At 71.2% G+C, this 110,140-nt stretch carries 105 protein-coding genes, 1 tRNA gene, 5 pseudogenes and 1 riboswitch (1 of these 112 cut by a window edge); of the genes and pseudogenes, 64 read left to right on the top strand and 47 right to left on the bottom strand.

The features are described from left to right. The first annotated feature begins 275 nt into the window (after positions 1-275). The 8 genes from PSEJ35_RS0109070 to PSEJ35_RS0109105 all read left to right on the top strand — a co-directional run bounded on the left by PSEJ35_RS0109070 (position 276) and on the right by PSEJ35_RS0109105 (position 6,184). Complete coding sequence (locus PSEJ35_RS0109070; protein WP_232207622.1) at positions 276-1,094, top strand: IS3 family transposase; 819 nt, start codon at positions 276-278, stop codon at positions 1,092-1,094. A gap of 29 nt (positions 1,095-1,123) precedes the next feature. Further along, positions 1,124-1,351, top strand: coding sequence for a hypothetical protein (locus tag PSEJ35_RS0109075; protein WP_028917502.1), 228 nt, complete (start codon positions 1,124-1,126; stop codon positions 1,349-1,351). Positions 1,352-1,585: 234 nt separating this feature from the next. Next, on the top strand, positions 1,586-2,734 hold the full coding sequence (locus tag PSEJ35_RS0109080) for an alpha/beta hydrolase (RefSeq protein WP_084635497.1): 1,149 nt from the start codon (positions 1,586-1,588) through the stop codon (positions 2,732-2,734). A gap of 42 nt (positions 2,735-2,776) precedes the next feature. Further along, entirely contained in the window at positions 2,777-3,226 is a 450-nt protein-coding gene (locus tag PSEJ35_RS0109085; RefSeq protein WP_051412621.1) for a nuclear transport factor 2 family protein, read from the top strand. 109 nt (positions 3,227-3,335) lie between these two features. After that, positions 3,336-4,046, top strand: coding sequence for a hypothetical protein (locus tag PSEJ35_RS0109090; RefSeq protein WP_028917505.1), 711 nt, complete (start codon positions 3,336-3,338; stop codon positions 4,044-4,046). 175 nt (positions 4,047-4,221) lie between these two features. Continuing rightward, on the top strand, positions 4,222-5,175 hold the full coding sequence (locus tag PSEJ35_RS0109095; RefSeq protein WP_037082928.1) for a DUF1684 domain-containing protein: 954 nt from the start codon (positions 4,222-4,224) through the stop codon (positions 5,173-5,175). A 63-nt stretch (positions 5,176-5,238) separates the two neighbouring features. Beyond that, positions 5,239-5,610, top strand: coding sequence for a polyhydroxyalkanoate granule-associated phasin (locus PSEJ35_RS0109100; protein ID WP_028917507.1), 372 nt, complete (start codon positions 5,239-5,241; stop codon positions 5,608-5,610). 112 nt (positions 5,611-5,722) lie between these two features. Further along, positions 5,723-6,184, top strand: coding sequence for a hypothetical protein (locus PSEJ35_RS0109105; protein WP_028917508.1), 462 nt, complete (start codon positions 5,723-5,725; stop codon positions 6,182-6,184). A gap of 6 nt (positions 6,185-6,190) precedes the next feature. Here PSEJ35_RS0109105 and PSEJ35_RS0109110 read toward each other — a convergent pair whose 3' ends face one another. The 5 genes from PSEJ35_RS0109110 to PSEJ35_RS0109130 form a co-directional block, all read right to left on the bottom strand. Further along, entirely contained in the window at positions 6,191-7,099 is a 909-nt protein-coding gene (locus PSEJ35_RS0109110) for a hypothetical protein (RefSeq protein ID WP_028917509.1), read from the bottom strand. 91 nt (positions 7,100-7,190) lie between these two features. After that, positions 7,191-7,766, bottom strand: a complete 576-nt coding sequence (locus PSEJ35_RS17230; protein WP_051412622.1) for a hypothetical protein — start codon at positions 7,764-7,766, stop codon at positions 7,191-7,193. A gap of 33 nt (positions 7,767-7,799) precedes the next feature. Next, a complete protein-coding gene (locus PSEJ35_RS0109120) occupies positions 7,800-8,234 on the bottom strand; it encodes a VOC family protein (RefSeq protein ID WP_028917510.1) in 435 nt (144 codons plus the stop codon). 286 nt (positions 8,235-8,520) lie between these two features. Next, entirely contained in the window at positions 8,521-8,859 is a 339-nt protein-coding gene (locus tag PSEJ35_RS15910) for a hypothetical protein (protein ID WP_051412623.1), read from the bottom strand. 118 nt (positions 8,860-8,977) lie between these two features. Next, entirely contained in the window at positions 8,978-9,832 is an 855-nt protein-coding gene (locus tag PSEJ35_RS0109130) for a transglutaminase family protein (RefSeq protein ID WP_028917511.1), read from the bottom strand. Positions 9,833-10,006: 174 nt separating this feature from the next. Here PSEJ35_RS0109130 and PSEJ35_RS0109135 point away from each other — a divergent pair, with 174 nt between their 5' ends. The 3 genes from PSEJ35_RS0109135 (at position 10,007) to gnd (ending at position 11,858) form a co-directional block, all read left to right on the top strand. Next, on the top strand, positions 10,007-10,354 hold the full coding sequence (locus PSEJ35_RS0109135) for a cupin domain-containing protein (protein WP_028917512.1): 348 nt from the start codon (positions 10,007-10,009) through the stop codon (positions 10,352-10,354). Positions 10,355-10,453: 99 nt separating this feature from the next. Continuing rightward, entirely contained in the window at positions 10,454-10,891 is a 438-nt protein-coding gene (locus PSEJ35_RS0109140) for a hypothetical protein (RefSeq protein WP_028917513.1), read from the top strand. Positions 10,892-10,949: 58 nt separating this feature from the next. Continuing rightward, positions 10,950-11,858: a phosphogluconate dehydrogenase (NAD(+)-dependent, decarboxylating) gene (gene gnd, locus PSEJ35_RS0109145; RefSeq protein ID WP_028917514.1), complete on the top strand. Its 909-nt coding sequence runs from the start codon at positions 10,950-10,952 to the stop codon at positions 11,856-11,858. Positions 11,859-12,283: 425 nt separating this feature from the next. On the opposite strand, the gene PSEJ35_RS0109150 is transcribed toward gnd, so the two are convergent. Continuing rightward, complete coding sequence (locus tag PSEJ35_RS0109150) at positions 12,284-13,324, bottom strand: oxidoreductase (protein WP_028917515.1); 1,041 nt, start codon at positions 13,322-13,324, stop codon at positions 12,284-12,286. A gap of 164 nt (positions 13,325-13,488) precedes the next feature. Here PSEJ35_RS0109150 and PSEJ35_RS0109155 point away from each other — a divergent pair, with 164 nt between their 5' ends. Further along, positions 13,489-13,833 (top strand): BON domain-containing protein, encoded by a 345-nt coding sequence (locus tag PSEJ35_RS0109155; RefSeq protein ID WP_028917516.1) that lies wholly within the window; start codon positions 13,489-13,491, stop codon positions 13,831-13,833. A 207-nt stretch (positions 13,834-14,040) separates the two neighbouring features. Further along, positions 14,041-16,245, top strand: coding sequence for a glycoside hydrolase family 3 N-terminal domain-containing protein (locus PSEJ35_RS0109160; RefSeq protein WP_028917517.1), 2,205 nt, complete (start codon positions 14,041-14,043; stop codon positions 16,243-16,245). A 41-nt stretch (positions 16,246-16,286) separates the two neighbouring features. Here the strand turns inward: PSEJ35_RS0109160 and PSEJ35_RS0109165 are convergent, their stop codons facing one another. The 7 genes from PSEJ35_RS0109165 to PSEJ35_RS15915 form a co-directional block, all read right to left on the bottom strand. Then, entirely contained in the window at positions 16,287-16,601 is a 315-nt protein-coding gene (locus PSEJ35_RS0109165) for a hypothetical protein (protein ID WP_037082930.1), read from the bottom strand. Positions 16,602-16,700: 99 nt separating this feature from the next. Beyond that, the gene (locus PSEJ35_RS0109170; RefSeq protein ID WP_028917519.1) at positions 16,701-17,198 is read right to left on the bottom strand and encodes a hypothetical protein; all 498 of its coding nucleotides are present in this window, start codon (positions 17,196-17,198) and stop codon (positions 16,701-16,703) included. A gap of 97 nt (positions 17,199-17,295) precedes the next feature. Beyond that, positions 17,296-18,555 (bottom strand): dicarboxylate/amino acid:cation symporter, encoded by a 1,260-nt coding sequence (locus tag PSEJ35_RS0109175; RefSeq protein WP_028917520.1) that lies wholly within the window; start codon positions 18,553-18,555, stop codon positions 17,296-17,298. Then, on the bottom strand, positions 18,552-19,361 hold the full coding sequence (locus PSEJ35_RS0109180) for a L,D-transpeptidase family protein (protein WP_051412625.1): 810 nt from the start codon (positions 19,359-19,361) through the stop codon (positions 18,552-18,554). The genes PSEJ35_RS0109175 and PSEJ35_RS0109180 overlap by 4 nt, the downstream gene beginning before the upstream one ends. A 13-nt stretch (positions 19,362-19,374) precedes the next feature. Next, a complete protein-coding gene (locus tag PSEJ35_RS0109185) occupies positions 19,375-20,226 on the bottom strand; it encodes a MurR/RpiR family transcriptional regulator (protein ID WP_028917522.1) in 852 nt (283 codons plus the stop codon). A 44-nt stretch (positions 20,227-20,270) separates the two neighbouring features. Beyond that, positions 20,271-21,368 carry a dipeptide epimerase gene (locus PSEJ35_RS0109190; RefSeq protein WP_028917523.1) on the bottom strand — a complete coding sequence of 366 codons (1,098 nt, stop codon included), beginning with the start codon at positions 21,366-21,368 and terminating at the stop codon, positions 20,271-20,273. After that, positions 21,365-22,825, bottom strand: coding sequence for an SH3 domain-containing protein (locus tag PSEJ35_RS15915; protein WP_037082933.1), 1,461 nt, complete (start codon positions 22,823-22,825; stop codon positions 21,365-21,367). Before PSEJ35_RS15915 ends, PSEJ35_RS0109190 begins: the two co-directional genes overlap by 4 nt. A 178-nt stretch (positions 22,826-23,003) precedes the next feature. On the opposite strand from PSEJ35_RS15915, the gene PSEJ35_RS15920 reads away from it, so the two are divergent. The 13 genes from PSEJ35_RS15920 (at position 23,004) to PSEJ35_RS0109260 (ending at position 36,710) form a co-directional block, all read left to right on the top strand. Then, positions 23,004-24,530, top strand: a complete 1,527-nt coding sequence (locus PSEJ35_RS15920) for a transglutaminase-like domain-containing protein (RefSeq protein WP_198014173.1) — start codon at positions 23,004-23,006, stop codon at positions 24,528-24,530. Beyond that, on the top strand, positions 24,527-27,541 hold the full coding sequence (locus tag PSEJ35_RS0109205; protein ID WP_028917524.1) for a TonB-dependent receptor plug domain-containing protein: 3,015 nt from the start codon (positions 24,527-24,529) through the stop codon (positions 27,539-27,541). Before PSEJ35_RS15920 ends, PSEJ35_RS0109205 begins: the two co-directional genes overlap by 4 nt. 61 nt (positions 27,542-27,602) lie before the next feature. Then, the gene (locus PSEJ35_RS0109210) at positions 27,603-29,153 is read left to right on the top strand and encodes a serine hydrolase domain-containing protein (RefSeq protein ID WP_037082936.1); all 1,551 of its coding nucleotides are present in this window, start codon (positions 27,603-27,605) and stop codon (positions 29,151-29,153) included. A gap of 55 nt (positions 29,154-29,208) precedes the next feature. Next, positions 29,209-29,886: a M15 family metallopeptidase gene (locus PSEJ35_RS0109215; protein WP_232207623.1), complete on the top strand. Its 678-nt coding sequence runs from the start codon at positions 29,209-29,211 to the stop codon at positions 29,884-29,886. After that, positions 29,886-30,074: a CPXCG motif-containing cysteine-rich protein gene (locus PSEJ35_RS0109220; RefSeq protein ID WP_028917527.1), complete on the top strand. Its 189-nt coding sequence runs from the start codon at positions 29,886-29,888 to the stop codon at positions 30,072-30,074. Before PSEJ35_RS0109215 ends, PSEJ35_RS0109220 begins: the two co-directional genes overlap by 1 nt. A gap of 67 nt (positions 30,075-30,141) precedes the next feature. Then, on the top strand, positions 30,142-30,525 hold the full coding sequence (locus PSEJ35_RS0109225; protein WP_028917528.1) for a hypothetical protein: 384 nt from the start codon (positions 30,142-30,144) through the stop codon (positions 30,523-30,525). Between the two features lie 228 nt (positions 30,526-30,753). Next, on the top strand, positions 30,754-31,107 hold the full coding sequence (locus PSEJ35_RS0109230) for a hypothetical protein (RefSeq protein ID WP_051412626.1): 354 nt from the start codon (positions 30,754-30,756) through the stop codon (positions 31,105-31,107). A 173-nt stretch (positions 31,108-31,280) separates the two neighbouring features. Beyond that, entirely contained in the window at positions 31,281-32,006 is a 726-nt protein-coding gene (locus tag PSEJ35_RS0109235) for an HAD family hydrolase (RefSeq protein WP_028917530.1), read from the top strand. A 98-nt stretch (positions 32,007-32,104) separates the two neighbouring features. Next, positions 32,105-32,659, top strand: coding sequence for a hypothetical protein (locus tag PSEJ35_RS15925; protein WP_232207624.1), 555 nt, complete (start codon positions 32,105-32,107; stop codon positions 32,657-32,659). Positions 32,660-32,779: 120 nt separating this feature from the next. Beyond that, positions 32,780-33,811, top strand: a complete 1,032-nt coding sequence (gene dusA, locus PSEJ35_RS0109245; RefSeq protein ID WP_051412627.1) for a tRNA dihydrouridine(20/20a) synthase DusA — start codon at positions 32,780-32,782, stop codon at positions 33,809-33,811. Between the two features lie 496 nt (positions 33,812-34,307). Continuing rightward, on the top strand, positions 34,308-34,496 hold the full coding sequence (locus PSEJ35_RS15930; RefSeq protein WP_051414516.1) for a hypothetical protein: 189 nt from the start codon (positions 34,308-34,310) through the stop codon (positions 34,494-34,496). Positions 34,497-34,577: 81 nt separating this feature from the next. Next, on the top strand, positions 34,578-35,261 hold the full coding sequence (locus PSEJ35_RS0109255; protein ID WP_024868732.1) for a response regulator transcription factor: 684 nt from the start codon (positions 34,578-34,580) through the stop codon (positions 35,259-35,261). 30 nt (positions 35,262-35,291) lie between these two features. Further along, positions 35,292-36,710 (top strand): ATP-binding protein, encoded by a 1,419-nt coding sequence (locus PSEJ35_RS0109260; protein ID WP_028917532.1) that lies wholly within the window; start codon positions 35,292-35,294, stop codon positions 36,708-36,710. A gap of 508 nt (positions 36,711-37,218) precedes the next feature. Here the strand turns inward: PSEJ35_RS0109260 and PSEJ35_RS0109265 are convergent. Further along, positions 37,219-38,007: a M90 family metallopeptidase gene (locus PSEJ35_RS0109265; RefSeq protein ID WP_028917533.1), complete on the bottom strand. Its 789-nt coding sequence runs from the start codon at positions 38,005-38,007 to the stop codon at positions 37,219-37,221. A 386-nt stretch (positions 38,008-38,393) separates the two neighbouring features. Between PSEJ35_RS0109265 and birA the strand changes: the two genes are divergently transcribed. The 10 genes from birA to PSEJ35_RS0109320 all read left to right on the top strand — a co-directional run bounded on the left by birA (position 38,394) and on the right by PSEJ35_RS0109320 (position 46,038). Then, positions 38,394-39,365 carry a bifunctional biotin--[acetyl-CoA-carboxylase] ligase/biotin operon repressor BirA gene (gene birA, locus PSEJ35_RS0109275; protein WP_028917535.1) on the top strand — a complete coding sequence of 324 codons (972 nt, stop codon included), beginning with the start codon at positions 38,394-38,396 and terminating at the stop codon, positions 39,363-39,365. After that, entirely contained in the window at positions 39,362-40,114 is a 753-nt protein-coding gene (locus tag PSEJ35_RS0109280) for a type III pantothenate kinase (protein WP_028917536.1), read from the top strand. Before birA ends, PSEJ35_RS0109280 begins: the two co-directional genes overlap by 4 nt. A gap of 32 nt (positions 40,115-40,146) precedes the next feature. Beyond that, positions 40,147-40,845, top strand: a complete 699-nt coding sequence (locus PSEJ35_RS0109285; protein ID WP_028917537.1) for an SPOR domain-containing protein — start codon at positions 40,147-40,149, stop codon at positions 40,843-40,845. Between the two features lie 71 nt (positions 40,846-40,916). Further along, positions 40,917-40,992: transfer RNA gene (locus tag PSEJ35_RS0109290), tRNA-Thr, on the top strand. Between the two features lie 374 nt (positions 40,993-41,366). After that, positions 41,367-42,290: an arginase gene (rocF, locus tag PSEJ35_RS0109295; RefSeq protein WP_028917538.1), complete on the top strand. Its 924-nt coding sequence runs from the start codon at positions 41,367-41,369 to the stop codon at positions 42,288-42,290. 103 nt (positions 42,291-42,393) lie between these two features. Further along, positions 42,394-42,546: an entericidin A/B family lipoprotein gene (locus PSEJ35_RS0109300; RefSeq protein ID WP_024868724.1), complete on the top strand. Its 153-nt coding sequence runs from the start codon at positions 42,394-42,396 to the stop codon at positions 42,544-42,546. Between the two features lie 216 nt (positions 42,547-42,762). Continuing rightward, positions 42,763-42,978 (top strand): CsbD family protein, encoded by a 216-nt coding sequence (locus PSEJ35_RS0109305; RefSeq protein ID WP_028917539.1) that lies wholly within the window; start codon positions 42,763-42,765, stop codon positions 42,976-42,978. Positions 42,979-43,291: 313 nt separating this feature from the next. After that, complete coding sequence (locus tag PSEJ35_RS0109310) at positions 43,292-44,656, top strand: tryptophan--tRNA ligase (RefSeq protein WP_028917540.1); 1,365 nt, start codon at positions 43,292-43,294, stop codon at positions 44,654-44,656. After that, entirely contained in the window at positions 44,656-44,967 is a 312-nt protein-coding gene (locus tag PSEJ35_RS0109315; RefSeq protein ID WP_028917541.1) for a hypothetical protein, read from the top strand. Before PSEJ35_RS0109310 ends, PSEJ35_RS0109315 begins: the two co-directional genes overlap by 1 nt. Positions 44,968-45,108: 141 nt before the next feature. Then, a complete protein-coding gene (locus PSEJ35_RS0109320) occupies positions 45,109-46,038 on the top strand; it encodes an MBL fold metallo-hydrolase (protein ID WP_028917542.1) in 930 nt (309 codons plus the stop codon). A gap of 21 nt (positions 46,039-46,059) precedes the next feature. Here the strand turns inward: PSEJ35_RS0109320 and PSEJ35_RS0109325 are convergent, their stop codons facing one another. The 4 genes from PSEJ35_RS0109325 to pdhA form a co-directional block, all read right to left on the bottom strand. After that, complete coding sequence (locus tag PSEJ35_RS0109325; RefSeq protein ID WP_028917543.1) at positions 46,060-46,443, bottom strand: VOC family protein; 384 nt, start codon at positions 46,441-46,443, stop codon at positions 46,060-46,062. Positions 46,444-46,480: 37 nt separating this feature from the next. Beyond that, on the bottom strand, positions 46,481-47,869 hold the full coding sequence (locus PSEJ35_RS0109330; RefSeq protein ID WP_028917544.1) for a dihydrolipoamide acetyltransferase family protein: 1,389 nt from the start codon (positions 47,867-47,869) through the stop codon (positions 46,481-46,483). A gap of 99 nt (positions 47,870-47,968) precedes the next feature. Continuing rightward, positions 47,969-48,967, bottom strand: a complete 999-nt coding sequence (locus PSEJ35_RS0109335) for an alpha-ketoacid dehydrogenase subunit beta (protein ID WP_156924787.1) — start codon at positions 48,965-48,967, stop codon at positions 47,969-47,971. A gap of 94 nt (positions 48,968-49,061) precedes the next feature. Next, entirely contained in the window at positions 49,062-50,159 is a 1,098-nt protein-coding gene (gene pdhA / locus PSEJ35_RS0109340; protein WP_028917546.1) for a pyruvate dehydrogenase (acetyl-transferring) E1 component subunit alpha, read from the bottom strand. A 212-nt stretch (positions 50,160-50,371) separates the two neighbouring features. Between pdhA and PSEJ35_RS0109345 the strand changes: the two genes are divergently transcribed. From PSEJ35_RS0109345 to PSEJ35_RS15935, 4 genes and pseudogenes are all read left to right on the top strand, one after another. Beyond that, positions 50,372-51,235 (top strand): tryptophan 2,3-dioxygenase family protein, encoded by an 864-nt coding sequence (locus PSEJ35_RS0109345; protein ID WP_028917547.1) that lies wholly within the window; start codon positions 50,372-50,374, stop codon positions 51,233-51,235. A 169-nt stretch (positions 51,236-51,404) separates the two neighbouring features. Beyond that, a pseudogene (locus PSEJ35_RS0109350) lies at positions 51,405-52,685 on the top strand (oligopeptide:H+ symporter); the annotation flags it as partial. Continuing rightward, a pseudogene (locus tag PSEJ35_RS17845) lies at positions 52,671-53,144 on the top strand (MFS transporter); the annotation flags it as partial. The pseudogenes PSEJ35_RS0109350 and PSEJ35_RS17845, both read left to right, overlap by 15 nt. A gap of 2 nt (positions 53,145-53,146) precedes the next feature. Then, positions 53,147-53,788 (top strand): thioredoxin family protein, encoded by a 642-nt coding sequence (locus tag PSEJ35_RS15935; protein ID WP_037082940.1) that lies wholly within the window; start codon positions 53,147-53,149, stop codon positions 53,786-53,788. 61 nt (positions 53,789-53,849) lie between these two features. Here PSEJ35_RS15935 and PSEJ35_RS0109360 read toward each other — a convergent pair whose 3' ends face one another. Continuing rightward, entirely contained in the window at positions 53,850-54,350 is a 501-nt protein-coding gene (locus PSEJ35_RS0109360; protein ID WP_024868712.1) for a MarR family winged helix-turn-helix transcriptional regulator, read from the bottom strand. A gap of 94 nt (positions 54,351-54,444) precedes the next feature. Between PSEJ35_RS0109360 and hppD the strand changes: the two genes are divergently transcribed. From hppD to PSEJ35_RS0109380, 4 genes are all read left to right on the top strand, one after another. Next, positions 54,445-55,572, top strand: a complete 1,128-nt coding sequence (gene hppD, locus PSEJ35_RS0109365; protein WP_028917549.1) for a 4-hydroxyphenylpyruvate dioxygenase — start codon at positions 54,445-54,447, stop codon at positions 55,570-55,572. 254 nt (positions 55,573-55,826) lie between these two features. After that, on the top strand, positions 55,827-57,128 hold the full coding sequence (gene hmgA, locus PSEJ35_RS0109370) for a homogentisate 1,2-dioxygenase (protein ID WP_037082942.1): 1,302 nt from the start codon (positions 55,827-55,829) through the stop codon (positions 57,126-57,128). A 122-nt stretch (positions 57,129-57,250) separates the two neighbouring features. Then, complete coding sequence (locus PSEJ35_RS0109375; RefSeq protein ID WP_028917551.1) at positions 57,251-57,868, top strand: hypothetical protein; 618 nt, start codon at positions 57,251-57,253, stop codon at positions 57,866-57,868. Positions 57,869-57,947: 79 nt separating this feature from the next. After that, positions 57,948-58,898: a sodium:calcium antiporter gene (locus tag PSEJ35_RS0109380; protein ID WP_028917552.1), complete on the top strand. Its 951-nt coding sequence runs from the start codon at positions 57,948-57,950 to the stop codon at positions 58,896-58,898. 17 nt (positions 58,899-58,915) lie between these two features. Here the strand turns inward: PSEJ35_RS0109380 and PSEJ35_RS0109385 are convergent, their stop codons facing one another. From PSEJ35_RS0109385 to PSEJ35_RS0109410, 6 genes and pseudogenes are all read right to left on the bottom strand, one after another. After that, positions 58,916-59,269: a Na+/H+ antiporter subunit G gene (locus tag PSEJ35_RS0109385; protein ID WP_028917553.1), complete on the bottom strand. Its 354-nt coding sequence runs from the start codon at positions 59,267-59,269 to the stop codon at positions 58,916-58,918. Next, positions 59,266-59,508, bottom strand: a complete 243-nt coding sequence (locus tag PSEJ35_RS0109390) for a K+/H+ antiporter subunit F (protein WP_232207628.1) — start codon at positions 59,506-59,508, stop codon at positions 59,266-59,268. Before PSEJ35_RS0109390 ends, PSEJ35_RS0109385 begins: the two co-directional genes overlap by 4 nt. Before the next feature lie 38 nt (positions 59,509-59,546). Continuing rightward, positions 59,547-60,047 carry a Na+/H+ antiporter subunit E gene (locus tag PSEJ35_RS0109395; protein WP_037082948.1) on the bottom strand — a complete coding sequence of 167 codons (501 nt, stop codon included), beginning with the start codon at positions 60,045-60,047 and terminating at the stop codon, positions 59,547-59,549. Further along, entirely contained in the window at positions 60,047-61,603 is a 1,557-nt protein-coding gene (locus PSEJ35_RS0109400) for a monovalent cation/H+ antiporter subunit D (protein ID WP_028917556.1), read from the bottom strand. The genes PSEJ35_RS0109395 and PSEJ35_RS0109400 overlap by 1 nt, the downstream gene beginning before the upstream one ends. A gap of 140 nt (positions 61,604-61,743) precedes the next feature. Beyond that, positions 61,744-62,067: pseudogene (locus PSEJ35_RS0109405) on the bottom strand (Na+/H+ antiporter subunit C); the annotation flags it as partial. Positions 62,068-62,089: 22 nt separating this feature from the next. Then, complete coding sequence (locus PSEJ35_RS0109410; protein WP_028917558.1) at positions 62,090-64,924, bottom strand: monovalent cation/H+ antiporter subunit A; 2,835 nt, start codon at positions 64,922-64,924, stop codon at positions 62,090-62,092. Between the two features lie 133 nt (positions 64,925-65,057). Between PSEJ35_RS0109410 and PSEJ35_RS0109415 the strand changes: the two genes are divergently transcribed. Continuing rightward, positions 65,058-65,936 (top strand): NAD-dependent epimerase/dehydratase family protein, encoded by an 879-nt coding sequence (locus PSEJ35_RS0109415; RefSeq protein WP_028917559.1) that lies wholly within the window; start codon positions 65,058-65,060, stop codon positions 65,934-65,936. Between the two features lie 141 nt (positions 65,937-66,077). Here PSEJ35_RS0109415 and PSEJ35_RS0109420 read toward each other — a convergent pair whose 3' ends face one another. Both PSEJ35_RS0109420 and PSEJ35_RS0109430 read right to left on the bottom strand, forming a co-directional pair. After that, positions 66,078-66,557, bottom strand: a complete 480-nt coding sequence (locus PSEJ35_RS0109420; RefSeq protein WP_028917560.1) for an Mpo1-like protein — start codon at positions 66,555-66,557, stop codon at positions 66,078-66,080. A gap of 668 nt (positions 66,558-67,225) precedes the next feature. Beyond that, the gene (locus PSEJ35_RS0109430; RefSeq protein ID WP_028917561.1) at positions 67,226-68,179 is read right to left on the bottom strand and encodes a phosphoribosylaminoimidazolesuccinocarboxamide synthase; all 954 of its coding nucleotides are present in this window, start codon (positions 68,177-68,179) and stop codon (positions 67,226-67,228) included. A gap of 183 nt (positions 68,180-68,362) precedes the next feature. Here PSEJ35_RS0109430 and PSEJ35_RS0109435 point away from each other — a divergent pair, with 183 nt between their 5' ends. The 5 genes from PSEJ35_RS0109435 (at position 68,363) to PSEJ35_RS0109455 (ending at position 72,814) form a co-directional block, all read left to right on the top strand. After that, the gene (locus PSEJ35_RS0109435; RefSeq protein WP_028917562.1) at positions 68,363-68,698 is read left to right on the top strand and encodes a DnaJ domain-containing protein; all 336 of its coding nucleotides are present in this window, start codon (positions 68,363-68,365) and stop codon (positions 68,696-68,698) included. Between the two features lie 43 nt (positions 68,699-68,741). Then, positions 68,742-69,428 carry a ribulose-phosphate 3-epimerase gene (gene rpe, locus PSEJ35_RS0109440; RefSeq protein ID WP_024868696.1) on the top strand — a complete coding sequence of 229 codons (687 nt, stop codon included), beginning with the start codon at positions 68,742-68,744 and terminating at the stop codon, positions 69,426-69,428. A 170-nt stretch (positions 69,429-69,598) separates the two neighbouring features. Continuing rightward, entirely contained in the window at positions 69,599-70,570 is a 972-nt protein-coding gene (gene yegS / locus PSEJ35_RS0109445; RefSeq protein ID WP_028917563.1) for a lipid kinase YegS, read from the top strand. Positions 70,571-70,749: 179 nt separating this feature from the next. Then, positions 70,750-72,225, top strand: coding sequence for an anthranilate synthase component I (gene trpE / locus PSEJ35_RS0109450; RefSeq protein ID WP_028917564.1), 1,476 nt, complete (start codon positions 70,750-70,752; stop codon positions 72,223-72,225). A 10-nt stretch (positions 72,226-72,235) separates the two neighbouring features. After that, entirely contained in the window at positions 72,236-72,814 is a 579-nt protein-coding gene (locus tag PSEJ35_RS0109455; RefSeq protein WP_028917565.1) for an aminodeoxychorismate/anthranilate synthase component II, read from the top strand. A gap of 75 nt (positions 72,815-72,889) precedes the next feature. Here the strand turns inward: PSEJ35_RS0109455 and PSEJ35_RS0109460 are convergent, their stop codons facing one another. Next, positions 72,890-73,273 carry a GtrA family protein gene (locus tag PSEJ35_RS0109460; RefSeq protein WP_028917566.1) on the bottom strand — a complete coding sequence of 128 codons (384 nt, stop codon included), beginning with the start codon at positions 73,271-73,273 and terminating at the stop codon, positions 72,890-72,892. A gap of 183 nt (positions 73,274-73,456) precedes the next feature. Between PSEJ35_RS0109460 and glmU the strand changes: the two genes are divergently transcribed. After that, the gene (gene glmU / locus PSEJ35_RS0109465) at positions 73,457-74,830 is read left to right on the top strand and encodes a bifunctional UDP-N-acetylglucosamine diphosphorylase/glucosamine-1-phosphate N-acetyltransferase GlmU (RefSeq protein ID WP_028917567.1); all 1,374 of its coding nucleotides are present in this window, start codon (positions 73,457-73,459) and stop codon (positions 74,828-74,830) included. A 43-nt stretch (positions 74,831-74,873) separates the two neighbouring features. On the opposite strand, the gene PSEJ35_RS0109470 is transcribed toward glmU, so the two are convergent. The 7 genes from PSEJ35_RS0109470 to PSEJ35_RS0109500 all read right to left on the bottom strand — a co-directional run bounded on the left by PSEJ35_RS0109470 (position 74,874) and on the right by PSEJ35_RS0109500 (position 82,711). After that, positions 74,874-76,214 (bottom strand): ATP-binding protein, encoded by a 1,341-nt coding sequence (locus PSEJ35_RS0109470; protein WP_028917568.1) that lies wholly within the window; start codon positions 76,212-76,214, stop codon positions 74,874-74,876. A gap of 10 nt (positions 76,215-76,224) precedes the next feature. Next, entirely contained in the window at positions 76,225-77,559 is a 1,335-nt protein-coding gene (locus PSEJ35_RS0109475; protein WP_028917569.1) for a sigma-54 dependent transcriptional regulator, read from the bottom strand. 60 nt (positions 77,560-77,619) lie between these two features. Next, the gene (locus tag PSEJ35_RS0109480) at positions 77,620-77,940 is read right to left on the bottom strand and encodes a hypothetical protein (RefSeq protein ID WP_028917570.1); all 321 of its coding nucleotides are present in this window, start codon (positions 77,938-77,940) and stop codon (positions 77,620-77,622) included. Next, positions 77,937-79,172 (bottom strand): FtsX-like permease family protein, encoded by a 1,236-nt coding sequence (locus PSEJ35_RS0109485; RefSeq protein WP_028917571.1) that lies wholly within the window; start codon positions 79,170-79,172, stop codon positions 77,937-77,939. Before PSEJ35_RS0109485 ends, PSEJ35_RS0109480 begins: the two co-directional genes overlap by 4 nt. A gap of 75 nt (positions 79,173-79,247) precedes the next feature. Continuing rightward, positions 79,248-80,549: an ABC transporter permease gene (locus PSEJ35_RS0109490; protein ID WP_028917572.1), complete on the bottom strand. Its 1,302-nt coding sequence runs from the start codon at positions 80,547-80,549 to the stop codon at positions 79,248-79,250. Positions 80,550-80,559: 10 nt separating this feature from the next. Continuing rightward, positions 80,560-81,276, bottom strand: coding sequence for an ABC transporter ATP-binding protein (locus tag PSEJ35_RS0109495; protein ID WP_028917573.1), 717 nt, complete (start codon positions 81,274-81,276; stop codon positions 80,560-80,562). Positions 81,277-81,436: 160 nt separating this feature from the next. After that, positions 81,437-82,711: an efflux RND transporter periplasmic adaptor subunit gene (locus PSEJ35_RS0109500; protein ID WP_028917574.1), complete on the bottom strand. Its 1,275-nt coding sequence runs from the start codon at positions 82,709-82,711 to the stop codon at positions 81,437-81,439. 368 nt (positions 82,712-83,079) lie between these two features. Here PSEJ35_RS0109500 and glmS point away from each other — a divergent pair, with 368 nt between their 5' ends. Beyond that, complete coding sequence (glmS, locus tag PSEJ35_RS0109505) at positions 83,080-84,912, top strand: glutamine--fructose-6-phosphate transaminase (isomerizing) (RefSeq protein WP_028917575.1); 1,833 nt, start codon at positions 83,080-83,082, stop codon at positions 84,910-84,912. Here the strand turns inward: glmS and PSEJ35_RS15940 are convergent. Further along, positions 84,797-86,833, bottom strand: a complete 2,037-nt coding sequence (locus PSEJ35_RS15940) for a pyridoxal-dependent decarboxylase (RefSeq protein WP_232207625.1) — start codon at positions 86,831-86,833, stop codon at positions 84,797-84,799. The two genes, glmS and PSEJ35_RS15940, sit on opposite strands and share 116 nt — an antisense overlap. A gap of 165 nt (positions 86,834-86,998) precedes the next feature. Continuing rightward, positions 86,999-88,732: pseudogene (locus PSEJ35_RS15945) on the bottom strand (alpha/beta-hydrolase family protein). A gap of 104 nt (positions 88,733-88,836) precedes the next feature. Here PSEJ35_RS15945 and PSEJ35_RS0109520 point away from each other — a divergent pair. After that, complete coding sequence (locus PSEJ35_RS0109520) at positions 88,837-89,940, top strand: PLP-dependent cysteine synthase family protein (RefSeq protein WP_028917576.1); 1,104 nt, start codon at positions 88,837-88,839, stop codon at positions 89,938-89,940. A gap of 217 nt (positions 89,941-90,157) precedes the next feature. Then, positions 90,158-92,185: a M3 family metallopeptidase gene (locus PSEJ35_RS0109525; protein ID WP_037082954.1), complete on the top strand. Its 2,028-nt coding sequence runs from the start codon at positions 90,158-90,160 to the stop codon at positions 92,183-92,185. Between the two features lie 208 nt (positions 92,186-92,393). Here the strand turns inward: PSEJ35_RS0109525 and fabB are convergent, their stop codons facing one another. Together fabB and fabA are read right to left on the bottom strand one after the other, a co-directional pair. Further along, complete coding sequence (gene fabB / locus PSEJ35_RS0109530; RefSeq protein WP_037082956.1) at positions 92,394-93,608, bottom strand: beta-ketoacyl-ACP synthase I; 1,215 nt, start codon at positions 93,606-93,608, stop codon at positions 92,394-92,396. 1 nt (position 93,609) lies between these two features. Further along, positions 93,610-94,125, bottom strand: a complete 516-nt coding sequence (gene fabA, locus PSEJ35_RS0109535; RefSeq protein ID WP_028917579.1) for a 3-hydroxyacyl-[acyl-carrier-protein] dehydratase FabA — start codon at positions 94,123-94,125, stop codon at positions 93,610-93,612. Between the two features lie 145 nt (positions 94,126-94,270). Between fabA and dinB the strand changes: the two genes are divergently transcribed. The 3 genes from dinB to gph all read left to right on the top strand — a co-directional run bounded on the left by dinB (position 94,271) and on the right by gph (position 96,662). Further along, positions 94,271-95,356, top strand: coding sequence for a DNA polymerase IV (gene dinB, locus PSEJ35_RS0109540; protein ID WP_028917580.1), 1,086 nt, complete (start codon positions 94,271-94,273; stop codon positions 95,354-95,356). Between the two features lie 100 nt (positions 95,357-95,456). Then, complete coding sequence (locus PSEJ35_RS0109545; protein ID WP_028917581.1) at positions 95,457-95,954, top strand: hypothetical protein; 498 nt, start codon at positions 95,457-95,459, stop codon at positions 95,952-95,954. Between the two features lie 60 nt (positions 95,955-96,014). Beyond that, complete coding sequence (gene gph / locus PSEJ35_RS0109550) at positions 96,015-96,662, top strand: phosphoglycolate phosphatase (protein WP_232207626.1); 648 nt, start codon at positions 96,015-96,017, stop codon at positions 96,660-96,662. Between the two features lie 254 nt (positions 96,663-96,916). On the opposite strand, the gene btuB is transcribed toward gph, so the two are convergent. The 3 genes from btuB to PSEJ35_RS0109565 all read right to left on the bottom strand — a co-directional run bounded on the left by btuB (position 96,917) and on the right by PSEJ35_RS0109565 (position 100,035). Beyond that, a complete protein-coding gene (gene btuB, locus PSEJ35_RS0109555; protein WP_028917583.1) occupies positions 96,917-98,764 on the bottom strand; it encodes a TonB-dependent vitamin B12 receptor in 1,848 nt (615 codons plus the stop codon). Between the two features lie 119 nt (positions 98,765-98,883). Then, positions 98,884-99,115: riboswitch (cobalamin riboswitch) on the bottom strand. 45 nt (positions 99,116-99,160) lie between these two features. After that, positions 99,161-99,553: a TfoX/Sxy family protein gene (locus PSEJ35_RS0109560; protein WP_028917584.1), complete on the bottom strand. Its 393-nt coding sequence runs from the start codon at positions 99,551-99,553 to the stop codon at positions 99,161-99,163. Further along, entirely contained in the window at positions 99,550-100,035 is a 486-nt protein-coding gene (locus PSEJ35_RS0109565; RefSeq protein WP_028917585.1) for a GAF domain-containing protein, read from the bottom strand. Before PSEJ35_RS0109565 ends, PSEJ35_RS0109560 begins: the two co-directional genes overlap by 4 nt. Positions 100,036-100,123: 88 nt before the next feature. Here PSEJ35_RS0109565 and bioD point away from each other — a divergent pair, with 88 nt between their 5' ends. After that, entirely contained in the window at positions 100,124-100,807 is a 684-nt protein-coding gene (bioD, locus tag PSEJ35_RS0109570; protein ID WP_028917586.1) for a dethiobiotin synthase, read from the top strand. Positions 100,808-100,836: 29 nt separating this feature from the next. Here the strand turns inward: bioD and PSEJ35_RS0109575 are convergent, their stop codons facing one another. The 4 genes and pseudogenes from PSEJ35_RS0109575 to PSEJ35_RS0109590 all read right to left on the bottom strand — a co-directional run. Continuing rightward, positions 100,837-101,856 carry a zinc-binding alcohol dehydrogenase family protein gene (locus tag PSEJ35_RS0109575; RefSeq protein WP_028917587.1) on the bottom strand — a complete coding sequence of 340 codons (1,020 nt, stop codon included), beginning with the start codon at positions 101,854-101,856 and terminating at the stop codon, positions 100,837-100,839. 257 nt (positions 101,857-102,113) lie between these two features. After that, positions 102,114-102,503, bottom strand: coding sequence for a phasin family protein (locus PSEJ35_RS0109580; protein WP_028917588.1), 390 nt, complete (start codon positions 102,501-102,503; stop codon positions 102,114-102,116). 205 nt (positions 102,504-102,708) lie between these two features. Next, positions 102,709-103,062 (bottom strand): 6-carboxytetrahydropterin synthase QueD, encoded by a 354-nt coding sequence (gene queD / locus PSEJ35_RS0109585; protein WP_028917589.1) that lies wholly within the window; start codon positions 103,060-103,062, stop codon positions 102,709-102,711. Between the two features lie 122 nt (positions 103,063-103,184). After that, a pseudogene (locus PSEJ35_RS0109590) lies at positions 103,185-104,486 on the bottom strand (DEAD/DEAH box helicase); the annotation flags it as partial. A 410-nt stretch (positions 104,487-104,896) separates the two neighbouring features. On the opposite strand from PSEJ35_RS0109590, the gene PSEJ35_RS0109595 reads away from it, so the two are divergent. Together PSEJ35_RS0109595 and maiA are read left to right on the top strand one after the other, a co-directional pair. Then, a complete protein-coding gene (locus tag PSEJ35_RS0109595) occupies positions 104,897-105,895 on the top strand; it encodes a fumarylacetoacetate hydrolase family protein (RefSeq protein ID WP_028917591.1) in 999 nt (332 codons plus the stop codon). A 97-nt stretch (positions 105,896-105,992) separates the two neighbouring features. Beyond that, entirely contained in the window at positions 105,993-106,667 is a 675-nt protein-coding gene (gene maiA / locus PSEJ35_RS0109600; RefSeq protein WP_028917592.1) for a maleylacetoacetate isomerase, read from the top strand. A gap of 37 nt (positions 106,668-106,704) precedes the next feature. Here the strand turns inward: maiA and PSEJ35_RS0109605 are convergent, their stop codons facing one another. Beyond that, positions 106,705-107,838: a PilT/PilU family type 4a pilus ATPase gene (locus PSEJ35_RS0109605; protein WP_028917593.1), complete on the bottom strand. Its 1,134-nt coding sequence runs from the start codon at positions 107,836-107,838 to the stop codon at positions 106,705-106,707. A gap of 108 nt (positions 107,839-107,946) precedes the next feature. On the opposite strand from PSEJ35_RS0109605, the gene PSEJ35_RS0109610 reads away from it, so the two are divergent. From PSEJ35_RS0109610 to PSEJ35_RS0109625, 4 genes are all read left to right on the top strand, one after another. Then, the gene (locus PSEJ35_RS0109610; RefSeq protein ID WP_028917594.1) at positions 107,947-108,345 is read left to right on the top strand and encodes a DUF4398 domain-containing protein; all 399 of its coding nucleotides are present in this window, start codon (positions 107,947-107,949) and stop codon (positions 108,343-108,345) included. Then, positions 108,342-109,235 (top strand): OmpA family protein, encoded by an 894-nt coding sequence (locus PSEJ35_RS0109615; protein WP_028917595.1) that lies wholly within the window; start codon positions 108,342-108,344, stop codon positions 109,233-109,235. Before PSEJ35_RS0109610 ends, PSEJ35_RS0109615 begins: the two co-directional genes overlap by 4 nt. Before the next feature lie 402 nt (positions 109,236-109,637). After that, entirely contained in the window at positions 109,638-109,853 is a 216-nt protein-coding gene (locus PSEJ35_RS0109620; protein WP_028917596.1) for a YdcH family protein, read from the top strand. A 175-nt stretch (positions 109,854-110,028) separates the two neighbouring features. Continuing rightward, a protein-coding gene (locus tag PSEJ35_RS0109625) for a pyridoxal-phosphate dependent enzyme (protein WP_028917597.1) crosses the window boundary here: on the top strand, positions 110,029-110,140 show its 5' portion. 1,265 nt of this gene lie beyond the right edge of the window; 112 of the gene's 1,377 nt are visible here — the first part of the coding sequence; its start codon is at positions 110,029-110,031; its stop codon lies beyond the right edge, outside the window.

Consider the following 110,140-nt stretch of genomic DNA (forward strand, 5'->3'; position numbering starts at 1 on the left):
GCTGGCCGCAGCCGCTGCAGCAACGCCGCACGCCCTCCTGCGGATCAAGCTCGATCACCAGCCAGCGTTGGCCGCCGCGCGGCTCGCGATGCCAGCGGCTCACGCCATATCCCGCCCAGCCTCCCAGCGGGAACATACAATCCAACTCGGCCACGGCCGGCCCCAGTTTGTTGTCTAGACACCAGCAAGTCTGCCGGGTCGGCCGTGTGCCTCTCTCCCTCACTTGGGAGAAGAACCAAAAAATTGGCGTCCCTGCTGGGCAAGGACGAGACCTGATGGTCACGATCCAGCAGGGACTGCGGGCGGACGGGTTCGAGGTGTCGATGGTGCAGCTGTGTCGCTGGTTCGGGGTGGCACGGCGCAGCGTGTACTACCGGCCAACCAAGGCGCCGCCGTCGGTGAAGCCGGAGCTGGCCGAGCCGATCAAAGCGTTGATCGAGGAAGAGCCTTCGTTCGGTTACCGCACGGTGGCCGGGCTGTTGGGCATGAACAAGAACACCGTGCAGCGGGTGTTCCAGCTGATGGGCTGGCAGGTCCGCAAGCGGGCCGTGGGCATGCGGCCGCGGATCCAGGCCCTGCCTTCGGTGGCGCAGGCGCCTGACGAACGTTGGGCGACCGACCTGTGCCGGATCTGGGGCGGCCGTGATGGATGGCTGACCCTGGCGCTGGTGATCGACTGCTACACCCGGCAGTTGCTGGGCTGGCAGCTGTCGCGCAGCGGCAAGGCGACGACGGCAGCCGCAGCATTGGAGCAGGCGTTGATCACCCGCTTCGGCGTGCTGGGTCGCGTGCCGACGCCCTTCCTGCTGCGCTCGGACAATGGCCTGGTCTTCACCAGTCGTGACTACACCCGGCTGGTCCGCAGCTACGGCCTGCGCCAGGAGTTCATCACCCCCCACTGCCCGCAGCAGAACGGCATGGTCGAGCGGGTTATCCGCACCTTGAAGGAACAGTGCGCCCATCGTCACCGCTTCGAGAGCCAGCAGCACGCCACCCGCGTGGTCGGCGACTGGATCCAGTTCTACAACCACCGGCGCCCGCACCAGGCGCTGGGCATGAAGACACCCGCTGAGGCATATGCGTTAGCGGCCTGACCTGTGCAGAAACCGCTGGGTCATTACAGGTGCGCCCGTACCTGGGCGCGGCGCTGCTGGATGCCGGCGACGCGAAAGGCGCGGCCGAGGTGTTCGCGCAGGACCTGCGCAACTATCCGGAGAATGGCTGGTCGCTGTTCTGCCTCGCCCAGGCGCAGCGCGCGCTGGGCAGGACCGCGGAGGCGGGGGCCACCGCCGGCCGCCAGGCCGCGGCCTGGCAGTGGGCCGACGCGCCGCTGGCGGCGGCGCGCTACTGAGGATTCGTGCGGCGTTCCATCGCGCGCGATGCGATGCACGTGCGCAGTTCGCCGGAGTCGCCGCGGCTCCGGCGTCGCCGCGGGCGTGTCCGCGGACGTCCGCGATGTCCGCAGTGTCCGCGCCCTGCCGCGCGTGGGGATGACCAACGGCCCGCGACGTTCCTGCGACTGCTGTCGCAGCATCGTCCCGGCGGTGCGACTAGCATCCGCCGCTTCCCTGGTTACGGAGGTCGCATGCCCATCCTGTCCCGTGTACGCCGTCCCTCGCGCATGCTGCTGGCGCTGGCATCGTTGCTGCTGCCCGTGCTGTCGCTGCCCGCGCTGGCCGAGGATTGCCCCGATCGCTCCAGCTACGCGCCGGCGCGCGAGATCATCGCCGACCTCGGCCGCATCACCGCGCCGACCGGCGTGCAGGAGGATTACGCGGTCGAGATCGGCGGCCTGAAGCAGTGGGTCAACGTGCGTGGCCAGGACCGCGACAATCCGCTGCTGCTGCTGGTGCACGGCGGCCCGGCCTCGCCGGTGACCCCGACGCTGTGGCAGTTCCAGCGTCCGCTGGAGGAATACTTCACCGTCGCCAACTACGACCAGCGCGGCGCCGGCAAGACCTTCCTGCTCAATCCGCAGGAGGCCGTCGCCGACACGATCAGGATCCAGCGCTACGTCGACGACGCCATCGAACTGGCCGAGTACCTGCGCAAGCGCTACCACAAGCGCAAGCTGGTCCTGGCCGGGCACAGCTGGGGCACGGTGGTGGCCATGCACGCGGCGTTGCAGCGGCCGGACCTGTTCCACGCCTACGTCGGCATGGGCCAGGTGATCAACGTGCGCACCAACGAACGGGTCAGCTTCGAGTATGGCCTGCGCACCGCGCGCGAGCGCGGCAACCTGGCGGCGGTGCGCGAGATGGAATCGATCGCGCCGTATCCGGGCGACCAGCCGATCACCCGCGACCGCATCGTCATCGCCCGCAAGTGGCCGCAGTACTACGGCGGGATGAGCGCGTTCCGCGACGAGTCGAAGTACTTCTTCCAGGGGCCGCGGCTGTCGCCGGACTACGACGACGCGGCGCGCTGCGCGATCAACGCCGGCAACGTGTTCACCCTGGGCCGGCTGCTGGACGAGTTCCTGCAGGTGGATTTCACCGGGGTGAAGCGCTTCCCCATCCCGGTGGTGATGTTCATGGGCCGCCACGACTACACCACGCCGTCCGAACCCAATGCCGCCTGGCTGGCCCAGGTGCAGGCGCCGTACAAGGCCGGCGTGTGGTTCGAGCGCTCGGCACACATGATCCCGTGGGAGGAGCCGGGCAAGACCCTGGTCAGCCTGCTGGAGCATGTGCGCCCGCTGGCGGAGCAGGGCGAGACCGAGGCGCCGCGCTGAGCCGCATCCATTCCATTGCATCCATTCCGATCCGGAGGTCACGTGTCACTCGCCACCCTCGTTCTCGCCGCGGCCGCGGCCGCGGCGTCCGCCGCACCCGCCATCGAGCCCGCCACCCGCGCGGCGATCGAGGCCACCTGCTTCGACTACGTCGACGGCCAGCTCGAGGGCGACCCGGCGCGGGTGGCGCGCGCGCTGCATCCGGACCTGGCCAAGCGTGCGGTGCTGGGCGACACGCCGGACGAGCGCCTGGGCCTGCGCCGGATGGGCAAGGAGGAGCTGGTCGCACTGACCCGGCAGGGCGTGCTGAAGACGCCGAAGGCGCAGTGGGACCGCAGCTGCACGGTGCTGGACGTGGCCGGCAATGCCGCGGTGGTGCGTGCCGAGACACCGTGGTTCGTCGACTTCTTCCACATCGGCCGTTTCGGCGAACGCTGGATCATCGTCAACGCGCTGTGGTACCCGAAGCCGAAGCCCGAACAGGCGCCGTGAACGGGGCCGGCAACCGCGGCTGAATGATCGCCGCGGGCACCAACCAATGGCAGGGCGGCCCCCGCCCCGGCCCGGCTTAGGCTTGGCAGCGAACCCAAGGGGATCCTCCATGCGCACGCCCATCGCTGCCCTGCCCGCTATCGCCCTCGTCCTGCTCCTGTCGGCCTGCACCACCGCGCAGGTCCGGTTGCCGGCGGGTTTTGCGGAGCAGGCCGAGGCCTACGACGTCAGCGGCCATTCGCCGCGCCGCTTCGGCGAGCCGGTGCGCTTCGGTCCCTACAGCGCGCTGGAAATGCGCGAGGGCTCGACGTTCTCCTGGACGGTGCCGGCGCTGGTCGCCGACCTGACCCGCACCTCCAGACCATATGCGTACACCCTGGTGGCGCGCGACCTGCCGCCGGTGCAGGTCCAGTGCCATGCGCGTGCGTGGACGGCCGGCACCGGCAGCGAATCGCGCCGCCTGGAAGTGGACCTCACCGCGATGGCCGGCCCGCTGCTGGCCTGCGGCCTGAGCCTGGACGGGCAGGAGGCGCAGCCGCTGCAGATCGTGCGCGAGGCCGGCCGTTACGACGGTCGCCTGGCCGCGCCGTGGGGCGGCGAATACGCGGTGCGCGCGATCCATGCCTACGACAGCACGCCGGTCGCCTCCGGCATTCCCACCGGCTACGCCATCGTCGATGGCGACGTGACGCTGGCCGTGGTCGACGTGGTGAACCATGGACGCGTGCACCTGGTCCGCGGCCTGGACGAGGAGCGGCGCGTGTACTTCGCTGCGACTGCCGCGGCGCTGCTGCTGCTCGATCCGGAGCTGGGCGGCTGACGGACGCTTGCATCGGATCGCAGTGACGCATGCTTGATACGCACGCATGGCGCCACGCATCCGTGGCGCCACTCCGCTGATGCCATCGAAGCATGTGATCGGCGAACGCGGCGATTGGGCGCGCCCCGGCCGACGGCGTATCGTGGGCAGGGTTTCCCCACGACCCTACGCCACCATGAAGCATGCCCGCCTGATCGCCGTTTCCGTGTCCGCCGTGCTCGCCCTGGCCGGCTGCAAGCCCGCGCAGGAAAGCACCACGTCCAGCGCCGATGCGGTCGCAGCTGCCGACGCCGCCAGCAAGGACCAGGCCTATCTCGATTCGGTCGAGCAGTGGCGCCAGGAGCGCGAGGCCAGGCTGCGCGATCCGGACGGCTGGCTCAGCTTCACCGGTTCGGGCCAGGTCGCCGTCGGCACGCACCGCGTCGGCAGCGCCAATGACAACGACATCGTCGTGCCCGGCGGTCCGGCGCACTGGGGCGTGCTGACCGTGCCCGCCGATGGCGCGCCGGTGTTCCAGCCGGCCGCCGGTGCCGGCCTGCAGGTGGACGGCAAGCCGTTCGCCGGCGGTCCGCTGCTGACCCAGCTCGACGAGGGCGGCCCGACCGGTATCCATTCCGGCGCGCAGCGCTTCTACCTGGTACGCACCGGCGAGGTGTACGGCTGGCGGTACCGCGATCCGGAATCGCCGGCGCTGAAGGCGTTCGCCGGCGTGCCGCATTTCCCGGTGGATCCGGCCTGGCGCATCGAGGCGAAGTGGACCGCGTTCGAGCCGGCGCGCACGCTGGACCTGGTCACCACCAACGGCACGATCGAACCGGCGCGCGTGCCGGGGCAGGCCGAGTTCGAGCTCGAAGGCCAGCGCCACGTGCTGCTGCCGGTGCAGGAGAAGGAGGGCGACGAGCTGTTCTTCATCATCGCCGACCGCACCAGCGGCCGCGAAACCTACGGTGGCGCGCGCTTCCTGTACGTGCCGGCGCCGCAAGGCGACAGCGTGGTGCTCGACTTCAACCGTGCGCAGAACCCGCCGTGCGCGCTCAACGGCCACGTGGTCTGCCCGACCGCGCCGCCGGAGAACCGCCTGCCGCTGCGCATCACCGCCGGCGAGAAGACCTACCCGCTGGCGCATTGAGGCTTTCACCGGCGCTTCCATCGCCTCTGGCAGGCTGGTGCCTGTCCCCGCGAGGAACCGCCGATGCCACGTTGCACGCGCAACCCGGCCACCGCCGCTACCCAGTTGCTGGAGCTGGGCGTGTCGGTGCCACAGGTGATGGCCGCGCGGCTGCAGCGCATGGCGCAGGCTGGCGCCCTGCCCTCGGCCCGCGACCGCCGCGAGTTCGCCGGCATGGTCATGGAGAAGCCCTTCGCCTTCGCCCAGGCCTGGATGGCGATGTGGACCGAGACCACCCTCGCCCAGCAGCAGCTGGCGCTGTCGCTGCTGTCCGGCGCGGGACCGGCCGCGCAGTTCGCGCAGGGCGCGGCGGCGCTGGAGCGCATCGCCGGGCGTGGCCTGGCGCCGGTGCGGCGCAAGGCCGGCGCCAATGCGCGGCGCCTGGGCAAGCGCTGATCGCTGCGAAGGTTCCCTTTGCGGATGCCAGCGGCCAGCCGCCGTTCAACCCGCGGGTGCCAGCATGGCTCCGATGCCGTCCCTTGCGGGGACGCGAGGAACCTGGAACACGATGCGCCCGACTATCGCCTGTGCCCTGATCCTGTCGCTGGCCGCCATGCCGGCCTTCGCCGGCGAAGCCATGCAGCCGGGCGAGCTCGACACGCTGGACCTGTCGCTGCCCGACCAGGCCTACCGTAACGATCCGCCGGGGACCTGGTACGGCGACACCTCCGGCGTGCCGGCCAGCGAAGGCACGGCCGTGGCGCGTCGCAGCGCCTGCCCGACCGCGCCGGATGGCAGCGAGCGCGACGTCACCGGCAGCGTCAGCGCCGGCATCGGCCATTCCTCGCGGTTCGGCAACAGCAACTGGCAGGCCGCGTCGTTGAACTACTGCAAGGAATCGGCGGACGACGACGGCAACCCGCGCAGCTTCAACCTGCGCCTGGACGTCGGCACCTTCGATGGCCTGCCGCCTGGTGCGTGGATGGGGCCGCCGCCCGGCCCGCATCCGTGGGGACGCGGGCCGCGCTGAAGCCGCCTACTCGGCCGGCGCCGGCGCCCAGCGGTAGGCGCGCACCTGGTCGTCCAGCAGCAGCGGGATCACCAGCAGCTGGCGGTCGGCCAGGTAGAGGTGGTCGGCCGAACCCTTCGCCAGCTGCAGCAGCGGCGTGGCATTGCCGTCGCCGTCCACGTGCAGCAGCTGGCCCCGGGTCCAGTCGGTGATCGTCCAGCCGCCCCGGCCGTCCGGCTCGATGCCGTCGATATGGCCGATCGGCGCGCTGCCGATGCGGCCCAGGGTGCGGTCGGCCAGCGCCACTGTCGACAGGTGGCCGAGCTGCTGGCCATCCGGCGGCACCTGCCAGCTGCCCATCAGCAGGCGTTCGCCGTCCACGCGCAGGCCGTTGGGCCGGCCGGTCACCGCCGGATCCAGTTCCAGCCACGGCTCGAAGCGCCCCCCGGCGAGGCGGAACACGGTGTCCAGGTGCCGGCTGAAGACATAGACGTTGCCGTCGGCATCGGCGGTGGCGTCGTTGAACTGTCCCGGGCCGCCATCGGCTGGCGCATGGCGGGCGAGGATCGTCCCGGCCTCGATGTCGATCTCCACCAGCGCATCGTCGTCGCCGGCGTAGAGGCGGCCGTTGGCCAGCGCCAGTCCCTTGGGGTTCTCCAGGCCGGTCACCCATTGCAGGTCGAGCACGCGACCGTCGCTATCGAGGCGGCTGATGAAACCGTCGCCCGGCACCGCGCCTTCGCCACGCGTGGCCATGTTGGATACGTAGAACACGCTGCGCTGCGGGTCGAACACCACCGACTCGGGCGTGCTGAAGCCCTCGGCCACCCACAGCGGCTCGGGCGCCGGATGGGAGGTGGCGGCCAGCGCGCCGGTGCAGGCCAGGGCCAGCAGCGCGGCCAGCGCCACGCGGGAAGCATCGGGGTTGCGGCGCATGGGACCTCCTTGCCTGTGACCGCGCGCAGTATCGCCCGTGCAACCGCTCGCGTGGCCGCGCGCGATCATCCGCTACCCCGGCGCAGCGACGTCAGTGGCGCGCGGGTTTGCCGGTACTGCTGGAGCGCGAAGCCGCCTTCTTCGCAGGCACCTGCTTCTTCGTCGCCTTGGTCCGAGTGGTGGCCGGGCGCCTGGCCGCGCCTTCGCTCGCGCCGGCGGCGGCAACGCCGGGCGGGTGCAGCCAGGCGTCCCAGCCCTCGAACACATTGGCCCAGGCCGGATCGAACGCCGGCGCCGCCGAGGCCAGGCCGGCCTCGTCCAGCGCGGCGACGGTGTCGCGCTGCCAGGCCTGCAAGGCTTCCTGCACGCCCTGGGCGAACCCGGCCTGCGCGGCGACGGCGATCTCCGCGGCCGCCTGGTGGTCGCCGAAGCGCTGCTGCAGCTGGCGCCAGAACGCGTCGGCCGGCAGCGACAGCAGCTTCTGCCAGTCCTGCGTGCGCAGCATCTCCTGCACGTCGCTGCTGTCGTCGACCATCCCCTCGTTGATCATGCGCTGGCCGAACTCCAGCCACATCAGGGCACTGTCCTGGACCAGTTCGGCCAGGCGCGACTGCAGCTCGCTGTTGGCCCGGTACAGGGCCAGGGGTAATGCGGTGGGATCTTTCATGCGGGCGTCCTCCGGCGAGGGTGGGGATAGCGGCTATCCCTCGAAGCGGATGCGGACCGAGTCGGCGCTGCGCTCGGCCGGGCCGTGGTGCACGGCCTCGATGTTGTTGCCGTCCGGGTCCAGCACGAACGCGGCGTAGTAGCCGGGATGGTAGCCGCGCAGGCCCGGCGCGCCGTTGTCGCGGCCACCATTGGCCAGCGCCGCGGCGTGGAAGGCGTCGACCATGGCGCGGTCGCGCGCCTGGAAGGCGAGGTGGTGGCGGCCGGTCAGCTGGCCGGTGGCTGCCTCGCTGCCGGCGGTGGACACAAACAGTTCGTCGGCCCAGAACCAGTCCTCGCCCTCGCCGCCGATCGGGATGCCGAGCGCCTGCAGCACCGCGCCGTAGAAGGCGCGGCTGGCGTCGAGGTCGCGCACCACCAGTTGCAGGTGGTCGATCAGGCGGCCGCGGTGCAATTCGCTGGTTTCCATCCGGAGGGGGCCTTGAAGAAGGGCGGCCCCAGTCTGCGCAGGCCGGGTTCAGCGGGCGTGAGCATGCGCCCGGAGCCCCTCCCTTCGGGGGAGCGCACCGGTAGAGTCGGGCTTGCCCGACTCTACCGGTGCGTTTCCCGCTTGGGCGGAGAGGGAGCCGTAGAGGCGGGGCTTGCCCCGCTGCTTCTTCACGCGAGCGGGGGTACCCATCGGGCAGTCGGGCAAGCCCGACTCTACGTCCGCTACCCCTCTCCCGGGGGAGAGGGGGCTGTATCCGGCGGCTGGTTTACGGCATCGGTGCGGGCGACTTCGGATTGGTGCTGGGCACCGGATGCGCCTTGGCGCGCGCGTCCTTCTTCTCGCCCGGGGTCATGCCCCGTTCCTTGCCGGCATCGATTTCCTCGTCGGTGACGTAGCCGTCACCGTTGACGTCGTACTTGGCGAAATCGTCCGCGGTCTTGCGGCCGCCGGCGGTGAACTCGGCCAGGCTCAGGCGGTTGTCGCCATCGGTGTCCATCTTCTTCACCTTGTCGGTGCTGGACATGTTGCCGTCGCCGGCGAAGGCTGCGCCGGCGGTGAACGCGCCGGTCAGGGCGGCAAGGGCAAGCAGCTGGATCTTTTTCATCGGTTCCTCCCGGAGGACTGCGGTGGTGCGGGGACAGGCGCGAATGCACCGTGCCGCCCATCTTCCGTGGCGCGACGTTGCCTGCGCGGCAACGCGGCGATGACACGGAGTGAAAGGTTCAGCCTGCCAGCGCCAGCCCGGCGGCTCCCGGAGAAGCGAGCAGGGGCTGGCGGGTCTCGTCGGTCCACACCTGGAAGCGCTCCAGGGTGTTGGGGCCGAAAGTGCTGCTGATCGCCACGTCCGCCGCGTCGCGGCCGCGCGCGATCAGCACGCGGCCGATGCGCGGGGTGTTGTGGCGCGCGTCGAAGGTGTACCAGTCGCCGTCCAGCCAGGCCTCGAACCAGGCCGAGAAATCCATCGGCGCGTCCACCGGCGGGATGCCGATGTCGCCGAGGTAGCCGGTGCAGTAGCGCGCCGGGATGTTCATGCAGCGGCACAGGGCGATGGCGGCATGGGCGAAGTCGCGGCACACGCCGCGGCCTTCCTCGAGCGCGCGCAGTGCGCCGCGGGTCGGGTCGGCGTGGTGGTAGCCGAACTCGATCGCCTCGTGCACGTGGTCGCAGATGGCCTGCACCCGCGCCCAGCCCGGCGGTATGTGGCCGAACCGGTCCCAGGCGTACTGCATCAGCACGTCGGTCTCGCAGTAGCGGCTGGCGCGCAGGAACACCAGGGCCTCGTCCGGCAGCGCCTCCACCGGCATCTGCATCGCGTCGGGCGCCTGCCGGTCGGGCAGGCCGCTGTCGCGGACCACCGCGTCGGCGGTGAGCAGCAGCAGTCCGGCCGGCGCCAACAGGCGCGTGCAGGTGTTGCCGAAGGCGTCGCGGAACTGCCGCGTCGGCAGCAGCGGCCAGGTCGACAGCGGCTGCGCGTCGACGATGTCGTGGCTGCGCGAGCCATGGATGTCGAGCATCACCACCATCGGCGTGGGCTGCAGGAAGCGGTAGGAGATCTCGAACCCGAGGCGGATCAGCATCGGCGTGGCCCGTGGGGGATGGGGGAAGCCGATTGCACCGGGCGCGCGCGCAAGGCAGCGTGAAACAACCCGCCTTCGCGTGCATGGAAACTGTCGCGTTCAGCCGCCGCCGACGCATCGTTGACGCCGCGCTGCGCGACGATCCGCTGGTCCCGGTCGCGAGGAACATCCACGATGCAGCACCGCAGACTGCGTTTCGGCCGCGGCTTCCGTCTCGTCGCCGAATGCCGCGGCGTGCAGGCCGCGCAGATGGTGATCGCCCCCGGCGACAGCGAGGGTGGGCCCGACAACCGCCACCGCGCCGTCGAGCAGTGGCTGTTCGTGGTCTCCGGCAGCGGCGTGGCCATCGTCGACGGCGTGCGCCGGCGGCTGGGCGAGGGCAGCCTGCTGCTGGTCGAACGCGGCGAGGCGCACGAGATCCGCAACACCGGGCGGACGCCGCTGCGCACGCTCAACTTCTACTCACCTCCCGCGTACACGGAAGCGGGCAATCCGCGTCCGCCGGCGCGGCGCCCCCGATGACGGGCACGGCCGGGCGCTGCCCGGGGGGCACTGCCGCCGGCGCCGGCAAGGGCGTAGGCTCGGCCCGGCGGCACTGGCGCCGCGGAAGGGGAGGCAGACATGCAGACGCAAACGGTAGCCTCGAGGCCCACGGCCTACCGGCTTCTCGCGATCCTGACGCTGGTCTGGAACCTGATCGGCGTGGCGATGTTCTACGTGCAGGTGACGATGGACGACACCCGCCTGGCGACCCTGACCGAGCTGCAGCGGCAGGTGTACCAGGCCACGCCGGCATGGGTGGACGTGGCCTTCGCCTTTGCCGTGTTTGGTGGGCTGCTCGGCGCGATCGGATTGCTGGTACGGCGGCGCTGGGCAGTGACGATGTTCGGCATCTCGCTGCTGGCGCTGCTGGTGCAGTTCCTTGGCGCCTACCTGGTGACGCCGGCATGGGCGGCCTACGGCGCGGCGGGGCTGGCGATGCCGCTGCTGCTGGTGGTCGTTGCCGCGTTCCTGTGGAGCTATGCGCGGCGGGCGCTGGCCCGCGGCTGGCTGCGTTGAGATCCCGGGCCGGCGCGCCGCACCTGCGCGGCCGCCGGTCGACGCGAACGGAGGTGGCATGGATATCGGCATGATCGGGTTGGGCCGGATGGGGGCGAACATGGCCGCGCGGCTCAAGCGTGGCGGGCATCGGGTGGTCGGCTTCGACCCTGGCGCCGGCGCCCGCGAACGCGCCGCCAGCGCACACGGGCTGGAGACGGTGGAATCGCTGCAGGCGCTGGTGGCCGCGCTGCCGGCGCCACGCGCGTTGTGGCTGATGGTGCCGGCCGGCGAACCGGTCGACGCCACCCTGGCCGCGCTGTTGCCGCTGCTGCATGGCGGCGACGTGGTGGTCGACGGCGGCAACTCCAACTACCGCGACAGCCAGCGCCGCGCCGCGCAATGCCGCGCGCAGGGCGTCGACTTCCTCGATTGCGGCACCAGCGGCGGCGTGTGGGGCCTGCAGGAGGGCTACAGCCTGATGGTCGGCGGCGACGCGGCGGCCTGCGAGCGGCTGCGACCGCTGTTCGAGACGCTGGCGCCGGCGCCGGACCGCGGCTGGGGCCGGGTCGGCCCGGAAGGCGCGGGCCACTTCGCCAAGATGGTGCACAACGGCATCGAGTACGGAATGATGCAGGCCTATGCCGAGGGCTTCGCGATCATGCAGCGCAAGGAGGAACTGGCGCTGGACCTGCCGCAGGTGGCCGGGATCTGGCGCCATGGCAGCGTGGTCCGTTCCTGGCTGCTGGACCTGGCCGCCGACGCGCTGCGCGACAATCCCTCGCTGGAAGGGATCGCGGCGTGGGTGCCGGATTCAGGCGAGGGCCGCTGGACCGTGGCCGAGGCGGTGGAGCTGGACGTGCCGGCGCCGGTAATCACGCTGTCGCTGCTGGAGCGGCTGCGCTCGCGCGACCGCGAGTCCTTCAGCGACCGTCTGCTGGCGGCGCTGCGCGACCGATTCGGCGGGCATGGGGTGAAGCGCGAGTAGTGCCGGCGGGTGGGCGCAACGTCGGGCACAGCAAGGCAACAGCAAGGCAACAGCAAGGCAACAGCAAGGCAACAGCAAGGCAACAGCAAGGCAACAGCAAGGCAACAGCAACAGCAAGGCAACAGCAACAGCAAGGCAACAGCAACAGCAAGGCAACAGCAACAGCAAGAGCAACGGCAACGGCGTTGAGGTGGCAGGCTTCGGACGGAGCCGCGGCAGCACGGGGTATGCCGCATCGCGCGGTTCCGCGTCCTGCTCCAACGCGCGAACGCGGCACATCCATGTGCCGCTTGCGGCATACCCCCGCGCCACCGCGTCTTTCGGCCCGCCTGGATCGTGGCTTCGTTCTTTTCTCTCCCCCGGCGAGCGGGCCTGGGACGCGGCGCTCCTGTAGAGCGGGGCTTGCCCCGCTGCGCCCGCGTCCGTCAGGCAGGCGCGATCTCCCGCCGTTCGTCATTGCTGCGCAGGCCGGCCTCGATCACCCGGATCGTGGCCAGCGCATCCTCCACGGACACAGGCAGCGGGGCTCCGTCGGCGATCGCGTCGCGCAGCTGCGCGTAGTAGGCGAGGTAGTCACCCGGCGGTGTCGGCGAGGCTTCCTCGCGCACGCTGCCGTCCGGCTGCACACGCAGCAGCGTGCCGGGGCGCGGATCGCGGCCCCAGTCCGGTCCTCCAGGGATGTGGCCGGCGCGCAGCGCGTCCTCCTGGGGATCCAGGCCGTGCTTGATCCAGCTGCCGCCGCTGCCGTGCACGGCGAAGCGCAGGCCGTGGCCGGGGACCAGGGAGCCGGCGTGCAGTACCGCGCGCAGGCGTGGATAGCGCAGCTGCACGTGGAAGTAGTCGACCGCGTTGGCGCCGTCGCGCTGCATGCCCAGGTCGGCGTGGACGGCAAGCGGCGTGCCGAACAGCTGCAGGGCCTGGTCGACCAGGTGCGGGCCAAGGTCGTACCACAGTCCGCTGCCGGGGCCGGCGCGGTCGCGCCAGCGGTCCGGCACCTGCGGGCGGAAGCGGTCGAAGTGCGAGTGGAACTCGGCCACTTCGCCCAGCGCGCCGGCCTGGAGCAGTCCGCGCAGGGCAAGGAAGTCCGCGTCCCAGCGCCGGTTGTGGAACACGGCCAGCACCCGCCCGTGCCTGCGCGCGGCCTCGGCCATCGCCTGCGCCTGGGCCGTGTCCAGGGCGAAGGGCTTGTCGACGACGACGTGCTTGCCGGCGGCCAGCGCCTGCAGCGCCAGCGGCGCATGGGTGTCGTTGGGCGTGGCGAGCACGACCAGCTGGATCGCCGGTTCGGCAAAGGCCGCGACCGGCTCCGGGAGCACGTGCACCTGCGGAAGCCTGTCGTGCACCTTGGCCGGTTCGCTGGAGACCACGGTGTGCAGATGCAGCCCAGGCGTGGCCTCGATCAGCGGGGCGTGGAACACGCGACCGGCCAGGCCGTAACCGACCAGCGCGACCTCGATGCCTGCCATGCGCGTGTCCTTGCGGGAATCCAGCACGGATTACACGCGTGCAGGCGTGGTCCGGGCAAGCGGGGGACGCCTGAATCCTGCACAACCTTCACGCCAGGATTCACCGATGCTAGACGCACGGACCGCGAGACTCGCCCCACATCCACAGGAAAGGAGTTTCGCCAATGCGCAGGAATGCATCGATTCTCGCGGTTGCCCTGGTCGCCGCGCTGGGCGCCAACATGGCGCTGGCCAATGACGAGAAGCCGCAGAAGAAGCCGGCCGCCGACGCTGATTCGTCGCAGCCGGTCAACGACACCTGGATCACCACCAAGGTGAAGTCGAGCCTGCTGGCCGACAGCGATGTGTCCGGCACGAAGATCGAGGTGGACACGGTCAATGGCGTGGTCTACCTGACCGGTACCGCCGAGACCCAGGCGCAGGCCGACAAGGCCAAGGAGATCGCCAAGGGCATCGAGGGCGTGTCCAAGGTCGACGCCACCAAGGTGAAGGTCACCGGTTCGCGCTGACCGGCGCGAAGGTTCTGGCGCACCGGGGTGACGACGGCGCGCCAAGCGGCGCGGGGCCCTTCCGGGGCTCCGCGCCGCTTTCTTTCTGCCTGGGCCTCGCCCGCACGCGCCCGTTACAGCCCGTTACATGATCCCCTCCGGGGCTTCGCTGGCCGTTGGGGACGCCTCGGCTAGAATCGGCCCCTTCCCCACGCCGCACCCCGCCGCATGCCGATTGAAGCGAAGCCCACCGACGCGAGGGTCGAAGCCCTGCTGGCGCGCATGACCCTCGAAGAGAAGGTCGGCCAGCTGGGCATCTTCGCCGACATGGTCCGCCCCTTCGCCCCGGACGTGAATCCGGAGGCCAACGTCCGCAACGCCGCCGAAGTGCTCGAGCAGGTGCGCGCCGGCCGCGTGGGCGCGCTGTTCAATGGCGTTGGTGCGGAACAGGGTCGCGAGATCCAGCGCGTGGCGGTGGAGGAGAGCCGGCTCGGCATCCCGGTGCTGCTGGCCGCCGACGTGATCCACGGCATGCGCACCGTGTTCCCGATCCCGCTGGGCGAGGCGGCCAGCTTCGAGCCGGAGCTGGCCGAGCGCACCGCGCGCGCCACCGCGATCGAGGCCACCGCCGCCGGCCTGCACTGGACTTTCGCCCCGGCCGTGGACATTGCCCGCGACCAGCGCTGGGGCCGCGTCGCCGAAGGCGCCGGCGAGGACGTGCACCTGGGCTGCGCGTTCGCCGCCGCGCGCGTGCGCGGCTTCCAGGGCCCGGACCTGCGCGCGCACGATTCGCTGCTGGCCACGCCCAAGCACTTCGCCGCCTACGGCGCGGTGGCCGCGGGCATGGAATACAACTACGTGGAGATCTCGCGCGGCACGCTGCGCGACGTGCACCTGCCGCCATTCAAGGCCGCCTTCGACGCCGGCGCGCTGACGGTAATGACCGCGTTCAACGACATCAACGGTATCCCGGCCAGCGCCAACCACGCGCTGCTGACCACGCTGCTGCGCGGCGAATGGCAGTTCCCCGGCCTGGTGGTGTCCGACTACACCGCGGACATGGAGCTGGTCGCGCACGGCTACGCCGCCGACGAGCGCGACGCCACCCGCCTGGCGTTCACCGCCGGCATGGACATGAGCATGCAGAGCGGCCACTACGCCGCACACCTGCCGGCGCTGGTCGAGTCCGGCGTGGTGCCGGTCGAGGCGGTGGACGAGGCGGTGCGGCGGGTGCTGTCGGTGAAGGCGGCGATCGGCCTGTTCGACGATCCGTACCGCTCGCTGGACCCGGCGCGCGAAGCCGACACTTCGCACCGCGAGGCGCACGAGGCGCTGGCCCGCGACGCGGCGCGGCGCTCGATCGTCATGCTGAAGAACGAAGGCGGCGTGCTGCCGCTGCGTCGCGATGCGCGGGTCGCGCTCATCGGCCCGTTCGCGCGCGACCGCGACAACATCGAAGGCTGCTGGACCCTGTTCGGCGACCGCTCGCGCTACGTCACCCTGGAGGCCGGCATCGCCGCTGCGCTCGACGGGTCATCCGGCACGCTGGAAGTGGTCGACGGCTGCGGCCTCGAAACGCCTGTCGAAGGCGGCATCGAAGCGGCGGTGGCCGCGGCACGCCGCGCCGACGTGGTCCTGCTGGCGGTCGGCGAGCCACAGCGTTACAGCGGCGAGGCGCAGTCGCGTACCCGCATCGTCATCCCGCCGGCGCAGCAGGCGCTGGCCGAGGCGGTGGCCGCGACCGGCACGCCGGTGGTGGTGCTGCTGCGCAACGGCCGCGCGCTGGCGCTGGAAGGCGCGGTGCGCGACGCGCAGGCGATCCTGGTGACCTGGTTCCTCGGCAGCCAGACCGGCCACGCGGTGGCCGACGTGCTGTTCGGCGAATATAGCCCGTCGGGCCGGCTGCCGGTGAGCTTCCCGCACGATTCCGGCCAGCAGCCGTACTTCTACAGCCATCCGCGCACCGGCCGCCCGGAGACGCCGGAGATGTCCGAGTTCAAGGCGCGCTGGCGCGAGTACCCGAACACCGCGCTGTATCCGTTCGGGCACGGCCTGGGCTACGGCAGGATCGAGTACGGCCAAACCCGCGTCGATACCGCGACCCTGGTATGGGATGGCACCCTGACCGTGCGCTGCATGGTGCGCAACGGCGGCGAGCGCGCGGCGGAGGAAGTGGTGCAGCTGTACGTGCACGACCGCGTCGGCAGCCGGGTGCGCCCGGTGCGCGAGTTGAAGGGCTTCCGCAAGATCCTGCTGCAGCCGGGCGAAACCCGGGACGTGGAGTTCACCCTGTCGCGCAGCGAACTCGCATTTACCCGGGCGGACGGCACGCATGGCGCCGAACCCGGATCGTTTGATGTGTGGATCGCGCCGTCTTCAGTCGCCGGAACCCCCGCACGCTTCGAACTGCTCGCGCCGGCGGACGGACGCTGACGCGCGGGGCGCATCCGCGTCCGTCCGCCATCCAATACGGATCAGATGCCGTGGGGTTCGCCGCGTTCCCAGGCGCGCAGCACGGCGTGGCGGGCGCGGTTCCAGTCCAGGCGCGACGGCCCCTTGCTGGCTTCCCATTCCTGCTGCAGCTGGGCCTCGAGGCTGCCGAAGTCGTGCTGCGGGTGGCGCCGGCGCGCGCCGTAGCCGAGGCGGTAGGCCGGATCGAAGTCCTCGTAGCTGTCGCCCTCGAGGTAGTAGGGCTCGCGGTTGTACTGCTGCTGCCAGTAGCTCGAATCGGTGAACGAATCGACCGGTTCGCGGCCGGGGATCTGGTAGCTGGGTTGCTGCGGGGCCATGGCGTCTCTCACGCTGGTCAGGTGAGCCTGCAACGTAGCGGCGCGGCGGTTAACGCCGGTGTCCGCCGGCGTGATCGCGAGGTTATGCGCAGGCGCGGTTCAGCTGACCGCGCTGGGTGCGTCGTACGGCATGGGGGCCGCGCCGGCGCGCAGCACGGCCGCTTCGGCACGCGGAAGCGCCTCGTCCTCGGCGTCGATCACCAGCAGGATGCGGCCGGCCTCGATCTCTTCCTCGAAGCGGCGGCGCACCGGATCCGGCACGGTGGCGCCCATCAGGGCCGAAGACCAGCTGCCGACCAGCGCGCCCACCGCGGCCATGATGCCGGCACCGGCCAGGGTGATGCCCAGCGGCGGGATCGCGACCGCGGCCAGGCCGGCGAGCAGGCCCGCCGCGCCGCCGCCGGCGGCCCCGCGCAGTGCCGCAGGAATGGTATCGGTGTGCGCCTCGCGCAGGTCGTCGGGGACCGCTTCCATCTCGATGTCCGAGCGCGCGATCAGCGACAGCGAGTCGCGGTCGATGCCGGCTTCGTGGGCGGCGGCCAGCGCCGCCTGCGCCGCGGCCAGGTTCGGGGTCGAGTAGATGCGTCGGGTCTTCATCGCGCGCTCCGGCATTGGCAAGGGCGCCAATGTCGGGCCGCGGCGGTGATCCACGCGTGAGCGCGTGGAGGCGCGATTCAGCCCCGCCGGGGAAACGTCACGAAGCCGGTGGCGTGTCGGCGACGTCACCGCTCTGGCGCGCGACGATCGCGGTGGCGGTGAGGTCGCCGGTGACATTGCCGGTGGTGGCGAACACGTCGGGGATGGTGTCCACCGCCAGCAGCAGGCCCAGCGGTTCCACCGGCAGGCCCATCGACTGGGTCACCGGCATCACCGTGGCCATGAAGCTCACCTGCCCGGGCAGGCCCACCGAACCGAGGCTGATCACCACCGCCAGCGCCGAGCCGGCGGCCAGCTGCAGCGCGCCAAGCTCGATGCCGTAGGCCCAGGCCACGAACGCGGCGGCGACGATGTACTGGATCGGCGAGGTGATCCGGAACAGGGTCACCGCCATCGGCAGTACCAGCGCCGCCACCGAGGGCGACAGCCCCAGGCGCTCGCGCGCGCTCTCCAGCATCGCCGGCAGCGAGGCCAGCGAGGACTGGGTGCTGGCGGCCACCACCTGCGCCGGCAGGATCGCGCTGGCGAAGGCCGCCGGCGAGCGCCGCGCGAACGCCGCGACCAGGCCGTAGCAGATCACGATCGCGCCGATGTACATCGCGCACTGCAGGACGATGTAGCCGGCCAGCGCGCCGACCACGCCCAAGCCGGCCTGCGCGCACACCGCCAGCATCAGCGAGAACACGCCCAGCGGCGCGGCCAGCAGCACCCAGTGCACGATCACGATCATGGTGTCGGCGATGCCATGGCACAGGCCGACCACCTGCACGCGCCGGTCCACCGGCACGCGGGTGAGGGCGAAGCCGAAGAACAGGGCGAACACCACCAGCGGCAGCATCGCGCCCTGCGCGGCGGCCATGATCGCGTTGGAGGGGATGATGTTGCCGATCCACTGCGCCAGCGACGGCGCCTCGCCGGCCGCCATCGCCGCCGGCGAGGCCTGCAGGGTCGCCGCCAGCTGCGGGCTGCGCGGCACCAGCGACAGCAGCGCCGGCGCCACCAGCGCCGCGTAGGCGGCGAACAGCGACAGCAGCACCACGAAGGTGATGAGCGCGCGCCGGGCCACGCGCCCGGAGGCGGCGGCGTCGGCGGCGGTGGCCACGCCCAGGATCACCAGCGCCAGCACCAGCGGCACCACGGTCATCTGCAGCGCGCTCAGCCACAGCTTGCCGACCGGCTGGGCGATGCTGGCGGCGGTCGCCGCCGCGCCGGGATGCCAGTGGGCCAGGGCCAAGCCGACCACGGCGCCGGCCAGCAGGGCGATCAGGACCCGCGCGGTCGCGCCCGGCCACCTCATCGGACGGCCTCCTGCGCGGCCGGCAGCTGCCAGTCCGCCGCCAGGCGCGCGTGCTCGGCCGCCGGCAGCAGCACGAAGCGCGGCTGCGCGGCCGGATCCAGCCAGGCCAGCAACGCCTCCATGTCCGCGTCGGCCATTGCGGTGCAGCCGGCGGTGGCTTCGCCGGGCTTGCGCCACAGGTGGGCGAAGATGCAGCTGCCGCCCTGCGGCACGTTGCCGGGGTTGTGGCCGATCACCAGGCCCAGGCGGTAACGCGGGTCGCCCTTGCCGTGCAGGTCCAGGCGCATCGGTTCGCTGGAACCGGCCACGGCGGCCTCGCCGACCTCGCGCGCGTCGACGATGAGGTTGTAGTGCGGCGAGTCTGGCACGTCCATGCACCAGTGGCTGGCCTGCATCGGCAGGTAAGGCACGGCGGTGCCGGCCTGGGCGGCGTAACCGAAGGCCGGGCCGATCGCGAACGCCCCGGCCGGGCTGCGCCCGTCGCCCTCGCGCTTGCGCGGGCCTGCGCCCAGGTCGGCGTCGGCGTGCAGGCCGGTGCCCCAGGCGCTGCCGTTGCGGCCGATCGCCACGGCGAAACCGCCGGCCTCGCGCCAGCCATCGGCGTCGCCTTCGCGCTGGTAGTAGCGCAGCGTGCCCTGGCTGGCGTCCCAGCCGGCGGTGGTCACCAGCACCAGCTGGCGCGCGCCCTGCAGCGGACTGCCGGCCAGCGCCGCCGCGCTCGCGCACAGGGCCAGCAGCAGGGTGCAGAGGCGGGCGCCGAACCGGCCGGCGCAGGTGGAACGGGAGCGGTCGGCAGAGTAGGCCATGCGGTCGGGTCCGTCAGGTATCCAGCAGGTGCCGGATGCGTTCGAGGTTGGTGCCGAGCTGGCGGTGCCGCTCCGGGTTGGCGTGGCACAGCAGCACGAACAGGAAGTCGAGCAGGTACTGCAGCGAGGAACGGTACAGCAGCGCCTCCACGTGCGGCAGCGGGTCGTGCGCGGACACCACCAGCGAGGCGTCGGCGTGGGCGCGCAGCGGGTTGGCGGTGTGGCGGGTGATCGAGACCACCTTGCCTTCGCAGGCCTGGAACTGGCGGCTGATCTGCGACAGCTGCGGCAGCTGGCCGAACTCGGAGAACAGCAGCATCACGTCGCCGGGCCGCGCCGCCGACAGGTTGGCCATCATCAGGATCGGGTCGGCGTGGTGCACGGTCAGCACGCCCAGCAGCGACAGGCGCATGGAGAACTCGCGGGCGAACAGGCCGTCGTCGCCGAGGCCGAACACGAAGACCTTGTCGGCGCCGTCGAGCAGGCCGACGATCTCCTCGATCCGCGAGCGCGGGTTGAGCAGCCGCGTCTCCTCCTCGGCGGCGACCTTGCTGCGGCGCAGGCCTTCCTCGATGCGGGCGAAGTCGTCGCGCTCGCCGGCGACCGGGGCGGCCTGGGCCGGCGCGTCGGCGCCGTTGCGCGCCACCGCCTGGCCGATGCTGTACTTCAGGTCGGGGTAGCCGCGGAAGCCGAACTTCTGGCTGAACTTGACCACCGACGACTGGCTCACCCCCAGCGCGCTGGCCAGTTGCTGCGAGGAGTAGTCGCGCAGCAGGTGGGCGTTGTCGAGGATGAAGTCGGCGATGCGGCGTTCGATCGCCGACATGTGGTCGCGTTCGGAGCGGATCTTCACCAGTGGCGGCATGGGCGCGATCTTGGTCCGGGGGACGGCGGCCATGCAACCGGCGCTCAGCGCGCCAGCAGCTCCAGCCCGCGGATCTCGCTGATCCCCAGGCCGGGCGCGTCGGTGATGCTGATCTCCGACTCGTTGAAGATCACCCCGCCCTCGACCGGGTTGAACTGGCCCAGCGACGGACCGTCCAGGTCGACCTTGCTGATCGCGTCGGCCTTGGCCACGGCCACGTGCACGGCCGCGGCGACCGAGACCGCCGATTCGATCATGCAGCCGATCATGCACTGCACCCCGTAGATCGAGGCGATGTCGGCGATGCGGATGGCGTTGGAGATGCCGCCGGTCTTCATCAGCTTGATGTTGATGATGTCCGCGGCGCGGCGCTGGATCAGGTCGAACACCTGGCTCGGCCCGAACACGCTCTCGTCGGCCATCACCGGGGTGTGGACCCGGTCGGTGACGTACTTCAGGCCTTCGATGTCGGCGGCCTTGACCGGCTGCTCCAGCAGTTCCAGCAGCACGCCGGCGTTCTCCAGCGTGTGCATGGCGTAGACCGCCTGCTTGGCGGTCCAGCCCTGGTTGGCGTCCAGGCGCAGCAGGGCGCGGCCCTCGACCGCGGCGTGGATCGCCTTGACCCGCTCGATGTCCAGGCCGATGTCCTTGCCGACCTTGATCTTCAGCGAATCGAAGCCGCGCTCCACCGCGGCGATCGAGTCGGCCACCATCTTGTCGATGTGGTCCACCGAGATGGTGATGTCGGTGGTGATCACCGGGTCGCCGCCGCCGAGCATCTTGTACAGCGGCGCGTCGTACAGCTGGCCCCACAGGTCGTAGATGGCGATCTCCACCGCCGCCTTGGCACTGGTGTTGCGCTCCAGCGAACCCTGGATCAGGGCGCAGATGCGGTTGAGGTTGGCGATCTCCTGGCCGATCAGGCGCGGCTTGATGAAGCGGTCGATCGCCTCGATGATCGAACCGTGGGTATCGCCGGTGATCACCGCGGTGGCCGGCGCCTCGCCGTAGCCGGTGTGGCCGGTGTCGGTGCGGACCAGGACGACGATGTCCTCGACCGTGTCGACGGTGCGCAGCGCGGTCTTGAACGGCGTCTTCAAGGGCACGCGCAGCATGCCCAGTTCGATGTCGGTGATCTTCATTGGGAGGCTTGGGTTTCCGGATTCACGGGCCGCATCCGCTGGATGCTGGTCATGCGGTCCACGTAGGTTTCTTCGTCGCCGAACAGCATCGGCTCCAGCGGGGTCACCGACACGCCGTTGAGGCCAGCGCGCACGCGCTGGCCGCCGGCGCCGAGCCAGCTGCCGCCGTTGGTGTCGTGGATCATGTAGGCGGTGCCGTCCTGGTGGCCGATGGCCACCATCACGTGGCCGGGGATGTAGACCAGGTCGCCGGCCTGCAGGCCGCGCACGGCTTCCATGCGCTTGTCGCGGCTGTCGCCGCGGTCGAAGCCGATGCGGTCCAGCGCCGGGCTCACCGCCTGGTCGCGGGTGTTGCGCGGGACCAGCACGCCGAAGCTGCGGTAGATCTCCGAGACGAAGCCGCTGCAGTCGCGGGCATCGTAGGAATGGCCCCAGCCATAGCGCTCGCCGAGGAACTTGAAGGCCTGGCGAATGAGGTTGGCGCGGGTCAGCGGCAGATAGTCGTCCGCGACATCGGCCGAACGCGGCACCAGCGCCGGCACGAACTCCAGCCGGCCGTTGGCATCCCGCACCGGCAGGTCGACCACGTGCGAGGCGTAGGGGTGCTGGCCGTTGACGCGCTGGTCGGCGGGCCAGTCGCTGCGCAGCGGCAGGCGCAGACCCATGTCCAGCTGCAGCGCCGAGACGCGCGGCTCCTCCGGGGTAAAGGTGGTGCGCACGGTGGCGCCGGTCACCACGATGTACGGGGCGCGTTGCGCGTAGCCCAGCACCGCGTCGCGCTCGCCGATGGCCACGTGGCGGGCCTCGATCCACGCGCTGTAGCGCTCGCTGGCCACGAACAGCCAATGCCCGTCGCGGCTGCGGTGCAGCACGGCCACCGCGTCGCCGGGGAACAGCGCCGATTCCTGGAAGCGGTCGATGTCGGTGTCGCCGGGCGAACTGAACACCCGCAGCGAGGTCGGGAACGCGCGCAGGGCGGCGCGGTGCACGACCAGGCCGAAGCGCAGCGGCTGGCTGGCCGGGATCGCGTCCAGCGCGACCGCGCGCTGCAGCGCGTCGAGTTCGCGCTTCGGCACGGCCTTGCCGTGCACGTCGTACAAGGTGCGGGTCGGGGACGCCGACAGCGCCTCGACCCGCTCGCGCACCAGTTCCCGCGGCAACGGGTCTGGCAGAGCGGCGATATCGTGGATCGAAGGATCCATGGCGCGCATGCGCGCGTTCTGCGCCTCGATCTGGGCACGGTCCAGGACCAGGGCATCCGGATCGGGCAGCTGCGCGATCCAGTGCTCCGGCGTCAGCTCGGCCAAGGTCACGCCGATGACGGCGGTGGGCGTGGCCGGCGCGGGCGCCGGTTCGCGGGCGGCCAGGGTGGCCGGCAGCAGCGCCGCCAGCAGCAGCCAGGCGCGCGGACGGTGCGCACGGCGACGGGCCGCGGGCGCGTGACTCAGGGCGTTCATGTCGCCGGATCCTCCCCTTGAGGCGGGTTGCGGAAGAATAGTTATTCCGAATATCGGCGCCGTCAAGAATAAATTATTGACCCGCTACCGGGGTCGTGTTACATCACGCCCTGCCACCGCACAAAGGGGAAGTGTCGCCGTGGAACACCGCCGCCGCCAGCGCCTTGCATCACTGGCCGTGCGCAGGTCCCGCCGGGGCCTGGCGCCGCTGGGTGCGGCCGCGTTGCTGCTGGCCATCACGGTGTCTTCCGCCGGCGCGCGCGTGCCGGCGCCCGCCCCGGCGGAGCTGGTCGCGACGGTGGACCGTGGCGACTTCCGCGGGGCCGAGGCGAGGATCGCCGCCGCGCTGGCCGATCCGGCGCTGCCGGTGACGCAGCGCGAGGCGCTGGAGTACCAGCGCGAACGCATGCGCCGCATCCGCCTGGACTTCAGCCTGGACCGAGCCGCGGCCATGGCGCAGCTGCGCAAGTCGATCCCGGACCTGCGCGAGGACGAGTTCGACGCCTGGGACCGCGCCGGCCTGATCGAGCGCATGGACATCGACGGGGAGCCGCGCTACTTCAAGCGCGCCATCTCCAACCTGTTCCGGCTCAGCCCGGAAGCGGCCGCGCGCCGCGCGCCGCCGGTGCGGCCTTTCAGCGAAGGTCCCTTCGAAACCCTTCATCCGCACCATGCCGAAGTGCTCGCCGCCGCCCGCGACGGCGGCGCCACCAGCGTGGCGCCGCGGCGCCTGCGGGTGACCCAGTCGCTGGTCGTGGACGCCGACGCGGTGCCGGCCGGCGAGGTGGTCAGCGCCTGGATCCCGTTCCCGCGCGCGATCCCCGGCCAGCAGGAGGGCATCCGCCTGCTCGGCACCGTGCCCGAGGGCGGGCAGCTGGCGCCCGAATCGGCGCTGCAGCGCACCGTGCATATGCAGCGCACCGCCCAGGCCGGCACCCCGGTCGAGTTCTCGGTGAGCTACGAGCTGACCGTGTTCGCCCGCCACTTCGACATCGACCCGGCGCGCGTGCAGCCGACGCCCGCCGACGCCGGGCTGGCGCCGTTCCTGGCCGAGGAAGCGCCGCACATCGTGTTCACCCCGCAGCTGCGCGAGTTCTCGCGCCAGGTGGTGGGTGGGGAGACCAATCCGTACCTGGTCGCGCGCAAGCTGTTCGAGGCCGTGGACCGGATCCCGTGGGCCGGGGCGCGCGAGTACTCGACGATCTCCAACATCAGCGACTACGCGCTGCACGCCGGCCACGCCGACTGCGGCCAGCAGACCCTGCTGCTGATCGCGCTGCTGCGGCTCAACGGCATCCCCGCGCGCTGGCAGTCCGGCTGGGTCTATTCCGACGACGATGTCGGCTACGACAACATGCACGACTGGGGCTGGCTGTACCTGGCCCCGTACGGCTGGGTCCCGATGGACGTGACCACCGGCCAGCTGGCCAGCGACGATCCGGCGCTGCGCTGGTTCTACCTCGGTGGGCTGGACGCGTACCGCATCGCGTTCAACGACGCCATTTCCCGGGATTTCGTTCCGGCCAAGCGCCACTTCCGCTCCGAGACCGTGGATTCACAACGCGGCGAGGCGGAATGGCGCGGTGGGAACCTCTATTTCGACCAATGGGACTACCGGTTCGAATGGCAGCTGCTGCCACTAGGCAATGACGCCACCAGCGCGGGCGACAACACCAACACCACTGTGGGAGAGACACGGGGATGAAGAGCAGGACTTTCAGGAAGGCGGCGCTCTATGTGGCGCTGGGGGCGTGCCTCGGCGCGATGACGCCGATGGTAGCGATGGCGCAGAGTGCCACCGGTGCGGTCGCCGGCCGCGCCACGGCGGGCGACCAGATCGTGGTCACCAACGTCGCGACGGGCGCCTCGCGCACCGTCACGGTCGGCAAGGACGGCGTCTACCGCCTGACCCAGCTGCCGGTCGGCGACTACAAGCTGCAGCTGATGCGTGACGGCCAGCCGGTCGGCGAGGGCGCCACGGTCAACGTCGGCCTGGGCGGCACCACCTCGGTGAACCTCGGTTCCGAGGGCAACCTGGTCAACCTCGACACCGTCGAGGTGGTCGGTTCGCGCGTGATCAACCGCGTCGACGTGTTCTCGACCGAGTCGGTCACCACGGTCAACCGCGAGGAACTGGCGCGGATGCCGGTCGACCAGACCTTCAGCTCGGTCGCGCTGCTGGCGCCGGGCGTGGTCGGCGGCAACTCCTCGCTCGGCGGCCTGTCCTTCGGCGGCTCGTCGATCGCCGAGAACTCGGTGTTCATCAACGGCCTCAACGTCACCGACTTCTACCGCCGGCAGAGCTTCTCCACCGCGCCGTTCGCGTTCTTCCAGGAGTTCCAGGTCAAGACCGGTGGCTACTCGGTCGAGTTCGGCCGCAGCACCGGCGGCGTGATCAACGCGGTGACCCGCCGTGGCACCAACGAGCTGCAGGGCGGCGTGGAGGTGACCTTCGAGCCGGCCGCGTGGCGTTCCCACACCGAGGACCGCTACTACGACGATGGCAGCATCAACGTGCTCGGCAGCCACGACCGCCAGAGCTGGATGAAGACCAACGTCTGGGCGTCCGGCCCGCTGGTCAAGGACAAGCTCTTCCTGTTCGCGATGTACGAGTATCGCGACAACGACTCGCGCGCCACCAACGCCCTCGGCACCCGCATGAGCTACGCCGACTCCGGCAACGGCTTCTGGGGCACCAAGCTCGACTGGCAGATCACCGACGACCACCTGCTGGAGCTGCTGGCCTTCTCCGACGAGGGCGAGAGCGTCACCGATACCTACGAGTACGACTTCGACAGCCGCACGCGCGGCGACTACGTCGGTTCGACCACCAGCGAGAGCGGCGGCAAGAACGGCTCGATCACCTACACCGGCCACTTCGGCGAGAACTTCACCGCCAAGGCCATGTACGGCGTGAACCGCAGCCAGGGCCTGTCCTACTCGCCGGCCGACCTGCTCTGCTCGCAGGTGATCATCAACACCACCTACAACGCGGTGTACACCGCGATGGGCCGTCCGCCGGTGTCCTGCCACCCGAGCACCTCCAGCTCGGTGGTCGACCACCACGACGAGCGCAAGGTCGGCCGCCTGGACTTCGAGTGGGCGCTGGGCGACCACCTGCTGCGCTTCGGCTTCGACCGCGAGGAGATGAACACCGAGCGCTTCACCAAGTACCCGGGCGACGGCTTCCGCTACACGGTGACCGCGCAGAACCCCGGCGACCTGCTGTCCAACGGCGGCGTCGTGCCGGCCGGCGTGAACGCGGTGATCACCGGCCGCCGGCGCTTCGACGGCGGCGAGTTCGACACCACCGCCAACGCGTTCTACATCGAGGACGTGTGGAGCATCACCCCGACCCTGCTGCTGAACCTCGGCATCCGCGTGGACACGTTCGAGAACATGGACGCCACCGGCAAGACCTTCATCAAGCAGGACAACCTGGTCGCGCCGCGCTTCGGCTTCTCCTGGGACATGAAGGGTGACGGCACCACCAAGCTGTACGGCAACGTCGGCCGCTACTACCTGCCGATCCCGAGCATCATCAACTACAACTTCGCCGGCGGCCTGACCGACGAGTACACCTACTGGGCGCTGGACGGCTGGAGCCCGGCCACCAACCCGGTCACCGGCGCCTCGTACATGGCCCCGGTGTTCGGCCAGCAGATCGGCCCGGTGGACACCTCGATGAACATCTCGGCGGCCGATACCCGCCAGAGCGTGGACCGCGACCTGGATGCGGTGTACCAGGACGAGGCGATCCTCGGCTTCCAGCAGATGATCAACCAGGCCTGGTCGTGGGGCGTCAACGCCACCTACCGCCGCATGACCAACGACATCGGCGACATCCGCATCAACGCGCTGTGCGGCGTGCGCCACGGCAACCTGTGGCCGATCGCCAATCCGGGCGACAAGCTGACCCTGTGGGGCACCAAGGCCCAGGGCTGCGCCGAGGACGGCTGGGTGACGATCGACACCTCGAAGGAGGGCTACATCACCTCAGGCAGCAACCGGATCATCGGCTACAAGGATCCGAAGCGCACCTACAAGGCGGTCGAGTTCCAGATCGACCGCGCCTGGGACGACAAGTGGACCTTCAACGCGTCCTACCTGTGGTCTAAGTCGGAGGGCAACTTCGAAGGCCCGGTCAACTCCGACACCAACTACGGCGACACCGGCATGACCCAGCACTGGGACCATCCGGCCAACAACGAGCGCTACGGCGTCCTGTTCAACGACCACGAGCACCAGATCAAGCTGCGCGGCAGCTACAAGCTGAACGACATGTGGACCTTCGGCAGCACGCTGACGGCGATGTCCGGCGGCCCGATCACCGCCTTCGGCGTGACCTGGCCGGACGAGAACCTGGCGGTCGCCAGCTACACCTCCACCGGCAGCGGCGGCGGTACCGGCTGGCTGTGCGTGCAGAACTGCTCGGGCTCGTACGACCAGCGCGTGTACGAGTGGTCGCCGCGCGGCGCGTTCGGCAACATGCCGTGGACCTACAACCTGGGCGCCAGCGTGACCTGGACCCTGCCGGTCCCGGGCATCGACCTGAAGGCGCGCCTGTCGGTCTACAACCTGCTCAACGAGCAGGAAGTGATCAACGTCAGCGCCCGCTACGAGGCGCAGCCGGGCCAGCGCCGCGATACCTTCGGCACCGGCACCCGCTGGCAGTCGCCGCGCTACACCCAGCTGGTCCTGACCTGGAACTTCTGATCGGCTGAGATGGGAGGCGCGTCCCCGGCGGGGGACGCGCCTCCGGATTCGGGGAAGAACAATGCGCAGGATCCTCCCGTTCGCGGCCGCACTGGCGGCCGCTTTTCTTTTCCAGCCGGCCCTGGCCGCGCAGGCCGGCGACGAGGCCGCGGCGATCGCGCGCGCGGTCGATGACGCGGTGGCCCGCTACCAGCTGCCCGGCATCGCCGTCGGCGTGATCCGCGATGGCCAGGTGGTGGCCGTGGAAACCCGCGGCGAGCTGGCCGCCGGTGGCGGCGAGCCGGTCACGCCGGACACGCTGTTCAAGATCGCCTCCAACACCAAGGCCATGACCGGCGCGGTGCTGGCACGCCTGGTCGACCAGGGCAAGCTGCGCTGGGACGACCCGGTGACGAAGCACCTGCCGCAGTTCCGCATGCACGACCCGTGGGTCACGGCGAACATGCAGGTCCGCGACCTGCTGGTCCACAACAGCGGCCTGGGCCTGGGTGCCGGCGACCTGATGCTGTGGCCGGAACCGAACGACTTCACCCGCGCCGACATCATCGCCGGCCTCGAGCACCTCAAGCCGGTGACCAGCTTCCGTTCCGGCTACGCCTACGACAACCTGCTGTACGTGGTCGCGGGCGAAGTCGCCGCCGCCGCCGGCGGTGCGCCCTACGAGGAACTGGTGCGTCGCGAGATCTTCGCGCCGCTGCGCATGGATGGCTGCCGCGTCGGCAGCTGGAAGCTCAGCGAGGCCGGGCCGGTCGCGCTGCCGCACCGCCGCGTCGATGGTCGCAACGTGGCCATCCACGAGGACGAAGAGCTGGTGCCGGACATCACCTCGATGGCCGCCGGCGGCATCCGCTGCGGCGTCGATGACATGCTCAAGTGGATGCAGGCCTGGCTGGATCCGGCCAACCCGTGGCTGTCGCCGGCGCAGCGCCGCGCGGTGTGGACCGGGCACATGCCGATGCCGGTCAGCGAGCGCATGCGTGCCTGGGACAACACGCACTTCTCCGCCTACGGCTTCGGCTGGCGCCTGTCCGACGTGAACGGCCACTGGAAGGTGGCGCACACCGGCACGCTGACCGGCATGTATTCCTCGCTGATCCTGCTGCCGGACCTGCGCGCGGGGGTCATCATCCTGATCAACGGGCCGGGCGAGCACGCCCGCACCGCGCTGGGGCAGGTGCTGATGGAGCGCTTCACCGCGCCGCAGGCCGGCCACGACCTGGCCCACTTCGCCGGCCTGCTGGAGCAGGAGCGCGCGCAGCGGAAGGCGGCCGAACCGCTGCCGGATACCTCATCGCGGCGCCCGGCCACCGTGGCCGAGGCCCGCGACCTGCTCGGCGTGTGGCGCGATCCGTGGTTCGGCGAAGTGGCGATCTGCCGGCGCGCCGACGGCATCGGCTTCGCCTCGGCGCGTTCGCCGGTGATGCGCGGACGGCTGATGCGCGTGGGCGAACGCTGGCTGGTGGAGTGGGACGACGTCGAGGTCGACGCCGAGGCCTGGCTGCATCCGCCCGCCACCGGCGCTACCCTCACCCTGTCCCACGTCGATCCCGAAGCGGACTTCAGCTACGACTATGCCGACCTCGCCTTCACCCGCCAGCGCGACTGTCCCTGAGCGCGGCCGCGCTTCCATCGCACCGCGCCGCCGACCCGCCCTGGCATGCGCCGGCGTGGCCCTGGCCGCCGGCGCGGCCTTCGCGGCCGACCCGCCGGCAGTGTCGCCGGCGGCCGATGCCGCCGCCGCCGGCATGGTCGACGTCGCCACGCTGGCGCCGGGCATCGCAGTGGAGATGCGCTACTTCGGCAGCAACAACTTCACCGGCGCGCCGGTGCCCGGTTACGAGGCCGACCGCTGCTACCTGCTGCGCCCGGCCGCCGAGGCATTGGCGCGGGTGCAGGCCGCGCTGGAGTCCGGGGGCCTGCGCCTGCGCGTGCACGACTGCTACCGGCCGGTCCGCTCGGTGAAGCACTTCATGCGCTGGGTCGCCGCGCCCGACGACCCGGCGCTGAAGGCACGCTGGTACCCGAACGTGGACAAGGCGGCGCTGACGTCCGGCTACATCGCCGAGACCTCCGGCCACAGCCGCGGCGCCACCGTCGACCTGACCATGGAGCGCTGCGACGCCGATGGCTGCACGCCGCTGGAGATGGGCACGCCGTACGACTTCTTCGATCCGTCCGCGCACACCGACGCCCCCGGCACCGCGCCGGAGGCGCGCGCCAACCGCGACCGCCTGCGCGCGGCGATGGAAGCCGAAGGCCTGGCCAACTATCCGGGCGAGTGGTGGCACTTCACCCTCAAGCCGGAGCCCGACCCGGGCACGGCCTACGACTTCCCGGTGCGCTGATGGCCGGCCGGGTGCAGCGGCAGTGTCCCTACTGCGGCGAGCCCATCGAGCTGGTCTTCGGGCCGGAGGACGGCGACCAGGACTACATCGAGGACTGCGCCGTGTGCTGCCGGCCGATCGCGGTGCGCCTGCGCGTGGACCATGACGGGGAAGCGCAGCTGGAACTGCGGCGCGACGACGAGGCCTGAGCAGGCGCAGGCGTACCCGCCGGCCCGCCTCGTTTAGACTTCCACGGCCTCCACACCCCCGATCACGATGAACCTGTCGCTGCATACCGGACTGCTCGGCGCCCTCGAAGCCGGCCTGATCGCCTTCTTCGTCGGCCTGGTCGTCTATGGCCTGTGGGCCTGGGTGTGCCGGCGCAGCGGCTGGGGCATCGGCTATGCGATCGGCTGGGGCGCGGCGATCGCGGTGGTGATCGCCGCGGGCATCGACAGCTGGAACCTGTTCTACCTGGGCGTGGCGCGGCTGGAATCGCCGCTGTACGCGCGGCTGGCGTTGCAGGGCATCCACGATGCCGATTCGCTGGGCACGCGCGTGGTGTTCGAAGTTGTCGGCGCGCTGACCGGCACGGTGGTCGGCTGGTGGCTGTTCAGCGGCCGACATGGCCACCACGACAGCGGCAATGCCGCGGAATAGGGCGGCAGAGAGCGCTCCGGCGCACGTTTGAACCGGCCGCTAACGCGGCGCCCACGCATCGCTAACCAGCGGCATAGACGCATCCGGAGCATGTGTGGTTAATGGCGCGTGCACGCGACGGTTGCGGCGCAAGCACCATTCATCGCCGCGCTGGCAGGGTGCGGTCCGTGGGTTGCAGCGCGGCTTCCGCGCGGTGCCCACGACTTCCACCCGAGTCAGGAGCAGCACATGCACAGCACCAGGCGCATCACTTCCGGTTTCCTCATCCTCGGCATGATGGCCGCCGCGCCACTGGCATTGGCCCAGCAGACCCCGCCGACGGGTGGCCAGCAGTCGCCTCCGGGCAGTACGGCGCAGGACCAGCCGGCGCAGTCGCAGTCCCAGGCCTCCGGTGGCCAGGGCCTGAGCTGGGCCGACCTCGATACCGACGGCAACGGCAACCTCAGCAAGACCGAGGCGCAGCGCCATGCCGGCCTGGCCGCGGTCTTCGCCGAAGCCGACACCAATGGCGACAACGAACTGACCGCCGACGAATACCGCGCCTTCGTCGAGAAGCAGCAGTCCAACGCGACCGGCCAGTAAGGAACGGGCGGGGCGTGGCCGCCGTGCCACGCCGCCGCAATGCTGCCGTGGAGCGGGTGGGTGGGATGCCCGCTCTCCCCTTGCCGGACACCCGCAGCCGCCACCGTGGGCCGACCACGGCTGGCAGTCGCCGCGCTGGTATCCTGCGCGTCCCCGCACGGCGCAGGACCTCCATGAACGACATCCGCCTGGTCGGCTTCGACGGCGACGATACCCTCTGGCGCAGCGAGGACTACTACCGCGCCGCCGAGAAGCAGTACGAGGAAATCATCGGCCGCTACATCGACCTGCACGACGCCGGCACCCTGCGCCACCTGCTGGAGGTCGAGCGCCGCAACCTGCAGGTGTTCGGCTATGGCGTGAAGGGCATGACCCTGTCGATGATCGAGGCGGCGATCGAACTCACCGATGGCCGCATCGCTGCGCGCGACCTGCAGCAGGTAGTCGAGATCGGCCGCGCCACCCTGCAGCATCCGGTCGAACTGATCGACGGCATCCGCGGCGCGGTCGAGCAGATCGCCGCCGAACTGCCGGTGGTGCTGATCACCAAGGGCGACCTGTTCCACCAGGAAGCCAAGATCGCCGCCTCCGGGCTGGCCGACCTGTTCCCGCGCATCGAGATCGTGTCGGAGAAGGATCCGGCGACCTATGCGCGCGTGCTGTCGGAGTTCGGCATCGACGCCTCGCAGTTCGTGATGGTCGGCAACTCGCTGCGCTCGGACATCGAGCCGGTGGTGCGGCTGGGCGGCTGGGGCGTGCACATCCCCTACGCGATCACCTGGGCGCACGAGGCCGAACACGGCCTGGCCGGAGCGCATCCGCGGGTGCAGTCGGTGGAGCACGCCGCGCAGCTGCCGCAGGCCATCGGCCGCATCGTGGCTGGCGAAGTCGCCGGCTGAGGCGCGGCACAATGGCCCCCATGCCCGGTTCCCGCGCCCAGTCCTTCCCGCGCCGTCGCCCTCGCTGCCTGCTGCCGATGTTTTGCCTGGCTGCCTGCGTGGCCCTGGCCCCGGCAGCATTCGCCCAGGAGGGTGTCCGCAGTGGCGCCGGGACTGCGGCGGCCGAAGCCGCGGCGCGGCCCGCGCGCAGCACCGGCGACGCCTGGCTTGACGGCCGCCTGGTCGACATCGACCGTTACGCCGCGCGCTACCCGGACGCCTTCGCCGACGAACTGGAGCGCTACGCCGGCGTGCCCCGCGCCTACGTCGCCGGCCTGCTCGCGCAGCCGCGCTGGTCCGGCGGCGATGCCTGGTTCGCCTGCTTCCTGGCCCGGGCGGTGCAGGCCACCTGCCGCAGCGTGGTGCGCACGCGCACCCGCCTCGGCCCGGAGGCCGACTGGGAGGCCGTGGCGGCGGAGTTCGATGCCGCCCCCGGCTCGGACGCCTACGCCAGCGTGCGCCTGGCCCTGGCCGACAGCTATCGGCGCTGGGACCGCCCGCTGCAGCCCGATGCCGCGCTCAGGCGCGCCCTGCGCGAGCGCGAGGCGGAGGTCGCCGCCGCCGCGAAAGCCGCCGCTGGTTCGAAGGGCACGGCGGGAGCCACGGCCCGCTGACCCGGCTGGTCTGCCGGCGGACAGGCGCGGGCGTGTAACCTAGCGCCCCTCCACGTGACCGCCGCGGCGCCCAGGCGCCCCGCCGTGCCGTGGCTCCCGTCCCGCCGCACATCACGCACCATGGTCGCCCACGTTCCCGATACCGCCACCCCTCCGGCCGCCGGCCCGCGCCACCTGGCGCAGGCGCGGCTGAGCGTGGCGCCGATGATGGACTGGACCGACCGCCACTGCCGGGTCTTCCACCGCCTGCTGGCGCCGAACGCCCGCCTGTACACCGAGATGGTCCACGCCAATGCGGTGGTCCTGGGCGACCGCGAGCGGCTGCTGGGCTTCGACCCGGTCGAGCACCCGGTGGCCCTGCAGCTGGGCGGCAGCGAGCCGGAAGCGCTGGCCCAGGCCGCGCGGATCGGCGCGGAGTGGGGTTACGACGAGGTCAACCTCAACTGCGGCTGCCCGTCCGACCGGGTCCAGGCCGGGCGATTCGGCGCCTGCCTGATGCGCGAGCCGTCGCTGGTGGCCGAGTGCGTGGCGGCGATGGCCGCCGCCAGCCCCGTGCCGGTGACGGTGAAGTGCCGGCTGGGCGTGGACGACGACCACGAGTACGAACGCTTCGAGGCGTTCGTCGATACCGTGGCCGCGGCCGGCTGCGCCACCTTCGTGGTGCATGCGCGCAATGCCTGGCTGCAGGGCCTGTCGCCGAAAGAGAACCGCGAGGTTCCGCCGCTGCGCTACGACTGGGCCTGGCGGCTCAAGGCCGGGCGGCCTGGCCTGCAGGTGCTGGTCAACGGCGGCATCGCCACGGTCGAGCAGGCGCAGGCCCAGCTGGCCCATGTCGACGGGGTGATGGTCGGCCGCGCCGCCTACCACGACCCCTACGTGCTGCACGCCATGGACGTGGCCCTGCATGGTGGCCAGCTGCGTCCCCGCGACGAACTGCTGCGCGCGCTGCGGCCCTACGTCGAGGCCCAGCTGGCCCGCGGGGTCGAGCTCAAGCACATCGTCCGCCACGTGCTGGGCCTGTTCCATGGCCAGCCGGGCGGGCGCGCGTTCCGCCAGGTGCTCAGCGAGGGAGCGCACCGCGAAGGCGCCGGCTGGGAGCTGGTCGAGCGCGCGCTGCAGGCCACCGCCAGCCCGCGGCGGGCCGCCGCGTGAGCCAGCGCCCCGGGTGTGGCCGGTATAGGCATCGGCGGGGCGGCACGCTACCGTATGGCGGTGTCCACTTGCCGCTCACCAGGCTGAACCGGGGCGTCCCGCCATGTGGATAAGTTCAGACCGGATTCACCGCTTTCTAACGACCATCTTCGCCCAGCCCATGCATTGGCCAGTCCGCCGTCCCACGGCGACATTTGCCATTGCCGCCAGAGTCCGTTAGGAAGTCGTGATGCCACGCCTGTTCCGCCTGATGATCGCCATGCTCCCGCTCGCGCTGGGCACGGCCACCGTGGGCGCGCAGGAGGCCCGTCCTGGCGGCCGGGGCGGCCCGCACATGGAGCGTCCGCAGGTCCAGCCGTCGAACCAGGGGCCGCGCGAGGTGCGTCCCCGCGAGTCGCTGATGCAGCAGCCGCCGCGCCGGCGCGACCCGGAGCCGTCCTTCGCCCCGCAACCACCGCCGCCGCAGTCGCAGCCCCAGGCGCAGGAGCGGCGTTCGATGTCCGACGCCATCCGCCACGTGCAGCGCGCCACCGGCGGCCAGATCCTCAGCGCCGAGCAGGTTCCGTTCGAGGGTCGTAACATCACCCGGGTGAAGTACATGGACGAGCGGGGCCGGGTCCGCTATATGGACGCTCCAGGGACGTCCGAGCGACGCCCGCGACGCGCCGATAACGACACCCCATAGAGACTGGCCGGTGCCGCCTGGGGCCGGCCCAGGGGAAGCCCTGGCAAGATCCCACACAGAAAACCGCAACAGGGAGAGTGCATGCGAATCCTTCTGGTCGAAGACGAAGCCCCGCTGCGCGAGACGCTCGCCGCGCGCCTGAAGCGCGAAGGCTTTGCGGTCGACGCCGCCCAGGACGGTGAGGAAGGCCTGTACATGGGCCGTGAGGTCCCGTTCGACGTGGCCATCATCGACCTGGGCCTGCCGAAGATGTCGGGCATGGAACTGGTGAAGGCGCTCCGCGACGAGGGCAAGAACTTCCCGGTGCTGATCCTGACTGCCCGTTCCAGCTGGCAGGACAAGGTCGAGGGCCTCAAGCAGGGCGCCGACGACTACCTGGTCAAGCCGTTCCACGTCGAGGAACTGCTGGCGCGCCTCAACGCGCTGGTGCGCCGCGCCGCCGGCTGGTCCAAGCCGGTGCTCGAATGCGGCCCGGTGGCGCTGGACCTGGCCGCGCAGACGGTGTCGGTCAACGGCAGCAACGTCGACCTGACCAGCTACGAGTACAAGGTCCTTGAGTACCTGATGATGCACGCCGGCGAACTGGTCTCGAAGGCCGACCTCACCGAGCACATCTACCAGCAGGACTTCGACCGTGACTCCAACGTGCTGGAGGTCTTCATCGGCCGCCTGCGCAAGAAGCTGGATCCGGATGGCGAGCTGAAGCCGATCGAGACCGTGCGCGGCCGCGGCTACCGGTTCGCGATCCCGCGTACCGACGGCTGATCCGCGACCGGCGGAGGCCCAGGGGAACCGGTGGAGCGCAGTCGATTCGGGTTCCGGCCATGGCGGCCGCGCTCGCTCAAGGCACGCCAGCTCACCGCGGCCAGCATCAGCCTGGTCGCGTTCCTCATGCTCGCCGGCTACGCGCTGGACCGGGCCTTCGCCGAGACGGCGGAGGCCAACCTGCGGCAGCGCCTGAAGAGCTACGCGATGGCCTATGTCGACAACATCGACTTCGGCCGCGACGGTTCGCTGTACACGCCTGACGTCGGCCCGGACCCGCGTTTCCACCGGCCTGGCAGCGGTCTCTACGCCGAGGTGCTGATGCCCAACGGGCACTGGGCCTCGCTGTCGGCCGACGGCCCGCTGTTGCCGGAAGTGCCCGGGCAGCTGGCGCCGCGCGAGGAACGCTTCGACGGCCCGCTGGCGATGACCCAGATCGACGGCAGCCCTGGCGAGGTCTACCGCTACGGCATCGGCCTGGTCTGGGCCGAGCGCGGTCCGGACAACGAGTTCCCGTACACCATCTTCGTGATGGAGGACGCGCAGATCCTGGCCGCCCAGGTACGCGTGTTCCGCGCCGCGCTGTGGGTGTATCTCGGCGGCGCGGGCCTGTTCCTGCTGCTGCTGCAGGTGGTGATCCTCAACTGGAGCCTGCGCCCGCTGCAGCGGGTGATCGCCGAGCTGACCAAGGTCCAGCGCGGCCAGCTGCAGCGCATGAGCGAGCGCCATCCGCGCGAACTGGAACCGCTGACCGAGAGCATCAACGCGCTGATCGATTCGGAGCGCGAGAACCTGGAGCGCCAGCGCAACACGCTGGCCGACCTGGCGCACAGCCTGAAGACGCCGCTGGCGGTGCTGCGCACGCAGCTGGACGCGGGTGCCGGCGAGGGGGCGCTGCGCCAGGAGCTGGACGCGCAGCTCAAGCGCATGAACGACCTGGTCTCGTACCAGCTGGCGCGTGCGGCGTCCGGCGGCCACAAGCTGTTCTCGGCGCCGGTGCCGATCGAGTCCACCGCCGAGGAGATCGTGCGCGGGCTGGAGAAGGTGTACGCGGGCAAGAACGTGCTGTGCGAGTTCGAGATCGCCCCCGGCGTGCAGTTCTACGGCGAGGCCGGCGACCTGCAGGAGCTGCTCGGCAACCTGCTGGAGAACGCCTTCAAGTGGGCGCGCCGCCGCGTCCTGCTGACCGCCCGTCCCGGCCCTGCCGCGCCCAACCGCCGCGCCGGCCTGATGCTGGCGGTGGAGGACGACGGCCCCGGCATCGCCCCCGAGGACGTGGCCAAGGTCCTGCAGCGCGGCGTCCGCGGCGACGAGCGCGTGCAGGGCCACGGCATCGGCCTGTCGATCGTGCAGGACCTGGTCCGCGACTACCGCGGCGAACTGCAGGTCGGCCGCTCCCAGGAACTGGGCGGCGCCAAGTTCGAAGTGACCCTCCCCCCGGGCCTCTGAGCCCGCAGCTGCGCAGCCCCCAACCCGGTGGGACGCCAACCGTAGAGTCGGGCTTGCCCGACTCCCACGCCGGATGTCGCAGCGCGCGCGAAAAGCAGCGCGGCAAGCCCCGCTCTACAGAAGGGCGCAGCACGCCAAAGCCCCCCTCCCGGAGGGAGAGGGGAAGAGAACGAAGCCACGACCGGAACGCCCCCGCGCTGCCGCGGCTCCGTCCGGGCCCGTCACCTTCCCCAGCGGATCGCAGTGACGCGTAAGGCAGCAGGCGCGTGGCGACGCGCCAGACGGCGCCAGCGCCCTGGTGCATTCCCGGCGCGGACGCGGAACCGCGCGATGCGCCATGCCACCGCGCTGCCGCGGCTCCGCCGAAGCCGACCACCCAGACGCCGTTGCTTCTGCCACGGCAGTTGCCGTTGCCTTGCAGGACGAACGGCAGGCACCTGGTCCGGCGACAGGCGAAGCGTCCCCGGATGCGGCCCCATCCGGGCGACGCGTACTGCGCTTGAGGCGGTCAGCCCGCCCGCATCGGGGAGGGGCCGTAGAACCGCGCCAGGTGCGCCGCCACTTCCGGCATCGCCTCCTCCAGCACCTCCGGCGCCGAGAAGTGGTACTCCGTGCACACCGCGAAGAACTCCTCCGGCGCCTCGGCCGCGTACGGATCGATCGCCATCTCCCGTCCCGCATCCACCTCGGCGCAGAACGCGTCGTACGCCCGCTGGAAATCCCGCGCCCATTGCCGGTACCAGCCCGAAGGCAGCGGCGGCGTCCCGTCCAGCTCGCCGTCCAGCACGTCGAGCTTGTGCGCCATCTCGTGCACGGCCACGCAGAAGCCGGCGTCCGGTTCCGCGAGGTCCGCGCACACGTCGGCCCATGACAGGATCAGCGGGCCGTGGTCCCAGGCTTCGCCGGCAAGTTCGTCGTCCCATTCGTGCAGCACGCCGGCCGCATCGACATGGCTGCGGCGCACGCGGAACGCATCCGGGTAGACCAGCAGCTGCGACCAGCCGCGCAGGCCGCCTTCGCCGAATTCCAGCAGGGGCAGACAGCACAGCGCGGCCAGCAGGATGCGCTCGTGGTCGCCCAGCTCCAGGTCGCCGAGCGGGGTGATGGTCTTCTCGTGGAGGAAGCGCGCGGCCAGGGTGCGCAGGCGTTCGCGGCGCTGCCGGTCGAGCGACGCCGCCCACGGCAGGGCTTCGCAGGCGGCCTGCCAGGGTTCGTCGGGAATCGTGGGAGCGCGCGGCCGCAGCCAGCGCGAAAGCCTCTTGATCAGCGGAACATGCCCGGCAGGAAACTGTGCCAGCGCGGGCTGCGGGTGCGCTGCATGACCGCGTCGCCCTCGTTGCCGCCACCACCGCTGCCGGTGGTGCGCGGCACGCTGCGCGCCGCCGGGGGTACCGGCGTCCGCGCCTGCGCCGAATCGGCTTCCGCTGCGCTGGCCGGCGCGGAGGCGCGCGCGTACACGCAGGCCCCGTTCTTCGGGGCCAGTTCGTCGTCGGAAGCCGCCGCCCAGCACAGCGCCGGGACGGCGAGCAGCAGAAGCGGTAGCAGGCGGCGCATCGGAGGATCCGTCGACCGGGGGCGGGATTGCCTGACTATACCGCGCCGGCGGCGTCCCGGCATGTGTCCGCGCCGGCCTCCCGGGCGATAATCGGCGGCCTTGGGCGGACCGGCCCGACGGGGGTGGACTTGGACGATCGCGAACTGCTGGTCCGGCTGGGCGCCGGCGGGGTCTCCGGCGACGCGCTGGCGCGCGAGGCCGGCATCACCCGTGCCGCCGTCTGGAAGCGGATCCAGGCCCTGCGCGCGGCCGGCGTGGAGGTGGAGGCGCGGCCCGGACAGGGCTACGCCCTGGTCCGCGCCCCGGACCTGCTCGATGCCGACGCCCTGCGCGCGGCCCTGCCGCCCTCCGTGGCGGCCGGCCTGGCCTCGCTGGAGGTGGCCTGGAGCGTCGGTTCGACCAATACAGAACTCCTGCATGGGCCGGCGCCGGCCGCCGGCGCACGAGTGCTGCTGGCCGAGCGCCAGACCGCCGGCCGCGGCCGCCTGGGCCGCGCCTGGACCTCGCCGCTGGGCGCCCAGGTGTGCCTGTCGGTGCGCCGCGGCTTCGAGGGCGGCCTGGCCCGGTTGGGTGGTCTGGGCCTGGTGGCCGGCGTGGCGGCGGTCGAGGCGCTGCACGACCTCGGCTTCGCCGCGGCCGGGCTGAAGTGGCCGAACGACGTGGTGGTCGCCGACCGCAAGCTGGCCGGCCTGCTGGTAGAAGGTGGCGGCGAGCATGGCGGGCCGGTCCACGCGGTGATCGGGCTGGGGCTCAACGTGCGCCTGCCGGCGTCGGCGGGCGCGGCCATCGACCAGCCGTGGACCGACCTGGCGCAGGTGGCCGGTGCGGGCAGCGTCCCCACCCGCAATGCGATTGCCGCCGCGGTGCTGGCCCGGCTGCTGCCGGCGCTGGACGAGTTCGACCGCGAAGGCCTGGCGCCGTTCCTGCGCCGCTATGCACCGCTGGACGCGCTGGCCGGGCGCCCCGTGCGGGTGCTGGGCGGACGCGAGACGATCGAGGGCGAAGCGCTGGGGCTGGCCGCCGACGGCGCCCTGCGCGTGCGGACCGATGCCGGCGAACGCCTGTTCCACGCGGGCGAAGTGAGCGTGAGGCCACGATGAGCGACTGGCTGTTCGACCTGGGCAATTCCCGCTTCAAGGCGGCGCCGTGGCGCGGAGGCGCGAACGTGGGCGAGGTCCTGGCCTGGCCGCATGGCGCCGACGCCCTGGCCGCCGGCGATACCAGCCATGGCGCGCTGCCGCAGGGGCGCCGCGCCTGGGTGGCCAGCGTCGCCGCGCCGGCGCTGACCACGCAGATGCTCGCGCTGCTGCGGCAGCGCTTCGAGCACGTACACGTCGCACGCACCAGCGCCGAATGCGCCGGTGTGCGCATCGCCTACGCCGAACCGGCGCGGATGGGCGTGGACCGCTTCCTCGCGCTGCTCGGCGCGCATCGCGGCGGCCAGGGCGGGGACGTGCTGGTCGTCGGCGTCGGCACCGCGCTGACCATTGACCTGCTTGACGCCCAAGGCCGCCACCATGGCGGCCGCATCGCCGCCTCGCCGACGCTGATGCGCCAGGCGTTGCACCAGCGCGCCGCGCAGCTGCCCGAAGCCGGTGGCCGCTACGTGGAATTCGCCGACGACACCTGGGACGCGCTCGCCTCCGGCTGCGATGGCGCCGCGATCGCGCTGGTGGAGCGCTCGCTGGCCCAGGCGGCGCAGCAACTCGGTCGCGCGCCGGCGCTGCTGCTGCATGGCGGCGGCGCGCCGACGCTGCTGCCGCTGCTGCCGCAGGCACGGCTGCGCGAGGCGCTGGTGCTGGAAGGCCTGGCGGTATGGGCGCGCACGGCCGGCAGCGGGCTGCCGTGAGCGCGGCCGCCCCTCGGCTAGAATCGCCGCCCATGTTCGTCCGTGCCCTGATCGTCGTGCTGGTCGCGCTCAACCTCGGCGTTGCGGCGTGGTGGCTTTCGCGTCCGGAAGCGGTGGAACCACCGCCGCCGGTGTCCACCCGCGGTGGCGTCGAACTGCAGCTGCTGCCGGCCCCTACGGAGCCACCGGGCGGCGCGCCTGCGCTGCCCGCGGCGAAGGCTGCGCCGGTGCCGGAACCGCCTGCGGCCCCGGCCGCTCCTGCCGCTGCGGCGCCGCTGGCCTGCCTGCGCCTGGGGCCGTTCCCCGATCGCGCCGCCGCCGACGTGGCGCGTGCCGGGCTCGGCGCGCTGCTGCGCGATCCGGTGCTGGACGAGGAGGCCGGGACGGCCACCGGCTACCGCGTGCTGCTGCCGCCGGCGCCGGACCGCGCACAGGCGCAGGCCACTGCGCGGCGCATCGCTGCGGCCGGCTTCGAGGATTTCATCGTGCTCACCAGGGGCGATGAGGCCAACGCCATCGCCCTCGGCGCCTACCGCAACCGCGATACCGCCGAGCGTCGCGTCGCCAGCCTGCGTGCGGCCGGCTTCCCCGCCGAGCTGCGCGCGCAGGGCGGCGGCGCTTCGCGCTGGTGGCTGCAAGGCGCGACCAGCGACCCGGCGCAGGTGCGCGCCACCTTCCCCGCGGCGCGCGACGTGGACTGTGCGGCCGTGCCGGGTGCCGGGCTACGCTAGAATCCGGTATCGGGCCCGACGGCGTAGACTGCTGGTGGCGTCGGGACCGGCTTCGGCAAGAACGCGACATTGCCGCTTTAGCTCAGCTGGTAGAGCACCTGATTTGTAATCAGTAGGTCGTCCGTTCGAATCGGACAAGCGGCACCACCTTCCTGCTGCGTGATGCACGGCCGCTACGGGCGCGGTCGCGCACTGCGGTCACGCGCATCTGGACGGGGAGATCGATCTCCCCTGGCGCCGTGCATCCTTCGCAGGGTCCCCCGGCCCGGCGCCCCGCCGGTGGCTTCGTCCCTGCCGGGCATATGTCCCTGGCCTGTGCATGCCCGCTGCCGGGGTAGCCGCAGCGTCGCGCGCGCGAAGCGGCCGGGACAATCAGCCGATGCCGCCGCGTTGCCCAGGAAAACTCCCATCGCGGCAGCGGGCAGGACGTCCGGCACGGCTTCCATGCGGCGCTGCGGCGGGTCCGCCGCGCGCCCGCTGGCTAGACTGGCCGGATCACAGGAATCATCGACGGAGCAAGCATGGCCCGAAGCTATCCACCGGTTTCCCTGATCGGCGTGCCGACCGACGTCGGCGCCGGCCACCGAGGCGCCTCGCTCGGTCCGGAAGCGCTGCGCATCGCCGGCCTGGGCGAGGCGCTGGCGGCGCGTGGCGTGGATGTGCGCGATTGCGGCAACCTGGCCGGTCCGGCCAACCCGTGGCAGCCGCCGGTCGACGGTTACCGCCACCTCGAGCAGGTGGTGGCGTGGAACGGCGCGCTGATGGAAGCGAGCCTGCGCGAGCTGCGTGCCGGGCGCATGCCGGTGATGCTGGGTGGCGACCACTGCCTGGCGATCGGCTCGATCACCGCGGTCGCGCGCCACTGCCGCGAGACCGGCCGCAAGCTGCGCGTGCTGTGGCTTGACGCGCACGCGGACTTCAACACCAGCGAGGTCACGCCCTCGGGCAACGTCCACGGCATGCCGGTGGCCTGCCTGTGCGGGCTGGGACCGGATGCGCTCACGCGCCTGGGCGGCGACGCGCCGGCGCTGCGGCCGGAGCAGGTGCGGCAGATCGGCATCCGTTCGGTGGATCCGGAGGAGAAACGCCTGGTCAAGCAGCACCGGCTGGACATCTACGACATGCGCTACATCGACGAGATCGGGATGAAGGCGGTGATGCAGCAGGCGCTGGAAGGCGTGGACGAGGACACGCACCTGCACGTGAGCTTCGACGTGGACTTCCTCGATCCCGGCATCGCCCCGGGCGTGGGCACCACGGTGCCAGGCGGGGTGAACTACCGCGAAGCGCAGCTGGTGATGGAGATGATCGCCGACACCGGGCGGATGGGCTCGCTGGATATCGTCGAGCTCAACCCGGTGCTGGACAACCACAACATGACCGCCGAACTGGCGGTGGACCTGGTGGAAAGCCTGTTCGGCAAGTCCACGCTGATGCGCGACTGAACGCCGCCGTCAGCGGGTTCACGCCGGTTCCACGGAGGGCAAGGGAGATTTGCGCCACACCGCATGCGTGCGGACGCAACGTCACCCCGAGGAGCCAAACATCATGAAGCGCATCATCGCTCTGGTCCTGATCAGCCTGTTCTCCACTTCCATGCTCACCGCCTGCAACACCATGGCCGGTGCCGGCCAGGACATCCAGAAGGCCGGCGAAAAGGTCGAGGACAAGGCGCAGGACTGCAAGGACGGCAAGTGCTGAGGCATGCCTGCCAATGCTTCCCCGGGGGCCGGTTCTACCGGCCCCTTTTTCTGGCCTCCGCGAAGGCGCGGGGCGCGTGCACGTGGCGTGAGGCGTTCAGCCGCCTAACCGCACGTTGACGCGCGTTGGACCCGTGGCCAACGCGGCGCCACGGAAGATGGTCCCACGCGGCCATCGGAGGTCGCCGTCACCTAGAACGAAGCAGAGGAGCAGCGCATGAATCGCGACATCATCGCCGGCAACTGGAAGCAGCTGAAGGGCCAGATCAAGGCCAAGTGGGGCGATCTCACCGATGACGACTTCGACGTCGTCGAAGGCAACACCCAGTACCTGGCGGGCAAGCTGCAGGAGCGCTACGGCTGGGAGAAGGATCGCGCCGAGCAGGAAATCCGCGACTTCGCGCGCACGCTGGACGACAGCTACCGGCACTGACCGGGCACGACCGGGGTCGACGGCGGCGCCGGTCGTACAGTCTGCCCCGCGCTGTAAGCAGGTGTTCCTCACGGCGGCAGGCGCGGGCGGGGCGGCGGACCCAGGTCCGCCGCTTTTATGTGCGACGTCCCAGTTGCCCCTCGGCAGATCCGGCGGCACGTCCTGGGCGTGGCGCCCGGCGGGAGTGCCGGCTGGCGGGACTGCAACCGGGGTGGCCGTCGCCCGAGGCCCCTCGATGTGCCCAAGCGAGGACCCCGCCTGTGCCCGCGTGCCGGCGCGCTAGAATTGGCAGGTCTTTCACGCCGTAGCTGCCATGACCGTCCGCGTCCTCACCGGCATCACCACCACCGGTACCCCGCACCTGGGCAATTACGCCGGCGCCATCCGCCCGGCCATTGCCGCCAGCCGCGCCGCCGGGGTGGAGAGCTTCTTCTTCCTCGCCGACTACCACGCCCTGATCAAGGCCGACGACCCGGCCCGCGTGGCCCGCTCGCGCCTGGAGATCGCGGCGACCTGGCTGGCCTGCGGTCTGGATCCGCAGAAGGTCACCTTCTACCGGCAGTCGGACATCCCGGAAATCCCGCAGCTGACCTGGCTGCTGACCTGCGTCACCGCCAAGGGCCTGCTCAACCGCGCCCACGCCTACAAGGCCGCGGTGGACAAGAACGCCGAGGCCGGCGAGGACCCGGATTTCGGCGTCACCGCCGGCCTGTACATGTACCCGGTGCTGATGGCCGCCGACATCCTCGCCTTCGGCGCGCACAAGGTGCCGGTGGGCCGCGACCAGATCCAGCACATCGAGATGGCGCGCGACATCGGCCAGCGCTTCAACCACATCTACGGCGAATCCTGGCGCGCGGCCACCGGCGCCAGCGGCGACCCGCTGGTGCTGCCGGAAGTGCAGATCGACGAGAACGTGGCGACGCTGCCGGGCCTGGACGGCCGCAAGATGTCCAAGAGCTACGACAACACCATACCGCTGTTCGCGCCGCCGGCGGAACTGAAGAAGCTGGTGATGTCGATCGTCACCGACTCGCGCGCGCCGGGCGAGCCGAAGGACACCGAGGGTTCTACCCTGTTCCAGCTGTACCAGGCCTTCGCCACGCCGGCGCAGACCGAGGAGATGCGCCACGCCTTCGCCGACGGCATCGGCTGGGGCGATGCCAAGCAGCGCCTGTTCAACCTGGTCGACGACACCGTCGCGCCGATGCGCGAGCAGTACGCGCAGCTGATGGCGCGCCCGGCGCAGCTCGAGGAGATCCTGCTGGAAGGCGCGCGCAAGGCCCGCGACATCACCGTGCCGCTGCTGGACGGCCTGCAGCGTGCGGTAGGCCTGGGCGCGTTCTCCGCGCCGGTGGTCGCCAAGGGCAAGGCCAGGGCTTCGGCCGGCGCGCGCCTGCCACAGATCAAGCAGTACCGCGAGGCCGACGGCCGCTTCCACTTCAAGCTGGTCGACGGCGAAGGCCGCCTGCTGCTGCAGGGCGACGGCTTCGAATCGCCGCGCGAGGCAGGACAGGTGATCGCGCGCCTGCGCCGCGAAGGCCTCGACGCGCTGCACGAGCTGGAACAGCGTGCGGTCGGCCTGCTCGGCGAGCGCATCGGCACGCTGGGCGAAGGCCTGGCCGGCGTCGACGAAGTGCGGGAAGCATTGCGCCAGCTGGTGGAGGCCGAAAGCTGATGGCCTGGTTGTCGCTGCTGCTGTTCCTGCCCTGGTTCGCGCTGCTGGGCGCGCTGTACTGGTTCTACCCGCGCACGCCGCGCCCGGCCGCGCGCCGCGCCTACGACGGCGTGGTGCTCGTGGTCGCGCTGCTGCTGAGCATCGCCGGCATGCACTGGGGCTACGACACCGGCGCGGCCGACGCGCGCAGCGGCCCGATCTGGCGCCAGGTGCTGGCCGTGCTCTACGCCTACGGCGCGTTCCTGGCCGTGCTGGCGCTGGCGATCCCGCTGCGCATGCGGTTGATGGCCGGCTGGCGCGCACGCGGCTGACCTGTTCCCCGCGTAGCCGTCGTGCCGTGTATCGACGGTGAACATCTGCGACATCCCGCCTACGACCAAAGCCGGGTCGCAGGCGCGCTGGGCCTTCCCTAGGATGGCTGCTGCAGGGGGAGGACAACACGGAAGCGGTCCATGCCAGAACACGGCATCTACACCATCGATACCGACTATGTCCGTCCCGGCTTCGACGCGGCGTACCTGGTCACCGAGAACGGCCGCGGCGCCTTCATCGACTGCGGCACCAACCACAGCGTCCCGCACCTGCTGCGCGCGCTCGACGCCGCGGGCCTGGCCCCGGCCGACGTCGACTGGCTGGTCCTGACCCACGCCCACCTCGACCACGCTGGCGGCGCCGGCCTGCTGATGCGGCAGCTGCCCAATGCGCGCCTGGTCGCGCATCCGCGCGCGGCCCCGCACATGATCGATCCGGCGAAGCTGGTCGCCGGCGCCACCGCGGTCTACGGAGAAGCGGCGTTCGCCCGCCATTACGGCGAACTGGTGCCGGTGCCGGCCGGGCGCGTGGTCATGGCCGACGATGGCCACGTCGTCGACCTGGCCGGCCGGCCGCTGCTGTGCATCGACACCCCCGGCCACGCCCGCCACCACCTGTGCGTGTGGGACGCGCGCAGCCGCAGCTGGTTCACCGGCGACACCTTCGGCCTGTCCTACCGCGAGCTGGACAGCGGGCGCGGCGCCTTCATCATCCCCACGTCCTCGCCGGTGCAGTTCGAACCGGAGGCGATGCAGGCCTCGATCAAGCGGATGATGGCGCGCGCGCCGCTGGCGATGTACCTGACCCATTACGGGCGGGTGGAGGACGTGGCGCGCCTGGCCGCGGAGATGCACGAGCAGGTCGATGCCATGGTCTCGCTGGCGCAGGCCTGCGACGGCGGCGCCGACCGCCACCGCGCGCTGGTCGCGGCGCTGTCGGAGTACTACCTCGAGCGCGCCCAGGCGCACGGCTGCGCGCTGGACGACACGGCGGTGCTGCGCGTGCTGGAAATGGACATCGAGCTCAACGCGCAGGGCCTGGAGATCTGGCTGGACCGCAGCCGCCGCTGAGCGGCTGCGATCCGGCGCCGGTCATTCCCAGCGGTTGAGGTGCGGGCCGAACGGCTTGCGCTGCTGGCGTACCACGCAGAAGCGGTGCCCGCTCGGCGCCTCCATCACCCACCAGCGCTTGACGAAGGCGACCTTGCGCGCGCCGAGCTTCTCCAGGCGATCGGCCTCGGCGTCGACGTCGTCGGCCTCGATGTCCAGGTGCACGCGCGACTCGTGGTCGACCTTCTGCAGCAGGATGACCGGTTCGTCGGCGTCGGTGCGCAGCTCGGCGTAGCGGCCATCGCCGTCCTGGTCGGCATCGGTGATGGGCTTGCCCAGCGCCGCACTCCAGAATTCCAGCGAGGCCTGCAGGTCGTCGACCTTGCAGTCCAGGACCAGGGTGCTGAGGCGGCTGTGGTGAGGCATCGTCGGGCTCCGCTGCTTCTCTTTCCGGCGGTGTCGCTCAGTTGGGGAGCGACATGTCGTCGAGGAGCGCCTTGAGGAAGCGGGCGGCTTCGCCGCCGGTGGCGGCGCGGTGGTCGAAGGTCAGCGAGATCGGCAGGCGGCGGTGCACCTCGATGCCGCCCATCACCGCGACCACGTCGTGGCTGAGCCTGCCGGCGCCGACGATGGCCACGCACGGCGGCACCACCACCGGGGTGGCGTAGCGGCCGGCGAACATGCCGAAGTTGGACAGCGAGATGGTGTAGCCGGACAGCTCGCTGGCGGCGATGCTGCGGTCCTCGACCTGGGCGCGCAGGCGGTTGATGCCTTCGCGGATGCCGCGCGCGTCGAGCATGTCGGCATTGCGCAGCGCCGGCACGAACAGGCCGTCGTCGGTGTCGACCGCGATACCCACGTCCACGTGCGGATGGCGGGTCACCGCCAGCGCCTCGCCGTCGAACCAGGCGTTGAGCGCCGGCACCGCCTTGCATGCGGCGACGATCGCGCGGACCAGGCGCGCGGTGATGTCCTGCTTGCCGATCCAGGCGTGCAGGTCGGCGTCGTCGACCAGGGTGGTCGGCACGACCTTGCTGTGCGAGTTGGCCATCACCCGCGCCATGTTGCGGCGCACGCCCTTGAGCTGTTCCGGCTGGCCGCTGGCCGGCGCGGCGGCGCTGCCCGGCGGGCGGGTGCGCATCGGGCGGCCCGAGGCGGAAACCGGGGTGCGCTGCTGGGGAGCAGACGCGGGGGCCGGCGCCGCGGCCTGCGCCACCCGGGCCTCGCCGCCGGCGCCGCTCCCGGTGGCAGAGGCGAGGAGGCGCGACGGATCGGCCGCGGCCTGCTTCACGTCGGCCAGGGTCACGGTGCCTTCGGCGCCGGTGGGCTGCACCCGCGCCAGGTCCACACCCAGCTTCTTCGCCAGCGCGCGCACGGCCGGCATCGCCTTCACGCCGCCGACCGCGACCGCCTGCTCGGCGTGCACCGCGTCGGAGGTCTGCATCGCGCCGACCACGGTGCCGGCGTCGCCGCCGCGCGCCTCGGACGGAGCGGGCGAGGTCCCCACCTCGCCGCCGTCATCGCTGGCGGTGGCCTTGGCCGGCGCGGCAGGCGCGCCGCCGTGGTGGTGGCCGGTGTCCTGGCCTTCGGCGCGCTGCGGCAGCGAGGGATCGGGTTCGAACACGGCCAGCATCGCGCCGGTGACGACCACGTCGCCCGGGCCGCCGGCCAGCTTCAGCACCTTGCCGGACACCGGCGAGGGCACCTCGACCACGGCCTTGGCGGTCTCCATCGAGACCAGCGGCTCGTCCAGGCGGATGGTGTCGCCTTCCTTGACGAACCACTCGACGATGGTGGCGTCCGGCAGGCCTTCGCCCAGGTCGGGCAGGTGGAAGGTCTTGGTCTGGCTCATGCGGAGTACTCTGGCAGGTCTGGGCGGGCGCGGCGAAGGCGCCGCGCCGGCAGGTCGGGTTCAAAGGTACCGCGGCCGGGGCCGCGGCACCGGGAGGGATCAGCCGTGCGCGACCGCGCGGCGCGCGGCGGCGACGATCCGGTCCACGCCCGGCAGGTACTTCATTTCCAGCCGGAACAGCGGGATGTGCGTGTCGTAGCCGGTGACGCGCTCGACCGGCGCGACCAGGTCGTACATCGACTGCTCGGCCAGGCGCGCGGCGATCTCGGCGCCGAAGCCGGCGGTGCGCGGGGCTTCCTGCACGATCACGCAGCGGCCGGTGCGCGAGACCGATTCGGCGATGGTGTCGAAGTCCAGCGGACGCAGCGTGGCCACGTCGATCACCTCGGCGCTGATGCCTTCCTTCGCCAGGGCGTCGGCGGCCTCCAGCGCTTCCTTCACCTGCGCGCCCCAGGCGACCAGGGTCACGTCGGTGCCGTCGCGCAGCACGAAGCACACGTCCAGCGGCAGCGCCTCGCCGTCGTTGGCGACCACTTCCTTGTACTGGCGGTAGATCCGCTTCGGCTCCATGTAGATGACCGGGTCCGGCTCGCGGATCGCGGCCAGCAGCAGGCCGTAGGCGCGCTGCGGCGAGGACGGCATGACCACGCGCAGGCCCGGGACGTTGGTGAAGATCGCCTCGTTGGCCTCGCTGTGGTGCTCCGGCGCGCGGATGCCGCCGCCCCACGGCACGCGCAGCACCATCGGGCAGTGCAGGCGGCCGCGGGTGCGGTTGCGCAGGCGCGCGGCGTGGCAGACCAGGTGATCGACCATCGGGTAGACGAAGCCGTCGAACTGGGCTTCGGCCACCGGCTTCATGCCCTGCGCGGCCAGGCCGACCGACAGGCCGGCGATGGTGGTCTCGTCCAGCGGCGTGTCGAGCACGCGCTGCGGGCCGAACTTCTGCTGCAGGCCGGCGGTGGCGCGGAACACGCCGCCGTTGACGCCCACGTCCTCGCCCAGCACCAGCACCGACGGGTCGTGTTCCAGTTCCCAGGCCAGCGCCTGGGTGATGGCCTCGATCAGGGTGATCGGCGCGGCGGTGGGCGTGGCGGTCATCGGCTGGGCTCCACGGTCGTGGGCGCGCGAGGCGTCGTGGCCGAGGCCATTGTCGACCGGCCCGGCCTGGGTGTCGCGGTGGTGGCTGCGGATGTCATCCATGGCGCTGCTCCAGGGCACGCTGTTCAAGGGCCATCGCGGCAGCCCGCTGGGCCAGCAGCTCCGGCGGCGGATCCGCGTACAGGTAATCGAACATGGCTTCCACCGGTTGCACCGGGGTGGCCAGGTAGGCGTCCACCTCGATGGCGATCAGGCGGTCGCATTCCTCCTTCCAGGCCGCTTCCTCGGCCTCGCTCCACGCGCCGTGCGCGGTGAGCCAGGTACGCAGGCGGGCGATCGGCTCCTCCTGCCAGGCGGCCTTGACCTCGGCGTCGTCGCGGTAGCGGCGCGCGTCGTCGGCGGTGGTGTGGTCGGACAGGCGGTAGGTCATGAACTCGATGACGGTGCCACCGCCGCCGTTGCGGGCGCGTTCGACGGCCTGGCGCATGCCTTCCAGCACCGCGACCAGGTCGTTGCCGTCCACCTGCAGGCAGTGCAGGCCGCCGGCGATGCCCTTCTGCGCCAGGGTCTGCGCGCCGGTCTGCGCCGAGCGCGGCACCGAGATGGCCCAGCCGTTGTTGACCACGCCCAGCACCAGCGGCAGCCGGTAGGCGCCGGCGGAGTTGAGCGCGGCGTAGAAGTCGGTCTTGGAGGTGCCGCCGTCGCCGCAGGTGGCCACGGCCACGTTGGGCTGGCCGCGCAGCTTGAACGACAGCGCCGCGCCGGCCGCGTGCAGGCATTGGGTGGAGATCGGCACGCAGAACGGGAAGTCGTGGCGCGCGCCGCCTTCCTGGAAGTCGTTGCCGCGCTCGTCGCCGCCCCAGTAGAGCAGGACCTCGCGCGGGCGCACGCCACGCATGAACAGGGTGCCGTATTCGCGGTAGCTGGGGGCGTAGACGTCGTCCTCGGCCATCGCGGCGCCGATGCCGACGTGGGTGGCCTCGTGGCCCAGGCAGGAGGCGTAGGTGCCGAGCTTGCCGGTGCGCTGAAGCGCCACGGCCTTGGTGTCGAAATGGCGCACGTACAGCATCTGCTTGAACAGCGGCAGCAGCACCGCCGGATCGCGCAGGGCAGGGGGGAATTCCCGGACCGGCGTGCCATCCGGTCCGAGGTAGCGGAGGTACTGGATTTCGAAACTTGCGGCGAGGGTCATCGCGTGCGTCACCGGGGGCGCGAACTGCATACGGGAAAGTTGCACATGGTACGGACTCGAGGCTGAAAACCCGCCCTGCGCTGCAACAACCCTTGTGTTCCGCGGACTTGCGCGGCGCCGCGACGCCGCCGTCCAGGCATGACAACGGTGGGCAGGCGGGCCGCGAGAGCGGCTGGGTTACCCTCTGCGGCCCCACTATGCGACTCCTGCCGATGAGCCTGGACAAGAACCAGCGTCCCCTCGAACCGGGCATCCACACCGACCTGGAAGGGCGGATGACCTACGCCGGCTACCTGCAGCTGGACCGCCTGCTGTCCGCACAGAAGCCGCTGTCGGACCCGCCGCACCACGACGAGATGCTGTTCATCATCCAGCACCAGGTCTCGGAGCTGTGGCTGAAGCTGCTGATGCACGAGCTGCAGGCCGCCAGGGTGTTCATGCGCGCCGACCAGGTCTGGCAGTGCCGCAAGGTCATGGCCCGCGGCAAGCAGGTGCTGCGCCAGCTGGTCGAGCAGTGGTCGGTGCTGGAGACGATGACGCCCTCCGAGTACATGGGCTTCCGCGACCTGCTGGGCCCGTCCTCGGGCTTCCAGTCGCTGCAGTACCGCGCCATCGAGTTCCTGCTGGGCAACAAGAACCCGGACATGGTCAAGGTGTTCGCCCACGACCCCGCCGGGCAGGCGGCGCTGCGCGCCGAGCTGGAGGCGCCGAGCCTGTACGAGGAGTTCCTGCGCTACCTGGCCCGCTTCGGCCACGCGATCCCGGCGCAGTACCTGGACCGGAGCCGGGACTGGACCGTGGCCCACGTCTCCGATCCGGCGCTGCTGCCGGTGTTCGAGCGGATCTACGAGGACACCGACCGCTACTGGCGCGAGTACTCGCTGTGCGAGGACCTGGTGGACCTGGAGACCCAGTTCCAGCTGTGGCGCTTCCGCCACATGCGCACGGTGATGCGGATCATCGGCTTCAAGCGCGGCACCGGCGGTTCCAGCGGCGTGGGGTTCCTGCGCGATGCGCTGGAACTGACGTTTTTCCCCGAGCTTTTCGCGGTGCGGACCAGCATCGGGCCGGGCTGAACGCGGCCTCCACGGCCGCGGGGCGCGGGCAAACGGCTGAAATGCAAGGGGAAGCCGCCTCGTCGCCGCGCCGCCGGCGGCGTTTCCGCATTGACGCACGGCGCCGCGTCGGGGATGCTCGCCCGACCCCGCGGGTCGCCCCGCCAGTATCGAAGCCACAAGGAATTCCATGAGCGCCGACGTCGTCGAGCCCAAGGTCGCGGCACCGCCGCGCAACCCGTCCATCCCCGAGTTCGCCCAGGTCATGGGCCATCCGCGCCCGCTGTGGATGCTGTTCATGACCGAGTTCTGGGAACGCTTCGCCTTCTACGGCATGCGCTGGGCGCTGGTGCTGTACATCGTCGCCCAGTTCTACAACGGCGACGCCAAGGGCGAGGCCCCGGCCAGCGAGCTGTACGGCGCCTACCTGGCGCTGGTGTACGCGGCGGCGATCTTCGGCGGCTACGTGGCCGACAAGCTGATCGGCTACCAGCGGTCGATCCTGGTCGGCGCCTCCTTCATGGCGGCCGGCCTGTTCATGATCATGGCCCCCAGCGAGACCATGCTGAAGCTGGGCCTGGCCACGATCATCGTCGGCAACGGCCTGTTCAAGCCGATCATCTCCACCATGGTCGGCAAGCTCTACGCCACCGAGGACCAGCGCCGCGACTCGGGCTTCACCATCTTCTACATGGGCATCAACCTCGGTGCCTTCATCGCCCCGATCCTGACCGGCTGGCTGGCCGAGCGCATGTTCGGCGGCACCCCGGAGCTGCCGGCCTACAAGGTGGTGTTCATCGCCTCGGGCATCGGCATGCTGTTCAGCCTGCTGTGGTTCTGGTTCGGCCGCAGCCAGCTCAAGGGCATCGGCGCGGCCCCGGCCGAGGCCACCGGCCTGGGCCGCGTGGCCATGGTCATCGTCGGCGCGCTGGTCGCCATCCCGGTGTACTACTGGCTGCTGACCATCGGCGCCGGCGTGCTCAACTGGATCCTGATCGCGCTGTTCGTCGCCCCGGCGATCATGCTGCTGGTCGAGGGCATCCGCGAGGGCAAGGTGCAGCGCGACATGGTGATCGCGATGCTGATCATCTTCGGCTTCAACGTGCTGTTCTGGATGTTCTTCGAGCAGGCCGGCAGCTCGTTCAACTTCCTCGCCCAGAACATCGTCAACCGCGACTTCGGCGGCTGGATCTTCCCGGTCGGCTGGTTCCAGTCGGTGAACTCGATCGCCATCATCACCCTGGCGCCGATCATCGCCTGGCTGTGGGTGAAGTTGGCTGGGATTTCGCTGGCCGAGCGCACCTCGCGGCTGCTCGCACTCGCCGCGGCGGTGGCCGGGTTCGTTATCCTGACCTTCGCCGGCCTGCGCGTGGCTGGGGCCATGGCCGCGTCTGGGGCTCCGCTCTGGATGTGGGCACTGGTTTCTGTAGTCGGGCTCGGCCTGCTTGCGCTTGTCGTCTACTCCGTAGTGCTTGATTTGCGTACAACAGGCAAGTCCGCCAACCCGTCGATCCCGCGCAAGTTCGGCCTGGGCCTGATCTTCAACGGCCTGGCCTTCCTGCTGCTGATGTTCGCCCTGTCCAGCCTGGTCGACCCGGCCACGCTGAAGATCCCGTTCTGGACCCTGTTCATGGTCTACGTCATCCAGTCGGTGGGCGAGCTGTGCCTGTCGCCGATCGGCCTGTCGATGACCACCAAGCTGGCCCCGGCCAAGCTGACCGGCCTGGCCATGGGCGGCTGGTTCCTGTCGATCGCCATCGGCAACAACCTGTCGGGCATCTTCGCCTCCAGCGTCAGCGGCGAGGGCGGCATGACCACCGAGTCGGCGCTGGCCGGCTACACCTTCGGCTTCTGGGCGCTGCTGGGCGCCGGCGTGCTGCTGTTCCTGATCGCGCCGCTGATCCAGAAGCTGATGCACGGGGTGAAGTGAGGATGGCGGCGGGCGTCCGCACGATGCTCCCGGCGGCCCTGGTCGTGGCCTTGCTGGCCGCCTGCAGCGGCCAAGAGCCGCCGCCGCCGTCGGGTCCGCCGCTGCCGGTGGACACCACGCCGCAGAAGCCGCCGGTGGCCGACACGAGCGAGCGGGTCGCCTCCGGCAACACGCGCGCGGCGGCCGACATCGCCGCCATCGCCGCGCTCGGCGCGGCCTTCGACCCGAACCGCAGCGCCGCCAACGACCTGGAGACCGCCAAGGTCGAGGCCAAGCGCGGCAACCGCCGCATCGTGCTGGAGCTGGGCGATGCCAGCTGCGGCGAATGCGCGGCGCTGGACGAGGCGATCGAGGGCGAGGCGCCGCTGCGCCACCTGCGCGATGCCGGCTTCATCTGGGTCAAGGTCGACCGCAGCGCGGCGGCAAACGCCGATTTCCTCGCCCGTTACCCGGGCAGCGCCGAAGCGCCGGCACCGCACCTGCTGGTGCTGGATGCCGACGCGCAGGTGCTGCACGAACAGTCCAGCGGCGAGGGCGAGCTGCTGCGCAAGGGCAAGCCGGACCGGCGCAGGATCCGCGCCTTCCTCGAGGAATGGACGCCACCGGAACAGCCCGCGACGCCGGAGCCCGCATCCGGTGGATGAAGGAACGGCGCCCTTGGGGGGCGCCGTTTCCTTTTGCGGTCCGCGTTTCCCGTGCGGCGGATCAGGTGCCGTCGCGCAGCGCCGCCAGGCCGGGGCCGGACAGCTTCTGCAGCAGGCGGTCGAGGGTGGCGCGTTCCTCGGCGTCGAGGGTGGCGATCAGCCGCTGCTCGCAGGCCAGCGCCAGCGGCGCGACCTCGTCGTAGACGGTGTAGCCCACGTCGGAAAGCGCGAGCACGGAGCGGCGGCGGTCGTCGCTGTGGATCTCGCGCTTGATCAGCCCGCGTTCGAGCAGGCGCGCGACCGCACGGCTGACCGCGACCTTGTCCATCGCGGTGCGCTCGGCGACCTCGTTGGCCGACAGGTCGGGGAAGCGGCCGAGCACGGCCATCACCCGCCATTCGGTGATCGCCAGGCCGAAACGCTTCTGGTAGAGGTCGGCGATGGTCTGGCTGACCCGGTTGGAGAGCACGCTCAACCGGTATGGCAGGAAGTTCTCCAGCGCCAGTTCCGCGTGGCCGGAGGCGCCCGCAGGCGCGGTGTCAGGAGCATTGGAAGCAGACATTGCGGCAGGGCACCTTGCTTATGGTTGCAGACGTAACTATAAAGAGCGTTTCGACAGAACCCCGCTTCCCCGGCGGGGTGTTCAGGAAGCCATCATGACCGCGCAATCGCAAGTCCTCCACACCTCCGCCGCCGGCCCGGGCGCGGATGCCCCCGCCGAGCTGTTCGAGAACCCGATGGGCATCGACGGCTTCGAGTTCGTCGAGTTCGCCGCGCCGCAGGGGCAGGGCCAGCTGCTGCACGACTACTTCCGCAAGCTGGGCTTCGTCCAGGTCGCGCGCCACAAGACCCGCCCGATCAGCACCTACCGCCAGGGCGACTGCACCTTCCTGGTCAACGAGGATCCGGATTCGTTCGCCGCGCGCTTCGCCGCCGAGCACGGCCCCAGCGCCTGCGGCTTCGCCATCCGGGTGAAGAAGCTGGCCGACTGGGTGCGCACCCAGACCTTGAAGAACGGCGCCGAGCCGTTCGCGCCGGAGGACGAGCTGACCAAGGCCGTCGCCGCGCCGGTGATCAAGGGCATCGGCGGCTGCATGCTGTACCTGGTCGACCGCTACGACGACAAGGGCACCATCCACGACCCGGACTACGAATACGTGCCCGGCGTGGAGCTGATGCCGAAGGGCTTCGGCCTGACCTTCATCGACCACCTGACCCACAACCTGTACCAGGGCAACATGGCCAAGTGGGCGGACTACTACGAGCGGCTGTTCAACTTCCGCGAGATCCGCTACTTCGATATCAAGGGCGCCAAGACCGGCCTGCTGTCCAAGGCGATGACCGCGCCGGACGGCATGGTGCGCATCCCGCTCAACGAGTCCTCCGACCCGAAGTCGCAGATCAACGAGTACCTGGACGCGTACCACGGCGAAGGCATCCAGCACGTGGCCTGCTTCACCGACGACATCTACGAGACGGTCGAGCAGATGCGCGAGGCCGGCGTCGAGTTCCTCGACACCCCGGACACCTACTTCGAGGTGATCGACCAGCGCATCCCCGAGCACGGCGAGGACCTGGAGCGCCTGCGCAGGAACCGCATCCTGATCGATGCCGACCCGGAGACGAAGAAGCGCAAGCTGCTGCAGATCTTCACCCAGAACGCGATCGGCCCGATCTTCTTCGAGATCATCCAGCGCAAGGGCAACCAGGGCTTTGGCGAAGGCAACTTCCAGGCGTTGTTCGAGAGCATCGAGCGCGACCAGATGCGCCGCGGGGTGCTCTGACAGAACGATGGGCAGATCCCCTCTCCCTCCGGGGGAGGGGTAAGGGAGAGGGGAGGGATCATGGCGACCTCCCCCCGCTCCCCACGATTCTCCTTCGGAACGCCCGCCAGCCGGAGCGGGCGGACGGAGGCCGGACGAAGGTTGTGGAGATATCTGCGCGGTTCCCGACGCGATCTGGAATGCAGTCGGGGACCCTGCCCTCCCCCCCGCCCCTCTCCCGGCGGGAGAGGGGAGACAGACAAAGGCGGACGACGATGAACGCTGTGAATGGACTGACCTACATGACCGGTTTCGGCAACGAGTTCGCCACCGAGGCGGTGGCGGGGACGCTGCCGGTCGGGCAGAACTCGCCGCAGCGGGTGGCGCACGGGCTGTATGCCGAGCAGCTGTCCGGCAGCGCGTTCACCGCGCCGCGCGGGCAGAACCGGCGCAGTTGGCTGTACCGGATCCGCCCGGCGGTGATGCACGGCCGCTTCTCGCCGTTCGCGCAGCCGGCCTTCCACAACGACTTCGGCCACGGCCCGGTGCCGCCGGACCAGCTGCGCTGGGATCCGCTGCCACTGCCGTCGAAGCCGGCCGACTTCGTCGAGGGCCTGTACACCATGGCCGGCAACGGTTCGCCGGCGGTGCAGGCCGGCGTGGGCATCCACCTGTACGCCGCCGACCGCGACATGGCGGGGCGCTATTTCTACGACGCCGACGGCGAGCTGATGCTGGTGCCGCAGCTGGGCCGGCTGCGCGTCGCCACCGAGATGGGCGTGCTGGAGATCGAGCCGCAGCAGATCGCGGTGGTGCCGCGCGGCGTGCGCTTCCGCGTGGAGCTGCCGGACGGCCCCTCGCGCGGTTACGTGCTGGAGAACTTCGGCGCGCCGCTGCGCCTGCCCGACCTGGGCCCGATCGGTGCCAACGGCCTGGCCAACCCGCGCGACTTCGAGACGCCGGTGGCCGCTTACGAGGACCTGGAAGGCGGGTTCGAACTGGTCGCCAAGTTCCAGGGCCACCTGTGGCGCGCCGACATCGGCCACAGCCCGCTGGACGTGGTCGGCTGGCACGGCAACTACGCGCCGTACCGCTACGACCTGCGCCGCTTCAACACCATCGGCTCGATCAGCTACGACCACCCGGATCCGTCGATCTTCACCGTGCTCACCGGTCCCAGCGACACCCCGGGCACGGCGAACGTGGACTTCGCGATCTTCCCGCCGCGCTGGCTGGTGGCGCAGCACACCTTCCGCCCGCCGTGGTTCCACCGCAACGTGGCCAGCGAGTTCATGGGTCTGGTGCACGGCGCCTACGACGCCAAGGCCGAGGGCTTCCTCCCCGGCGGCTGCTCCCTGCACAACTGCATGAGCGGGCATGGCCCGGATGCGGCGACCTTCGAGAAGGCGTCTGCGGCAGACCTGTCCAGGCCGGACGTGATCACCGACACCATGGCTTTCATGTTCGAGACCCGCGGCGTGATCCGGCCGGCCGCGCAGGCGCTCGAAGCCGGGCACCGCCAGCGCGACTACCAGGAATGCTGGCGCGGGCTGCAGAAGCACTTCCGCACGCCCTGAGCGCCCTGGCGCGGACGCGGGTGATTGCCCCGCCGCGGCCTTCGCCCGGCTTTGACGCGGTTTTCGTCAGCCTTTCACCTGACCAAACCGCGCCCGGGGAAACGATGGCCCTTTGGAAATCCTTGGCCGGCCTGCTCGCGCTGGTCCTGCTGCTCGGCGGGTGCTCGCGCCCCCCGACGGCTGGCGAGCCGGCGGCACCCGACCTGGCGGTCGATCCCGACGGCGGGGACGAGCCGGCCGAAGACGTTCCGCCGGCCACCGCGCCGCATGCCGCCGGCGCGCTGGCGGCGACCGCGTCCGACCTGGCCGCCGGCCTGCCGGCACCGCTGGGCGCCGACGCGCAGGCGCTCCGCGACGGCTGGGGCCGGCCGCTGGAAGGCGGTCCGGACGCCGCCGACGCGGCGGCCTGCCACTACCTGTTCACCGATCCGGGCCGCGCCGAAGGCTTCGGCCAGGCCTTCATGTTCGAGGGCGGGCGCTTCGTGCGCATGGACGTGGACGACGCCGCGCTGGCCGCGCCCGGCGGCGGTCGCGTCGGCATGGATGCGGCGGCGGTGGCCGCGCTGTATCCGGGCCGGGTCGAGGGACAGCCGCACAAGTACGTGGAAGGCGCGCGCATCCTGCGGGTGACCGGCGACGGCGAGGCGGTGCTGGTATTCGCCACCGACGCGGCGGGCGTGGTCCGCTCCTGGCGCATCGGCCTGCCGCCGCAGGTCGACTACGTGGAAGGCTGCGGCTGAAGGGCGCAGGATCGACCGTGCCCTGCGCCCCGGGCTAGGATCGCGGGGGACCCGGGAGCCGGTCCAGGGAGAAGCGGCAATGGCGGAAGCACTGGGACTGTTCGCGCTGGGCCTGCTCGGCCTGGCGCTGGGTGGCGATTCGGCGGTCAAGGGCCTGTCCGGGCTGGCCCAGCATTTCGGCGTGCGCGCGTTCGTCGCCGGCCTGTTGCTGGTGGCCTTCGGCACCTCGGTCCCGGAACTGGCGGTGAACCTGCGCGCGGTCCACGAGCAGCAGCCGCACCTGGCCCTGGGCAATGCCGTGGGCAGCAACATCGTCAACCTCGGCCTGACCCTGGGCCTGGCCGCACTGGCCGCGCCACTGCTGCTGCGCGCGCGGATGCTCGGGCCGCTGCTGTTGCTGCTGGCGGCCGCCTCGCTGGCGGTGATGCTGTTCGGCCTGGACGGCTACCTCGACCGCTGGGAAGGCACCGTGCTGCTGCTGGGCTTCCTCGCCAGCACCGGCTTCCTGCTGCGCAGCGGCCACCGCGAGCCGGAGCCGGTGCAGGCTGGGATCGCCGGACACGCCGCCACCCGCACTGGCCTGGGGCTGAACCTGCTGCGCCTGCTCATCGCCCTGGTGCTGCTGTACTTCGGCGCGCGCGCGGTGGTGTCCGGCGCCCTGCGCCTGGGCGAGGGCTGGGGCATGAGCCCGCTGATGGTCGGCCTGCTGCCGGTGGCGATCGGCACCGCGCTGCCGGAGGTCGCCGCGGCGGTGGCCGCGGCGCGGCGCGGTCACGGCGACATGGTCGCCGGCTTCGCGATCGGCTCCAGCCTGTTCAACACCCTGGCCATCGTCGGCGGCATGGCCGCCGTGCACCCGCTGGCGCTGCCGGCCTCGTTCGTGAAGTTCGAGCTGCCGGCGGTACTGGTGCTGGCCCTGCTGGTCTACCCGCTGCTGCGCGGCGACCACCGCATCAGCCGCCAGGAGGGCACGGTGCTGCTGCTGGTCTTCGCCGCCTGGATGGCGCTGGAGCTGCTGCTGTTCCTCTGAACCCGGGCGCAGCGCGCTCAGCTGGCCTCGCGGCTGGTGTCGTCGGCCGCGTCGGTACCCGGCTGCGGCGGGCGCTCGGCCATGTGCAGCGACAGCGCGGCCTTGGCCATCAGGTGCGCGCTGATCGGCGCGGTGATGAACAGGAACGCGGTGATCAGCAGCTCTCGAGGCTGCGGATCGGTGCCGGCCAGCGCGTGGTAGCCCAGCGAGGCCGCCAGCACGCAGCCCACGCCCAGGGTGCTGGCCTTGGTCGGCGCGTGCAGGCGCTTGAAGAATTCCGACAGCTTCACCAGGCCGAGCGAGCCGACCACGATGAAGAAGCAGCCGGCGGCCAGCAGCAGCACCAGGGCGATGGCGAACACCCAGCTCATTCGACGATGTCCCGGCGCAGCACGTACTTGCTCAGCACCACCGTGCCGACGAAGCCGAGCATGGCGATGACCAGCGCCGCCTCGAAGTACACCGGCGTGCCCAGCCACATGCCGAACAGCATCAGCTGGGCGATCGCGGCCACGAACAGGGTGTCCAGGGCGAGGATGCGGTCCGGCAGGGTCGGGCCGCGCAGCATCCGGTACAGCGCCATCAGCATGGACAGCCCGACCAGGTGCATCGAGACGACGATGGCGTAGCCGACCAGCGCCTGCGGGGTCACGGGAAGATCTCCATCAGCGGCTTCTCGTAGCGGGTCTTGATCTGGGCGACGACCTCGTCGGCGTCGGCCAGGTTGAGCACGTGCACCAGCAGGTAGCGGCGGTCGTCCGACAGCGCCGACGATACGGTGCCCGGGGTCAGGGTGATGATGCTGGTCAGCACGGCGATGCCGTGGATGTTGCGGATGTCCAGCGGCACCCAGATGAAGCCGGGGTGGATCTCGCGCTCCGGTCCGAGCACCTGCAGGGCCACGGTGATGTTGGAGCGGACGATGTCCAGCAGCAGGATACCGACCATCCGCGGCACCTGGCGCAGGCTGCCGATGCGGGCGAACTCGCGGTCCAGGCGCGCGGCGAACGGCGGGATCAGGATCGCCAGCACCAGGCCCATCACCGCGTCGCCGGCGCTGACTGCGTCGTTGAGCAGCAGCCAGAAGCAGAACACCAGCACGCTCAACGGCGGCGAGGGCAGCCAGCGCTTGCGCCAGGACCTGGCCATCAGTGCCCCCTCACCGGCAGGGCCGCGCGCACCTGCTGCACGTAGTCGCCGGGCGACTGCAGCTGCGCGGCGGTGGCGCGGGTGTACTCGAGCAGCGGCGCGGCGGCCAGCACCATGGCCACCCCATAGCCCAGCAGCAGCACGGTGGCGGCCGTCTCCAGCGGCCGGTTCGGCACCACCTTCATCTGCTCCAGCGGCGTGTACGCGGCCAGTTTCTCCGGCGAGGCGTCCGGCCATGGTTCCACCCGCCAGAACAGGCGGGTGCCGGCGCGAACCAGGCCGACCAGCATCATGAAGCTGCTACCCAGCACCAGCGCCCACACCCAGCCGGTGCTGGCGGCCGGCACCGCCTCCAGCAGCAGCAGCTTGCCGAGGAAGCCGGACAGCGGCGGCAGGCCGGCCAGCGACACGGCGGCGAGCAGGTACAGCACGCCCGGCACGGAGCGGTCCGGCAGCGCCGCCAACACGTCCTTGCGGTCGCCGGCGTGGCCGCGGCGGCGGCGGATCAGGTCGGCCAGCAGGAACAGCGCCGCGCCGGCGAAGGTGCTGTGCACCAGGTAGTACAGGCCGGCGGAGACGGTGCCGGCGCTGGCCAGGGCGAAGGCGAGGAACAGCGTCGCCGCCGAGCCCAGCACCAGGTAGGCGGTCATCGCCCGCAGCTTGCGCGAGGCCAGCACGCCCAGCGAGGACAGGACCAGGGTGGTGGCGCCCAGCGCCAGCAGCGCCGGCCAGGCGAAGCCTTCCACCGTGCCGGTGCCGAAGCTGAGCGTGCACACCCGCAGCACCGCGTACAGGCCGACCTTGGTCATGATCGCGAACAGCCCGGCCACCGCCGCCGGCGCGTGGGTATAGGTCTGCGGCAGCCAGAAGTACATCGGGAACAGCGCCGCCTTGGCGCAGAACACCACCACCAGCAGGCCCGCCGCCGCCTGCACCAGGGCGACGTCCTCCACGGGCAGCTCGGCCACGCGGGCCGCCAGTTCGGCCATGTTGAGCGTGCCCAGCAGGCCGTAGACCAGGCCCAGGCCGATCAGGAACAGCGCCGAGGCGGCGATGTTGAAGGCCACGTAGTGCAGGCCGGCGCGCAGGCGCTCGCCGCGGCCGCCGCTGAGCATCAGCCCGTACGAGGCGATCAGCAGCACCTCGAAGAACACGAACAGGTTGAAGATGTCGCCGGTCAGGAAGGCGCCGCTCAGGCCCATCATCTGGAACTGGAAGAAGGCGTGGAAATGCGGCGCGCGCCGGTCCCAGCCGGCGCAGGCGTGCAGCAGGCAGGCCACGCCCAGCAGCTGCGCGGCCAGCAGCATCAGCGCCGAGAGGCGGTCGACCATCAGCGCGATGCCCAGCCGGGCCGGCCAGTCGCCGACCAGGTACACCGCGATCTCGCCGGCGGCGGCGCGTTCGGCCAGCAGGATCGAGACCACCAGCATCGCCGCCATCGAGGTCCAGGCGACCACGCGCTGCGGCGCCATGCCGAAGCGGCGATGTTCGAAGAACAGCGCCAGCGCGGCGGCGACCAGCGGCACCAGGATCGGCAGCAACGGAAGGTGGCTCATCCGCGCGCCTCCGGCTCGCGCGCGGGCGCCGCTTCGCCGGCGGATGCCGCCCGGGCCGCGTCGGCCGCCAGCGTGGCCAGGCGCGCCTCCTCGTGGCGGCGCTGCTCGGCCAGCTGGAACTCGCGTTCGGCGATGCTGCCGTCGACGTGGTCGCTGTGGTTGTCGGCGCGGCTGCGGATGGCGATGACGATACTCACCGCGGTCATCGCGAAGGAGATCACGATCGCGGTCAGCACCAGCGCCTGCGGCAGCGGATCGGTGTAGTGGGCCAGGTCGGTGGCCACGCCGTCGCGCAGCACCGGCGGCTTGCCCACCACCAGGCGGCCGCTGGAGAAGATCAGCAGGTTGGTCGCGTACGAGAGCAGGGTCAGGCCCAGGATCAGGTCGAAGCTGCGCGCGCGCAGCAGCAGGTACACGCCCGCCGCGGTGAGCAGCCCGATCGCGCTCGCCATCGCCAGTTCCATCAGCGCTCCGTCTCCATGTGCATCACGGCCGCTCCCCCGTGAGGGTCGAGCGTTCGCCCGGTTCGATCACGCCCAGCCGCGCGACCCGGGTGCGCGAGGGCTTGATCGTGCCCAGCATCGACAGGATCAGCATCGCCCCGCCGAACACCACCAGGTACACGCCGGTGTCGAAGCCCATCGCGCTGGCCAGCTCCAGTTCGCCCAGCAGCGGCAGGTCCAGCTCGGCATGGCCGCTGGTCAGGAACTCCAGCCCGAACAGGAACGAGGCCGCGCCGCTGGCCGCCGCCACCACCAGGCCGACGGCGATGCACTTGATGTAGTCGAAGCCGAAGCGCGACTCGACCGAGGCCGCGCCCTGGATCACGTACTGGATCAGCAGCGGCACGGCCAGCACCAGGCCGGCGATGAAACCGCCACCCGGGGCGTTGTGTCCGCGCAGGAACAGGAACACCGACACGGTGAGGGTCAGCGGGAACATGATCTGGGCCAGGTCGGCCGGCACCGGCAGCTTCACCGGTGGCCCGGCCATCACCTTCTCCGGCGCCATCCGCGCGCGCCGCAGCAGCGCGTGCACGATCAGCGCGGCGACGCCGAACACGGTGATCTCTCCGAAGGTATCGAAGCCGCGGAAGTCGACCAGGATCACGTTGACCACGTTGCGGCCGTAGGCCTCCGGCAGCGAGCGCGCCAGCATCTCCAGGCTGGCCGGCTCGCCCGGCACGCGGGTCATCACCGCGTAGGAGAGCAGGCCCAGGCCGAGGCCGGCGGCCGCCGCCACGGCGATGTCGCGCAGGCGCCGGCGCGGCGTTCGCTCCGGCGGCGAACGCGGCGGCAGGTAGTGCAGGCCCAGCAGGAGCAGGGCCAGGCTGACCATTTCCACCAGCAGCTGGGTCAGGGCCAGGTCCGGTGCCGACAGGAACACGAAGGTCAGGCTCACCATCAGCCCGGCGCCGCCGAGCACGACCAGGGCCAGCAGGCGCTGGCGGTAGAACTTGATCGTCCACGCGGTGCAGGCCAGCAGCACCAGCCACAGCAGCCAGCCCAGCAGCGGCATCGGCTGCGGCGCGTGCCATTGCAGCGGCGGCGATACGCCGGACAGGAACGGCGCGGCGCCGGCGAACAGCGCCGCGGCGACCAGCCAGACCAGGCTGCGCTGCAGGCTGCCGTTGGCCAGCTGCGAAGTGAAGCGCCCGGCCACCGCGTACAGCGCTTCCATGTTCCAGCGGAACACCTGCCGGCCCAGCGAGCTGCGCATGATCGCGTGCAGGTCCAGCAGCCGGCGCAGGCCGAAGTACAGGGCCACGCCGCCGACGATGCCGGCCAGGCTCATCAGCAGCGGCCGGTTGAGGCCGTGCCAGACCGCCAGGCTGTAGTGCGGCATCGCTTCGCCGAGGATCGCGCCGGCGCCGGCCTGCAGCACCGGGGCGATGGTCCACGCCGGCGCCACGCCGACGGCCACGCACAGCAGCACCAGCACCTCGACCGGGATCTTCATCCAGCGCGGCGGCTCGTGCGGCATCCGGTCCAGCCCGCGCGGGCCATCGCCGAAGAAGGTCTCGAAGATGAAGCGCAGGCTGTAGGCCACGCCGAAGATGCCGTACAGCAGCGCCGCCACCGCCACCCAGTTGCCCATCGCCCGGTAGCGGTCCACGTCCAGCGCCTCGGCGAAGAACATCTCCTTGGACAGGAAGCCATTGAGCAGCGGGATGCCGGCCATCGACAGCGAGGCGATGATCGCCAGCGCGCTGGTCCAGGGCATGTACCTTCGCAGGTTGCCCAGCCGGCGCATGTCGCGGGTACCGGTCTCGTGGTCGATGATGCCGGCGGCCATGAACAGCGAGGCCTTGAAGGTGGCGTGGTTGAGGATGTGGAACACGCCGGCGACCACCGCCATCGGCGTGGACAGGCCGAACAGCACGGTGATCAGGCCCAGGTGCGAGATCGTCGAGTAGGCCAGCAGGCCCTTGAGATCGTGCTGGAAGATCGCGTACCAGGCGCCGGCCAGCAGGGTCACCGTGCCCACCCCGGTGACGACGTAGAAGAACAGGTCGGTCCCGGCCAGCGCCGGGTGCAGGCGGGCCAGCAGGAACACGCCGGCCTTCACCATCGTCGCCGAATGCAGGTAGGCCGACACCGGGGTCGGCGCGGCCATCGCGTGCGGCAGCCAGAAGTGCACCGGGAACTGCGCGCTCTTGGTGAAGACGCCGGCCAGCACCAGGCCCAGCGCCCACGGATAGAGCGTGCTTTCGCGGATCAGGTCGCCGGAGGCCAGCACCACGTCCAGGTCGTAGCTGCCGACGATGCGGCCGATCAGCAGCACGCCGCCAAGCAGGGCCAGGCCGCCGCCGCCGGTGATCGCCAGGGCCATGCGCGCGCCCTCGCGCGCATCCTGGCGCTTGTACCAGTAGCCGATCAGCAGGAACGAGCTGATGCTGGTCAGTTCCCAGAACACCAGCAGCAGGAGCAGGTTGCCGGCCAGGACCACGCCCAGCATCGAGCCCATGAAGAACAGCAGGCAGCCGAAGAAGCGCGGCGCGCTGTCCTCCTTCGACAGGTAGTAGTGGGCGTACATCACCACCAGCACGCCGATCGCCAGCACCAGGCCGGCGAACATCCAGGCCAGGCCGTCCAGGCGCAGGCTGAAGTCCAGGCCGATCTGCGGGATCCAGGCGTGTCCGGCGCGCGGGATCCAGCCCTGCAGCACCGCCGGGGTCAGCCAGGCCAGCACGAGCAGGCCCAGCACCGGTGCCGCCGCGGCTACCCATGCCACCTGCCCACGCGAGCGGCCGCGCAGGAACACCATCGACACGGCCGCGACGAACGGCAGGGCGAGCATGGTTTCCAGGAAGGGGATCATCCGGGGCTGGAAGCGTGGTCGAGCAGGCCCCCGAGTGTAACAGCGGTTGCAAGTACGCCGCGGCACGCGGCCACGGCCCGCGACGCGGCCGCTATGCTGTGCGCATGTCGAAGCACCTCCTTCCGCGCCGCCCGTGAGCGCGTCGCCGCCCCACGCGCTGCTGTTCGGCGCCACCGGCCCGATCGGGCGCCGCGTGCTCGACCGGCTGCTGGCGCGTGGCTGGCAGGTGACCGCATCGAGCCGCGGCGCGCCGCCGCCGCTTCCGGGCGTGGAGTGGCGCCAGGGCGCGCTGCCGGACACGGCGGGCGCGGGCACCGGTTTCGACGCCATCCTCAGCTGCGGGCCGCTGGACCTGTTCTCGCAGTGGTATGCGGCCACGCCCACCGGGGCGACGCCAGTGGTGGCCTTCGGTTCGACCAGCGTGCACGTCAAGGACCGCTCCCCGGACCCGGCCGAGCGCGCGCTGGCCGCGCGCCTGCGCGAAGCGGAGGAGCGGGTGGCGGCGACGGCCGCCGGCCGCGACGCCCCGGCCACCCTGCTGCGCCCGACCCTGGTCTACGGCGGGGGCGGCGACCGCAACCTCAGCCGGGTCGCGGCGCTGGCGCGACGCCACGGCCTGTTCGTGCTGCCGCACGACGCGCGCGGGCGGCGCCAGCCGGTCCACGTGGACGACCTGGCCGACGCGGCGCTGGCTGCGCTGGATCGTCCCGGGCATGGCCTGCGCGCCTTCGACCTGCCCGGCGGCGAGACCCTCGCGTACCGGGACATGGTGGCGCGGGTACTGGATTCACTGCAGCCGCCGGGGCGGCTGTGGCTGCTGCCGGGACCGCTCTTCTCGCTGGCGGCGCGGACCGCGCGCACGCTCGGGGTGCACGACGCAGGACCGGCCGTGCTGCAGCGGATGCGCGAGGACCTGGTGTTCGATGCGGAGCCGGCGCGCCGCGCACTGGCCTATGCGCCGCGCGGCTTCGTGCCGGAGGCGTGGATGTTCGAACAGGCAGGGGCCGCATAGCCGCGCACCAAGAGCGTCCGATTCCGCGCCATGCTTTAGTGTTGCGGGGCCGGTTCCAGCGGGCTGTAGCGCCCACCCACTGTAGAGCGGGGCTTGCCCCGCTCCCCCGCGTCCTGCCCCGCGCGTCACCTCTCCGCGACCTCAATACCGCCAGCCCATCTTCCGGTAGAACTTGGCCAGCACCCAGGCCGGGCCGATGAGCAGGTAGACCAGGTCGGTGAGGAAGCTGGGCTTGCGGCCCTCGAACTTGTGGCCGATGAACTGCGCGATCCAGGCGGCCACGAACACCGTGACCGCGCTCCACAGCAGGGCCTGCAGCCCGAAGCGCATCTCCACCAGCCGGCAGACGCAGCCGCACAGGAAGAACACCGCGAGCATGCCCAGTCCCAGCGGACGCGAGAGGCGGTAATAGAACATCCAGGCGAAGAACATCGCGAAGGCCGCCCACACCCCCGTCTTCATCCAGGTGCCGACGACCGGGATGCACCACACCAGCGCCACCACCGACCACAGGATGGCCGGCACGGCGACGACGTGGATGCGCTGGTTGAGGAGGTTGCGGTGGTCGCCGGAATAGCTGGCGAAATAGCGGTCGATCGGCCGCTGCAAGGTGGCGTCCATCTTGTCCCTCCCGGGATCCTGTACGCGTGTGCGTCGAGCATAATGCGGCGCAGTAGCCCGGATAAGGCCGAGGCTCTTCAAAACCCTATCCCGCTGGAGTGAGACGGCATGTTCGCGCGCCACTGGGGCGCAGCCGTCGAACGCCCGCGGCCATGGATGCGGGGCGGGCGCGTAGCTGGGTTGGAGAGAGGATAGGCATCCCGACACCGCAGGGCGCCCCGGTCCTCACCTGCCCCTGTCCGGCTGGAGAGAAGGAGACGAACGAAGCCACCGCCTCAAAGCGCCGAAAGACGCGGTCGCGCGGGGGGGTATGCAACAGCGTGTGGCTGGACAATGCGGTTAGAAGGCCGGCGCGTGGCGACGCGCCAGGCGCGGCCAGCGCGCGGGTTCATTCCCGGCGCGGCGCAAGCAGGCCATGGATGGCCTGCTTGCGCGCGTTGGAGCCATGGACGGCGGAACCGCGCGATGCGCCATACACCCGCGCTGCCGCGGCTCCGTCCGAAGCTGGCCACCGCATTCAACAGCAGAGCACACGGGATGCGGTGAGTCCGCAGACGCGTGGCGACGCGTCAAACGTTGCCAGCGCCCGTCCTCGTTCCCGGCGCACCCGGATGCGCTTCGCTTGTCCGGCTACTGATGCGGTGCGGGGCGTTGCGCCCCGCACCGCATCAGTCGATCGAGATCCCTGCCAGCTTCTGCAGCGCCTCGGCATAGCGGGCGCGGGTGCGCTCGATGACCTCGGCCGGCAGCTTCGGGCCCGGCGGCGTCTTGTCCCAGTCCAGCGTTTCCAGGTAGTCGCGCACGATCTGCTTGTCGTAGCTCGGCGGGCTGGTGCCGACCTCGTACTCGTCGGCCGGCCAGTAGCGCGACGAATCCGGCGTCAGCATCTCGTCCATGATGTACAGGCGGCCGTCGGCGTCGGTGCCGAACTCGAACTTGGTGTCCGCCAGCAGGATGCCGCGCTCGGCCGCGTAGGTCGCGGCGAAGCGGTACAGCCGCAGCGTCGCATCGCGCACCCGCTCGGCCAGCTCGCCGCCGACCTTGCGCACCATCGCGTCGAAATCGATGTTCTCGTCGTGGTCGCCGACGGCGGCCTTGGTCGACGGAGTGAAGATCGGCTCCGGCAGCTGCTCGGCCTGGCGCAGGCCCTCCGGCAGCGCGATGCCGCTGACCTTGCCGGTGCGCTGGTAATCCTTCCAGCCGCTGCCGATCAGGTAGCCGCGGGCGATCGCCTCCACCGGCACCGGCTTGAGCTTGCGCGTGACCACCGCCCGCTTCGCGTACAGCGCCCGGTCCACGCCCTCGGGCAGGACCGGAACCACATCGATCCCGGTGAGGTGGTTGGGCATCAGGTGCGCGGTCTTGCCGAACCAGAAGTTGGAGATCTGGCACAGCATCTCGCCCTTGCCCGGGATCGGGTCGGGCAGGACCACGTCGAAGGCCGAAAGGCGGTCGGTGGCGACCATCAGCAGGTAGCCGTCCGGCGAGGTGCCGGAATCGCCGGCCGCGGCCAGCGCCGCGTCGGGAATCCGTTCGCGGGGAAGGTCGAACACGTCGCGCACCTTGCCGCGATGGCGCAGCGGCAGGCCGGGGAGGTCGGACTGGAGCAGGGTCGTGGACAACGCAGTCTCCGGAAGCAGGCGGGACACAGGATCTGACGGCGGCCCGACCCACGCCTGGCGACGCCCGCGTGGCGGCCGGCCGCACAGTGTACGGCCAGTGGCGCCGCCTGTGCCGTAGAATCGGCATCCCGCACGCCAGGGCCCGCCCGGGGTGCTCCAGAGGCCCGGGGCGACGCCCGCCGAATGAACCGCTGGTACGGAAAACTGCTGGGAGCCATCGCCGGGGCGCTGCTGTTCCGGGCCAACCCCCTGTTCGGCGCCGTGGTCGGCCTGCTGCTGGGCCACGCCTTCGACGCCGACTGGTTCCGCCTGCGCGAGCGCGAGAACCCCTATGCCGAGCTGGGCCTGACCCGCGACGCCAGCGATGCCGAGATCGACCAGGCCTACCGCCGGCTGATGTCGCAGTACCACCCGGACAAGGTCGCCGGCGCCGCCCCCGAGCTGCGCGAGCAGGCCGAGAAGCGCGCCCGCGCCATCAACGCCGCCTACGACCGCATCCGCGCCCTGCGCCGCCGCTGACCCGGCGGCACGCCCCGTTCCCCGTCTTACACCGAGCCGAGCCATGCAGCCCACCGTCATCGCCCCGTCCATCCTCTCGGCCGACTTCGCCCGCCTGGGCGAGGAAGTGGACAACGTCCTGGCCGCCGGCGCCGACTGGGTCCACTTCGACGTGATGGACAACCATTACGTGCCCAACCTGACGATCGGCCCGATGGTCTGCCAGGCGCTGCGCAACCACGGCGTGCAGGCGTTCATCGACGTGCACCTGATGGTCGAGCCGGTCGACCGGATCGTCCCGGACTTCGCCGCCGCCGGCGCCAACCTGATCAGCTTCCACCCCGAAGCCAGCCGCCACGTCCACCGCACCATCCAACTGATCAGGTCGCACGGCTGCCAGGCCGGCCTGGTGCTCAACCCGGCCACCCCGGTCGAGGTGCTGGACTGGGTGCTGGAGGACCTGGACCTGGTGATGCTGATGTCGGTGAACCCCGGCTTCGGCGGCCAGTCCTTCATCCCGTCCAGCCTCGACAAGCTGCGCGCGGTGCGGGCGATGATCGACAAGACCGGCAAGCCGATCCGGCTGGAGATCGACGGCGGGGTCAAGGCCGACAACATCGGCCAGATCGCCGCCGCCGGCGCCGACACCTTCGTCGCCGGCTCGGCGATCTTCACCGCGCCACGTACCCGCGAGGCCTACGCGGACACCATCGCGAAGATGAAGGCGGCGGTGGACGCCGCACGCGGCTGATCCGCCCCGGCTGCACCCGTCCGGACGCCCCGGACCCGGACGCCTGGCTGGCGTCCCGGGCCCCCGCCGCCGTGGATCCTTCCGCCGCTGCGTGCCGACGATGCCGGTTCACGGGCCGGCGGCGTCGCCATTGCTAGCTTTGCCGGACCGTATCCCGCTGCAGGCTGCCCATGACCGAACCGCACGCGTCCGCCGCGACCTGGCTGCTGCTCAACGGCAAGTCCGCCGGCGACGACGCCTTGCGCGAGGCGGTCGCAGCGCTGCGCGAACGCGGCACGCCGGTGCAGGTACGGGTGCTGTGGGAGCCCGGCGACGCAGCCCGCTACTTGGATGAAGCCGTCGCCGCGGGCGCGGAGACGGTGGTGGCCGCCGGCGGCGACGGCACCCTGGGCGAGGTCGCCGCGGTGCTGGCGCGGCTGCAGCGGCCGGCGGCGGACACCCCGGCCCTGGGCCTGGTGCCGCTGGGCACCGCCAACGATTTCGCCACCGCCGCCGGGCTGCCGCAGGAGCCCGGCGAGGCCCTGGCCCTGGTGGCCTCCGTGTCGCCCCGACCGCTGGACCTGCTGCGGGTCAAGGCCGACGGCACCGGGCACTGGTGCGCCAACCTGGCCAGCGGTGGTTTCGGTACCGAGGTCACGGTGGAGACCGACGAGGGCCTGAAGAAGCTGCTCGGCGGCCTGGCCTACCTGGTCACCGGGATCGCCAGGCTTGGCCGGATCGAACCGCTGCCGGTGCGCCTGCGCGGGCCGGGCTTCGAATGGGAAGGCGGGATGATCGCGCTGGGCCTGGGCAACGGCCGCCAGGCCGGCGGCGGGCAGCCGCTGTGCCCGGAGGCGGTGGTCGATGATGGCCTGCTCGACCTCACCGTGATCCCGGAACTGTCCGGCGAACTGCTGGCCACCCTCGGGACCGTGGTCGCGCAGGGCCAGCACGCGGCGCTGGAGCGCAGCGCGGTGCGCACGCGCCTGCCGTGGGTCGAGGTGGAATCGCTGGACGGCGAGCTGACCCTCAACCTGGACGGCGAGCCGGTAGCCGCGCGCCGTTTCCGCATCGAATGCGTGCCGGGCCGCCTGCGCATGCACCTGCCGCCGGACTGCCCGCTGCTGTCGCCGCCAGCCCCCGGGACGGCGCGACCCTCCTGAGCCTGCGACCCCGCCGTTGCTGCTGCAACGGCTGCGCGTCCGCGCCGATGCGGGTAAAGTGGAGCGCATGTTCGGCCAGACGATCAGGCTCCAACCTTCCTCCGCGCGCCTGTGCTGGCGATGGCGGCCGCATGCCGTCGTCACCCGCCATGCCCCGATCCACCGGAAGGAAGCCTCCCTTGGTCACGCCCGAGCAGTTCCGGCAGCACGCCGCTGAATCCCGCTACAACCGCATCCCCGTCGTCCGCGAGGTGCTGTCCGACCTGGACACGCCGCTGTCGGTCTACCTGAAGCTGGCCGACGCGCCGCACACCTACCTGTTCGAATCGGTCGAGGGCGGCGAGCGCTTCGGCCGCTACTCGATCATCGGCCTGCCGGCGCGGCGCACCGTCGCCTTCCGCGGCCACACCATGGAAGTGCGCGAGCACGGCCAGGTGGTGGAGACGCGCGAGGTCGCCGATCCGTTCGCCGAGGTCGAGGCGCTGCGCGCCGGCTACCAGGTCCCGAAGCTGGAAGGCCTGCCGGGCTTCACCGGCGGCCTGGTCGGCTGGTTCGGCTTCGAGTGCATCGGCTACATCGAGCCGCGCCTGGCCGGCGGCGACAGGCGCGACGAGCTGGGCACGCCGGACATCCACCTGATGCTCTCCGAAGAGCTGGCGGTGTTCGACAACCTCAAGGACCGGCTGTACCTGGTCGTCCACGCCGATCCGCGCCAGCCCGGTTCCTGGGACGCGGCGCAGGCACGCCTGGACACCCTGGTCGACAAGCTGCGCCAGCCCGGCAGCTATCCGGTGCCGTTGAGCCGCGACGTGCTCGACGAGAGCCACTTCGTCTCCGGCTTCACCCGCGAAGGTTTCATCGAGGCGGTGGAGAAGTCGAAGGAATACATCCGCGCCGGCGACGTGTTCCAGGTGGTGCTGAGCCAGCGCCTGAGCGTGCCGTTCAACGCGCGCCCGGTCGACGTGTACCGCGCCTTGCGCGCGCTCAACCCGTCGCCGTACATGTACTTCCTCGACACCGGCGAGGTGCAGGTGGTCGGCTCCTCGCCGGAGATCCTGGTGCGCCTGCAGGGCGGCGAGGTCACCGTGCGCCCGATCGCCGGCACACGCCCGCGCGGCGCCACCCCGGCCGAGGACCTGGCGCTGGAGCAGGACCTGCTCGCCGATCCGAAGGAACTGGCCGAGCACGTGATGCTGATCGACCTCGGCCGGAACGACGTCGGCCGGGTCTCGCAGGCCGGCACGGTCGAGGTCGGCGAGCGCTTCGTGATCGAGCGCTACAGCCACGTCATGCATATCGTCAGCGAGGTCACCGGCCGGCTGCTGCCGGGCCTGAGCTACGCCGACGTGCTGCGCGCCACCTTCCCGGCCGGCACCGTCAGCGGCGCGCCGAAGATCCGCGCGCTGGAAGTGATCCGCGAACTCGAGCCGATCAAGCGCAATGTCTACGCCGGCAGCATCGGCTACATCGGCTGGCACGGCGATGCCGACACCGCCATCGCGATCCGCACCGCCGTGATCAAGGACGGCCGCCTGCACGTGCAGGCCGGCGCGGGCATCGTCTACGACTCCGATCCGCAGAAGGAGTGGGACGAGACCATGAACAAGGGCCGCGCGCTGTTCCGCGCGGTGGCCCAGGCCGCGCAGGGCCTGTGAGGGGAATGCCATGCTGCTGATGATCGACAACTACGACAGCTTCACCTTCAACCTCGTGCAGTACCTGCAGGCGCTGGGCGCCGAGGTGCAGGTGGTGCGCAACGACGCGCTGACGGTGGAGCAGATCGGAAAGCTGGCGCCGGAGCGGATCGTGATCTCGCCTGGCCCGTGCACGCCCAACGAGGCGGGCGTGTCGCTGGAGGTGATCGAGCGGCTGGGCGCGACCACGCCGATCCTCGGCGTGTGCCTGGGCCACCAGGGCATCGGCCAGGCCTACGGCGGCAAGGTCATCCGCGCCGGACGGATCATGCACGGCAAGACCTCGGCGATCCGCCACGAGGGCAAGGGCGTGTTCGCCGGCCTGCCGGACGGCTACGAGGCCACCCGTTACCACTCGCTGGTGGTGGAGAAGTCCTCGCTGCCGGAGTGCCTGGAGATCACCGCCTGGACCGAGAACGAGGACGGCTCGTTCGAGGAGATCATGGGCCTGCGCCACCGCGAGCATCCGGTGGAGGGCGTGCAGTTCCACCCCGAATCGATCCTCACCGAGCACGGCCACGCGCTGCTGCGGAATTTCCTCGAGCGGTGAGGGCGCGGGCGGCTTCAGGCCGATGCGTGGCCGGAGTGCGTCGCGCCGGCGCCCGACGGTCGGCTGGGGCTTACCCTAGCGGTAGACCAGGTGCCGCATCAGGAAGAAGTTGGCCATCGCCAGGCCGGCTTCGACCACGGGTTTGGCCAGCCAGGCCTGGTGCAGGCCCAGGTGCGACTCGACCGCGGCGACCAGCACGGTGCTGACCACGGTCATCACCAGCCACAGCGCCCAGAACCGGGCGAAGCGGCGCCAGCCGAGGCGGTGCCCGTCGCCGTCGGCGAAGGTGTAGCGGCCGTTGAGCCAGAAGCCGAGCAGGGCGCCGGTGGTGCGGCCGGCGAGGTTGGCCGGCGCCGGGGCGACGCCCAGCGCGGTGAGGACGACGAACACCGCCCAGTCCACCACCAGCTGCAGCACGCCGAAGACGAGGTAATGGCTGCCCTGGCGGAGGAGTCGCATCGATCGGTTCCGGTCGGCCGCTCGGCAGGCGGGGAGCGCCATTGTAGAAGCCGGCAGCGCGGCGCCGGAAGCTTGCCGGTCGGCTGCCGTTCACGGCCGTGAGGAGTGCGCGGACGGCCGCGCCGCGGACGCCGGCACCCGCCGCCGGCGTAGAATCGGCGCACCCATGAGAACGGACAGACCATGACCCAGGCGTTGCACGTGGTGATCCTCGCCGCCGGCGAGGGCAAGCGGATGAAGTCGTCGCTGCCCAAGGTGCTGCAGCCGGTCGGCGGGCGGCCGATGCTGGCGCACGTGATCGAGACAGCACGCGCGCTGCGGCCGGAGGCGATCCATGTGGTCTACGGCCATGGCGGCGAGGCGGTGCGCGCCGCGTTCGCCGGGCAGGACGACCTGCGCTGGTACGAGCAGGCGCAGCAGCTGGGTACCGGCCACGCGGTCCAGCAGGCGATGCCGGGCATCCCCGAGGCGTGCGACGTGCTGGTGCTGTACGGTGACGTGCCGCTGACCCGGGCGGAAACCCTGGCGCGGCTGCGCGACGCGCCGGGCCTGCTGCGCGTGCTGGTCGCCGACCTGGAGGACCCGACCGGCTACGGCCGCATCATCCGCGACCTGGAAGGCCGGGTCGCGGCCATCGTCGAACACCGCGACGCGGACGAGGAACAGCGCCGGATCCGCACCATCAACACCGGCATCATCGCCGCCGAGTCCGATCCGCTCAAGCGCTGGCTGTCGCGCCTTTCCAGCGACAACGCGCAGGGCGAGTACTACCTGACCGACATCTTCGCCATGGCCGCGGCCGAGTACAACGCGGCCGAGATGGTGCTGGTGGACGACCCGCTGGAAGCCGAGGGCGCCAACGACCCGTGGCAGCTGGCCCAGCTCGAGCGCGCCTTCCAGTTGCGCTGCGCGCGCGCGCTGTGCGCGCAGGGCGCGCGCCTGCTCGACCCGGCGCGCTTCGACCAGCGCGGCAGCGTGCGCGTGGGCCGCGACGTGGAGATCGATGCCAACGTGGTCCTCGAAGGCGACGTCGAACTGGGCGACGGCGTGCGCATCGGCCCGTTCGTGCGGCTCAAGGACGTGCGCCTGGGCCCGGGCACCGAGGTCCTCGCGCATTGCGACCTGGAAGGCGTGGTGACCGAGGGCGCGGCGCAGGTCGGCCCGTTCGCGCGGCTGCGCCCGGGCACGGTGCTGGCCGACGGCGTGCGCGTCGGCAACTTCGTCGAGACCAAGAAGGCGGTGCTGGGCGTGGGCAGCAAGGCCAACCACCTCACCTACCTGGGCGACGCCAGGATCGGTGCCGGGGTCAACATCGGCGCCGGCACCATCACCTGCAACTACGACGGCGTGAACAAGTCCGCGACGGTGATCGGCGATGGCGCCTTCATCGGCTCCAACTCCGCGCTGGTGGCGCCGGTGGAGATCGGTGCCGGGGCCACGATCGGCGCCGGCTCGGTGGTCACCCGCAACGCGCCCCCGGGGGCGCTGACGGTCGCGCGCGCGCGCCAGAACACCATCGAAGGCTGGAAGCGGCCGGAGAAGAAGCCCAAGGCGTAAGCCGGCCACCGCCGCGTGCCGCATCCGGGGCCGCGCCGGATGCTCAATACTCCGGCAGCATCACCGCCACGCACAGCCCGCCGTCGGTGCGGTTCTGCAGCGACAGGCGGCCGCCGTGGGCCTCGACGATTTCGCGGCACAGCGCCAGGCCCAGGCCGGTGCCATTGCGCTTGGTCGAATAGAACGGCAGCAGCGCGTTCTGCAGCACCGCCTCGTTCATGCCGGGACCGCGGTCGAGCACCTCCAGGCGGGTCCAGCCGGGGATGCGCAGCAGGCGCACGGTGACCTCGTCGCTGGGCGGACTGGCCTCGGCGCCGGCTTCGTGCGCGTTCTTGAGCAGGTTCAGCAGCGCCTGTTCCATCTGCGCCACGTCGACCTTGCCGGGCAGCTCCGGGGTGGAGGTTTCCAGGGTGAAGCCGATCTGCCGCTGCAGCCGGGCGAGGAACTCGCCCCACACCACCGGGTCCAGGCGGGGCTGCGGCAGCTTGGCGAAACGCGCGTAGCCGCGGATGAAGCCTTCGAGGTGGCGCGCGCGGTCCTCGATCGTGGCGAACACCTCGCCCAGCCGCTCGGTGCGGCCGCGCCGTACCAGCTCGGCGCCGGAATGGGCCAGCGAGGCGATCGGCGCCAGCGAGTTGTTGAGCTCGTGGCTGATCACCCGGATCACCTTCTTCCAGGTCTGCACTTCCTGGCGGCGCAGTTCCGGGGTGAGCAGGCGCACCAGCAGCAGCTCGTGCGGGCGGCCGTTGAGGGTGAAGGTGCGCCGCGACAGGTGGTAGACCTGCTCGTCCTCGCCATCCTCGTCGGCGATCGAGAACAGGCTGTCGTTGCCGCGCGCCACCGCCTCCTGCAGGCCGGCCGGCAGCGACGCCAGCAGCTCGTCGATGCGCTGGCCTTCCAGCGTGTGGCCGTCGTTGAGCAGCTTGCGCGCGGCGACGTTGGCGTAGACCACGCGACGGACCTGGTCGCCGCCGGCAGCCGACAGCAGCATCGCCACCGGCGTGTTCTGCACCATGGTGTCCAGCAGCAGCTCGCGCTGGATCAGGTCCTGGCGCTGCTGGCGCAGCACCTCGCCCAGCTCCGCATGCGACTGGACCAGCTCGCCGATCTCGTCGTTGCTGTGCCAGTTGATGCCGAAGTTGAACTCGCCGTCGCGGTAGGTGTTGACGCTGCCGGCCAGGGCGCGGAACAGCGAGTTCAGCGGCGCCAGCGCGCGGTGCAGGCTCCACCACGCCAGGCCCAGCAGGATCAGCGTGGAACTGACCGCCACCACCCAGCCGTGGTCGATCCAGTAGGCGAAGGTCCAGGGCAGCGCGGCGGCCAGCGCCAGCACCGGCAGCAGGCGCAGGAACAGACGCAGGAACAGGCTGCGGCGGAGCTTCATGCCGGCTGCCTCATGCAGGCTTCAACCCGTGCCGTTCCATGCGCCGGTACAGCGCCTGGCGGCTCATGCCCAGCTCGGCGGCGGCCTGGGCGATCACCCCGCCGGCGCGCTGCAGGGCGGCCTCGATCTGTTCGCGCTCCGGCTCGCGGGCCGGGCTGGTGCGCTGCGCAGGCGCGCGCGGCAGGCCCAGGTCCTCGGCCTCGATGCGCGGGCCGCTGGCCAGCAGCTGCGCGCGCTGGATCACGTTGCGCAGCTCGCGCACGTTGCCCGGCCAGGGATGGCGCTGCAGCGCGCCGATCGCGCCGGGCGACAGCGTCCTGTCGTCGAGGAAATGCTCGGCCAGCGGCACGATGTCGCCGGGACGCTCGGCCAGCGGCGGCATCGCCAGTTCGATGGTGTTGAGCCGGTAGTAGAGGTCCTCGCGGAAGGTGCCTTCGCGGATCATCGCCGGCAGGTCGGCGTTGGTCGCGCTGACCACGCGTACCTTGACCTGGCGCTCGCGGTTGGAGCCCAGCCGTGCGAAGCGGCCGGTTTCCAGCACGCGCAGCAGCTTCATCTGCCCGGCCGGCGGCAGGTTGCCGATCTCGTCCAGGAACAGGGTGCCGCCGTCGGCGGCCTCGAACTTGCCCTCGCGCGCCTTGTTGGCGCCGGTGTAGGCGCCGGCCTCGGCGCCGAACAGCTCGGCCTCGATCAGGTCCGCCGGCAGCGCGCCGCAGTTCACGGTCACGAACGGCCCGGCCTTGGCCGGCGAATTGGCCTGGATGATCTCGGCGATCTTCTCCTTGCCGGCGCCGTTGGGGCCGGTGATCAGCACCGGCAGCTCGGAACGGGCGACCTGGCAGGCCAGCGCGACCACGCGCTCGCTGGCCGGGTCGGCGAACACCGCGCCGCGCAGGTCGTAGCGGCGGGCCAGGTCGTCGCGGCGGCGGCGTTCGCAGTCGCGGCGCTGGTCCAGCTCGCGCCGCGCCTCGGCCAGTTCCAGCAGGTTGTTGACCGTGGCCAGCAGCTTGGCGTCCTGCCAGGGCTTGGCCACGTAGTCGGCGGCGCCGGCCTTGATCAGCTCCACCGCGCTTTCCAGGTGGGTCCAGGCGGTCAGCAGCACCACCGGCAGGTCAGGATGGCGTTCGCGGATCGCCGCGAACAGTGCCCGGCCTTCGTCGCCGGAAGTGGTATCCGCGGTGAAGTTCATGTCCTGGATGACCAGGTCCACCGGCTCGCTGTCCAGCAGGGCCAGGCCGGCTTCGGGCGAAGCCGCGTGCAGGGTGGACAGGTCGTGCAGCGAGAACAGCACTTCGAGGGCGGTGGCGACGGCAGGGTTGTCGTCGATGACCAGGATGGTGGACATGCAGCGCGGCAGTGGAGGGAAGAAGGGGGACAAGGCTACCTGTTCCCGGCCGGCCAGTGGCTAGCCGGGAACGCGGACGACCTGCCCGGCGGTGTCCCGCGCCGGGATGATCGCCGATGCGGTGGCCGCGCGGCAGTCGCCGGCGGCGGGGCCGCAGGCCTGCAGCCGGCCCTGCGCGAGCGCCCCGAGGCCGGCCATCGGGTGCACCAGCAGGCCGCCGGCCGGCGCGCGCGCCGGCCGGCTGGAGCCGCTGGTGGTCGCCAGCGGCAGGGCCCACGCCAGCCAGGCGGCGCCGGCCAGGACGGCCGCGGCGATCGCGTGCCCGACCAGGGCGCGGTCGACCGGCACGGCGCCGGAGCGGCTGGTGCGGCGGCGGCTCATACGCTGCGCGTCGCGGTGGCCGGCGGGATCGCGGCGGCGCGGCGGGCCGGGGCGAGCACGGCCAGCTGGCCCAGGCCCCACAGCAGCAGCGCCCCGAACGGCAGGTACAGCGCCGGCAGCCGCGCCATCTCGTACTTGCCCATCAGCGCCTGGTTGATGGCGAAGGCGAGCAGCATGCCGATGACGATGCCGATGGTGGCCAGCAGGAAGTTCTCGGTCTGGAAGTAGCGCAGGATCTGCCCGCGGGTGGCGCCCAGGGCGCGGCGCACGCCGATCTGCTTGGTCCGCTGCTGCACCCAGAAGCTGGCCAGGCCGATGATGCCCAGCGCGGTGATCAGCAGCAGCGCAATGCAGACGATGCCCAGCAGCCACGCCATCGCCCGCGGCGCCTGGTAGAACTCGCGGCGCAGCTCCTCGACGGTCTTGGTGTTGTCCTCCAGCAGGATGCGGTCGGCACCGTTGGCCAGCAGCGCCTTCTTGGCCGCCTCCAGCACTTCCTGGCGGCGCTCCGGATCGGTGCGGACCAGGTAGTTGCCGCCGAGGTTGTAGTGCGGGCGCAGCGGGAACACCATCGCGTACTCGCGCGCGGCCGGGCCGCCCATCTGGTTCGGGCGCACCAGGTGCTCGACCACGCCGACCACGCGGGTAGGGCTGTCGCTCCAGCTGTAGAAACCCTTGCCGATCGGGTCCTCGCCCGGGAACAGCTTGTCGGCCAGCTTGCGGGTGATGATCGCCGCGGGGATGGCGAAGTCGCCGCCCACCGCGTTCAGCACGTCGCCGGCGTCCAGGTACTCGTCCGGGTTGAAGTCGCGGCCGGCCACCAGCGTCAGGCCCAGGGTCTCGATGAACTGGTCCTCGGCCATGTAGGTGGTGGCGTTGACGGTCGACTGCTGCTGGTCCTGGCTCAGGCGCACGCCGCTGTTCCACGACGAGTTCACGAACGGCACCTGGTTGAGCACGGTCGCGTCCTTGACGCCCGGGATCGCGCGCAGCGCGGCCAGGTCGGAGCGGGTGCGCGCGGTCTCTTCCTTGTCGCTGCCGATGCTGGTGATCTGCAGGCGGACCAGCTCGTCCTCGGCCAGGCCGCTGACCTCGCGGATCTGGGTGAGGCGGTCGCTGATCATGAACAGCGCGTTGCAGATGATCGCGCAGGTCAGGGCGATCTCGATGACGATCAGGGACGCGGCGGTCTTGTGCCGCAGCAGGGTGGAGAGGATGGGGCGGATGTCCATGGAGCGTCTCCGGGAGAGCAGCGGGGCGAGCCCCGCTCTACGGGAATGCGGCGGGGCGAACCCCGCCCGGCAAGGTCATTGGCTCTTGAGCTGGATGGCGGGGGTGACCTGCATCGCGCGCCAGGCCGGCAGCAGGCCGGCGAGGACGCTGGCGACCACGGCCAGGACGAAGGTCAGCAGCAGCATGCCCAGGTCCAGGTGCGCCAGTTCGGCGTAGCTGGCCGGCTGCTGGCGCACGCCCCACAGGCCCAGCAGCGACAGCCCCAGGCCGAGGATGCCGCCGGCCAGGCCGACCGTGCCGGCTTCGACCAGGCACTGGGTGAAGATCGCCCCGCGCGAGGCGCCCAGCGCGCGGCGCACGCCGATCTCGCTGCCGCGGCGCAGGAACTTGGCCAGCAGCAGGCCGATCGTGTTGACCAGGCACACCAGCAGGAAGCCGAAGCCCAGCCACAGCTGCATCACCACGTCGTTGGGCACGACCCGGTTGAACTCCAGCAGTTCCATCACGTTGCGCAGGCGCACGTTGGTCGGGCGCTTGAAGCGGCCAGCGGCGCGCTGCTGGTCGGAGTAGTTGGCCAGGTAGTCGCGGTACTCGCTGGCCTTGGCCGGCGACTCCAGCTCGACCCAGTACTGGATCCAGGCGCACGGCGCGTTCGGGCCGGTGGCGTCGCCGCCGGTGTCGCCCCAGCAGTTCATGCTGCCGTTGCGGCCCATTTCCAGGTCGCGCGAGGTGGTGAACGGCAGGAACACTTCCTCGAGCTCGCCGTAGCGGTCGCTGTTCATGTCGTAGAAGCGCGGCGTGGGCCGCCACTCGTCGACCACGCCGACCACGGTGAAGTCGGTCTGGTCCAGGCGCAGCTGCTTGCCAACGCTGTTGCCGCCGCCGAACACGCGCTCGTTGAGCTCCCTGGAGATCACCGCCACGCGCGCGTGCTGCTCGTCCTGCGCCGCGCTCCAGCCGTTGCCGTACAGCATCGGCACTTCGAACATCGGGAAGAAGTCGGCGCTGGTATAGCGCGCCTCGGACAGGAACGGCGGCAGGCCCTCGCGGTCCGGGGTCACCGACACGCTGCCGCCGGTCATCAGCGCCTGGCGCAGGCCGCGCTTCTCGCGCAGCAGGGCTTCGGAGTCGAAGCGGGTCAGCTGCTCGTCCGGTTCCTCGCCGGGGGTGTAGTCGTTCATCTCCGCCGCGTCCAGCTGCACGTAGAACAGGCGGTCGCTCTTGGTCGGGATCGGGTCGCCGGACAGCACGTGGAACACGGTCAGGGTGGTCATGCACGCGCCGATGCCCAGGGCGATGGCCAGCACCATCAGCGCGGTCAGGGCCTTGTCGCGGCGGAAGCTGCGCAGCGCCAGGTTGAAGTAGTAGCCGAGCATGGTGGGCTCCTCAGGCCGACGCGGCCACGGTGCGGGCGATGCGCTGCAGGCCCGGTTCGACGGTCAGGTCGGTGGCCACACCGTCGACGATGTGCACGTTGCGCTGGGCGCGCGCGGCCAGTTCCGGGTCGTGGGTGACCATCACGATGGTGGTGCCGGCGGCGTTGATCTGCTCCAGCAGTTCCATCACACCGCGCGCCATCTGCGAGTCGAGGTTGCCGGTCGGTTCGTCGGCCAGCAGCAGACGCGGCTCGCCGGCCAGGGCACGGGCGATGGCCACGCGCTGCTGCTGGCCGCCGGACAGCTCGGCCGGGAAGTGCTTCATGCGCGAGGCCAGGCCGACGTCGGTCAGCGCCTTCTCGATCCGCGCCTTGCGTTCGGCCGCCGGCAGGCCGCGGTAGCGCAGCGGCACGTCGACGTTGTCGAACAGGTTGAGGTCGGGGATCAGGTTGAAGCCCTGGAAGATGAAGCCGATCTTGCGGTTGCGCAGCCTGCTGCGGGCGTCGTCGGAGAGGCCGCGCACGTTCTCGCCGTCGAGCAGGTAGTCACCCGAGTCGAACGTTTCCAGCAGCCCGGCGATGTTGAGGAAGGTGGTCTTTCCCGAGCCGGACGGACCGGTGACGGCGACGAACTCGCCCTCGCGGACGTGCAGGTCGAGAGAACGCAGGGCGTGGGTTTCGACCATCGCGGTGCGGTAGACCTTGGAGACCTGGCGCATTTCCAGCATTGGATTGTCCTCGGGATTCGGGATTCGGGATTCGGGATTGGGGATTCGGGATTGGTGATTCGTGATTCGATTGGTGGCTGGGAGGTGGCAGGTGATCCGGCTCTGGCCGTTGCTTCTGCCTTTTCGAATCACCAATCCCCAATCACGAATCACGGCTTCTTCAATTGATGGCCACCCTCTCCGCATCGCCGAACTGGTCCGAGCCGGAGACCACGATGCGGTCGCCTTCCCTGGCGCCGGAGACGATTTCCACGTAGCCCAGGCTGCTGGCGCCGGTCTGCACCGGGCGGCGCTCGGCGCTGCGGCCGTCGACCACCCAGGCGTAGCGGCCGCCGCCCTGCTCGACGAACGGGCCGCGCTCGACCATCAGCACGTTCTTGCGGGTATCCAGCACGATGCGCACGGACAGGCGCTGGTTCTGGCGCAGGCCCGGCGGCTGCTGGCCGTCGTCGAAGCGCAGGCGCGCGGTGACCTCGCCGTTGACCACCTCCGGCGACACCGCCGAGACCTGGGCCGGCCACGGCTTGCCCTGGCTGGTGACCTGGGCCGGCACGCCGATGGCCAGGTCGCGGGCGAAGCTTTCCGGCACGCGGATCTCGACCTCGAACTCGCTCAGGTCGACCACGCTCAGGATCGGCGCGTTGATCGCCACGTTGGTGCCCTGGGAGACCTGCACCTGGCCGACCTGGCCGTCGAACGGCGCACGCAGGGTCAGCAGGTCGACCTGGCGGCGCAGTTCGTCGACCACCGCCTTCTGGCGATCGGCCAGCAGGCGCTTGTTGCGCGCATCCAGCGCCGCGCCCTGGTCCTGCAGGCCGGCGTCGCTGCGCGCGGTCTGCAGGCCGATCTGCGCCTTCTTCAGTTCGTCCTCGGCGCGGGCCAGTTCGTTGTTGGAGACCGCGCCGCCCGCATGGGCGCGCTGGTAGCGCTCCAGGTCGCGCTGCGCGGCGGTGTGGTCGATCTCGGCCTGGTCAAGGGCCTTCTGCGCGTTGAGCCGGGCGATGCGCGCATCGAGCTGGGCGCGGCTGGCCTCGGCCTCCATACTGGCCAGGGTCGATTCCTCCTGCACCAGCTTGCTGCGCAGTTCCGGACTGTCGATCACCGCCAGGGGCTGGCCCTTCTTCACCACGTCGCCGGCCACCACCTGCAGGGTGACGGTGCCGCCGGCGATGGCGTACAGGGTCGGACTGTTGGCGGTGATCACCCGGCCGTCGGCGGACAGGTCGCGGACCAGGTCGCCACGCTTCACCTCGGCGATGCGGATCCGCGCGGAGTCGTAGGAGCGCGAGCCGGCGCCCCAGCTGGACACCACCCATCCGGCGACCGCGAGGAAGGCGACGCCGCCGACCGCCGGCCAGAGCCAGCGGCGCCACGCCGGACGGGCGTGGGCGGGGGAGGAGAGGGGACGGTCCTGGGCGGAGGTGTCTGGGATCATCGGGGTGATGGCGGTTGGCAGGTGACGTACGGGTAAAGGCAAAGCACGTGGCGTGCCAACTCCAAGTAATTGATTTGAAATGGTTTACGCGCGACCTCGGAGTGTCCGCAGTGTCCGCCGGACGGGGCCCGGACAGTTCCGGCGGGGAGGCGGACACGGCGGACGCCGGGGCCGGCTACGGAGACCGCGGGAAAGGGGAGGACCGCGCGGGGGAGTGCCAGGGGCGGAGACGCTGGTCCGTCGCTGCAGGGCTTCCTTTCCGAGGCGTGAACGGCGGCACGGAAAAGGCCCCGGATCGCGCCGGCGGCGCGACGGGGCGGCGACGCCCTGCGGGTAGAATCCTCGGCCTGTTCCGGTAGGAAGACCCTATGTGCGGCATTGTCGGCGCGATCGCGGATCGCGATGTGGTTCCGGTCCTGGTCGAGGGCCTCAAGCGCCTGGAATACCGCGGCTATGACTCGTCGGGCATAGCCATCGTCGGCACCGCCGGCGTGCGCCGCGTGCGCCGCACCGGCCGCGTGGCCGAGATGGAGCAGGCCGCTGCCGCGGAGGGCTTCCAAGGCGTACTCGGCATCGGCCACACCCGCTGGGCCACGCACGGCGGCGTGACCGAGGCCAACGCCCACCCGCACATCAGCCACGGCGACCTGGCCCTGGTCCACAACGGCATCATCGAGAACCACGAGGAGCAGCGCGAGCGCCTGCGCGCGCTGGGCTACCAGTTCGAGTCGCAGACCGACACCGAGGTCATCGCCCACCTGATCCACCACCACATGGCCGGCAGCCGCGACCTGCTGGCCGCCTTGCAGGCGACGGTGAAGGAACTGACCGGGGCCTACGCGCTGGCGGTGCTCAGCCGCTCCGAGCCGGACCGCCTGGTCGGCGCACGCATGGGCTGCCCGCTGCTGGTCGGCCTGGGCGAAGGCGAGAACTTCCTCGCCTCGGACGTCTCGGCGATCGTCTCGGCGACGCGCCGGGTGATCTTCCTCGAGGAAGGCGACACCGTCGATGTGACCCGTGCAGGCGTGCGCGTGTTCGACCAGGACGATCGCCAGGTGCAGCGTGATGTGCACGTTTCCGACGTGTCGCTGGCTTCGCTGGAGCTGGGTCCTTACCGGCACTTCATGCAGAAGGAGATCCACGAGCAGCCGCGCGCGCTGGGCGACACCATCGAGGCGGTGATCGACGCGGGCAGCTTCGAGCCGACCCTGTTCGGCGCCAACGCCGAGGCGGTACTGCGCGAGGTGACCGGCGTGCAGATCCTGGCCTGCGGCACCAGCTACTACGCCGGCCTGACCGCGCGCTACTGGATCGAGGCCATCGCCGGCCTGCCGTGCAGCGTGGAGATCGCCAGCGAGTACCGCTATCGCGAGGCCTACGCCGACCCGCGCACGCTCATCGTCACCATCTCCCAGTCCGGCGAGACCCTGGACACGATGGAGGCGCTCAAGTACGCCAGGTCGCTCGGCCACCTGCACACCCTGTCGATCTGCAACGTGCCGGAGAGCGCGATACCGCGCGCCAGCGAGCTGGTCTGCTACACCCGCGCCGGCGCCGAGATCGGCGTGGCCTCGACCAAGGCCTTCACCACCCAGCTGGCGGCGCTGTTCCAGCTGACCGTGGTGCTGGGCAAGCTGCACGGCAAGGTGGGCGCCGAACAGGAGGCGGACTACCTCGAGCAGCTGCGCATGCTGCCGGGCAGCGTGCAGCACGCGCTGAACCTGGAGCCGCAGATCCAGGTCTGGGCCGAGCGCTTCGCCGCCAAGGAGAATGCGCTGTTCCTCGGTCGCGGCCTGCACTACCCGATCGCGCTGGAAGGCGCGCTCAAGCTCAAGGAAATCTCCTACATCCACGCCGAGGCCTACCCGGCCGGCGAGCTCAAGCACGGGCCGCTGGCGCTGGTGGATGCATCGATGCCGGTGGTGGTGATCGCGCCGAACGACCGGCTTCTGGAGAAGGTGAAGTCGAACATGCAGGAGGTGCGCGCCCGCGGCGGCGAGCTGTTCGTGTTCGCCGACCAGGACAGCCACTTCAGCGAGTCCGAGGGCGTCCACGTGATCCGCACCCCGCGCCACGCCGGCGTGCTCAGCCCGGTGATCCACACCATCCCGGTGCAGCTGCTGGCCTACCACACCGCCCTGGCCCGCGGCACCGACGTGGACAAGCCGCGCAACCTGGCCAAGTCGGTGACGGTGGAGTAAGCCCGGCGGCAGGCGCGCGGGCCTGCTGCCCGTTGCGCGCTGCATGCGACGCCGCCTTTACGGCGCTGTCCTGTCCCGCAGCAGGGTGCCCAGGTACTCGAAGTACAGGTCGATGTAGCTGATCCCGTTCTCGTGGTCGACCAGGTACGGGTTCATCAGGGTGTGGCGCAGTGGCCGGGTCGATGCCAAGCGCGTCGAGGATGCGGTGCAGCTCCGCCCCGCCGACCATCGCGCGCTGCAGCGTCGTGATCGAGGAAAAGAACTGCTTGACCTGCAGCGGCCGGTGCGGGTCGCAGCGCAGTTCGTCGTAGAGGCGGCGGATGAAGGCGTTGGCGGCGGCCAGGTCGCGGTTGCCGTGCGGGTTGAGCGCCAGGCCGACCAGGTTGCTGTCGGGCGGGAACGGCACGGTCGCGGCCACCACGCCGCGCATTTCGTCCGCGAAGCGCTGCGCGCGTTCCTGGAAGGCCTCGGCGGCCAGCACCGTCTGCCGCGGCATCAGGCCGAAGTTGGCGTGGTCCAGCGGCAGCACGCGGTGGGTGACGTACACCGCCGCGGCCGCGGCACCGGCCTTGGAACCTTCCGGGATGAACTGGCCGAGCTGGCGGTAGCGGGTCATGTAGTCCTGGCCATCGCCGTCCTTGAACACATAGTCGGCCTGTTCGGCCAGCAGCGCGGTGGCGCGATGGTCGCGGCAGACGAAGGCGCCGGTGCCGTAGGGCAGGTAGCCGAGCTTGTGCGGGTCCACCGTCACCGAATCGGTCCGCGCCAGCGCGGCGAACGCGGCATGGACTTCCGGCTGCGGGAACGCGCGGTACTCGCCGCGGATTTCCTCCAGCCCGCGCAGGCTGCCGTCCGGGTTGCGGAACAGGGTGGCCAGGTAACCGCCCCAGGCCGCGTCGACGTGGATGCCGAAGCCCAGTCCGCGCGCGGTCATGTCACGGCGCGCTTGCACGATCGCATCGACCGGATCGATGGTGCCGTACTCGGTGCTGCCCAGCACCGCCACCACCATCAGCACCGGCTGGCGTTCGCGCTCGCATTGCTCCAGCGCCTCGCGCAGGGCCGCCGCGTCCATGCGCATGCCGCGGGTCGCCACCAGGCGCAGCTGCGCCCGCCCCAGGCCGAGCATCTTCAGGCCCTTGCTCCACGAGTAGTGCGCGGTCACCGGCACCAGCACCTGCGGCACCTTCAGGTCGGGGTGGCGCGAGAAGAACCCGAACATCCCCAGCGTCTCCAGACGTTGCTCCTGGAACCGCGCGCGCCAGCGGCGGCGTTCGCCTTCGCCCAGCGTGGCCAGGCAGTCCTGCCAGCGCACCAGCAGGGCGATCGCCTCGTCCGGCGCCAGGTTGAACGCCTGCCAGTCGTCCTCGGGCACGCCGATGTCGGGCACGCCCGCTGCGCGCAGGGCCACCGGGAAGGCCTTCAGCGCCAGCGCCATCCGCAGTGCCTGGTAGTTGGCCAGGGTGCCGCCGGAGGTGAGGTGGCCGAAGGCGCAGTCCGGGCGCGAAGGATCGCTGGGATAGCCGAACATGCGCGCCAGCTGCAGGCCGGCGAGCACTTCCAGCTGCACGGTGATCGGCGCGGCATCCTCGCTGACGTTGTTCGGGTTGTAGGGCAGGGCGAGGATCTGCGCGGCCAGGCCGGGCAGCAGCAGGTCCGAGGCCATGTGGCCGATGTAGCGCGGGCTGTGGAACGGCACCGACTGCTTGAGCGCGGCGGAGAGCTGGTGCAGCTCGCGGCGCATCCGCGCCGCCAGCGCCAGGTATTCCGGGTGCTGCGCGGCGGAGGTGGGGATCGCCGGCGGATCCTCGGGATGGAAGTTGCGGCGCCAGTGCACATGGTCGCGCAGGAACTCCACCACCAGCTTCTCCAGCAGGGTGTCGTTCTCGCCGTAGGGACCGAGGAAGCAGGCGTCGAGCATGCGCTGGCCTGGTTCCGGGGCATGCGCCGGGGCAGGGAAGGGATACGGGGAGGGCAGGGTATTCGGCATGCGGCAAGCCTACGGAGGCCGCGCCGCGTGCCCCTGATCTGGATCAATCCGGGTGCAGATCGGCCGCGCGGCAGTCGTGAGCGCGTCGCCGCGCCCTCAGCCGTCCGCGGTTTCGTCGCTGGCCTTGGCCAGTTCCTCGGCGCGGCGCTGGTCCAGGTGGCGCCGCAGCCGGGCCAGGTCGTCCGGATTCCAGTCGTCGATGCCGGTCGCTTCCACCCAGGCGGCGATGTAGTGCGAGGGCGCATAGACGTGGCCGAAGCCCATCGGCGCGCTCATCGACAGCGAGGTGTCCAGCGCCATCTGCAGCATCGTCACCACCGGATACCAGCGCATCGACGGCGAAACGTCCGGCGGCCGCGGGTCCTGCAGCAGCACGGGTTCGCGGAAGAAGCCGTGGCGGTCGAAGAAGGTGACCGCGTCGCTGCCGTACTGCAGGTAGACCACGCGCATCGGCCCCCACGGCGTGCCCGGCGGAGCGGCGCTGCCGTGCTGGTTCATGAAGCGCACGAAGCCGTCGTCGCCGAAGCGTGGCAGCCATACCGGCGTGCCGGGCGTGCGTGCGCGGGTGACCGCGGCCCAGCGGCTGGCGGCGAAGGGCGGGCCGCTCTATACCGCGCCGTCGAACGGCTCCTCCAGCAGCTCGAACAGTTCGAACGAGCGCTCCGAGTTGAGCGCACCCAGGCTCAGGCCGTGCAGGAACAGCTTCGGGCGCTGCCCGCGCGGCAGCGTGCGCCAGTGTGCGTAGACCTCGCGGAACAGGGCGTGCGCGGTCTCGCCGCCGGTGTCCGGGTCCAGCAACAGCGTCAGCGGGCTGGACAGGTAGGAGTACTGCACGGCCACGCTGGCCACGTCGCCGCGGTAGAGGTATTCGAGGCCATCGATGCCGGCCGGATCGACCCAGCCGGTGCCGGTCGGGGTGATCACCACCAGCGCCTTGCGCTCGAAGCCGCCGACGCGCTCCAGCTCTGCCAGCGCCAGCCGCGCGCGCTGCGCCGGCGTGTCTCCGGCGGGCAGGCCGGCATAGACGCGCAGCGGCGCCCTGGCGCCGGGGCCGACGAAGGCGGCGAGGTCTGCGGCGGTGGGCCGCGCCGAGACGTAGCGCCGGCCCATCCGGTCCAGTTCGTTCCAGGCTACCAGCGACTGCGCGCTGCCGGGGCTGTCCCAGGCGGTGGGCGGCGGCATGTCCGGCGGGATCAGCGCGTCGGCCTGGCGGTAGGAGGCGTCGAGCATGTCCAGCACCGAGCGCAGCACCACGCCGTCGACCAGCCCGGCCAGCAGCAGCACGCCGGCGACGAAGCCGACCACATTGGCGATGCGCCGCGGGATGCGGCGGGCGACCAGGCGCATCACCGCGTGCACCAGCATCAGCGCCACGCGTCCGAGCAGCACGGCCAGCACCGCCACGACCAGCGCGCCGGCGGCCACGCCCAGGCCGCGCAAGGGCCCGGCCGGCTCCAGCTGCATCAGCGCGCGGACGATGTTCTCCCAGTGCTGGCTGCGCCACAGGGCCAGCATCGCGACCACGGCGCACACGGCCAGCACCACGCGCCGGCCGCGGCCGGCGGCGGGCAGCGGCAGTTGCAGGTATTCCCACAGCCAGCGCAGCAGCACGCCCAGGCCGTAGCCGGCGGCCAGGCACAGGCCGGAGAGCACGGCCTGGGCGGCGACGACGCGGGGGGTGAGGCTGGGGGTGAGCGAGGCGGCGAAGAACAGCGTGCCCAGGACCAGGCCGGTGCTGCCGATCCGCGCGCCCAGGCGGGCACGGACATGGCCACCGGCGGCGGCCAGGTGCGGGCAGAGCGTGCGGCGTGCGGTACGGGCGGTCCCCATCCTCGCGGCTCCCGGGTCCGCGCGGCGGGCCCTGCGCCGGACTATAGCGCCGCCGCCAGCGCCGGGGCCGGTAGAATCCACGCATACCGTCCACCACCATTCCAATGTCCCAGCGCGACTGGGTGGCCGCCGCCATCCGCAAGATCGAGGCCGACTTCAACCGATCGGCCGACACCCACCTGATCCCGCTGCCGCTGCCCGGCTATCCGGGCATCGACGTCTACCTGAAGGACGAATCCAGCCATCCGACCGGCAGCCTCAAGCACCGGCTGGCGCGCTCGCTGTTCCTGTACGCGCTGGCCAACGGCTGGCTGCGCGAGGGCAGCACGGTGGTGGAGGCGTCCAGCGGTTCGACCGCGGTGTCGGAGGCGTACTTCGCGCGGCTGCTGGGCCTGCCGTTCATCGCGGTGATCCCGGCCTCGACCTCGCCGGAGAAGATCGCGGCGATCGAGTTCCAGGGCGGGCGCTGCCACCTGGTCGACAGCCCGTGCACGATCAACGAGGTGTCGGCGCAGCTGGCGCGCGAGACCGGCGGCCATTTCATGGACCAGTTCACCTACGCCGAACGGGCCACGGACTGGCGCGCGAACAACAACATCGCCGAGTCGATCTTCAAGCAGATGGCCGAGGAACCGCATCCGGTGCCGGAGTGGATCGTGTGCGGGCCGGGCACCGGCGGCACCAGCGCGACGCTGGGCCGTTACGTGCGCTATCGCCGGCACGCGACGCGGGTGCTGTGCGCGGATCCGGAAGTGTCGGTGTTCTACGACTACTACCTGGCCGCGCTGGCGGGGCAGGGCGATACGGAACCTGCGATCCAGGGCGGCTCGCGGATCGAAGGCATCGGCCGGCCGCGGGTGGAGCGCAGCTTCATTCCGTCCTGCGTGGACGCGATGGTGAAGGTGCCCGATGCGCTGAGCCTGGCAGCGATGCGCCATGTCAGCGCGGTGCTGGGCCGCCGCGTCGGTGGCTCGACCGGCACCAACTTCGTCGGCGTGCTGCGCGTGGCGCAGGCGATGCGCGAGGCGGGGCGCTCCGGTTCGATCGTCAGCATCCTCTGCGACAGCGGCGAGCGCTACGCGCACAGCTACTACGACCCGGCGTGGTACGCGCGCCAGGGCATCGACGTGGAAGGCGCGGACCGGGCGATCGCCGACGCGGTCGCCGGCGGAACGCTGGAGGGACTTCAGGCCTGCGGGGAGCTGTAAGCCAGCCCATCCGGCTGGCGGTCGCATCCCTGTAGAGCGGGGCTTGCCCCGCTGCTGTTGCGGGACGCTGGCATCCCGGGCGTGGGGTTCGGGCGGGCCCGGCGCTACCTGGGGCGTTGCGACCTTTCCGGCGCCGGTCCGCACCGTTGCGCGGGTTGATTTCACGGCGCGGTGGGCACATCTATTCATGCGACTCCCCCACGAACCGATACCTCCCATGCAGGACAACCCGCTGCTCGATTTCTCTGGCCTGCCGCGTTTCGATGCGATCCGGCCCGACCACGTGGGACCGGCGATCGACGAACTGCTGGCCCGGGCCGAGGTGGCGGTGAAGCACGCCGAAACCGTCTCGCCGGTCACCTGGGAGAGCTTCGTGACGCCGCTGGAGGATGCCACCGAGCGGTTGTGGCGGGCCTGGGGCCAGGTCGGGCACCTGCAGGCGGTGGTGAACACGCCGGAGCTGCGCGAGGCGTACAACGCCAACCTGCCGAAGGTGACGCGCTTCGCCTCGTCGCTGGGGCAGAACCTGGCGCTGTATTCGCAGTACAAGGCCCTGTCGGAGTCGCCGGAGTACGCGGGTTACGACGCGGTGCGGCGCAAGGTGGTGGAGAACGCGCTGCGCGATTTCCGCCTGGGCGGCGCCGAGCTGGCCGACGAGGCCAAGGCGCGCTTCTCGGCGGTACAGGAGGAGCTGGCGGCGCTGTCGGCGAAGTTCTCGCAGAACGTGCTCGATGCGACCGATGCGTTCGCGCTGTATGTCGAGGACGAGGCGCGCCTGGCCGGCCTGCCGGCCGAAGTGGTCGCCGCGGCCCGCGCCGCCGCGGAAAAGGACGGCAAGGCCGGCTGGAAGCTCACCCTGCAGATGCCGTGCTACCTGCCGGTGCAGACCTATGCCGAGGACCGCGCGCTGCGCGAGGCGCTGTACCGCGCGCACGGACTGCGCGCCTCGGAGGCCGGTCCGGCGGAGCTGGACAACAGCGGCAACATCGACCGGATCCTTGCGCTGCGCGCGGAACTGGCCTCCCTGCTGGGCTTCGCCAGTTACGCCGAGTACTCGCTGGCCACCAAGATGGCGCAGTCGCCGGCCGAGGTGCTGGGGTTCCTGCGCGACCTGGCCGGCCGCGCCCTGCCGTTCGCGCGCCGCGACCGCGCCGAACTGGAGGAGTTCGCCCGCGAACAGCTGGGCCTCGCCCACCTGCAGCCCTGGGACCTGGCCTACGCCAGCGACAAGCTGCGCCAGGCGCGCTACAGCTATTCGGAGCAGGAGGTGAAGCGCTACTTCACCGAGCCGAAGGTGCTGGCCGGCCTGTTCGGCGTGATCGAGTCGCTGTACCAGGTGAAGGTGAAGCCGGACAGCGCGCCGGCGTGGCACGAGGACGTGCGCTTCTACCGCGTGGAGAACGCGGACGGACGCCTGCTGGGCCAGTTCTACCTGGACCTGTATGCGCGCGAGGGCAAGCGCGGTGGCGCGTGGATGGACGACTGCCGCAACCGCCGCGTGCGCGGCGGCGCCGAGCAGACCCCGATCGTCTACCTGGTGTGCAACTTCGGCAAGGGCGTGGACGGCAAGCCGGCGACCTTCAGCCACAACGAGGTCACCACCCTGTTCCACGAGATGGGCCACGGCCTGCACCAGCTGCTGACCGCCATCGGCGAGCTGCCGGTGGCCGGCATCAACGGCGTGGAGTGGGACGCGGTGGAGCTGCCCAGCCAGTTCATGGAGAACTTCTGCTGGGAGTGGGAACGGGTCCGGGCGATGACCGCGCACGTGGACACCGGCGAACCGCTGCCGCGCGAACTGTTCGAGCGGATGCTGGCGGCGAAGAACTTCCAGAGCGGCATGTTCACCGTGCGTCAGCTGGAATTCGCGCTGTTCGACATGGAGCTGCACAGCCGGTTCGATCCGGCCGGTGACAGCGTGATGGCGCTGCTGGAGCGGGTGCGCGACGAGGTGGCGGTCAACCGCCCGCCGGCATGGCACCGGTTCCCGCACCAGTTCAGCCACATCTTCGCCGGCGGCTATGCGGCCGGGTACTACAGCTACAAATGGGCCGAGGTGCTCAGCGCCGACGCCTACGCCGCGTTCGAGGAGGCACCGGACCAGCTGGCCGAAACCGGCGCGCGTTTCCTCGCCGAAGTACTCTCGCGCGGCGGCAGCCGCAGCGCCCTGGAGAACTTCAAGGCCTTCCGCGGCCGCGAGCCGAGCATCGACGCGCTGCTGCGCCACAGCGGCATGGCGGCGTGAGCTTCCCCGCCCCGGTGCGGGGCAGGCCGTAGCCCGGACAAGGCCGCAGGCCGCATCCGGGGAACGCCGCACACCAGCCGTCGGGCCAGGACGCTCGGCACGCCGGGAACCCGGGTGCGCTTCGCTTACCCGGGCTACGGTACGTGGGGAGGGCGCATGACAAAGACCGGCCGGAGCCGGGCTTTTCATGGCGCTGCCGGGGCAGGCCTCAGGCCCGCGCAAACACCAGCGTCGCGTTGGTGCCGCCGAAGCCGAAGCTGTTCGACATCACCAGGTCCAGGTGGGCGTCGCGGCTTTCGCGCGCGATCGGGAAGCCCTCGGCGCGCTCGTCCAGCTTCTCGATGTTGGCCGAGCCGGCGATGAAGCCGTCGCGCATCATCAGCAGGCTGTAGATCGCCTCGTGCACGCTCGCCGCGCCCAGCGAGTGGCCGGACAGCGACTTGGTCGAGGAGATCGGCGGCATGTCGTCGCCGAACACCTCGCGCACCGCCTGCAGCTCGGTGATGTCGCCCAGCGGGGTCGAGGTGCCGTGGGTGCTGAGGTAGTCGACCTTGCGGTGCTCCAGGCCCTGCAGGGCCATGCGCATGCAGCGCACCGCGCCTTCGCCCGAGGGCGCGACCATGTCGGCACCGTCGGAGGTCACGCCGTAGCCCACCAGCTCGGCGTGGATGCGCGCGCCGCGGGCGATGGCGTGGTCCCAGTCCTCCAGCACCAGCATGCCGCCGCCGCCGGCGATGACGAAGCCGTCGCGGTCGGCGTCGTACGGACGCGAGGCCTTCTCCGGGGTCTCGTTGAACGAGGACGACAGCGCGCCCATGGCGTCGAACATCACGCTCATGGTCCAGTGCAGGTCCTCGCCACCGCCGGCGAAGACGATGTCCTGCGCACCGTGGCGGATCAGGTCGGCGGCCGCGCCGATGCAGTGCGCGGAGGTCGCGCAGGCGGCGCTGATCGAGTAGCTCAGGCCCTTGATCCTGAACGCGGTGGCCAGGTTGGCCGACACGGTCGAGCACATCGTGCGCGGGACCATGTACGGACCGACCTTGCGCACGCCCTTCTCGCGTAGCAGGTCGGCGGTTTCCACCTGCCAGTGGCTGGAGCCGCCGCCGGAGCCGGCGACCAGGCCGGTGCGCGGGTTGCTGACCTGCGCCTCGTCCAGGCCGGCGTCGGCGATCGCGTCGCGCATCGAGATGTAACTGTAGGCCGCCGCGTCGCTCATGAAGCGCTTGAGCTTGCGGTCGATGACGGCGTCCAGGTCCAGGTCGACCGCGCCGCCGACCTGGCTGCGCAGGCCGCGCTCGGCGGCCTCGGGCAGGTGGCGGATGCCGGAACGGCCTTCGCGCAGCGAGGCGGAGACGGTGTCGAGGTCGTTGCCCAGGCAGGAAGCGATGCCCATGCCGGTGATGGCGATGCGGCGTGCCATGTCAGAAATCCTCGGTGGAGGTGAACAGGCCGACGCGCAGGTCCTTGGCGGTGTAGATCTCGCGGCCGTCGACCAGCATGCGGGCGTCGCCCTGGGCCATCACCAGCTTGCGGTTGATGACGCGGCTGATGTCCACCTCGTAGGTGACCAGCCTGGCCTTCGGCAGCACCTGGCCGAAGAACTTGACCTCGCCGGCGCCGAGGGCGCGGCCGCGGCCGGGCGCGCCCAGCCAGGTCAGGAAGAAGCCGACCAGCTGCCACATCGCGTCCAGGCCCAGGCAGCCGGGCATCACCGGGTCGCCGATGAAGTGGCACTTGAAGAACCACAGGTCGGGATGGATGTCGAGTTCGGCGCGGATGAAGCCCTTGCCGTACTTGCCGCCGTCCTCGTTGATCTCGACGATGCGGTCGAACATCAGCATCGGGTCGGCCGGCAGGCGGGCGTCGCCGGTGGCAAACAGTTCACCGCGACCGCTGGCTTCCAGCTGCTCGCGGGTGAACGAAGAAGCGCGGTTCATGCGGGGTCCGGACCGGAAAAGCATTGGATTTTGCCCGTCAAATGCCGTTTCAATCAAATGTTGGGCCCGTACGCGCCCGTCTGTCCCCGGGTCAGGGCCAGGTGGCAGGGGTTCCCGCGCCGGCCCGGCGGCACAATAGGCGGGCATGCAGCCTGCGACCCCGCCCCGTCCGCGCAAGATCATCCACGTGGACATGGACGCGTTCTACGCGTCGGTGGAACAGCGTGACGACCCCGCATTGCGCGGCCGGCCGGTGGTGGTGGCCTGGCGCGGGGCCCGCTCGGTGGTCTGCGCGGCCTCCTACGAAGCCCGCCGGTTCGGCGTCCGTTCGGCCATGCCGGCCCTGCGCGCCGAGCGGCTGTGCCCGGACGCGGTGTTCGTGCCGCCGGACTTCTCCCGCTACAAGGCCGTGTCCCGGCAGATCCGCGAGATCTTCCTGTCGCATACCCCGCTGGTGGAGCCGCTGTCGCTGGACGAGGCCTACCTGGACGTGACCGATTCGCCCACCTGCGGCGGCATCGCCACCGAGATCGCCCACACCATCCGTGCGCAGATCCGCGAGGCCACCTCGCTGACCGCCTCGGCCGGGATCGCGCCGAACAAGTTCCTGGCCAAGATCGCCTCGGACTGGCGCAAGCCGGACGGGCAGTTCGTGGTGCCGCCGTCGCGGGTGGAGCAGTTCCTGACCCCGTTGCCGGTGAACCGCGTGCCGGGTGTCGGCAAGGTGATGGAGGCGAAGCTGGCCGCGCTGGGCGTAAAGACCGTGGGCCAGCTGCGCGAACTGCCGCTGGAGCGGCTGGAGGCGCTGTTCGGCAGCTTCGGCCACAGCCTGTACCGGCGCGCCCGCGGCATCGACGAGCGGGCGGTGACGCCGGACCAGCCGGTGCAGCAGGTCTCGGCCGAGGACACCTTCGAGCGCGACCTGCGCCTGGGCGAGTTCGACGAGGCGATCCGTGCCCTGGCGGAGAAGGTCTGGAACAGCGGCCGCCGGACCGGCCGGGTCGGCCGCACCGTGGTGCTGAAGCTGAAGACCGCGCAGTTCCGGATCCTCACCCGCAGCCATACCCCGGACGTGCCGCCGGCCTCGGCGCAGGAACTGGCCGGGATCGCGCTGGCCCTGCGCGCGCGGGTGGACCTGCCGTCCTCCACGCGCTACCGGCTGGTCGGCGTGGGCCTGGGCGGCCTGTGCGATCCAGAGGACATCGCCCCGCAGGGCTCGCTGTTCTCCTGAAACCCGCCGCGCAACTGGCAGCACTCGCCGCCGGCTGCTGCCAGCACGGCTTTTCCGTTCGCGCTAGCCTCGCGGCGTGTTCCGACACGCGGAGGTTGCCATGTCGTCGATCCGCACCGGCGCGGCCGCCGAGGTCTGGCAGGGGCTGGTGCTCGATGCCTGCCGGCGCAGCGGCCAGTCGCTGGACGAAACCTGCGAGGCCTACCTGGTGTTCGCCCTGCTGCGCCACCAGCGCGACCCGCAACTGCTCGCCTACACCCAGGCGCTGGAATGGCTGGATGCGCAGGCGCAGGTGGGCAGCGCGCGCATCGACGCGCTGCAGGACGTCGGCGACCGCTGCCTGCTGATCGCCGGGCTGTTCCCGGGCTTGGCGCAGCGACGGCGGGTCAGCGTCGACTACTTCATCGAGCTGGGGCGCGGCGCCTACCGCGACGTCGCCGAAGGCGGGCGCAGCGCCACCGCGGCGCTGTTCTCGCGACTGGCGTCGGCCTACCGCGAGCTGGTGCAGGTGCTGCGCGCGGTGCGCGAGGAACCGGGGTGGGAGGGTCACGCCGGCGCCCTGGCGCGGGCACCGGCAGGCCCGGCGCGCGTCCACTAGCTGCCGGGGCCGCCCGGGCCCCGTCGCTACAATGCGCGCTTCCCCTGGATGGAGCGTGGCGTGGCGACCAAGGCGGTGCTGTTCGACCTGGATGGAACGCTGGTGGACAGCGCGAGCGACATCGCCGAGGCGCTCAACCGCACCCTCGAAGCACTGGGCCATCCGCGCGTGCCGGAAACCACGGTGCGCGGCTGGATCGGCGAAGGCGTGGGCCAGCTGGTCGCTACCGCACTGCGCCATGCAGACGACGGCCGCGCGCCCGAAGCGGTGATGGACGGCTTCATGGTCCATTACCGGCAGTGCCTGCTGCGTTCGCCTGTCCTGTACCCGGGCGTGGCCGAGGGCCTGGCGCTGCTACACGAACGTGGCGTGCCGATGGCCGTGTGCACCAACAAGCCGCAGGCGATGGTGGCTCCGCTGCTCGAGCACCTGGGCATCGCCGGCTTCTTCCGCGCCTTCACCGGCGGCGACACGCTGCCGCAGCGCAAACCCGATCCGGCGCCGCTCCTGCACCTGGCCGAGGTGCTGGGCGTGGCGGCGGGCGACTGCCTGATGGTGGGCGACTCGGCCACCGACCGCGACGCGGCCGTGGCCGCAGGCATGCCGGTGGCGCTGGTGCGCTACGGCTATCCGCGCGGCATGAACCTGGGCACCGCCGGCGCGGTCGCCGTGCTCGACGACCTGCGCCACCTGCCGGCGCTGCTCTGAGAAGCCGCACCGCGGGGCGCTGCACGTCGGCCTGCGCAGCGATCCCGACTCTCTCCTGATCTCTCTCCGGGGGAGAGCGGCTTCGTGTAGAGCGGGGCTTGCCCCGCTGCCTTTTCTACGCTGGCAGGGCCATTGGCATGGGAGTCGGGCAAGCCCGACTCTACGGGGCGTGCGGGCCCACCGCCTCGACGCGGTTGCCGGGCTGTCTCCAGCCCCTCCCGCGCCGCGCGGTGGCGCGGCCCGGGACGGTTGCCTCAGCGCGCCTTCGGCTTCCAGCGCAGGTTGATGCCTAACTCGCGGCCGGGCTGGTTGTACCAGTCCGTCAGCTCGTAGTCGTGGTCGCCGACGTTGGTCACGCGCGCCTGCACGGTCCACTCCGGGTGGAAGGCGTACTCCACGCGCAGGTCCAGCGTCGAGTAGCCGCCCACGCGCACCAGGTTGGCGGCATCGTCGTAGCGGCTGCCGGCGGTGTTGAACGTGGCGCCGAAGGCCAGCGCGCCGAAGCTGCGGTCCACATCGATGCGGCCGGTGTCGCGCGAACGGCGCGGCAGCAGCCTGCCGTGGTTCGGGCCGGCCGAGCGGTTGCGTGGATCGACGTGGCTGTACTGCGCCTGCAGGTCCCAGCCGGCGATCGAAGTCGCCACCGTCGCCTCGCCGCCACGCAGGCGCGCGGTGTCGATGTTGCCCGGCAGCGCGGTGCTGGAGTCGTAGCTGATGAGGTCGTCGACGTTGTTCTGGTACAGGTCCACGGTCCAGCGCCAGCCGTCGCCCTCGCCGGCGATGCCGAGGTTGAGGTTGCGCGATTCCTCCGGGCGCAGCGCCGGGTTGCCGTAGTACGGGTAGTACAGGTCGTTGAAGCTCGGCGCGCGGAAGCCGGTGGAGTAGCGCGCCGACAGGCGCAGGCCGCCGCCGGACTGCCAGCCCCAGCCGAGGTTGCCGGTGGTGTGGCTGCCGAACTGTTCGTTGTCGTCGCCGCGCAGGCCCAGCTGCAGCTGCTGCGCGCCGAAGCGGCCGTGGTACTCGGCGAAGGCGCCGGTGTTGTCGCGGCTGCCGGCGACGTAGGCGGTGGTGCCGGTGATGCGGTCCTGCGCCCAGTCGAGGCCTGCGACCAGCTGCTGGCCGTCGGCGAGCGCGAACTCGCCCTGCAGCGCGGCCTGCTCGCGGCGCGTCTCCAGGCTGCCGGCCAGGCCGGCGGGACTGTAATCGTCGGAGCGGTCGTCGTTGCGGCCGAGGCTGGCCTGCAGCGCCATGCGCGCGTCCGGCGCGTAACGCAGCTTGCCCGACAGCACCTGCTGCACGGTTTCCGAATAGTCCGCCCAGCTGCCGTCGTAGTGGTTGTAGCCGTCGGCGCGCAGCGCGCTGCCTTCCAGCGTCCACGCCTGGCCGAGGCGGCCGCCACCGCGCACGCTGGCCGAGCGGTTGCGGTAGCCGTCGCGGTCCGGCTGTTCGGCGAAGCAGCCGGCGCCCCAGCCGGCGGTGGTGCCATCGCAGGCGTTGATGCCGTCGGTGCGCAGCAGGGCGACGTCGGCGCCGAACCAGCCGCGTTCGCCGCCCACGCCCAGGCCGGCGCTGGCCTCGCGCAGGCCGTTGCTGCCGGCGCCGGCCATCGCGCGCGGCTGCAGGCCGTTGCGGTCGCGGCGGGTGAACACCTGGATCACGCCGCCGATCGCGTCGGCGCCGTACAGGCTCGAATGCGGCCCGCGCACGATCTCGATGCGCTCGATCTGCTCGACCGGCAGGTCCTGCAGCGCCGGCAGGCCGGCGGTGGCCGAGCCCATGCGCACGCCGTCGACCAGCACCAGCAGCTGGTTGGAACCGGCGCCGCGCAGGAACAGCGAGGTCTGCTTGCCCAGTCCTCCGGTGTTGGTGAGGTTGATGCCGGCGCGGCCGGCCAGCAGCTGCTGCAGCGAGGTGGCCTGGCTGCGCTCGATTTCGGCGCGGCCGATCACCTGCGCCGGCGAGAGGCTGTCGCGCAGCGCGATCTCGGTGCGCGTGGCGGTGACCAGCACTTCGTCCAGTTCGGTGGCCTGGTCGGCGGCGCGGGCGGGGAGGGAGGCTGCCAGCGCCAGGGCGACGGCGGTGGCGAGCGGACGGAAGATCATCGATGGCTCCATGCGTGCTTGGCGCCGCACCCGGCGCCAGGGAGGGGAGTCACGAGGGAGGACGCATGGAAGCGGACAGGCGCATGGTGGCGCCGGCACGCCGCGACGCCCTCCGCATCGCAACCTGGGTTCCGCAAGGCCGGTCTCCGGGCTCGCGACCGGGAACGCGGCGTGGCGCCGGGTTCCAGCCGCGACGCCTTCCCGTGCCTGGGCACAGTGGCGGATGTCGCGGCATTGCGTTCGCTTACCGTTGCGGGGGCAGCGCCGGCCTTGTCCTCGCGGACGCACCGGCTTCCCGTTTCAACCCGGCCGGCGGCTGCCGGCAAGGTCACCTTGCGTGCGGGAATTGTAGGCGATGGACCGGCCGCCGGGGGGTGCCGGTCCGCGAGCGGGCGCTCAGGTCGGCAGGCCGTCGTCCTCGTCCGCGGGGCCGTCGGCCACGGCATCGCCGCCGTCGGGCTGCACTTCGCCGTCGCTGTTGTAGAAGGCGGTGGTCACCGGCCCGCCGACCGGGCGCCCGCGCGCCGGCGGCAGCGCCGCGCTGGCCGCTTCCAGCTCGGCCAGCAGCTGCTGGCGCCGGTCCTCGGGCACGTCGTGCCAGTGGCAGCCGGTGAGCGCGCCCTCGAGCGCGTAGAGCAGGTTGAGGCTGGGCTTGAAACCGGCGCGGCGGACCTTGAGGAAGGCCTGTACCGCGCCGGCGGCGGCCAGGTCCTCGGCGCTGCGCAGGCCCACCTGGCGCAGCCACGCCGCGCTCTTGGGGCCGATGTTGCGCAGCTGCGCCGTGCTCATTGCAGCGACTCGACGAAGGCCGCGGCGATCGCTTCCAGGCCGCGCTGGTCGTCGGCGTCGAAGCGGTCCGGCTCCGGGCTGTCCAGGTCGAACACGCCGACCAGCTCGCCGTCGCGCAGCAGCGGCACCACCAGCTCCGAGCGCGAGGCCGAATCGCAGGCGATGTGCCCGGGGAAGGCATGCACGTCCGGCACGCGCTGGGTCTGGCGGGTCGAGGCGGCCGCGCCGCACACGCCCTTGTCCAGCGGGATGCGCACGCAGGCCGGCAGGCCCTGGAACGGGCCGACCACCAGCTCGGTGCCGTCGTAGAAGTAGAAGCCCACCCAGTTCAGCGCCGGCAGGGCGTGGTAGACCAGCGCCGACAGGTTGGCGGCGTTGGCGATGCGGTCGCGCTCGCCGTGGAGGAGGCCGCGCGCCTGGGCGAGCAGCTGTTCGTACTGGGCCGGCTTGTCGCCGCTGAGGGGGATGGCGGTAAAGGACATGCCTGCATGGTACCGCTTCGGCAGCCGGCTCCGCAGGCGGCGCGTGGCCGCCCGTATGATGCGGGACCGTTCCCGTCCCCCGGCCGCCATGGACCTCGCGATCCCCGACCGCTGCTACGTCACCGGCACCGACACCGGCGCCGGCAAGACCCTGGCCAGCTGCACCCTGCTGCACGCGCTGCGCGCGCAAGGGCTGCGCGCGGTAGGGATGAAGCCGGTGGCCAGCGGCTGCGAACGCATCGATGGCCGCTGGCGCAATGCCGACGCGCTGGCGCTGCAGGTGGCCAGCGATCCGCGGCCGGACTACGCCGACCTCAACCCGTACGCGCTGCCCGAACCGCTGGCCCCGGAACTGGCCGCGCGCGCGGCGGGCATCGAGGTCTCGCTGCCGCCGCTGCTGGAGGCGTTCGCGCGCCTGCGCGCGTCCGCCGAGGTGGTGGTGGTCGAAGGCGTGGGGGGCTGGGCCGCGCCGCTGGCCGGCGACCTTGACCAGGCCGACCTGGTGCGCGCGCTGCAGGCACCGGTGGTGCTGGTGGTCGGGATGCGCCTGGGCTGCCTCAACCACGCCCGCCTCACCGCGGCGGCGATCGCCGCCGACGGCTGCGAACTGGTGGGTTGGATCGCCAGCGAGGTCGATCCGGGCATGGCCTGCCGCGACGAAAACTTCGAGCTGCTGTCCGCGCGCCTGGATGCGCCCTGCCTGGGCCGGTTGCCGCACTCGCCGGCCCCGGATCCGGCGCGGCTGGCCGCGCGGCTGGCGCTGGCCGGCTGAGCAGCCAGCCCGCGCCACTACGCCTCCGGTCAATCGAAGCCGGCCAGGGTGGTCTTGCCGATCGCCTTGCCGCTTTCCAGCAGCGCGTGCGCCTTGCGCAGGTTGGCGGCATTGATCGTGCCCAGCGAGCCGGTACGGGTGGTCACGATCGTGCCGGCGTCGGCCAGCCGCGCGACCTCGCGCAGGATTTCCTGCTGGCGCTGGATGTCCGCGGTGCCGAACAGCGGCCGGGTGAACATCAGCTCCCAGTGCAGCGACAGGCTCTTGCGCTTCAGCGGCATCACGTCCAGTGCGGCCGGATCGTCGATCAGCGCGATCCGGCCCTGCGGCGCGATCAGTTCGACGATGTCGCCCACGTAACGGTCGGTGTGCGTCGTGGAGAACACGAACGCCGGCGCGCCGATGCCCAGCGCGGCCACCTGCGGCGCCAGCGGCTGGCGGTGGTCGACGACGTGGTGCGCGCCCATCTTCTTCACCCATTCCACCGTTTCCGGGCGCGAGGCCGTGGCGATCACGGTCAGCCCGGTCAGCGCCCGCGCCAGCTGCACGGTGATCGAACCGACGCCGCCGGCGCCGCCGATCACCAGCAGGGCATTGGCCGCGCCGGGCACCGCGTCGTCCACGCGCAGGCGGTCGAACAGGGTTGTTTCCCAGGCGGTCAACGAGGTCAGCGGCAGCGCCACCGCGTCCTCGTCATCCAGCTTCTGCGGTGCATGGGCGACGATGCGCGCATCCACCGCCTGCAGTTGCGCGTTGCTGCCGGGGCGGTCGATCTGGCCGGCGTAGAACACGCGGTCGCCCGGCTGGAAGCCCTGCACCTGGCTGCCGACCGCGCGCACCCGGCCCACCGCGTCCCAGCCCAGGATGCGGGGCCGGCCCGCTTCCGGCTGCGCCGAGGCGCGCACCTTCACGTCCACCGGGTTGACCGAGATCGCCTGCACTTCGACCAGCAGGTCGTGCGCGCCGTATTCCGGCTCCGGCACTTCCAGGTCCTGCAGCGAGCGCGGGTCGGAAACGGGCAGGGGTCGGGTGGTACCGATCGCTTTCATGGCGTGCTCCATGCGTTTGGGGCGGAGCGCAATTTCGCGCCAGTCGCGGCGTGGCGAAAGTACCTGCTTGCCCGACACACAGTGCCGGAAAGCGCCCCTATGGCGTGGGTGCGGCGGACGCGATTCCGCGGCCTCGCCGGATCGCAGGCATAAAAAGACCCGGCAGAGGGAGGGATCTGCCGGGTCCGGGTTTGCGCGGGGGAGGGGATCCGCGCAAATTCAGTTGTCGCCCGCGCGCAAGGCGCGCGGTGGCGCAATCAGCGCTTGGCGGCCTTGGCGGCCTTGGCCACGGTGGCCTGGGCCTGCTCGGTGGCGGCCTCGAACTGGCTCTTGGCCAGCTGGCCGAGGGCCTCGCTGGTCTTCAGGGTCAGGCCGAACACTTCCTGGCCGGCGGCGGCGACGCGCTCGGCGTTGTCGCGGGCCACCTGCAGGCCCTTCGGGAACAGGCTCTTGTAGGCCTCCAGGTCGCGGGCCTCGGCCAGCTCACCGAGGTAGCTGGTGGTGGCGTCGATGTTCTTCTCGAAGGTCCGCAGCTGCACGCCGAAGACGGTCTCGGCGTTCTCCAGGGCCAGGCGGTTCACACGCGCGGCCACCGCGGCGAGCTGGTGGGTATAGGCGCTGAACTGGTCATTGAACTGGTACGACATGGCGGTCTCCGTTACGGATTGCCTGATGGTGCGGTGCAGCATACAGCGGCTTCTGTTGCGATGCAACAAGATCCGGCAAATAATTTTCCGTCCGTTCAGGATCCTTTGGAGTCAATGACTTGGCGGGCATGCGACCACGCTTCCGGGCCGCCTGGGCGGCCCGGAGGGGGGGATTTGCGCGGCGAAGGGCCGGTGGGCCGGACCTTCAGCCCCGGTAGCGGCAGCCGGAGGTGCAGGTTTCGTGGACCACGACCTCGCTCAGCAGCGGCAGCGCCGGCTTGAGCCGGCCCCAGATCCACGCCGCCAGCCGTTCGCTGGTGGGGTTTTCCAGGCCGTCGATCTCGTTGAGGTAGTGGTGGTCCAGCTGCTCGTACAGCGGCTTGAACGCCGCCTTGATCTCGGCGAAGTCCATCACCCAGCCGGTGTGCGGATCGGCGTCGCCGGAAACATGGATTTCCACCCGGAACGAATGCCCGTGCAGGCGCGCGCACTTGTGCCCTTCCGGCACGTTCGGCAGGCGATGCGCGGCTTCGAGGGTGAAGACCTTGAAGATGTCCATGCGTGGATTCTGTTACGCGGAGTGGAACCCGGCAATCACGCGGGGGCGTGATGGCCGGTGTGGCTGCGGCGCGGGCCGCGGCCGTGCGGCTGCTGGCGACGGCCCGGGTTGGCCGCGGCCTTGCCGCCTTCGCGCTGCGGCTGGCCGCCGCCGGACTTCTTCGGGCCGGCGTGCGCGTGGCGCGGCGCATCGCCGTGCGGACGGCGCGCATGGCGACGCGGCGGACGCTGCCCGCCGGGCACTTCGGCCTTGCCCGGCGCACTGTTGCCCCAGCGGATCGGCACCTGCGGCTCGAACCCCGGCAGGTCGCGGATCTCCATGTCGCGGTCGAGCAGGCGCACGATCTGGCGCAGCAGCTTGGCGTCGTCCTGCGAGACCAGCGACAGCGCCTCGCCGCTGGCGCCGTTGCGGCCGGTGCGGCCGATGCGGTGCACGTAGTCCTCGGCCACCATCGGCAGGTCGTAGTTGATCACCCGCGGCAGCTGGTCGATGTCGATGCCGCGCGCGGCGATATCGGTCGCCACCAGCACCTTGACCTTGCCGGCCTTGAAGTCGCCCAGCGCGCGCAGGCGCTGGCCCTGGCTCTTGTTGCCGTGGATCGCCGCGGCGTGGATGCCGGACTTCTCCAGGAAGGTGGCCAGCTTGTCGCTGCCATGCTTGGTCTTGGCGAACACCAGGGTCTGCACCCGGGTGTCCTGGCCGAGCAGGTGCAGCAGCAGCTCGCGCTTGCGGCCGGCGTCGACCGGGTGCACGCGGTGGGCGATGGTCTCGGCGACGGTGTTCTGCGGGGTGACCTGCACCTCGCGCGGATGGCGCATGAACTCCATCGCCAGCTGCTTGATGCTCTCCGGGAAGGTGGCCGAGAACAGCAGGGTCTGCCGGTTCTGCTTCGGCAGCTTGGCGAGGATGCGCTTGATCGAGGGCAGGAAGCCCATGTCGAGCATGCGGTCGGCCTCGTCCAGCACCAGGATCTCGATCCCGGACAGGTCGACGCTGCGGCGTTCGATGTGGTCGATCAGGCGGCCCGGGCAGGCGATCACCAGGTCCACGCCGCGGCGCAGCGCGTCCAGCTGGTTGCCCATGCCGACGCCGCCGTAGATCACCGCGCTGGGGATGCGCAGGTACTTGCTGTAGCCGCGCAGGCTGTCGTGCACCTGGGTGGCCAGCTCGCGGGTCGGCGCCAGCACCAGCGCACGCGGGCGGCGCGGGCCGTTGACCGCCTGCGGCTTCGTGCCCAGGTGCTGCAGCAGCGGCAGGCCGAACGCGGCGGTCTTGCCGGTGCCGGTCTGCGCGCCGGCCAGCAGGTCGTGGCCGGCCAGGGCCAGCGGGATGGCCTGCTGCTGGATCGGAGTGGGGTTCTCGTAGCCCTGCTCGGCCAGCGCACGCAGCAGGAAGGGCGCCAGGCCCAGGTGTTCGAACGACATTGGAAGCTCCATGGCAAAACCCGCGGAGGCTCGCGCCTGCGGGCTGATCGGTCATGCGATCGGTGACTCGGAGCGTTCCCGTGAACCGCGCTGCGAGAAGTGGATGGCCGGTATCGGCCCGGTTGCCTGGCGAATGGCGTCGGAGTGGGACGGCGCGCCGGGAGTTTCCGGGGCTGCCGTTCCCCGAGGGAAACGGACGGCCGCCTGGCAACCAGACCGCCGATTCTACGCGAAGCCGGCCGTTCCCGCCCGTACGCCTGGCCGGATCGTTCAGGGGGACGGGCGCGACCTTTCCGCCGGTTCGACCCGCGACCCGTCCGGCAGCACGATGCCGGCCATTCAAAGCGTTTCGGATGAAACAATCGCCCGGGAGCCGCTACAATCCGCCGCCCCAGCAGCAGGAGTAGGCGATGAAGCTCGGATCCCTCAAGGAAGGCGGCCGCGACGGCACCCTGGTGGTGGTATCGCGTGACCTGGCCCGCGCCGTGCGCGCCACCGGCATCGCCGCCACCCTGCAGCAGGCGCTGGACGACTGGCAGCGGGCCGCCCCGCGCCTGGTCGCCCTGGCCGCGGCGCTGGAGGCCGGCGAGGCCGAAGGCGCCTTTGAACTCGAGTTCGACGCCCTGGCCGCGCCGCTGCCGCGCGCCTACGAGTTCGTCGACGGCAGCGCCTACCTGCCGCACGTGGAGCGCGTGCGCCGCGCCCGTGGCGCCGAGGTGCCCGAAAGCTTCTATACCGACCCGCTGATGTACCAGGCCACCAGCGCCGGCTTCCTCGGCCCGCGCGACCCGGTGCGCGTGACCAGCGAGGACTACGGCATCGACCTGGAAGCCGAGATCGTGGTGATCACCGACGACGTGCCGATGGCGGTGACGCCGGAGCAGGCCGCCGGGCACATCCAGCTGGTCGGCCTGGTCAACGACGTCTCCCTGCGCAACCTGATCCCGGCCGAACTGGCCAAGGGCTTCGGCTTCCTGCAGTCCAAGCCGCGTTCGGCGCTGTCGCCGGTGTTCGTGACGCCCGACGAGCTGGGCGAGGCCTGGCGCGGCAACAAGCTGCACCTGCCGCTGCTGACCCACGTCAACGGCGAATGGTTCGGCGCGCCGGAAGCGGGCGAGGACATGCAGTTCGACTTCGCCCAGCTGGTCGCCCACGCGGCCAGGACCCGCCCGCTGGCGGCCGGCACCCTCGTCGGCTCCGGCACCATCGCCAACCAGGACGTGTCCCGCGGCGCCTCGTGCTTCGCCGAGAAGCGCACCGTGGAGGCGCTGCGCGACGGCAAGCCAAGCACGCCGTTCCTCAGGTTCGGCGACCGCGTGCGCATCGAGATGCTGGACCGCGAGGGCCGCAGCCTGTTCGGCGCGATCGAGCAGAAGATCGAACGCCAGCCGCTGCCCGGCCAGGGCTGAGCCGGCAGGCGGCGCGGCGCCCGCGATGGGCGGCGGCCACGATGGCCGCGGCGCGCGCTATGGTGCGTCGCGCCGGCACGCATCGGGAGGGGAGGCGATGGCGAACGAGGAAACCCTGCGGCTGTACTCGTACTGGCGCTCCAGCGCCGCCTACCGCGTGCGCATCGGCCTGGAGCTCAAGGGCCTGCCGTACGCGATCCAGCCGGTGCACCTGCTCGAGGGCGGTGGCCAGCAGCACGCGCCGGACTACGCCGCGCTCAACCCGCAGCAGCTGGTGCCACTGCTGATGCACGGCCGCCGCGCCGTGCGCCAGTCGCTGGCGATCCTCGAATACATCGACGAGACCTGGCCCGACGCCGAGCCGCTGCTGCCGGACACCGCGCGCGGACGCGCGCGGGTGCGCGCGCTGGCGCTGCTGGTGGCCTGCGACATCCACCCGCTCAACAACCTGCGCGTGCTGCAGTTCTTCGAGCAGCAGTGGAACGTGCCGCAGGCCGAGCGCGAGGACTGGGTGCGGCACTGGATCGTCGACGGGCTGGACGCGTTCGAGGCGCTCGTCGCCGACGACCCGTCCACCGGCAGCTTCTGCCACGGCGACGTGCCCGGCCTGGCCGACTGCTGCCTGGTGCCGCAGCTGTACAACGCGCGCCGCTTCGGCATCGACGTGGCGCGCTGGCCGACCCTGGCGCGGATCGAGCGCGCCTGCCTGGAGCTGGCGGCGTTCCGCGCGGCCGCGCCCGAGGCGCAGCCGGACGCGCCGCGCCGGTCCTGAGGAAACGCCGCGGCGCCCGCGAGGGGCGCCGGGACGATCAGCCGAAGCCGTGGCTGATGGTGGCCGAGCCGCCGCCGCTGAGGTCGGCGTAGGGATCGTGCTCGCCGTCGGCGCCTTCGGACAGGCGGAACTTCAGCGCCAGGCCGTCGCGCGAGTCGGCCGCGCGCAGCGCCTCCTCCTGCTCGATCTTGCCCTGCTTGACCAGCCGGAACAGGCACTGGTCGAAGCTCTGCATGCCTTCCTCCAGCGAGCTTTCCATCGCCGCCTTGATCTCGTGCACCTGGCCGCGGCGCAGCAGGTCGCGGATCATCGGCGTGTTGAGCAGTACCTCGGTCGCCGGCAGGCGCCGGCCGTCGACGCCCTTGACCAGGCGCAGCGACACCACCGCGCGCAGGTTCAGCGCCAGGTTCATCAGCACGTTCTTGTGCGCGCTCTCGGGGAAGAAGTTGAGGATGCGCTCGATGGTCTGGTCGGCGTTGTTGGAGTGCAGGGTCGCCAGGCACAGGTGGCCGGTTTCGGCGAAGGCGATCGCCGCCTCCATGGTCTCCGCGTCGAGGATCTCGCCGATCAGGATCACGTCCGGCGCCTCGCGCATCGCGTTCTTCAGTGCGTTGTGGAAGGCGTGGGTGTCCAGGCCGACCTCGCGCTGGTTGACGATCGACTTCTTGTGCTTGTGCAGGTACTCGATCGGGTCCTCGATGGTGAGGATGTGCCCGGTCATGTTGCTGTTGCGGTAGTCGATCATCGACGCCAGCGAGGTCGACTTGCCCGAACCGGTGGAGCCGACGATCAGCACCAGCCCGCGCGGGGTCATGATGATGTCCTTCAGCACCTCCGGCAGGTTCAGCTCCTCAATCGAGGGGATCACGCTGCGGATGGCGCGGATCACCATGCCGACCTCGCCGCGCTGCTTGAACACGTTGACGCGGAAGCGGCCGGCGTCGGCCACGGCGATGGCCATGTTCAGCTCCAGGTCGCGCTCGAACTGCGGCACCTGGCCTTCGTCCATCAGCGAGTAGGCGATCTTCTTGACCATGCCCGGCGGCAGGCCGGTATTGCCCAGCGGATACAGCTTGCCTTCGATCTTGATGTACACCGGTGCCCCGGTGGTCAGGAACATGTCCGAGGCATTCTTCTCGGTCATCAGCTTCAGGAAGTAGCCGATATCCATTACGCAACGATCCCCAACTGCTCGATTTACGTGGCCCCGGGCCGGCGTTGCATGCGCGGCGCGGGCTTCAGACAATGGCCGCGCCGTCACAGGACACGACCTTCCCCGATGAACGAGCCTAGCTTCGCACACTTCCGCCGGCGCCTGTACGCGCTGTTCGTCGCAACCGGGTTGGCGGTCACAGCCCATGCCCAGGTGGCCTCGCCGGACGTGCAGCGTGCCGAGGAGGCCGTGCTGCAGGCCCAGCAGGCCGATGCCGATCAGTGGGCCCCCGATCTGATGGAGGCGGCGCGCGCCGGGCTGGTCCAGGCCCAGGCCGGGGCCATGTCGCGCAGCCGCAGCGAGCGCCGCGAGGCCGCGGAACTGGCCCGCCGGGTGGCGGTGGACGCCGACCTGGCCCGCGCCCGCAGCGAGCGCGCCCAGGCCGAGGCCGCGCTGCAGCAGCGCCGCGCCGAGGTGGCCGAACTGCGCCAGTCGCTGGGCCTGCCGGCGGAGGGCACCCCATGAGCCTGCGTTCGAGGATGCTATCGGCCTGCCTGCTGGCGGCCGTCGCCGCCCCGTCCCTGGCCCTGGCCGCGGACGATCCGGACGTGGTGCGCCTGCAGGCGCGCCTGGCGGCCCTGCGCAACGACCCGCTGATCGGGCGGCTGGCCGCGTTCGAGCAGATGGAGGCCCGCCAGGCCATCGACGCGCTGGCCCAGGCCCGCCGCAACGACCGCCCCGGCGCGCTGTACATCGCCGAGCGCCGGGTCGAGATCGCCGAGGCCGCCGCCATCACCGAGGGCGCGCGCCGCGAACTGGGCGCGCTGGACCTGCAGCGCACCGAGCTGCTGCTGCAGGCCAGCCGGCGCGACGCCGAGCGCGCCCGCCAGGAGGCCGAGCGCCTGCGCATCCAGTCGCAGATCCAGGCTGAGGAAGCCGAACGCCTGCGCCTGGCCGCCGAGGCCGAGGCGGCCGCGCGCAGCGAGGCCGAGCAGGCGCTGACCAGCGTGGCCGGCAAGCAGACCGCGCAGCTGAGCGCGGCGCGGCGCAAGGAGGCGGCGCTGGCGCGCCAGGAGGCCGAACTGCTGACCGGGGCCAAGCTGCCGCCGTCGAGCTTCGAATCGCGCGGGGAGGTGTTCGTCCTGCCGGCGGCCACCTTCGCTTCCGGCAAGTCCGCCTTGGCCGAGGAGGGCAAGTCCGCGGCCGGCGTGCTGGCCGCGTACCTGCAGATCGGCAAGCGCGGCAGGATCCGGGTCGAGGCCATCGACAAGGACGCCAAGCTGGCCAAGGCGCGTGCCGAGGCGGTGAAGGCGGCGCTGGTCGCCGGCGGCGTGCCGGCCTCGCAGGTCACCGCTTCGGGCAAGGCCGGCGCGGCCACCGCGAAGAAGGCCGCCGAAGTGGTCGTCGCGCAGTAAAAATCGCGGTTACATCAACTGCTTACACGGTGCCGCGGGGCTTTCGCGGCGCCGGCGCCGGCCGGCGCTGACGGCCGGTTTCCCTTGCCGGATCAATGGCTTGGCAGGCGGCTTGCCGCCTCCGGAAGACAGGAGTAGGGTCGGATACCCGGGTGGTTTCCACCATCCGGCTGACCGGAGCACCCTGCCGATGCAGTCGTTGTACGTACCACTGGAGATCGCCGACGGGCCGAGGGTGGCCCGCCGGGAGATGTCCGGTGGCACGGCCGCCGCCGCGCAGTTCCCGTGCTCCGACAATGCGACGCCCCGGTCCGCAGGTCCGGGGCGTTTGCTTTTCCGGGGCCGGCCAGGCCGGCCGGCCCGTTTCCGGCAGGGACGCCAGTTGACCCAGGAGGTGCAGACATGTTCGAAGGGCAACCGCAGGCCGAGATCGAAGCGCTGATGAAGCGCGACCCCGAGTTCAAGCAGCTCTACCAGCGACACCGCACGCTGGACAAGAAGGTGATGGATGCGGAACTCGGGGTCCTGCCGATCGACGATGCCACGCTCGGGCAGATGAAGCGCGAGAAGCTGGCGGCCAAGGAGAAACTGCTGCGCATCTACGACCGGGCCCACTGACCCGGTCGTCCTGGACCTGCAAGGTTCACGCCGCGGGCGGTGGCGGGTTTCCTCGTCGACCCGCCACCGCCCGCGCAATCCCCGCCGGGGCGGCGCTTCCGCCGTTTCCCGGCCCGGCCAATACCGTCGATAATCCCGGTTCCGCCGCGCCACGCGGCCCCAGTACCGGATTGACATGGCCCTGCACGAATCCGTGCTCGAACTGATCGGGCGCACGCCCATGGTGAAGGCGCAGCGCCTGGACACCGGCGCCTGCGAGCTCTACCTCAAGCTGGAGAACGCCAATC

The sequence above is a fragment of the Pseudoxanthomonas sp. J35 genome, from assembly GCF_000513995.1.
Classification (GTDB): Bacteria; Pseudomonadota; Gammaproteobacteria; order Xanthomonadales; family Xanthomonadaceae; genus Pseudoxanthomonas.

What these genes read in the sequence shown, in the direction of transcription:
- PSEJ35_RS0109070 (WP_232207622.1), top strand. Translation starts at nt 276, where the DNA reads ATGGTCACGATCCAGCAGGGACTGCGGGCGGACGGGTTCGAGGTGTCG.
- PSEJ35_RS0109080 (WP_084635497.1), top strand. Translation starts at nt 1,586, where the DNA reads ATGCCCATCCTGTCCCGTGTACGCCGTCCCTCGCGCATGCTGCTGGCG.
- PSEJ35_RS0109090 (WP_028917505.1), top strand. Translation starts at nt 3,336, where the DNA reads ATGCGCACGCCCATCGCTGCCCTGCCCGCTATCGCCCTCGTCCTGCTC.
- PSEJ35_RS0109095 (WP_037082928.1), top strand. Translation starts at nt 4,222, where the DNA reads ATGAAGCATGCCCGCCTGATCGCCGTTTCCGTGTCCGCCGTGCTCGCC.
- PSEJ35_RS0109100 (WP_028917507.1), top strand. Translation starts at nt 5,239, where the DNA reads ATGCCACGTTGCACGCGCAACCCGGCCACCGCCGCTACCCAGTTGCTG.
- PSEJ35_RS0109105 (WP_028917508.1), top strand. Translation starts at nt 5,723, where the DNA reads ATGCGCCCGACTATCGCCTGTGCCCTGATCCTGTCGCTGGCCGCCATG.
- PSEJ35_RS0109110 (WP_028917509.1), bottom strand. Translation starts at nt 7,099, where the DNA reads ATGCGCCGCAACCCCGATGCTTCCCGCGTGGCGCTGGCCGCGCTGCTG.
- PSEJ35_RS17230 (WP_051412622.1), bottom strand. Translation starts at nt 7,766, where the DNA reads ATGAAAGATCCCACCGCATTACCCCTGGCCCTGTACCGGGCCAACAGC.
- PSEJ35_RS0109120 (WP_028917510.1), bottom strand. Translation starts at nt 8,234, where the DNA reads ATGGAAACCAGCGAATTGCACCGCGGCCGCCTGATCGACCACCTGCAA.
- PSEJ35_RS15910 (WP_051412623.1), bottom strand. Translation starts at nt 8,859, where the DNA reads ATGAAAAAGATCCAGCTGCTTGCCCTTGCCGCCCTGACCGGCGCGTTC.
- PSEJ35_RS0109130 (WP_028917511.1), bottom strand. Translation starts at nt 9,832, where the DNA reads ATGCTGATCCGCCTCGGGTTCGAGATCTCCTACCGCTTCCTGCAGCCC.
- PSEJ35_RS0109135 (WP_028917512.1), top strand. Translation starts at nt 10,007, where the DNA reads ATGCAGCACCGCAGACTGCGTTTCGGCCGCGGCTTCCGTCTCGTCGCC.
- PSEJ35_RS0109140 (WP_028917513.1), top strand. Translation starts at nt 10,454, where the DNA reads ATGCAGACGCAAACGGTAGCCTCGAGGCCCACGGCCTACCGGCTTCTC.
- gnd (WP_028917514.1), top strand. Translation starts at nt 10,950, where the DNA reads ATGGATATCGGCATGATCGGGTTGGGCCGGATGGGGGCGAACATGGCC.
- PSEJ35_RS0109150 (WP_028917515.1), bottom strand. Translation starts at nt 13,324, where the DNA reads ATGGCAGGCATCGAGGTCGCGCTGGTCGGTTACGGCCTGGCCGGTCGC.
- PSEJ35_RS0109155 (WP_028917516.1), top strand. Translation starts at nt 13,489, where the DNA reads ATGCGCAGGAATGCATCGATTCTCGCGGTTGCCCTGGTCGCCGCGCTG.
- PSEJ35_RS0109160 (WP_028917517.1), top strand. Translation starts at nt 14,041, where the DNA reads ATGCCGATTGAAGCGAAGCCCACCGACGCGAGGGTCGAAGCCCTGCTG.
- PSEJ35_RS0109165 (WP_037082930.1), bottom strand. Translation starts at nt 16,601, where the DNA reads ATGGCCCCGCAGCAACCCAGCTACCAGATCCCCGGCCGCGAACCGGTC.
- PSEJ35_RS0109170 (WP_028917519.1), bottom strand. Translation starts at nt 17,198, where the DNA reads ATGAAGACCCGACGCATCTACTCGACCCCGAACCTGGCCGCGGCGCAG.
- PSEJ35_RS0109175 (WP_028917520.1), bottom strand. Translation starts at nt 18,555, where the DNA reads ATGAGGTGGCCGGGCGCGACCGCGCGGGTCCTGATCGCCCTGCTGGCC.
- PSEJ35_RS0109180 (WP_051412625.1), bottom strand. Translation starts at nt 19,361, where the DNA reads ATGGCCTACTCTGCCGACCGCTCCCGTTCCACCTGCGCCGGCCGGTTC.
- PSEJ35_RS0109185 (WP_028917522.1), bottom strand. Translation starts at nt 20,226, where the DNA reads ATGCCGCCACTGGTGAAGATCCGCTCCGAACGCGACCACATGTCGGCG.
- PSEJ35_RS0109190 (WP_028917523.1), bottom strand. Translation starts at nt 21,368, where the DNA reads ATGAAGATCACCGACATCGAACTGGGCATGCTGCGCGTGCCCTTGAAG.
- PSEJ35_RS15915 (WP_037082933.1), bottom strand. Translation starts at nt 22,825, where the DNA reads ATGAACGCCCTGAGTCACGCGCCCGCGGCCCGTCGCCGTGCGCACCGT.
- PSEJ35_RS0109205 (WP_028917524.1), top strand. Translation starts at nt 24,527, where the DNA reads ATGAAGAGCAGGACTTTCAGGAAGGCGGCGCTCTATGTGGCGCTGGGG.
- PSEJ35_RS0109210 (WP_037082936.1), top strand. Translation starts at nt 27,603, where the DNA reads ATGCGCAGGATCCTCCCGTTCGCGGCCGCACTGGCGGCCGCTTTTCTT.
- PSEJ35_RS0109220 (WP_028917527.1), top strand. Translation starts at nt 29,886, where the DNA reads ATGGCCGGCCGGGTGCAGCGGCAGTGTCCCTACTGCGGCGAGCCCATC.
- PSEJ35_RS0109225 (WP_028917528.1), top strand. Translation starts at nt 30,142, where the DNA reads ATGAACCTGTCGCTGCATACCGGACTGCTCGGCGCCCTCGAAGCCGGC.
- PSEJ35_RS0109230 (WP_051412626.1), top strand. Translation starts at nt 30,754, where the DNA reads ATGCACAGCACCAGGCGCATCACTTCCGGTTTCCTCATCCTCGGCATG.
- PSEJ35_RS0109235 (WP_028917530.1), top strand. Translation starts at nt 31,281, where the DNA reads ATGAACGACATCCGCCTGGTCGGCTTCGACGGCGACGATACCCTCTGG.
- dusA (WP_051412627.1), top strand. Translation starts at nt 32,780, where the DNA reads ATGGTCGCCCACGTTCCCGATACCGCCACCCCTCCGGCCGCCGGCCCG.
- PSEJ35_RS15930 (WP_051414516.1), top strand. Translation starts at nt 34,308, where the DNA reads ATGTCCGACGCCATCCGCCACGTGCAGCGCGCCACCGGCGGCCAGATC.
- PSEJ35_RS0109255 (WP_024868732.1), top strand. Translation starts at nt 34,578, where the DNA reads ATGCGAATCCTTCTGGTCGAAGACGAAGCCCCGCTGCGCGAGACGCTC.
- PSEJ35_RS0109280 (WP_028917536.1), top strand. Translation starts at nt 39,362, where the DNA reads ATGAGCGACTGGCTGTTCGACCTGGGCAATTCCCGCTTCAAGGCGGCG.
- PSEJ35_RS0109285 (WP_028917537.1), top strand. Translation starts at nt 40,147, where the DNA reads ATGTTCGTCCGTGCCCTGATCGTCGTGCTGGTCGCGCTCAACCTCGGC.
- rocF (WP_028917538.1), top strand. Translation starts at nt 41,367, where the DNA reads ATGGCCCGAAGCTATCCACCGGTTTCCCTGATCGGCGTGCCGACCGAC.
- PSEJ35_RS0109300 (WP_024868724.1), top strand. Translation starts at nt 42,394, where the DNA reads ATGAAGCGCATCATCGCTCTGGTCCTGATCAGCCTGTTCTCCACTTCC.
- PSEJ35_RS0109305 (WP_028917539.1), top strand. Translation starts at nt 42,763, where the DNA reads ATGAATCGCGACATCATCGCCGGCAACTGGAAGCAGCTGAAGGGCCAG.
- PSEJ35_RS0109310 (WP_028917540.1), top strand. Translation starts at nt 43,292, where the DNA reads ATGACCGTCCGCGTCCTCACCGGCATCACCACCACCGGTACCCCGCAC.
- PSEJ35_RS0109315 (WP_028917541.1), top strand. Translation starts at nt 44,656, where the DNA reads ATGGCCTGGTTGTCGCTGCTGCTGTTCCTGCCCTGGTTCGCGCTGCTG.
- PSEJ35_RS0109320 (WP_028917542.1), top strand. Translation starts at nt 45,109, where the DNA reads ATGCCAGAACACGGCATCTACACCATCGATACCGACTATGTCCGTCCC.
- PSEJ35_RS0109325 (WP_028917543.1), bottom strand. Translation starts at nt 46,443, where the DNA reads ATGCCTCACCACAGCCGCCTCAGCACCCTGGTCCTGGACTGCAAGGTC.
- PSEJ35_RS0109330 (WP_028917544.1), bottom strand. Translation starts at nt 47,869, where the DNA reads ATGAGCCAGACCAAGACCTTCCACCTGCCCGACCTGGGCGAAGGCCTG.
- PSEJ35_RS0109335 (WP_156924787.1), bottom strand. Translation starts at nt 48,967, where the DNA reads ATGACCGCCACGCCCACCGCCGCGCCGATCACCCTGATCGAGGCCATC.
- pdhA (WP_028917546.1), bottom strand. Translation starts at nt 50,159, where the DNA reads ATGACCCTCGCCGCAAGTTTCGAAATCCAGTACCTCCGCTACCTCGGA.
- PSEJ35_RS0109345 (WP_028917547.1), top strand. Translation starts at nt 50,372, where the DNA reads ATGAGCCTGGACAAGAACCAGCGTCCCCTCGAACCGGGCATCCACACC.
- PSEJ35_RS15935 (WP_037082940.1), top strand. Translation starts at nt 53,147, where the DNA reads ATGGCGGCGGGCGTCCGCACGATGCTCCCGGCGGCCCTGGTCGTGGCC.
- PSEJ35_RS0109360 (WP_024868712.1), bottom strand. Translation starts at nt 54,350, where the DNA reads ATGTCTGCTTCCAATGCTCCTGACACCGCGCCTGCGGGCGCCTCCGGC.
- hppD (WP_028917549.1), top strand. Translation starts at nt 54,445, where the DNA reads ATGACCGCGCAATCGCAAGTCCTCCACACCTCCGCCGCCGGCCCGGGC.
- hmgA (WP_037082942.1), top strand. Translation starts at nt 55,827, where the DNA reads ATGAACGCTGTGAATGGACTGACCTACATGACCGGTTTCGGCAACGAG.
- PSEJ35_RS0109380 (WP_028917552.1), top strand. Translation starts at nt 57,948, where the DNA reads ATGGCGGAAGCACTGGGACTGTTCGCGCTGGGCCTGCTCGGCCTGGCG.
- PSEJ35_RS0109385 (WP_028917553.1), bottom strand. Translation starts at nt 59,269, where the DNA reads ATGAGCTGGGTGTTCGCCATCGCCCTGGTGCTGCTGCTGGCCGCCGGC.
- PSEJ35_RS0109390 (WP_232207628.1), bottom strand. Translation starts at nt 59,508, where the DNA reads ATGCACCTGGTCGGGCTGTCCATGCTGATGGCGCTGTACCGGATGCTG.
- PSEJ35_RS0109395 (WP_037082948.1), bottom strand. Translation starts at nt 60,047, where the DNA reads ATGGCCAGGTCCTGGCGCAAGCGCTGGCTGCCCTCGCCGCCGTTGAGC.
- PSEJ35_RS0109400 (WP_028917556.1), bottom strand. Translation starts at nt 61,603, where the DNA reads ATGAGCCACCTTCCGTTGCTGCCGATCCTGGTGCCGCTGGTCGCCGCC.
- PSEJ35_RS0109410 (WP_028917558.1), bottom strand. Translation starts at nt 64,924, where the DNA reads ATGATCCCCTTCCTGGAAACCATGCTCGCCCTGCCGTTCGTCGCGGCC.
- PSEJ35_RS0109420 (WP_028917560.1), bottom strand. Translation starts at nt 66,557, where the DNA reads ATGGACGCCACCTTGCAGCGGCCGATCGACCGCTATTTCGCCAGCTAT.
- PSEJ35_RS0109435 (WP_028917562.1), top strand. Translation starts at nt 68,363, where the DNA reads ATGAACCGCTGGTACGGAAAACTGCTGGGAGCCATCGCCGGGGCGCTG.
- rpe (WP_024868696.1), top strand. Translation starts at nt 68,742, where the DNA reads ATGCAGCCCACCGTCATCGCCCCGTCCATCCTCTCGGCCGACTTCGCC.
- yegS (WP_028917563.1), top strand. Translation starts at nt 69,599, where the DNA reads ATGACCGAACCGCACGCGTCCGCCGCGACCTGGCTGCTGCTCAACGGC.
- PSEJ35_RS0109455 (WP_028917565.1), top strand. Translation starts at nt 72,236, where the DNA reads ATGCTGCTGATGATCGACAACTACGACAGCTTCACCTTCAACCTCGTG.
- PSEJ35_RS0109460 (WP_028917566.1), bottom strand. Translation starts at nt 73,273, where the DNA reads ATGCGACTCCTCCGCCAGGGCAGCCATTACCTCGTCTTCGGCGTGCTG.
- glmU (WP_028917567.1), top strand. Translation starts at nt 73,457, where the DNA reads ATGACCCAGGCGTTGCACGTGGTGATCCTCGCCGCCGGCGAGGGCAAG.
- PSEJ35_RS0109470 (WP_028917568.1), bottom strand. Translation starts at nt 76,214, where the DNA reads ATGAAGCTCCGCCGCAGCCTGTTCCTGCGTCTGTTCCTGCGCCTGCTG.
- PSEJ35_RS0109475 (WP_028917569.1), bottom strand. Translation starts at nt 77,559, where the DNA reads ATGTCCACCATCCTGGTCATCGACGACAACCCTGCCGTCGCCACCGCC.
- PSEJ35_RS0109480 (WP_028917570.1), bottom strand. Translation starts at nt 77,940, where the DNA reads ATGAGCCGCCGCCGCACCAGCCGCTCCGGCGCCGTGCCGGTCGACCGC.
- PSEJ35_RS0109485 (WP_028917571.1), bottom strand. Translation starts at nt 79,172, where the DNA reads ATGGACATCCGCCCCATCCTCTCCACCCTGCTGCGGCACAAGACCGCC.
- PSEJ35_RS0109490 (WP_028917572.1), bottom strand. Translation starts at nt 80,549, where the DNA reads ATGCTCGGCTACTACTTCAACCTGGCGCTGCGCAGCTTCCGCCGCGAC.
- PSEJ35_RS0109495 (WP_028917573.1), bottom strand. Translation starts at nt 81,276, where the DNA reads ATGCTGGAAATGCGCCAGGTCTCCAAGGTCTACCGCACCGCGATGGTC.
- PSEJ35_RS0109500 (WP_028917574.1), bottom strand. Translation starts at nt 82,711, where the DNA reads ATGATCCCAGACACCTCCGCCCAGGACCGTCCCCTCTCCTCCCCCGCC.
- glmS (WP_028917575.1), top strand. Translation starts at nt 83,080, where the DNA reads ATGTGCGGCATTGTCGGCGCGATCGCGGATCGCGATGTGGTTCCGGTC.
- PSEJ35_RS15940 (WP_232207625.1), bottom strand. Translation starts at nt 86,833, where the DNA reads ATGCTCGACGCCTGCTTCCTCGGTCCCTACGGCGAGAACGACACCCTG.
- PSEJ35_RS0109520 (WP_028917576.1), top strand. Translation starts at nt 88,837, where the DNA reads ATGTCCCAGCGCGACTGGGTGGCCGCCGCCATCCGCAAGATCGAGGCC.
- PSEJ35_RS0109525 (WP_037082954.1), top strand. Translation starts at nt 90,158, where the DNA reads ATGCAGGACAACCCGCTGCTCGATTTCTCTGGCCTGCCGCGTTTCGAT.
- fabB (WP_037082956.1), bottom strand. Translation starts at nt 93,608, where the DNA reads ATGGCACGCCGCATCGCCATCACCGGCATGGGCATCGCTTCCTGCCTG.
- fabA (WP_028917579.1), bottom strand. Translation starts at nt 94,125, where the DNA reads ATGAACCGCGCTTCTTCGTTCACCCGCGAGCAGCTGGAAGCCAGCGGT.
- dinB (WP_028917580.1), top strand. Translation starts at nt 94,271, where the DNA reads ATGCAGCCTGCGACCCCGCCCCGTCCGCGCAAGATCATCCACGTGGAC.
- PSEJ35_RS0109545 (WP_028917581.1), top strand. Translation starts at nt 95,457, where the DNA reads ATGTCGTCGATCCGCACCGGCGCGGCCGCCGAGGTCTGGCAGGGGCTG.
- btuB (WP_028917583.1), bottom strand. Translation starts at nt 98,764, where the DNA reads ATGATCTTCCGTCCGCTCGCCACCGCCGTCGCCCTGGCGCTGGCAGCC.
- PSEJ35_RS0109560 (WP_028917584.1), bottom strand. Translation starts at nt 99,553, where the DNA reads ATGAGCACGGCGCAGCTGCGCAACATCGGCCCCAAGAGCGCGGCGTGG.
- PSEJ35_RS0109565 (WP_028917585.1), bottom strand. Translation starts at nt 100,035, where the DNA reads ATGTCCTTTACCGCCATCCCCCTCAGCGGCGACAAGCCGGCCCAGTAC.
- bioD (WP_028917586.1), top strand. Translation starts at nt 100,124, where the DNA reads ATGGACCTCGCGATCCCCGACCGCTGCTACGTCACCGGCACCGACACC.
- PSEJ35_RS0109575 (WP_028917587.1), bottom strand. Translation starts at nt 101,856, where the DNA reads ATGAAAGCGATCGGTACCACCCGACCCCTGCCCGTTTCCGACCCGCGC.
- PSEJ35_RS0109580 (WP_028917588.1), bottom strand. Translation starts at nt 102,503, where the DNA reads ATGTCGTACCAGTTCAATGACCAGTTCAGCGCCTATACCCACCAGCTC.
- queD (WP_028917589.1), bottom strand. Translation starts at nt 103,062, where the DNA reads ATGGACATCTTCAAGGTCTTCACCCTCGAAGCCGCGCATCGCCTGCCG.
- PSEJ35_RS0109595 (WP_028917591.1), top strand. Translation starts at nt 104,897, where the DNA reads ATGAAGCTCGGATCCCTCAAGGAAGGCGGCCGCGACGGCACCCTGGTG.
- maiA (WP_028917592.1), top strand. Translation starts at nt 105,993, where the DNA reads ATGGCGAACGAGGAAACCCTGCGGCTGTACTCGTACTGGCGCTCCAGC.
- PSEJ35_RS0109605 (WP_028917593.1), bottom strand. Translation starts at nt 107,838, where the DNA reads ATGGATATCGGCTACTTCCTGAAGCTGATGACCGAGAAGAATGCCTCG.
- PSEJ35_RS0109610 (WP_028917594.1), top strand. Translation starts at nt 107,947, where the DNA reads ATGAACGAGCCTAGCTTCGCACACTTCCGCCGGCGCCTGTACGCGCTG.
- PSEJ35_RS0109615 (WP_028917595.1), top strand. Translation starts at nt 108,342, where the DNA reads ATGAGCCTGCGTTCGAGGATGCTATCGGCCTGCCTGCTGGCGGCCGTC.
- PSEJ35_RS0109620 (WP_028917596.1), top strand. Translation starts at nt 109,638, where the DNA reads ATGTTCGAAGGGCAACCGCAGGCCGAGATCGAAGCGCTGATGAAGCGC.